Genomic DNA, 115,343 nt, shown 5'->3' on the forward strand with positions numbered 1-115,343 from the left:
TGGGCCATTAAAAAACTATCGTCAAATCGCCCGACTTGATGAAATTAAGTTATTAACAAAGTTATTTTATCATCAATTGTCTGGAAAAGCGGTTAATTGGGCGATGTTTATTGGTAAAGGTCCAGGGTTAACACCGAGTTCAGATGATATGCTGGTGGGAATGTTATTTGCGCATTATTTAGCACAGCCAGAAAAATCGATTGAACATTTTTTTAATGAAACACCACCATTATCGTCATTAACTACGATAGTGAGTCAACATTATTTGGAATACGCCACACGGGGAATATTTTCTACCTATCTTATTCAACTAAGTAAAAAAATAAAAAATAAAGAGATTATTTTTAAAGATATGTTGGAAATACTCTCTATCGGTCATCATTCCGGTGCAGATACTTTACTGGGATTATGGATTGGTTATCAAATTAAACAACAACAGCGTATAGATTAATCTTTTTTATTAAAAAGAAATTATAAACGTTCGGAAACGGATAATTATGAAAACAATTGTTATTGCTTTAGGCGGAAATGCATTATTACAGCGTGGCGAAGTTTTATCTGCTGAAAATCAATATAAAAATATTGAATTAATGTCAGAGACAATTAATAAATTAGCGCAAGAGTACCGTGTTGTTTTAGTACATGGTAATGGGCCTCAGGTTGGGTTGTTAGCATTACAAAATCTTGCTTATCAAGCGGTTCCAGCCTATCCGTTGGATATCTTGGTCGCGGAAAGCCAGGGGATGATTGGTTATATGATGATGCAGAAAATCAATCAAAATAATCCTACGCAAGCAATTACTACAGTAATGACTCGTGTTTCTGTTGATATTAATGATGAGGCTTTTAGAGAGCCGAGTAAATTTATTGGTCCTATTTATGAGGAAGCAGAAAAAGAAGAATTAATAAATAAATATCAATGGACATTTAAAAAAGATGGGCAATATTATCGCCGTGTCGTACCTTCACCAGCACCTCAAAAAATAATTGATATAGAGGCAGTAAAGCTTTTATTAGATAAAGGTCATATTGTTATTTGTGGCGGTGGAGGAGGTATTCCCGTTAATAATATAAATAATGAATTTATTGGTAGTGAAGCCGTTATAGATAAAGATTTAACTGCAGCTTTAATTTCTCGTGAGTTAAATGCAGAGCACTTTGTTATTTTAACAGAGGCTGATGCCATTTATAAAAATTGGGGAACACCAGAACAAGCTGCTATTCGTGAAGCAACACCAGAAGAACTTGCACCAATGGCAGTCGCTGATGGCGCAATGGGACCAAAAATCATGGCTGTCAGTGATTTTGTAAATGCCACAGGACAACAAGCTCATATTGGCGCATTACAAAACATTCAACAGGTTATTGAAGGTCAGTCTGGCACTTTAATTTATAAGTCTTAATAACATTCTGTCAGGAGCGTCATTATGAACGATGCACAAGTGAATGAGAGTAAAGGCAAAGTCCCTTATTGGGTCAAGCTGACGATTATTTTCTTTTTTGGTTGGATTGCACTGTATGGTAGCCGTGCCATTGTCGGTCCTTTAATGGTGAATATTGGTGCTGAGTTTGATCTTACCAAAGCGCAACTTGGCTCAATTATGAGTATTTTCTTTATTGGTTATACAGCACTGAACATTCCATCAGGCATAATTGGTGACTATTTAGGTAAGAAAAAAGTCTTAGTCACGGGTGTTGTGCTCTTTGGTGGATTTACCATTATCGCAGGGATGATGCCAACTTATGTCACCTTTATGTTTGCATGGGTGATGGTCGGGGTATTCCAAGGATTCTATTATGGTCCACAATATGGTTTATCTTCAGAAGCTATTCCAAAACATCGTATTACGCTAGGTAGTGCCATTATCAATAGTGGTATGGCGTTTGGTTTATCCATCGGTTACTACATCTCTAGTATTTCTGTCGGTGAGATGGGGATGAGCTGGCGTGCACCATTCTATATTATTGGGGTACCTATTATTATCATTGGTTTGATGATGTTATGGATAATAAAAGATAAACCTAAAACGAAAGCTACGGATACGGCTCCTAATGCACCAAAACAGAAAACAAAACTGACGTTTAAAGATTTATTTGGTAACCGTAATATTAACCTTGCTTATATTACTATCTTCTGTTCAATCTATGGGTTCTTTGTTTTAGTCACTTGGTTACCCTATTATCTTGAAACCGAGCGTGGTATTACAGGAACACAGATCTCTACCATTGCATCACTCATGCCTTGGTTTGCTATTCCTGGCTCACTCTTATTTAGCTGGTTCTCTGATAAATTAGGCCGTCGTAAGCCTGTGCTATTAATTATGTTACCGTTGTCTTTGGTGGCTATTCTTGCTGTACCTATGTCAGATTCTATGCCGGTACTGATTGGTGCACTGATCTTATACGGGATCGTAGGGAAAATTAGTACTAATCCAGTATTAGTGGCGGTAGTGGCAGATAATTCACCACGCCATGCATTAGGGACATCTTTTGGTGTGTATAACTGTATTGGTATGCTAGGTTCAGTATTTGCCCCTACATTAACGGGTTTTTTATCAGATAAAACAGGAAGTATGGATTCCGGCTTCTATTTTGCTGCTATCCTGATTTGCATAGGTATTGTGGCAAGCTTATTTATTAAAGAAAATCCTGACGCCACAGCGACCAACTAACGCATTAAGTTTAATGTTATCAACAAGGGCAAACTTCGGTTTGCCTTTTTTAGTTAAGGGGATCGTAAAAAGATTGCACACTGGGATGCCCTTGTCGGAACAAATCAACCAGATAGCTGACAACGGCACCTTTTTTATCTTCGCACCAAGCTAGTGATAGGGGAGAATTATGGCGACGATTTTTCACTTCCTTTGCAATAAGTTGTCCACTATCAATCAGTGGCTTACATAGACTTAATGGTAAAAAACCGATCCCGACACCTTTTAAATGACATGCTAGTTTAGTATGTAAATCAGGCACCTTAATTTCATGTTGTCCAGATAGACGCCAAGCGGTGCGTTTGGAAAGATGGCGTGAAGTATCTTCAACATTGACGGCAGAGTATATCCGCATTTGATCATCACTTAATACCCCACTAACATTGGCTAATGGATGATTTGGTGCCACGACAAATTGCCATTGAATTTCCCCCATAGCACAAATATTAATATTATTTTTCAGTGATTCATTACCTGTGACACCAATGGCAAAATGGTAATCTTCATTAATTAACGCGTCCCATACTCCCATATAAACTTGTCGAGTAATATGAAATTGGGTAGAAGGAAAACGCTGGTGCAGGCAGGCTAACATACTGGCCACGGCGGTACGATCATAGAGTAAGTTATTAATAACAATATTAACTTGGTGCTCAACTCCCGCATTCATCTGCTGTAGCTCGATAGGCATTGATTCAAGCCAAACAATCCACTGGCGACATTTCTCTAATAAATATTCTCCTGCCGGCGTTAATGTGACGGTTCTTGTCGTACGATTAAACAACTGTGTACCAATATTCTCTTCTAGGGTTTTGATCCGATAGCTGATGGCCGCAGATGTTTTGTGTAACATCTCCGCCGCTTTAGTAAAGCTTTGGCAATCTGCTACTTGAATAAAAGTACGGATCATCTCTTGATCTAACATATTCTTTTTCCTGATGGTGAAAGAGGTAAAAGTCACATAATGTGTATGGTAAAAATAATCTATTTTTGTGTGATGGATACCTATCACAATGCAATAGTGGGTATTTTTTATGCTGTCAATCGCTGTTATTTTGGCTTATTTGTTATTATATGTTGTATAAAATTTTTGTTATTTATAGATAAGCGATAAAGGGCATACTAACAAAAAATTTCAGCTAATGATGGGAAAATTAAGATGATCGATAAGTTAATAGTGTGACTGCTTTCACGTTTCACCCATCCTCTTTACTCGTATTAGTATTAAACGAGTAAAGAGACGGAAAGACTAAAACTTAAAATACAGCAGAATAATATAGCACTTACGCGATTTTAAAAGGGTAAGTGAAAAAGAGCAGGTGAGTGAGATTCAGTGCAAAATGAAAGAGTGTAGCAACCCAAAGCCTACCGCTCCACATCCACGCTAAGCCATAAATAATACCTGCCAATGAGGCGAAGATAATGAGTAATATTCCTCCGGCAAAATGGACTAACCCAAATAAAATAGCGGTAATAAATAGCGCAAGATAGGGAGATAAATAGCGAGATAGACTTTGCTGTATGGCTCCTCTAAATAGTGCTTCTTCAGCAAGAGAGACAAAGAAAATATTTGCTAACATAAAGGCGGGTAGCCATTGTGGCAAATGTAATTCAATAGTGAGTCCACCCAATGCCATTGCGAATAATAACAGTGCGGGGATCGCCATAGCCAGTAAAACCCATTGATATTTATTGGCTTTTTTTACTGGTTCCGTTTTAAATAATGTAGGAATAAAAATCATTAAAATAAAAGGGATTAATGCTTTATCGGCATTGAAATAAAAAGAGAAAGGGGGGCTATATTGCCCTAATGGAACATGTTTAATGTAGCGTAAGTTATTAAAACCAGGAATAAAATGAAAAGTTAACCCAACAATAATGGCGATAAATGCAAGAATAACAATAGTGGCAATAAGACGATTGGTTTTGTAATGGCGATATGCATAAGAGAGTAAAATTAAGCTCAATATAACCGGAAGTACATACCAAGTGATAACACCTGTTATAAATGCGCTAATGGTGGTTATAGCTAAAGTAGTAAGTGCAAGTTTGCGATGGAACCCTAATAACAATAAAGATAAAGCAAGAAGTAACCAAGTGATCATAATTATCTACAAAAAAATAAAAAGGAAACGCTAGATTAAAAGATAGTAATAATGTGATCTATGACAATAAGTTAAAAAAAGAAGTGGTCGGATTTCGAGTATGGGATTATTCTTATTTAATATGTTGATTTATAAAAATAAAGCTTAAATATAGGTATTTTTAATTGAGTTAAAACAAGCGATTAATTACATTGACGATAATAACTCGATGATTTATTTATAGAAATGCTGGTAATAATTTTGCAGATTACCAGCATTTATTCAAAAGGGAATTACACGTAGAAATAGCGAATAACGTGGAAGAAAATAGGGGCGGCAAAGCACAGGGAATCCATTCTATCCATCATACCGCCGTGGCCTTCAATCATAGTACCGAAATCTTTTACGCCACTGTCTCTTTTTATGGCTGACATACATAAACCGCCAGCAAAGCCTGCGAGTGTGATGACTAAAGAGAGTAAAAAAGCAGCCCACCATGTGAAAGGTGTTGCCCACCATAACATCATCCCTATAAGGCTTGCTGAAATAATGCCGCCAAAGAAACCTTCGATGGTTTTATTAGGACTTAATTTCGGTACGATAGGATGTTTGCCAAATAGTTTACCAAACACATATTGTAAAACATCAGAAGTCTGTACCACGATCATCAAAAACAGTAATAAGTTAATATTACGTCCTTCAAAGCCTTCTATCGGTAACATTAATAATGCTGGAGCGTAGCTAAGGCAATAGATAGCTATCATGACACTCCATTGCACTTTTGCCATGCGCTCGAGAAAGTGATGAGTATCTCCGGAAAGCGCCATACGTGTTGGAATTAATAAGAAGGCATAAACCGGAATAAAGATGGCTAGCAAATTATACCATTGCACACCGACGAGAATATATTGGATAGGCAGCACGACAAAGAAACACCAAAAAAGTGCTTCGTGATCACCTCGATGAGTCGGGGTTAATGTAACCAATTCACGTAATGCAAGCCATGAAATTAAGGCGAAGAGGATAACTGAGCCTATTGTTCCAATACTAATAGCGACGGCAGAAATGATACACATGATCCACCAAGCTTTAATTCGAGAATTAAGATTGGTAATGGTTGAGGTAGGACCTTTGAGTGCCGCAAGGATCGCACCAATAATACTGGCAATAATTAAAAAGGAGAATAGCCCGATAAAGATCCAGAGAATTTCATTGTTGATACTATCCATGATGTAACTCCTCTAACGCACTTTTGGCTCTTAATAGAAATTCAGTCTTATCTTCATTTTCATGTGTCGGTTCAATAGGCGGGCCAAATGTGGCACTACAAATGATAGGAACAACAAGCCGAGAGCCTTTAGGAAGTACGCGGTTTAAGTTTTCAAGATAGATAGGGACTAATTGAGCCTGTGGATTGTTACGGGACAAATGCCAAAGACCGGCTTTAAAATCCTGAATAGACTCACCGTTACCTCTAGTCCCTTCAGGAAAAATAATTAGCGATTCACCTTTATCTAAAACAGCCTGCATCAGTGTAAGAGCATTTACTTTCTGAGGTGCAGTTGTTGTTTCACCATTTCCTTCACTAACATTTGTTTTATTCGCGTGGCGTGGGATCAAAACTGCACGAAAGATACGACGAGAAAGATAACGACGTAAACGGTTTTTATTCCAATAATCTTCTGCAGCAACAGGGTGCACAAATGGGCGAATATGGGGGGGCAAGTGAAGACCAAATAACTAAACCATCTAGATGACTTGAGTGATTTGCATAATAAATACAAGGTTTATCTTTCTCAATCGGAGATATTTGTTTGGCTCTGATCCCGGTTAAAAAACGGCAGATAGAGACTAAGACTGATGATATGATTTTTGCATCGAAAGAGAGTTTGCCATTTTTCATTCATCAACTCCTTGTGTTAAATCGCGTAAAATTTGGCGAGTTCTCAAAATGGTAGTAAGTACAGAGCCGAAGATAATGATCCACAGGGAGACTAAACAGAGCCATGCTCCCCATTCAGCGGGAATAAATGCAGAGATAATGGCAATACCGGTTAATAATGCCATTCTATGTTGCTTGGCCATTGGCCCCGTAAAACGCTGCTCTAACCCACAACTACCACCTAATACACGGATATAAGCTGTCATTACCGCAAAGAAAGCAGCTACCCAGCCTAAGGTAATAGCGATAGGAAAAGTGATGGATAAACCATAACCTACACCAATAATAATCAATGTATCAGCTATTCGGTCTGGTAGTTCGTTATAAACGGCACCAGCAGGACTTTTTAATCCGCCTTCAACTGCGACCATACCATCGAGTAGGTTACAGATAAGTCTACCCTGGATAGCTAATGCACCTAAAATAAGAAGGATTGATTGAAGTAGGCCTTGGGAGTGAGCGAGAGCAAAGTAGAGAAACAAACCGGAGATAGCAGCGAATAGGATACTAAATAAAGAGATCCCATTGGGGGTAGCGCCTTTGCTTTGCAGCCAGCGACTACAGCGAGTTGCCCAGTTGGTTTGTCTTGCTTTTATAGGACGACGATTTTTTTCTTCATTATTCATTTTTTTTACAAAAAAATATTAGTGAGTACACAAGGTATTAGCATAATACGTTTAAGTAAAAAGAAAATGAAGATCAAATTATAAGATTATCTAATAAATTTTATAAGTGAATAAAAAAGTAGGCTCATTGATTAAGCTAGGATAAATATTCAATCGACAAAAAATATTTATTCTTTAGGTGTTAATACTTATTTTTGTTTAGTTGTTTTTACGTAATCATTTTTCCTAAAATGATATTCTTATTATGATGTGGGTGAGTAGAAAAAATTTGTTATATATTAAAATAGCTCAACAATAAAGAGAATTAATTTCTAAATAATAGACTAAAAAGAACCAGAGTTATGACATCCATCAGCTATTTTATGAGGTTGTTTATGATTTTTTTTGTTATTTTAATTATTTTTTCTATAAGGTAAATATAGATTAATTTAAAGTCACTAGACAATTACTGTACTTTATCTAGACATAAAAAAGAGACAGCGATTCCTTTTTTGTTCTTTTTTAATCAGCAATATTTTTAGTTAAAAAATAAGACAGTAAATCAGAAATTGATTGTCAATAGTAGTTATGTCTGTAAGAGGTGAAAAATGATTTATGTCAAATTAAATAGTATTTATTTTATCGTTTCGCCATTATTAATAATGAATAGGGAGGGCGTTATTAATAATAGCGATTATAAAAATAAAATATACTAATTGTTCAGGTTAAGGGTTGAAGTATTTGTATGACTTATGAAAGGGAGGCGTCAAAATAGGATAGCCTTCCCTTCTGTTGCAGAATGGAGCTTAGTATATTTATTATTTCCATATTCAATACTTATTCATCAAAAATAGAATATTTTTACAATACAGTTTACTCTCATTAATAAATAATAATGAAACGAAAGTCGATTAAGCTGTTATACAAGCGCTGGATATCATCTAATGATAAAGAAGATATACGGGCTAAATTTAATTGGCTCTTAAGTCATATTTTTTAAAGAAATCATATTCTTGTACTAGTTGTGGTAGTGATCTTATTTTTAGTTTTGTATACATATTCGAACGATGAACTTCCACTGTTCTTGGTGATAAAGAGAGCTTTTCGGCTGCTTCTTTACTGGTGTTACCGTCAAGGATCATCTCCATTACCTCTTTTTCTCTATTTGATAGTTTACTAAACTTATCTTTTAAAGAAATATAGGTTCTGAATTGCTCAACCTCACTTTCATAGTGTAAAAAAGATTCTGACACAATATTAAGAAGCTCATTGACGTTTAAAGGGCGAGTTAAATATTCGAAAGCCCCCGCTTTAAATGCGTTACGGCAACTTTCTATCGATGCATCTCCCGAAATAATTATAACAGGAATGATATTCTTTAATTTGTTTAACTCTTTTACCAACGCAATTGATGGCGATGCACTACTTTTAGTGTTAATTATGATGCACTCTTTATGAGCCCCTTTAGTTGATGAAAAATAGTACTTTAAAAATGCCTGTTCATTTGAATAGGTTTTCACATTTGCCGCTAAAGAAGAAAGCACTGCTTTAAGTTGAACTTTTGTGCTGTCATCTTCGAAAGTGATCAGATGGATTATCGATTCCATATGTTGCTCCCAATTTTATTCCTCTCTTAATCAAGAGTAAATGAGTAACGAAATTTGACTAATTTATAAATTTTCTATGTAGAGTAGTATTCACGTAACGGAGCCATAATAAGGATATATTAAATAAAAAAGTATTAATACTTTTTCATTATATTATAGATAAAATATCAGAACTTTGTTTTGTTTCAATATTTCTATTTTATCGTTAAAGATATTTTTCTTCTATAAACGAAGTTCATATAACTGTTATTAATTGTAACTAAGTTTTTTATCGTAAGTGTTTTTAACTATATTAAACATCTAGTGTGAGTATAATTAATATTGATAATTGTTTTTTGATTAGTTTATTAACTAAAATAATTTGTCATACTTATATTTGTATGGTCTTGAGAATGTGGATTTCTCTCTTTACTTATTGTAAAATAGAGCATTATTTATAATTACCTTACTTAACAACCCAATCGAGCCAATATTATGGCGTCACTGAAAGATGTTGCTCGACTTGCATCTGTTTCTTTGATGACAGTCTCAAGAGCGATTAATAACCCTGAGTTATTAAAACCAGATACGTTGAAACAAGTCCAACGTGCAATCGAAGAACTGAATTATGTGCCCGATTTTTCAGCGCGAAAAATTCGAGGTCAAGGGACTAAGGTCTCATCGATCGGTGTGCTTGGTATTGATACCGCAACGACCCCTTTTTCCGTGGAAATGATTTTATCCATCGAGCGTACCGCTCGTCAGTTTGGCTGGAGTTCATTTGTTGTAAACCTCACTGAACAAGAGGGGTATGATCAAGCCATTTGGCAACTGTTAGCTCAACGTCCAGATGGTATCATCTATACCACAATGGGATTGCGAGAAATCACGGTACATGAAAAGCTACGTGATAAAAATGTGGTACTTGCCAACTGCCTAGCTAAAGATCAAACTTTTCCAACCTATATTCCTGATGATTATCACGGACAATATTTTGCGATAAAACACGTGATTGAAAAAGGTTATCGGCATCCGTTATGTTTTTATCTACCCGAAGATACCGTTGCAGGCCCTATTCGCCGTAAAGCGGTCGAAGATGCTTGGCAAGATGCCGGCTTACCTTTGTCATCATTGCGTCAATACACAATGTTATTTGGCGATGAACATTACCGTGATGTGATTGGATTGTTACAACAACACTGTCGTCAGCAAAAAGCAGATTTTGATATTTTAATCTGTGGTAATGATCGTATCGCATTTTTGGCTTATCAAGTTTTACTGTCGATGGGATTACGTATTCCTGAGCAAGTGGCTGTATTAGGCTATGACAATATGATAGGAACGGGGGAGTTATTCTATCCGCCACTCACCACAGTACAGTTGCCACATTATGACTTAGGCAAAGAAGCAACATTACATATTATTCAAGAGCGTAATCATAATAAAACAGTACAAGTCCCCTGTCAGTTAATTGAACGAGAGTCTCTGTAACGAGACTCTCTTTTCCGTTAGAGAGTATAGAAACATCACAACGCTTAACTTATCGTTGATAGTGTCCAATATTCGCCAGCGATTAATGTGGCACTGCCATCTGTGGCAAATAGCGATAAATCGCGATCATTTTCATCTGCATAATAACGGCTACTAAAGGTCAGCTCTCCGTGATTGATAAAAACCTCTATTGATGAGCGATCAATAAATATACGTAAGTTAATTTCGCTTCCTACTGGCAACGGTGTGCTACGTGATCCACTGATATTATATTGTGGATAATGGCGACGGATCACAAAGCGATTTGATTGATTATCGACAAATACCTCTAAACCTTTTCCTAGCCATAATCCAAATTTTTCCGCTTGGCTATCTAATGACCAGGTTAAATTTAACTCAATAGCTGGTGTCTTATCGAGTAATTTAAGCGCTTGGTTATTGAGTGTGGTCATCTCTATCGTATTTCTTGTTTGTCTGAGACTTTCAACTTCTTTTATCGGGGTCATACGTAAACGGTTTGCCCTTTTATCAAAGTTAATTTCACGAGGAAGCGTGAAACAACCAGCCCAAAACTCCTGTTGCGAAGGCATAGGGGAGTTCCACATATCCATCCATCCCATAGAAACACGGCGACCATCAGCAGTAACAAAAGATTGTGGAGCATAATAGTCATGACCATTATCAAGCTCAGTAAAATGACCATGTATGATAAAAGGTTGTTTTGGTGACCACTGACCGATCAGTGCACCGGTTTGAAACAGATTACGGTATTGATAACCTTCAGCGCGTTTTCCTTGTGGTGAAAAAACAAGAGCAAATTCGTTATCATCACTGATAGGAAAAAAGTCAGGGCATTCCCACATGTAGACGTTTTTATCATCGGTTTTGCCTAATACCTTGTACTCCGAACGCCATTGTTTCCCTTCTTCAAATAGGGTGTCATTGGAGAAAAGTAGCACTTGGCCTTGGTCTTTTTCATCGCGGGCACCGACTACCATCCACCATTTCCCTTCTTGAAACCAAACCTTTGGATCACGAAAGTGCATATATCCTTGTGGTGGTGGTAAAATAATGCCTTTCTTTTCAAAATGGATCCCATCTTCACTGACTGCCACACATTGTGCTTGGTAAATTTGGCTGTCATCGCCTTCTTCTGCTAACCAGTTATGGCCGGTATAAAAGAGGTATAATTTACCTTCATGACTTACCGCTGATCCGGAAAAGCAACCACTTTTATCATACTCATTGCCCGGAGCAAGGGCGATTGGCTGATGTTGCCAGTGGATCATATCTTTGCTGGTAGCATGTCCCCAATGCATCGGCCCCCAAAGTTCAGAAAAAGGATGATGTTGATAAAATGCATGATATAAGCCGTTATGATAAACAAGGCCATTAGGATCATTAAGCCATCCCGCAGGAGCGGCTAAATGGAATTGAGGATAAAATTGCTCTCCACGTTTTTTTTGTAAGGCATTTAGGGCAGTTGTCGATTGTTCTAAACGTTGCTTCATCTCATTATCCTGATTTTATCAGTTATTCTGTAAGCTATATGTCACCCTTATTAGCGATAACATTTAGGGTTAAAAAGCGTGTTGTTTGAATTTATCTTTATTATTGTACACCATTATGTTAACGTTATCAGGATGTTTTTTCGAGCAATATCTTTATTTTTTTAGTTATTAATACTGATAAAAATACAATATAGTGAATAAAAATAGTGGCTTATCTTCAGGAGAGATTATGAAAGTCTGGTCTTTAGGTGATGCGGTTGTTGACCTAATTCCACTGCAAAATATGCAATATGAAGCATGTGCTGGTGGAGCACCAGTGAATGTCGCTGCAGGTGTTGCAAAATTAGGACAGCAAAGTGGCTTTATTGGTCGGGTCGGTGAAGATGCATTTGGTCACTTTATGCAAAAAACGTTATTTGATCTCGGTGTAGACACCAGCACAATGGAATTTGATGAGTTACATCGTACCAGTACAGTCTTAGTTTCGTTGCAAGAAAATGGCGAACGAGATTTTACTTTTTTAGTTGCGGACTCTGCTGATCAATTTCTTACCAATAAATCACTGCCTGTATTTGAAAAAGACATTTTACATTTTTGTTCACTTGCTTTAGTTAACCCAATTTGTCGCTCGACGCTAGATAGTGCTATTAGTAAAGTAAAAAATAGCGACTCTTTACTGAGTTTCGATATTAATTTACGTCCCCAAATGTGGCGTGATCATGAAGAAATGCGTGCGATCATCGATGAATATGCTCATAAAGCAGATATTTTGAAATTATCTGAAGATGAGCTGACTTGGATGACTCAGGAAATTACGTTAGAAAATGCATTAAAAAAATTAGCTGATTATCCTGCTCGTTTAAAAGTGATCACCCAAGGCTCTAAAGGATGTTTAGTGTTGACGCCTACAACACAAGTTGCCTTGAGTGCCTTTACCGTCAATTGTGTTGATACCACAGGGGCAGGTGATGCCTTTATGTCAGGATTATTAGCCGCAGTTGCAGAATATGGTTTTGCTGATGATGAACAATATTTATTAAAAATTATTACGCAAGCCGCGGCCTGTGGCGCATTAGCAACCACTAAAAAGGGCGCTATTGCTGCAGCACCGAGCCGAAAAGTATTGCGTGAATTTGTCAGTAAACAACCGCCGTTACATGTACGAGATATTTTTTAATGGATTATTTGTTTATTTGCTTGTAAGTCCTATTTTCCCCTTTGCTCTGGTCTTTTTGTGATCTCTATAAATAAGGTTTATACAACTTTATTTATAGAGATTTTTTTTATGTTTTACTCAGTGGTTTATTTTGATAATCGCTTACTTTGACGCTGATAAGTAGCGGATATGATCATATTGTTTGATTCGTTTTCGGCGTATGATAGTAAGGTCTCTTTAACGCTATTGGTGGAAAGTCATATGTGGGCTCAGTCAGGTGTGTTATTAGCCATTTGCTCCTATATTTTATGGGGAATAACCCCTCTTTTTTATCGGCTATTACCCGGTGCTCAACCATTAGAGTTACTTGCACAACGTCTTATTTGGTCTATTCCCCTGTTATTACTGGTTCGATTATTTATTAAAAATAGAACTCGCTGGCGTGCTGTTCTCCAAGATAGACGCTCTATTTTTATGTGTTTATTTAGTTCATTAGCAATGGCAGTCTCTTGGTGCACCTTTACTTATGCACTTACGCATCAACAAGTCTTAGCCGCCAGTCTGGGGTATTTTATTAACCCACTTTTTTCTATTGTATTGGGCGTTATCTTTCTTAAAGAGAAATTAAATCCTGCTGAAAAATGGGCGGTAATATTAATTTGTGCAGGAGTGGGATATCAATTATGGATGTATGGTCAATTACCCATACTGGCACTCGTGATGGGTGGAGCATTTGCGATTTATGGACTCATTCGTAAATTTATTCGTTTTGATGTCATAACTTCATTATTTATTGAAACTCTGTGGCTAATTCCGGTCGCTATAGGGGCGATGATTTGGCTGATTATGCGAGATGAAAGTGCGTTTTCTTCTGCAGACAATTTAACTCGTTTCTATTATATTTTAACCGCCCCAGTGACTATTCTCCCTTTACTGTTTTTTACCGCAGCAATCAAAAGAACCACCTTAACCGTTATTGGTTTAGCACAGTATATTGAACCGACAATGCAGTTTTTACTGGCCGTATTCCTATTCCATGAAGCATTTGATGCTGTGAAAGGAGTAAGTTTTTCATTGATTTGGTTAGGGCTATTGTGTTGTATTTTTGCGCTGATTAGAAAGCGCCTTAATGCCTTAAAAATTCATAAAGGTCAGCATAGCCAAAAAATATAAAGTATTTAAATTTTACTATGGCTATTTTTCTCTTTGTTAAATTCCGTTATGCTACCACTAAATGCAAACGTTTGCGTAATGCGTATTATCTGACTGAGATAAGGATCGAAAATGACCATTTTGGGAACGGCTCTGACCACTAATGCCACAAAAGTGATGTTATTAGGTGCAGGCGAATTAGGTAAAGAGGTGATCATTGAATGCCAACGTCTTGGCATTGAGACTATTGCGGTTGATCGCTATGCCAATGCGCCGGCAATGCATGTTGCTCATCGCCATTATGTCGTCAATATGCTTGATAGCGAGGCATTAAAACAGATTATAACTCAAGAAAAACCCGATTTTTTGGTGCCTGAAATTGAAGCTATTGCTACTTCATTATTAGTCGAATTAGAAAATAATGGTCAAAAAGTTGTACCTTGTGCCCGTGCAGTAAAACTCACTATGGATAGGGAAGGAATACGCCGTCTCGCTGCAGAAACATTACACTTACTGACTTCTCCTTATCAATTTGTTGATGATGAAGCGGCTTTTAGAAAAGCGGCGGTTGAGATTGGTTTTCCTTGTATTGTAAAACCGGTGATGAGCTCATCTGGAAAAGGACAAAGTGTTATTCGTTCAGAGCAAGATCTCACTAGTGCATGGACTTATTCTCAAGAAGGGGGAAGAGCAGGGCAAGGGCGCGTGATTGTTGAAAAGATGATCCCGTTTGATTTTGAGATAACATTACTCACGATTCGTGCTATTGATGGTATTCATTTTTGCGAGCCTATTGGTCATCGGCAAGAAAAAGGCGATTATCGTGCGTCATGGCAACCACAAAAAATGAGTGATATTGCCCTTGCCAAAGCACAACATATCGCTAGTAAAGTAGTGGAGAATTTGGGCGGTTATGGGTTATTTGGTGTGGAACTATTTATCCAAGGTGATGAGGTGTTTTTTAATGAAGTATCACCGCGTCCTCATGATACAGGGCTTGTTACCTTAATTTCACAAGATTTATCAGAATTTGCGCTCCATGTGCGTGCTTTTTTAGGCTATCCCATCGGTGGTATTCGCCAATTAGGTGCTTGTGCTTCCGCGGTGATTTTACCTGAGTTGTCTAGTACTAATATTGTCTATACGGGGTTAGAAAAAGCGCTTAAGGCAAATCGACAAATTCGTTTATTTGCTAAACCTGAAATCGCAGGACATCGTCGTTTAGGCGTGGTGCTTGCTCATGCCGATTCCATAAAACATGCTATTGAAGAGGCGAATTTAGGTGCACAAGCGATTTTAGCCCATGATGGTGATAACCATTTATCGCGGTGATCTACATACCGCCAATGGCTTTATATCATGCTTGCCTTGGCGGTTATTCCTAGCTGTTATGTAATTGATTTTTCCTCTTTATATGGCATTTCAGTATTTTTATTAATGTTATTAAGCTCTGCTCCCTTGAAACTTGCTTAACTATCCCCACCTTTTAAGTCATATCGATTTTTTTCGCCAAATTAGGATAAATTGAGGTAAAAATGAGTATGAAAGATCAGGAAACGAGAGGATTTCAGTCTGAAGTTAAGCAACTTCTACAATTAATGATCCATTCTCTTTACTCTAATAAAGAAATTTTCCTTCGCGAATTGATTTCTAATGCATCGGATGCGGCGGATAAGTTACGTTTTCGTGCATTATCCGATGCAGCTCTTTATGAAAATGAGGGTGAACTTCATGTCCGCATTGCCACTGATAAAGAAAAAAGAACACTGACTATCAGTGATAACGGCATAGGTATGACCCGCGATGAAGTGATTGATAATTTAGGGACTATTGCGAAATCAGGGACTAAAGCATTTTTAGAGTCTATTGGACAAGACCAAGCGAAAGATAGCCAATTAATTGGTCAGTTTGGTGTCGGTTTTTATTCCGCATTTATTGTGGCAGACAAAGTGACGGTACGTACCCGTGCCGCGGGGCAACCTGCTGATAAAGGTGTTTTCTGGGAGTCACAAGGTGAAGGTGATTATACGGTTGCTGATATTGAAAAAGCGGATCGTGGTACCGAAATTACCCTGCATCTACGTGAAGGTGAAGACGAATATTTAGATGATTGGCGTCTGCGTAGTATTATCAGCAAATACTCTGATCATATTTCCCTACCTGTCGAAATAGAAACTAAAAATGAAGAAGACGGCACCGTTACATGGGAAAAAATAAATAAAGCTCAAGCGTTATGGACGCGTAATAAGTCAGAAATCAGTGATGATGAATATAAAGAATTTTATAAGCATCTTTCTCATGATTTTGCTGATCCGCTGTGCTGGGCACATAACCGGGTTGAAGGTAAACAAGAGTACACCAGCCTGCTGTATGTTCCTTCTAAAGCACCTTGGGATTTATGGAACCGTGAACATCAACATGGTTTAAAACTGTATGTACAGCGCGTCTTTATTATGGACGAAGCTGAACAGTTTATGCCTAACTATTTGCGTTTTATCCGCGGATTAGTCGATTCTAACGATTTACCATTGAACGTTTCTCGTGAGATCTTACAAGATAGCTCTGTGACACGTAATTTACGTAGCGCATTAACTAAACGTGCATTACAAATGTTACAGAAACTGGCTGACAATAATCCTGAAGAGTATCAAACTTTCTGGAAAGAGTTCGGTTTAGTGTTAAAAGAAGGTCCTGCAGAAGATCACGCTAATATTGAAGCCATTGCTAAATTACTGCGCTTTGCTTCTACTCATAATGACAGCGATGCACAAACTGTTTCATTGGCAGATTACGTGAGTCGTATGGTTGAAGGTCAGGATAAAATCTATTACATCACTGCAGATAGCTATGCTGCGGCCAAAAATAGCCCTCATCTAGAATTATTCCGTAAAAAAGGTATTGAAGTTCTACTGCTATCCGATCGCATTGATGAGTGGATGATGAACTATCTCACTGAATTCGATGGTAAATCATTCCAATCTGTGAGCAAAGCAGATGAATCTTTAGATAAACTGGCTGATGAAGAGAAACAAGCGCAGCAGGAGGAGACAGATAAACAACTGGCACCTTTTGTTGAGCGTGTAAAAACCTTACTAGGTGATAAAGTTAAAGAGGTGAAATTAACTCATCGTTTAACGGATACGCCTGCTATTGTTACTACTGGCGCGGATGAAATGAGTACGCAAATGGCGAAACTTTTTGCGGCTGCAGGTCAACAAGTCCCCGAAGTTAAATACAACTTTGAGTTAAACCCTAACCATCCATTAGTCAAACAAACGGCTGAGTTGACCGATGAAACACAGTTCGCGGACTGGATCAATTTATTACTTGATCAAGCGTTATTTGCTGAAAGAGGAACTTTAGAAGATCCAAACCAGTTTATTCGTTTAGTGAATCAACTATTGGCTAAAAACGCGTAACCATATTCGTTTTCAATCATTTAAACCACGTTCTTTGCGCAAGAGAGCGTGGTTTTTTTCTTTTGCGATAAAAATAAAGTGCAATCGATAACGTGATTTCTTGAGCGATGACCTCACAAAATGGTATGGTAATGCGTTTTCGAGTTTAACTATAAAAAATTAAATGCAAGGGGATTTACGCGATGCGTATCATTCTACTAGGCGCTCCAGGCGCTGGTAAAGGCACTCAGGCTCAATTCATTAAAGAAAACTATGGTATCCCACAGATTTCAACCGGTGATATGTTACGTGCTGCGGTTAGCGCAGGCACGGAATTAGGACTGAAAGCAAAAGCATTGATGGATAACGGTCAATTAGTGACTGATGAATTAGTAATAGCATTAGTGAAAGAGCGTATCAAACAAGACGATTGCCGTAATGGTTTCTTGTTGGATGGGTTCCCAAGAACAATTCCACAAGCTGATGCAATGAAAGAAGCGGGTATCAATGTTGATTTCGTACTGGAATTTGCTGTACCTGATGAAATTATTGTTGAACGTATTGTTGGCCGTCGAGTGCACGCGCCATCAGGTCGTGTTTATCACATTAAATTTAATCCACCTAAAGTTGAAAACCGTGACGATGTGACAGGTGAAGAGTTAACAACTCGTAAAGATGACCAAGAAGAAACAGTGCGTAAACGTTTAGTCGAATATCATTCTCAAACAGCGCCTTTAGTTTCTTATTACCAAAATGAAGCTAAAGCGGGTAACGCGCAGTACCACAAAATAGATGGTACACAGAAAGTAAGCGAAATTAATGCTGAACTGAAAAACATCCTCGGTTAATCTATAGCACCGAAAAGCAATCCCGGTTAGACCGGGATTTTTTTTACAAAATATTTATAAAAAGAATACAATCCGATTAATTGACAAACAGAGTTCACTATTTTCCTTTACTCTTTTACTTTTGGTTATGTTAATAAAACAGCTCTAAGGAGTCTTGGTATGAATGATGCTAAATACGGCGTTCTTTTGGTCAATCTTGGCACCCCTGATGCACCTCAACCAGATGCAGTGAAGCGCTATTTAGCTCAGTTTCTTAGCGATCCTCGCGTTGTTGATGTTTCCCCGTGGATTTGGAAACCCATTCTTCATGGGGTTATTTTGCCATTTCGCTCACCTAAAGTGGCCAAATTATACCAACAAATTTGGTTGCCAGACGGCTCTCCTCTTTTAGTCTATAGCCGTGCACAGCAAAAAGCGTTAGCACAACGTTTTGCGCATATACCTGTTGAACTAGGTATGTGTTACGGTAATCCTTCCCTCAACGAAGGACTGACGCGATTATTGGTACAGGGCGTTGAAAAGCTAATTGTATTACCTCTCTATCCTCAATACTCTTGTTCGACATCGGGGGCGGTATTTGATGGTATTAGCCAACTGTTTAAAACGATGCGAACTATTCCTTCACTGCATTTTGTTCGTAGTTATGCTCAACATCCACTTTATATTAAAGCGCTGGCAAATAGCATTGACGAGAGTTTCAAGCAACATGGTAAGCCGGATCGTTTAGTACTTTCATTTCATGGCATTCCTGAACGATTTATTAAAACTGGGGATATCTATTTTGATGAATGTTGCCTTACAGTAGAAAAATTAAAACAGCAACTTGATTATCCAGCAGAAAAAGTGATGATGACTTTCCAGTCACGTTTTGGCCGTGAGCCTTGGTTATCACCTTATACTGATAAAACGATGGAAAAACTGGGTAGTGAAGGGGTTGAACATGTACAGGTTATTTGTCCCGGATTTTCATCAGACTGTTTAGAAACATTAGAAGAAATTAATGAACAGAACCGTGAGTTCTTTATACATGGTGGTGGAAAACAGTATGAATACATTCCTGCTTTGAATGATAAAGTTGAGCATATTGACTTACTTGAAGCTATAATCCGCGACATATGTGAAAAATAATAGATAAGCTCACTAAATACGATTATCGGATTAGGTGATATATTCATTTGATCATATTTCAGTTATATATAAACTTATCTTTTCTCATTTTTTAACCATTTTAGTCTTGTGCACTAAAATGGCTGATAAACGGACGCTGCATTACACAAATTTAGGCAGGAAAATGAATAGTAAGCTTTCAAAACCACAATCTTCAGAAGTTGATAAAGGGCATTTCGACGATTTTTATCTAAAACAGAACGATGAAATCGATCTGTTTGAGTTATTTTCTGTTCTTTATAAATCAAAATTTGTCATTATTGGGATCACACTTTTATTTGCTATCGTAGGTTTTACTGTTGCGAGCTTTCTGCCCCAGAAATGGACAAGCCAAGCTGCTATTACAAAACCAATGTTAGATGAGATGAAGCAGTTAAGAGCAACCTTAAATGATTTAAGCTTGGTTGATGTTGATACTGGCGTAAATGCTTCTTCTGTTTACCAAAAATTTATCAATAACTACAATTCCCGTGTATTACGTGAAGAATATTTAGTCAATACGGATTACTATAAAAACTTATTGGCTAAGATGGACGATCCTACGCCATTGGATAAACGTAAATTAATCGAAACTATTGTTACTAAAGATATTAATTTAAAAGCATCAGACAGTAAAAATAGTGATGAAGAATTTAGTGGCGAAATTAACTTAAGCTTTACAGCGCCAACTTCTGAAGAAGCTTACGATTTGCTGTCAGGTTATATTCGCTTTATTTCTACTAAAGTACGGGTAGAAGTGAAAGACGAAATTGATGATCAAATTGAGCGTAAATTAAACCATGCGCAAAAAGCGTATCAAATGGATTTAGAACGTATTGCTAATGCGCGTAATGTTAATGTTCAGCGCTTAAAATATGCACTAGAAATTGCCAATGCTGCGGGAGTTAAAAAGCCTATTTCTAGTGAAGGCGCACAAATTAAAGATGATCCTGATTACTCCATTGCCATGGGGGCTGATGCACTTAGTAGCAAATTAGCGATAACAGAAGCGATTACTGATCCTACAACGGTCAGTTCTGAATTAAAAAACCGCTTATATAATATCCAGCAGTTAGAACAAATAAAATTGGGTGATCTGCAATTTGTTCCTTTCAAATATATGCTAAAACCTTATGAACCAACTAAGAAAGATGCGCCTAAACGTGCATTAATCTTAGTCGGTGCCGCATTTGTTGGTTTTATCCTTTCTGTAATGGGTGTTTTACTGGGCTATATGGCAAGAAATCGCCGTAAAACAGCGTAAATATCCACAAATAAAAGTAGGTGTACAGACGTACACCTACTGTCTCTCCACTAATATTGTGTTAACATTGCGCATCTTTTTTAGCTTGTAGCATCGTTCACAATGAAATTCCCTGGCAAAAGAAAATCCAAACACTATTTTCCCGTTAGTTTACGAGATCCATTATTAAAACCTATCATCAATATGACTGAGAGCGAATCTTCTCGGGCTTATATTGTTGGCATCGACCAAACATTAGTTGATATTGAAGCTAAGGTAGATGAAGCGTTTATCAATCGCTATAACTTGAGTCAGGGACACTCTCTGGTTATTGAAGATGATGTAGCGGAAGCCCTTTATCGCGAATTAACAGTTAATAATCTTATTACCCATGAATTTGCGGGTGGCACTATTGGTAACACACTACATAACTACTCCGTATTAGCGGATGATCGTTCTGTTTTATTGGGGACTATGTGCAACAATATTCAGATTGGTAGTTATGCTTATCGCTACTTATGTAATACCTCAAGCCGTACTGATTTAAACTATTTACAAGGTGTTGATGGTGCAATAGGGCGTTGCTTTACCCTCATTACTGAAAATGGTGAACGTACTTTTGCTATCAGTCCTGGCCAAATGAATCAACTTCAGCCCGAAAGTATTCCTGAGGATGTGATTGCAGATGCATCGGCATTAGTTTTAACTGCTTATCTCGTCCGTTGCAAACCGGGAGAGCCAATGCCGTTGGCAACTATGAAAGCGATAGAATATGCCAAAAAGCATGATGTACCGGTTGTCTTAACGTTGGGGACTAAATACGTGATTGCCGACGATCCTCAGTGGTGGAGAGATTTCTTAAAAGAGCATGTCTCTGTAGTGGCAATGAATGAAGATGAAGCCTTAGAGCTTACAGGTCATGCTGATCCATTGTTAGCATCAGATGCGGCTTTAGAGTGGGTTGATTTAGTCTTATGTACCGCAGGCCCTGCAGGGTTGTATATGGCAGGTTTTACAGAGAGTGATTTTAAACGCCAAACCACTCATCCGTTACTTCCAGGTGCAATTGCTGAATTTAATCGTTACGAGTTTAGTCGTGCTATGCGTTTTAAAGATTGCCAAACGCCGGAAAAAGTCTATTCGCATATAGAGCCTTATATGGGAGGGCCGGAAAAAATCATGAATACCAATGGTGCTGGCGATGCGGCATTATCTGCACTATTACATGATATTACGGCAAATAGTTATCATCGCATTAATGTACCTAATTCGAGTAAACACCCACGTAGTTATTTGACTTACTCTTCATTGGCGCAAGTGTGTAAATATGCTAACCGTGTAAGCTATCAAGTATTAAGCCAACACTCACCACGTTTGACTCGCGGTTTGCCTGAGAAAGAAGATAGCTTAGAAGAAGCTTACTGGGAACGTTAAGTTAAGTCGTCGCGCTCTTTTTTTGTGAAAGAGAGAAAATAAAAAGCAACACGCGATAAAGGTGTTGCTTTTTTAGTTTGTTAATCCTTTATTTTAAAAATAAATCTCTATTATTGCGCTGCATTGGGCGCAATAATTTGTTGACCCTCTTCAGGTGTGTCATCAATGGCGCAACCGAACTCGACTTCTTTTATTAGCATCTCAGCCATTGCTGAAGCGGTCTGATCTTCATCGATTATCACATGATTTGCCCCTTTCTCAAGAATAAAGGAAGCTTCTTCATCATAGTTAGCACGAACAATAATATCGTCAAAATGGGCACGAACGATAATATTAAGATCAGGGTTCATTTTTCTTGCCGTTTCTGCGATATCTGCTGCTTCATAACCGTTAGGAATGGTTAGTAGTAGCGATTTAGCACAATCAACACGCGCTAATGCCAGCGATTCTTTGGTCATAGCATTACCGAGTACGGCGTTTAAGCCTTTTTCTTTTAACTCAGCAAATTTATTACGGCTATTTTCAATAATGACCAATGGGATAGCTTGTGGTTGTAGCTTTTCAGCTAGCATACTACCTGCACGACCATAACCGACGATAATCGCATGCCCACAAATATCGACAGGCACAGGCATCTCTTCTTCCATCTCTTCTTGTTGAAGTTGCTCTTGCTCTTCTTTGGTTTCTGTTTTTGCTAGATAACGGTCTAACAAAGAGAAGAGAACAGGATTAAGCATAATAGAGACTAAGGCGCCCGCAAGAACCAAGTTACGTGCATCTGGCTCTAAAACATTTAGTGCAACCCCCATTCCAGCTAAAATAAAGGCAAATTCACCAATTTGCGCAAGACTGGCTGAAATGGTTAATGCGGTTCTGCGTGAATGCCCAAACATACGAACGAGCACTAGGGCTGCTAAGGATTTACCTATAATAATGATCGCAAGTGTGGCTAAAATGCCTAGAGGATGCTCAATTAATACCATAGGATCAAATAGCATGCCGACAGAGACAAAGAACAGAACGGCGAAGGCATCACGTAGAGGTAAAGTATCTTGTGCTGCTCGGTGGCTGAGGTCAGACTCATTAAGTACCATTCCGGCAAAGAAAGCGCCTAATGCGAAAGAAGCATCAAATAGCGTCACTGCTGCGTAAGCGATACCTAAAGCTAGTGCTAACACACATAGGGTAAAAAGCTCACGAGAGCCAGTGGCAGCCGTTTTAGCTAAGATCCACGGAATAAGCTTACGACCGACAATCATCATAATTAAAATAAAGGCAACTACTTTACCAATAGTGATACCTAAGTTAATTAATAGCTCTGAAATACTTGTTTGGTCACTACTTTCAAGCATATTGGCAATAGCTGGTAGTAATACTAAGGCTAATACCATAGCGAGATCTTCGACAATTAACCAACCAATAGCGATTTGACCGCGCTGGCTATCAATTAAACCTCTTTCTTCGAGTGCGCGTAGCAATACCACAGTACTTGCCGTTGAAAGGCATAATCCAAAGACAATGCCACTAAATAGACCCCAGCCAAAGAAAGTGGATAACCCTAACCCTAATAAGGTGGCAACGGTAATTTGTGCTATGGCACCGGGGATCGCGATAGCTTTTACAGCCATTAGATCTTTTAAAGAAAAATGTAAACCTACGCCAAACATCAGTAAGATAACACCGATTTCAGCAAGCTCAGGCGCCAAAGAGGTATCAGCAACGAAGCCCGGGGTAAATGGGCCAGCGAGCACACCCGCAGCAAGATATCCTACTAAAGGTGAGATTTTTAGCCGTTGAGCAATCATGCCTAAGATGTAAGCAAGTGCTAATCCACCAACAATGGTGGTAATGAGGGGGGTTGAATGCGGCATCAATTCTCCTTCTTGTTATTAAACTACATGTATCGGGGGGCGAGTGGTACAGCAGGGTATTAGTTTAACGTATCTAAGCGCTAAATTCGCTAAAATTTATTGAATTTTTATAAAAATAGCAATTTGATTTAGTTTTATAATGTAACTGAGTGTTTCTGTGTTGTTTTTGGTAGTTATTCTTTGTATAAGCTTGATATAGAGTATTTAGATTGATTGTGAGTTGTAAAAATAAATACAACTTATTTAGCTTTATTGGTCATAATCTGGTGAAGAAAAAGCATGGAAATAATCAATAAAGATAGATAAGTGTCATTAGGCTCAACATGTTCAATGTTTTTTAAATTAGAGAGCAATCGCTAAGACGAGTATCCCTCATATTGACCCATGTAAAACTCAGATAAAATAAAAAATGTTAACTATGGTTATTTCAGTAGTGAATAACTATTGAGCACTATGCTACACAGTAGAAAATGCTGTGATTAACATAATATCAATAAGCAGACTTTGTTTTTGCGATAGGGGAACGGGCAACATTGTCCCCGAGATGTTCATAACTGAAATTTATTTTTTAAGTTAAATTATAGTCGCTCTTACCTATAATGGAGTAAAAATAGCCAAAAATTTGTTATCACAACTTAATGGATGCTTTTTTGTTAATAAGTTATTGCTATTGTTATTAGTGTCGTCCATATCTATTTTACGTCAACTCCATTTATAGCAAATAGAGTTTGACTGATGTCTCAAAAAAACTATTGGAACAATGAAATAATAATAAAAATATATAACCTACGTCATAAAACACAGTAAAACTATTTACTTCTTTCTGCTTTTTCTACTGTGAATACAGGGCAGAGCCTTCTCAATAAATAATATACATGGGGATAGACCATGAGCTTATCGTTTAAATTATCTGCATGCGCACTGACAGTGACTTTAGCAATGGCGCCTGTGATGTCTCAGGCATGGGAAAAAGATAAAACTTACCAAATTACCATCCTACATACTAATGATCACCACGGTCACTTTTGGCACAATGATCATGGCGAGTACGGTTTAGCTGCTCAAAAAACCGTCGTTGACAATATTCGCGATGAAGTCGCTAAAAATGGCGGTAGCGTATTGCTTCTGTCTGGTGGTGATATTAATACGGGGGTTCCTGAATCTGATTTACAAGATGCAGAGCCTGATTTTAAAGGGATGAATCTTGTCGGTTATGACGCTATGGCGCTGGGTAACCATGAGTTTGATAATCCACTGGAAGTGCTACGCCAACAAGAAAAATGGGCTACTTTCCCCTTCCTCTCTGCGAATATTTATCAAAAAAGTACCGGTGAACGTTTATTTAAACCTTATACTATTTTTGATAAGCAAGGAGTGAAAATCGCGGTATTAGGTTTAACTACCGATGATACGGTGCGTATTGGTAATCCTGCTAACTTCCCTGATACTGAGTTCCGTAAACCAGCAGATGAAGCGAAAAAAGTCGTTGAAGAATTACGTACCACAGAAAAACCCGATATTATTATCGCTGCTACCCATATGGGGCATTATGACGATGGTAATCATGGCTCTAATGCACCGGGTGATGTTGAAATGGCGCGTGCTTTACCGAAAGGCTATTTAGATATGATTGTCGGTGGACACTCACAAGATCCGGTTTGTATGTCTCAAGAGAATAAAAATTACAAACAAGCAGATTATGTTCCCGGCACGCCTTGCGCCCCAGATAATCAAAATGGCACATGGATTGTTCAAGCCCATGAATGGGGTAAATATGTAGGTCGCGCTGATTTTGAGTTCCGTAATGGCGAGTTCACATTAAAACACTATCAGTTAATTCCAATTAACTTAAATAAGAAAGTGAAAAAAGAAGACGGAACCACTGAGCGAGTTTACTACACAGAGGAGATCCCTCATAACCCTGAAATGATGAAATTACTGACCCCTTATCAAGAGAAAGGTGGTGAGCAATTGAATGTGAAAGTCGGGGAAGTGGTTGGTAAATTAGAAGGCGATCGTAGCAAAGTTCGTTTTGAACAAACGAATATGGCGCGTTTACTGTTATCTGCTCAGGCGGAGCGTGCGAATGCTGATTTTGCCATTATGAGTGGTGGTGGTGTACGTGATTCGATTGAATCTGGCGATATTACTTATAAAGATGTATTAAAAGTACAACCCTTTGCTAACGAACTCGTCTATGTTGATTTCAAAGGTGAAGAAGTTGAACCTTACCTATCCGCAGTTGCTTGTATGAAAGTAGACTCAGGCGCTTATGCACAATTTTACAATGTAAGTTTAACCGTAGATGCAGATTGTAAAGTGAGTGATGTAAAAATTGCGGGCAAACCATTAGATAAAACTAAAAATTATCGTATGGCGACATTAAACTTTAACGGTATTGGTGGTGATGGTTATCCTAAGATTGATTCACACCAAGGATATGTAAATACCGGCTTTGTTGATGCAGAAGTGTTAAAAGGTTATATCGAAAAACACTCACCACTAAAAGCGGCTGATTTTGAACCGCAAGGCGAGATTGTGTATAAAAAATAGTATTTATTGAAAATATACAATCGATAATTCCCAAAAGGCGGCAGAGGATGTCGCCTTTTGTTATTTTATTTCTTATTGGCAGCTTGGTTGATATAAAAGCCTAAAATAAGCAATCAGTTACTCTTAATCCTCTTTACGGATCAGGGCAAATTGTGCACCTAATACTGAACATAAGTCTTCAGCCGCTAGTTCAATATCCAGCCCTCGCTTACCTCCTGAGACATAGATAGTGTCAAACTTAAGTGCTTGATCATCAATCACCGTGGGAAGGCGCTTTTTTTGTCCTAATGGGCTTATACCGCCGACTAAATAACCTGTTACTTTTTGTGCTATTTGTGGATCGGCCATTTCTGCTTTTTTAGCTTTAAGGCATTTGGCGACTCGTTTTAAGTCAAGTTGACTTGATACTGGGGTGACCGCAACGGCTAGGTTTTTAGCATCACCATTTAACGCAACAAGAAGCGTTTTAAACACTTGACGGTTATCTAGTCCTAACTTTTCAACGGCTTCATCACCAAAGTTATGTACATTCGCATCATGTTCATAAGGGTGAAGAGTAAATTTAATTTTTTGTTTTTCCAGTAAATTCACTGCGGGAGTCATAATTATTCCTACTCAATAAGGTGAGAGCAATGGTGAACGTGATCTTGTTATGCTTGATAAGTTAATCGATCAACTAAATTATCTTCACCAAATAAGTGAAGAGCACCGACGGTGACAACATAGTGGCCTGCTGGAAGATTAGAAAGCGTTGTTGCCCAGACTTGATTGCGCTTTTCCATTAAAATATCAAATACCGCTTTGCTAAAAGTATTTGGCAAAGGAGAAGGGTGCTTTTCACTGGTATAATTTAACCACCAATTGATCATAATTTGCAATGCCCGGGCGTTTTCATGCCAATTTTTTAGCGTATCTTCGAGTAATTGTGCGCCGTCTTGTGGAAAATCTAATAATAATGCGACCTGACGCTCAATACCTTCTAGCTCTATAATCGCTTTTCGTTGTTTATTGGCTTGTTGGATAACTTGATAATCAATGCCGTGCTGTGGTTGTAATCCAAGTTGCATCGCTTGGGTTGATTGTAATATCAGCGCGATTTGCCACAGTGGTTTATCATCAATTTGGTAATGTGGAATAGAAAGAAGATCACAATGGCTGATAATAGTGGCAAGTTGTGTTTCATTTACTCGCTTTTCTAATGGCTCTCGCAATAACGATAGCTGATCAAAGGGCTGAGTTTCGGTTGAAATATCCGCTTCGACAATAACCGCATCCGCTGTTGCTATTTTATTAATCAGCACATTGGATAATGGTGACATCGTTGGCACGCCCATATGGATACTACCAACAAGATGTAAAGAGACATGATTAGGGAGTGAAATATCAATAGCAGGATAGGGGTAATAAGATGTTTTCTGTATACCGATCCATTTCTTGATTTTCTGTATTATATCCTTCATTTGATACGCTCCTCATGGGATAAACCACAAGGTTGTAGCATAACGGATTTTGTATTGAATAAAACAAGGAAAACTGAGTTTTACTTAGCTTTCCTTATCTTTACCGCTATATTTATAAATTTATATTACCAACTAATACCGATCCCCCCCGCAGAGACCCAATTGTTAGCGTCATTCCAAGCGGTTGAGGCTTTAACTTTAACATTTTCGTTGATACGGTATTGCATTCCCCATGCAAATGCTGTGGCATTACGATAATTACCGATACCCATTGCGGTGCTAAAGGTTGCTGCATCATTAAAGGGTAAATTACTCATCGCTGCAACAGAGGCAATTCCTTGATTAGCGCGCTTTTCAACTTTATAGAAACGATTATTGGTTTCATTTTTAAAATGGCTAAGATCATTTCTAATGGCATTAATATTATCTGTGTTTAACTTATTTCCTGCATATAAAGAGCCAAGATGACCTACTAAACTTTTAGATTGTTCATTAACATCGAAATCATTAGCTAGGTATTTATCTACGTATATTTTGTTTTTGCCAGCAGTTTCTTTAACTTTATTAATATCTTCTCTATTTGTTTGTATATCTTCTTTATTTTTTTCTACAATACTTTCTACTTTAGTAATACCTTCTCTATTAACAGCTATATTACCTTCATTTTTTTTCACATCACTTTCTACTTTAGTAATTTTATTATCCTGTAAAGTTAACGTTTCAGTAGTTCTTTGTTGTTGATTCGCTATAGCTCCAACTTCATTATCTATTTTTCCTGATAATAAAACATATGCATTAGCAATATCAACTCGTGTTACTGGTTGCGATAATCGCTTAGTAATCATTTGGATTTCAGTTAATGGTTCTGCTGTTTCTAGATCTTGATTTGCAACAATAGTAAAAGAGGTACCTTTTTCTATACTTTCGTCAACAATATTTTTAAAATCTTGTATCTGATGTAATAATGCCATCTGTGTTAGTCTTATCTCACTAGTATTTTCATCCTCACTAGTATTTTCATCGTTCATTGTTTCTAAAAAGTCTGCTTCTAGATTTTCTAAATAAGAAGACATAGTACGAGCGATATCCTTTTTACTTTTATCCACTAACATACTTCCATCTTCATCAGAATCAACATCTATTGCTTTAGACATACGATCAAAAAAAGGTTTAGAAAGGCTGACTACAGTATTTTCAGATGATGTAGATGTAGAAGGTCTAGAAATAGAAATAAAGGCTGAAATGTATCCACCTATCAAATTATTATGATCATCGGTTGCATGATCAGTCATGTCAAGGTATGTTTTAATTGCTTTAATTGTTTTAATTGGATTAGCATCTGTATTTGGAAATTGTGTCCTATATCCTGATGTATTACCTATTGTTGGTGCGCCATAACCCATTAATGGTGGTTGTGGTAGATGAGTTGTTGATGTTGGGGGAATACCTACACTTGATTCTACCATAGAACCATTTCCTAATTGTGAAGGGTTACCTGTTGGTAATGGGCTTGGGCTAATTACTGGTGGGCTAAAAGTCATAGATGGAGATAGATTATCCATTGGTGATAGGCTATCCGTATTAGAAAAAACATTTGCAGAATAAATTAAAGATAAAGAAATAAGAAATAATTTATTATAATTCATTAAAAAGTCCTTATAAAAATATAAAGTATAAAAATAAGTGGCTTATTTTATAAAATGATTTTTTAATCACTATAAATAAAACGCCTTTTAATTTTTATTAATGAATATATTTATAAATAATAAAATATAATGAAATATTGATAATAAATTGCTATTCTACCGTTAAGAGGGCGGAGTGATGACTCTCTTGTATAATGAAAAATTCCTCTTTGACTGGCCGATAGCAATATCGGCTTTTTTTTAACTTATTGAAATGATGATAATTCTCTCTGGATAATAAAAAAGCCTCTTGTATCTAAAGATAGAAGAGGCTGTATTTAACTGATTAATTGTGACTATTTTTTCGGTTTAAAACGTAATAATCGGTTGGCATTACTGACGACAGTGATTGATGATAAGGCCATCGCGGCACCAGCAACCACAGGGTTTAATAATGTACCGGTAAAAGGATATAAGATACCGGCAGCAATAGGAATGCCTAAACTGTTATATATAAATGCACCAAACAAGTTTTGTTTCATATTGCGCAGTGTGCCTTTTGAGATCTCAACCGCATCAGCAACACCATGTAAGCTATGGCGCATTAAGGTAATGGCCGCGGTTTCAATGGCGATATCACTGCCACCGCCCATCGCAATACCAACGTCTGCTTTAGCCAGTGCTGGGGCATCGTTAATACCATCCCCAATCATTGCTACGCGACGACCTTCTGCCTGTAGTTGACTAATCGCTTGCGCTTTACCTTCTGGCATAACGCCTGCAATCACTTGATCAATACCCGCTTCTTTAGCTATCGCATTGGCTGTAATAGGGTTATCTCCAGTTAACATGACCAAACGATAACCTTGATGATGTAGACGCTGTAATGCACTAACGGTATCTTCTCGTAGTGGATCACGAATAGAAAGTAGGGCCGCTATTTTCCCATTTTGTGCCAATAAGACGGGGGTTACCCCTTTCGCTGATTGGTTTTCTATTAAGGCGTTTATCTCACTTATATCAATGCCAGATTCTTTCATTAGTTTAGGATTACCTAACAGCACAATATTGCCGTCAATTTCACCACTTAACCCCATACCTGCAAGAGTTCTAAATTGGCTTATTTGCGGTAATTTAATACCTTCAGCTTTGGTTAAAATCGCTTTTGCTAATGGATGATTAGAGCCACTTTCTAGTGCGCCTGCTAATGCTAGCGCTTGAGTTTCACTTATCTGATTGAATGTGTGGATCTCAGTTACTTGTGGCATGCCTTCAGTTAAGGTACCTGTTTTATCAAAAACTAAGGTATCTAATTGGCTTGCTTGTTGTAATGCATCCGCATCACGCACTAATACGCCATATTCTGCGGCACGTCCCACACCTGAAATGATCGACATGGGGGTCGCTAATCCTAGAGCACAAGGACAAGCGATAATTAATACCGTTGTGATAATGACGAGTGCATAAGTAATCTGTGGTGAAGGACCAAAAAAGTACCAAATAGCCCCTGCAATTAACGCAATAACGACGACGATAGGAACAAATACACTGGAAATTTTATCTGCTAATTGACCTATTTCGGGTTTACTGCTTTGTGCTTGACGTACCAGTTTGATAATTCGAGCAAGGGTAGTTTGACTGCCTACCGCTGCAGCTTTAAACAGCACTGAGCCATCTTGCACGGTAGTACCTGCATGAATAGTATCACCAAGGCTTTTTTGTTGTGGAATTGGCTCACCAGTTAACATTGCCTCATCCATCCACACTTCACCTTGGGTGATTTCACCATCAACGGGAACTTTATCACCGGTTGCTAAACGCAAGATCATACCTTGTTTCACATCCGCTAATGGCATTTCAACTTCGCCATTATCTGTTACTACTCTTGCTGTTGGTGGTGTTAAGTCTAATAGACGCTCTAATGCTTTAGAAGAGCGCTGACGGGCTCTTTGTTCAAGCATATGACCAAGGTTTATCAAACCAATGATCATCGCACTGGCTTCGTAATAGAGATGTCTTGCTTGGGCAGGAAACACCTCAGGCCATAAGTTAACACTTATTGAATAGAGCCAAGCCGCCCCTGTACCTAACGCAACGAGCGTGTCCATGGTGGCACTGCCGTTTTTTAGGCTTTGCCACGCATTACGATAAAAGTGCCCACCTGCAGCTATCATCACAATAAGCGTAATAATACCGATAGTTAACCAGATATTATGATTAGCTTCCGTTAACATCATATTATCGCCGATCATTCCCCATACCATTACAGGAATACCAACGACTAAGGCTAAGGCTGCTTGCCAGCGAAAACGCTTCATATTAGCGACAGCGACTTCTTGTTGACGCTCTCTGCGTTTTACATCATCTTGAATAATTTCTGCCCCATAGCCTGCTTTTTCGACCGCATTAATCAGGTCATCATGATTAACATGACCCGTTACAAGTGCGCTACGTTCAGCCAAATTAACACGTGCATTTTCAACACCGGAAACACTTTGTAAGGCTTTTTGTACTTTGCTAACACAGCTTGCACAAGTCATACCGTCGATTAATAGCTGAGTGCTATCATCATCGATACTGATATCAGCATTATTATTATCAAGGATGGCTTCTTCTACTGGAATATCACAAATCGCCGCTGACGATGCTTCCAGTGGTGCATCCGTTTGCGTCAGCGGCTCAGTTTTTGGGTGGTTGGCTCCTGCTAATTTTGCATCATAACCAGCATCTTGAATGGCTGTGATCACACTCTCTGTGTTTGCCGTACCTGTTACTGTGGCATGAGTTAATTCCACTTGTGCACTTTCTACCCCATCAGTCCCTTCAAGAGCTTTCTTCACTGAATTAATACAATGACCACAATTTAAGCCTGATAAAGTCAGTTCAATAGTTTTTGGTTTATTTTCTTCTTCGTTTGCTAATGAGGCTTCAAAACCTTCAGCAACAACGGCGGCAATTAAATCTTTTGCGTTTGCTGTACCAAAAATTTCAGCTGATGTTTTGTCTACATTGACCGCAACAACACCGTCAACGGCTAATAACGCATTTTCTGTTTTACCAACGCATTTCATACAGTTAAGTCCACTCAAATTTAGTTTTACATCAGCTTGAGTGGCTAGATGAGCTTCATATCCGGCTTCTTCAATGGTTTTGATTAAGCTTTCAACAGTTGCGTCGCTGTCAATTTTAGCGTATTGAATAGTCACCGTGGACTGTTCTATATCATTGCGGGCATCAAGTGATTTTTTTACACTGTTAACACAGTGGGAGCATGAAAGCCCTTGTAGTGCGAGTAGCGTAGTTTTTGCCATGGTCAATATCTCCAAATAAAAAGCGATTACCTCTATTATGGCGTAATATGGGATAACTTGCTTTCTTGAAAAGGTTTTTTCTTATCTGAGATAAAGGCTAAACCTTTCCGCAAGGGGAAGGTCAAGGGGGAATTTTGAATATTAGTGAAATCGCAACCAAAACCGGTTTGACGACAAAAGCAATCCGTTTTTATGAGGAAAAAGATCTGATAACCCCACCTCATCGGGGTGAAAATGGCTATCGATACTATTTACCACAACATATCGAAGAATTAACACTGTTAAAGCAAGCTCGTGAAGTCGGGTTTAGTTTAGAAGAGTGTCGTTCATTGCTGATGTTATTACGTAATCCCTCACGTCACAGTGCTGATGTGAAAGAGGCAACCTTAAAGAAAGTGGCTGAGATAGAGAAAACCATTAACGAATTAAATGCCATTCGTCAACGGCTTCTCTTATTAGCAAATGAATGCCCTGGCGATGATGGGGCGGAATGCCCAATCATCAATCATCTTTCTGGTTGTTGTCATCATCAATAACAGCAGCATGCTGTGTTGATGATGCCGAGCGAGTGGTGGGAGAAAATGAGGTGACGTGCAAGGTGATACCATCAATAGCAATCACTTTGACTGTATCACCTGCTTTTAATGGCGTGTCAGAATAGACTCGCCAACTCCCATCAGCAAGCTTTATGCGACTAAAACCATTTTCAGTATCCGATAACAAAACTGCTTTTATACCAATAAGTTGGTGGCTTTTTTGGTTTAGGTTTTCTGCTTCTTTGGATAACTTTTTGCGTTTAAGCCAGATACGCCAAAGGATTGCACTAATAACGGTGAGTAATGCAAATAGAATACCTTGAATGGGCCAACCAATAGGTAAGATCCATGCGATTAATGCAACACATAATGCGGCCATACCAGACCATAGTAAGTAGCCTGCAGTGCCCAGCATTTCGGCGATTAATAGTAAGACACCAAGACAAAGCCAGAAAAGTGCTGGCTGAGCACTAATCCATTCAATCATAATTAATTGCTCTTGTTACCTGAGTCACTTTTTTTGGTATTTAATAATTCTGAAATACCACCAATTGCACCCATTAAGTTACTGGCTTCTAATGGCATCATTACAACTTTGCTGTTATCGGCAGAACCAATTTGTGACAGGGCATCGGTATACTTTTGTGCAATAAAGTAGTTAATGGCTTGCATATCCCCTTTAGCGATAGCTTCTGATACCATTTGCGTCGCTTTTGCTTCCGCTTCTGCTGCACGCTCACGGGCTTCGGCTTGTAAGAAAGCAGACTGACGTTCACCTTCTGCTTTTAAGATTTGCCCTTGTTTTTCACCTTCCGCTTTTAAGATTGCCGCTTGACGGATACCTTCTGCTTCTAGAATATCAGCACGCTTAGTACGCTCAGCTTTCATCTGCGCATTCATGGCTGAAATTAGCTCTTGTGGTGGGCGCACATCACGAATTTCAATACGGGTAATTTTAATACCCCATGGGTTAGTTGCATCATCAACAATCAGTAATAAACGGCTATTGATCTGATCACGTTGTGAAAGAATTTCATCCAGTTCCATAGAGCCTAACACAGTACGGATATTGGTTAGCGTTAGATTGATGATTGCAAGCTCTAGGTTATTCACCTCATAAGCAGCTTTTACTGGATCGATAACTTGAATAAAGCAGACCGCATCAATACTGACATTGGCGTTATCACGAGAAATCACTTCCTGAGAAGGGATATCTAATACTTGTTCCATCATATTAATACGACGACCAATACGGTCAATAAATGGAATAAGGAGTTGAAGGCCTGGAGCAAGGGTACGTGTATAACGTCCAAAACGCTCGACAGTCCACTGATAACCTTGTGGAACGGTTTTTACACCACTTAAAACTAAAATAATGGCGAATAAGATAATAATACCAATAACTATTTCCATGTATCTGTCCTTAGCCTGCTTTAATAAATAAAATGAATATTAATAAAGTAAAGAATACACCATTCGGCGATATTTAGATGCTAGATTATCATTAGTCCCTAAAGCAGATAAAATATCCATCAGGGTTTTCTTAACTTGTCCTTCACCGGCATTAAGATCTTTTTTCAGAAAATTAAATAGCAATTCAAGGGCTTCATCATTGCGCGACACTTCATGCAGTTTTAACGCCAGTTGAATAGCGAGTTCAGTATTGTCAGGTTGCTGATTAAAATTATCTTGTAATTGCTGAATTTCAGGTGTGTCGGCAGCTTGTTTTTGCAGTTCAATTTGAGCTAATAAACTGTGATAGTAGCTATCTTGATCTTGCAATGGAATTGCGGCTAATAATTCTTCTGCTTCATTATGTTTATTTAATGAAATTAAAGCACCTGCGAGGGCTAAGGTAATTTCACTGTTTTTGGGATCAATTTGGTGTGCTTCTTTTAACAGTGGTAATGCCTCGTCTGCTTTACCTTCTGCTAATAGTGCTGAAGCTTGCGCTGCTTTTAATTCTTCTGGTTTAGGTAAGATATTGGCAAGGATTTGGCGAATAGCTTCTTCAGGTTGTGGGCCTTGGAACCCATCGACAGGACGACCTTCTTGCAATATATAAACAGTTGGGATCGCTCTTAGACCAAATTGCGAGGCAATCATCTGTTCAACATCACAATCTAATTTAGCTAATACAAACTGATCAGCAAATTCAGCCGCTAGTTTATCCAACGTTGCCCCAAGCTCTGCACAATGAGGACTACGCTCTGAATAGAAGTACATCATGACCGGTTTTGTCATCGATTGTTCTATAACTTGCTGAATATTCGATTCATTTACATCAACAATATGTGCAGTTGCTAACATTAACTTATCCCTTTTTGAGAGTTTTAAATATAAATGCTGTTTATTACGCTATTTCATTAATAAATAAGGATGAATTTTGCAAAAATCAAGCCTTGTTACTTTGGCCGTTTAAGATCCTATCCATAAGTCTATCAGGGAGGAGTCGTTTTAACACTTTGACGGCATAAGTGAGTAAGGTCACAGGATAACGTAACTTAGGTCTTGGACTTTCTAAAGCATGGATTAGTTTTTTCACTACATCATCAGGTGTTAATGTGAAACGACTCGCAATCCCCGGATTTTTTACCGGTTTATCTTGTTGGGCTTGATTAACATTTTCAGTAAAGCGTGTTTTTATTGGACCCGGCTCAATTAAACTGACTTTTATCCCCGTAGAGGCAAGTTCCATTCTTAATGCATCAGACCAAGCTTCAACGGCATATTTACTCGCCGCATAAGCGCCTCGGCCGGGAGTAGAAATTAATCCCATTACCGAACTCGTCTGAATAATACGTCCTTCGCCATGAGGTAACATCGCCGGCAGTAACCCCATAGTAAGCTGATGTAAGCCAAAGAAATTAGTGGAAAATTGTTTTTCCATTTGCTGGCGACTAATCGCATTTAATGGACCATAAACCCCAAAACCACCATTATTAAATAATCCATATAAACGCCCATTAGTAAGGCGAATTACTTCTAATATGGCTTTTTCGATACTTTCTGCATCATCGAGATCAAGAAAAATAGGCTCAAACCCCAATGTTTCCATATGGTTAAGATCATCTTCTTTGCGACAAGCAGCCAGTACTCGATATCCTTTTTGCTTGAGTGTTTTTGCCGCACACAGTCCAATCCCACTAGAACTTCCTGTAATCAATACCGTTTTTTGCATAATTTTACAATTAATCTCATTTAATCTAGGTTAACTACTGTCACAATAGTTTAACGTGTTAGGTAAGGGGATAGGGTTTTATCCATCCATTGAGCAATAAAAGGCTGAGCCGCTTCATTTGGGTGAATGCTGTCGTTTTGCATCCACTCAGGTTTATCTGCTATTTGCTCCATATAAAATGGGATAAGCTCAAGAGCATTGTCTTTCGCCAATTGTGGGTAAATCGCAGAAAAAGATTGCGTATAGCGTTTACCATAATTAGGCGAAATCATAATTTGCATAAAGAGTGGCGTTGCTCCCGCTTCTTTTACTTGGGTAATGATGTTTTGCAACGCTTCTTTCGTTTGGGCTATAGGGTAGCCTTGTAAGCCATCATTTGCACCCAGTTCAATCAAAACCCAACGAGGTTGGTGCTGTTTTAATAAATCAGGGAGCCTATTTTGACCTTGAAATGCGGTTTCGCCACTGATGCTTGCATTCACGACATTTATTTCAGGATAAGTTAATTTCCACTTATCCGCGAGGCGTTGCGCCCATGCGCTTTCAATAGGAAGGCGATATCCGGCACTTAGGCTGTCACCAAAGATCAAAAAGGTATCAGCAGCGATAGACTTAAAGCTAAACATCATCATGACGATAAGGAAACAAGTATGTCGACGGAAAAGGTTCTTGAAGTTCATCAGTTAACCAAACAAGTAGGAGAAGGTGATAGTCAGATCTCTATATTGCAGGGTGTTGAGTTAGTTGTCGAGTCTGCACAGACAATTGCTTTAATTGGTGAGTCAGGATCGGGCAAATCTACACTTTTAGGTATTATTGCCGGATTAGATGATGGAGGCGCTGGTCGTGTGCAATTAATGGGACACGATCTGACCGAAATGAATGAAGAAGAGCGGGCAAAATTACGTGCACAACATGTCGGATTTGTTTTTCAATCTTTTATGCTAATTCCAACGTTAAATGCCTTAGAGAATGTGCAACTTCCTGCGTTATTAAAAGGTGAGTCAGAAAAACAGAGCCATACGCGAGCCGTTGATTTACTTAAACAATTGGGTTTGGGTGAGCGCTTGTATCATATGCCCGCACAACTTTCCGGTGGTGAGCAACAACGTGTTGCATTAGCAAGAGCTTTTTGTACCCAACCGGCGATCCTGTTTGCTGATGAGCCAACAGGTAATCTTGATCGAAAAACGGGAGATAAAATTGCCGATTTACTGTTTTCCCTTAATCGTGATTATGCCACAACATTAATTTTGGTCACCCACGATAATGAGCTTGCCGCTCGTTGTCAGCGAAGATTACGTCTTGTTGATGGGCAACTTAAGGAGGAGTCATGATCTGGCGTTGGTTTTGGCGTGAGTGGCGCTCGCCGGCTTTATTAATTGTTTGGCTCTCTTTAGTGCTGGCGGTGGCTTGTGTGCTGGCGTTAGGGCGTATTGGTGATCGCATTGATAAAAGTATTTATGCTCAAAGTCGTGATCTTATCGCCGGTGATTTAGTGCTACGCGCCTCGTATCCTGTTGATGAAAATTGGCTAGCTGAAGCTAAAAGAATGGGGCTAACACTTAGTCGTCAAATGCAATTTACCACCATGTCTTATGCCCCAGAAGGTGATACTCCTCAATTGGCGTTGGTAAAAGCCGCGGATAACTTATATCCACTCTATGGTGAGCTAGAAACTCAGCCCGCAGGGCTAAAAGCGGAGAAAGGCACGGCGTTAGTAGATGCAAGGTTACTGGCGCTTTTGGGTATCAAGGTTGGTGATAATATTGATGTCGGTGATGCCACTTTTACAATTAGCGGTGTATTAGTTCAAGAGCCTGACAGTGGTTTTAATCCTTTTCAAATTGCCCCGCGTATTTTAATTAATCTTGCTGATGTTGAAGCGACTGGTGCCGTTCAGCCGGGAAGCCGCTTAACTTACCGTTATATGTTTGCGGGTAATGAAGCATTAATTGATGAATACCAACAACGCTTTGATCCCTTATTAAAACCTGACCAGCGTTGGAATAGCTTAAAACAAGATAATGGTGCGCTATCTCAATCAATGGAGAGAGCAAAAAACTTTTTACTATTATCTGCATTATTAACACTATTATTGGCGATTTCTGCCGTCGCGGTTTCAATGACACATTATTGCCGTAGTCGACATACGCTAATTGCGGTATTAAAAACCTTAGGTGCCGATAATCATGCATTACGTAAATGGATTATAGGGCAGTGGGGGGTGATTATTGTTGCGGCTATCGTGGTCGGCTCACTGGTCGGTTGGGGCTTTGAATTAGTATTGTTGCAGATTTTAGCACCGGTATTACCAAAAAGTTTACCTGATGCGAGCTTTATGCCATGGCTATGGTCGGTTGGCTCTTTACTACTCATCGCGTTATTGACGGGGTTACGCCCTTATCATCAATTAATGTCAACGCAACCTTCCCGCGTGTTGAGAAGTGGTACTACGGCACCTAGTTGGCCACTACGTTATTATTTACCCATTGTTGCATTGATTGTTGTTGGCGCTTTAACTCTGTTTGCCGGAACGGGTATTTTATTGTGGTCTATTTTATTAGGTATCGTCGTCATTGCTTTCTTGCTCGGCGTGATTGGTTGGCTTGGATTATGGCTTTTAAAGCAATTTAAATTTAAGCAATTGAGTGCCCGTTTAGCGGTGACACGTTTATTACGCCAGCCTTTCCAAACCATGACGCAATTAGCCGCTTTTTCATTATCCTTTATGCTATTGACGCTATTGGTTTTGCTGCAAGGGGATTTATTGGAAAAATGGCAACAGCAGTTACCTGAAGATAGTCCTAACTATTTTTTGATTAATATGTCAAAGCCTCAGGTACAGCAGATTAATACATTATTAGCCACTTATCATGTGGCACCGACAGATGCTTATCCGGTTGTGTTAGCACGTTTAACAGCGATTAATGATCACAATGCGAAAGTGTGGGCAGATGCACGGGATGCGGGGAATAATACCGTACGAAGAGAGCTTAATTTAACGTGGCACAGTGAACTTCCTAAAGATAATGTTATTGTCGAAGGCTCATGGCCTCCCGTCGGTAATGGCGTTTCAATCGATCAGGGGGTTGCACAAAAGTTAGAAATAAAGCTGGGGGATGAGCTAACTTTTGTTGGTGATACTCGCGAGTTTAAATCTGTTGTCACCAGCATTCGCCATGTTGATTGGGAAAATATGCGACCAAATTTCTTCTTTATTTTCGCAGAAGAAGGGCTAAGCAATCAGCCTGAAAAATGGATGAGCAGTTTTTATTACAATGGTGATGGAAGTTTGATCACCGCATTAAATCGACAATTTCCTACGGTCAGTGTGCTAGATACGGGTGCATTAATTCAGCAAGTTCAGCAGATCTTACAGCAAGTCAGCCGAGCATTAGAAATTATGGTTGGATTAGTTATGCTGTGTGGGGCATTGCTATTAGTGGCACAAATTCAAGTCGGTATGACACAACGTCGTATCGAGTTGGTGGTTTATCGAACATTAGGCGCGAGTAAGTCACTATTAAGACGCACGCTTTGGGCGGAGTTTGCCTTATTAGGGTTAATGGCCGGTTTAGCTGCAGCGATAGGGGCTGAAGTTGCATTAGGGTTGTTGCAAAAATCGGTATTTAATTTCCCATGGCAACCACAATGGATGATGTGGATAGTTGTTCCCGCTCTTGCCGCCGTATTACTTTCACTTTGTGGTAGTATTTTAGGGGTTAGGCTATTACAAGATAAAGGCCAATATCGTCGTATTCAAGGGGAATAGTCGCCATTAGTTATCTAGTTATCATTAAATGAAGTAATACGTGATATTGAATTAAAAATGCTGATATTGAACGGATATCAGCATTTTTTTATCGGATGCTTATGGTGATACAGGCGATGATTTTTCAATATATACAGTTTGTGATGGGAAGGCGAAGTCAGCGCCATGTTGATGCACAATATCAATCATTTTTAAATAAACTTCTTGCTGCGCATCTAACCATTCTGCCCATACTGTGGTTTTGGTAAAACAGTACACCATAATATTTAATGATGAATCGGCGAATTGATTAAAATAGACCAATAAAGTTTGTTTGGTGTCGATTTTGTCGTTTTGTTGTAGCATTGTGCGGATATCTTCGACAATAACCCCAACTTTGTCCGAATCTTCATAGCGTAACCCTAATTCTGTTTCAATACGTCGATTGGTCATTCTGCCGGGGTTTTCAACACTAATGGAGGAAAATACTGAGTTCGGAATATATAACGGGCGATGATCAAAGGTCATTATCTTCGTGATACGCCAGCCAATCTCAACAACAGTTCCTTCGATATTGCGATCGGGTGAACGTACCCAATCACCAATGTTAAAAGGGCGATCAAAATAGAGCATAACACCTGAAAAAAGGTTACTCATAACGTCTTTACTTGCCATACCAATGGCAATACCGCCTAAGCCACCAAATGTCATTAAGCCCGATAAGCTCATGCCAAAATGCTCACCGAACAGTAAGATCATGATGACAAGAAGAGTGATTTTAAATATACGCGAAATAATACGGGCTGAGGTGGGATCACTGCCTTTTTTAATTTGTGATTTTTCTAATAAATTAATGAGTAAGAAAAATTTTCTCATTAGGATTAATGCGATAGCAAGATAGCTAAAGAAATTAATCATCTGAAAAGAGATAAAGTGTAGTTTAAAATCTACCACCGCCATTTCACAATATTGGCTTACAATAGCCACTAAACTACAAAGCAAAATAGCTTGGATGATGTGAATAATTATGTTTCTACGACGTTTTTTTTGTTTATCATGTAAAAAAGATATGGCAAGAAAGGCGATAAAACACGCCAAAGCTATGCCGATACCAATTGAGTATTTCATGATTAATTCTTCATTCATCTGCTCGATCTCTCCTCGCTAAAACCGCTTCTCTATAATATTGATTGGATTTCTAAACTAGATTTGCGGTTTTATTTTTATCTTGGCGCATTATGTTTTTCACTGGCATGTTGGAAGTTAGGATAAATTGGTGGGCGCATAAATAGTGTGATCACCAAAATAACTAAAACAGGGATAGTGAGAATTAAAAATGCAGGTGTGAAGCTGCCTGAAATATCCTTAATAGCCCCAGCAAAGAAGGGGGCTAAACAAGCCAATGTTGAGATCAGGTTCATCACCGAAAATAGTTCTAAATAAGGTGCGCGACCAAAATAGTTAGCCAGTAATACACTTGAGGCTAAGAAGGTCATACCATAACCGATCCCCACACAAAGGGTAAATAGCATTAGGTAGATCCAACTATTAGCCATACTCAGTGCTAATAGACCGATAATAATAATCGTTAAGCTGGCAATCAGTAATTTTTTGGGCTCTAACCATTCACCAATCGCCCCACCGGCTAATCGTGAGAATGCATTGATAAAAGCCATGGTGCTCAGTAGCGTTGCAGCAATAGTTTCACTAAAACCATTTTCAATAATATGTGCAACTGCAAAACTATTTACTGTGATCCCGCACCATAGAAAAGCGGTGTAAGTAGCAGCAATGACATAAAATTGCCATGTTCGTAAAGCATGACGTGCGGTCCATATCGCTTTGGTTTGATAAATACGTTTACTACTTTGTAATTGACTGATTTTTTTCGCATGCGCTTTTTCTGCTGAGCCTTCTCGTAATACTAAAATAGTCAGCAGGGTAATAATTGATAGAATAATAGCTGAAATAAGCCAATGCATACGCCATGTGTGCCAAAGATGTGTGGCTAAAAAATAGATCCAAGGGCCAGCAACCCCTCCCAATCCACCAATAGTAAAATAGACACCAAAAGCAAAAGACTGTTTTTCAAATAGACGCGATAGCACGTAAGTGCCCGGTACGGTTGCTAATAGTGTAAAACCTACCCCAAGTAAGGCGGTACCAAGAAAGTAGCGTGTGATGGTATTGGTTTCATATAGAAAATAGAATCCACTGACAAAAATAATCAGTCCAATGAGGAGTGTGAAGCGGACGTTTAATTTACGGATAAGTAAAGTGGGTAAAAAGCTCGCAAGTCCACAGGTTAAGCCCAATAAAGTAAAACCAAGGCCAGCTTGTGTCCAGTTCCACTCTAGTTCAGCTATCATACTAGGTAGAACCACACCTAAAGAGGTAAATGTTGTTGCGGTAGCGAGAAAGTACACTAAACCTAGCAGTATCAGTATGCTCCACTGATAGATAGGACCAAAATTTTGTTGCGTGACTGGCATCCTGACTCCATAGAACGGGTGCAGTATCCTGAATGTTCAGGAAAAAATAGCGAATAACTGGCCTTGTATTCACAGGCCAGTACATTTAAAGGCTATTATTCTCTAACTTTCTGAGTCGGACTGCTAGCTTAATTTTTCTAGCGCCCATTTAATCGGATATTGGTAGGCTTCATCGAGCAGGGGACTTAATGCACTTAAGGTCTTTTGCAGAGCTTGATGGTTATTATGTACTAAGTTGAGATGCCCTACTTTGCGGGCTGGACGCACTTCTTTTTCATACCAATGTAGATGAACTAAAGGTAATGATAGCCATTTGGTGTCGATCTCCGTTCCAATAAGATTAACCATTACCGCCGATTGGCAAACATTAGGTTTGGGCATCGGTAAATCAAGAATAGCACGTAAGTGAAGTTCAAACTGGCTAATAGAAGCACCATTTTGTGTCCAGTGACCACTGTTGTGGACGCGAGGTGCGAGTTCATTAATCAGTAATTTATCACCGACAATAAAGCATTCCATGGCCATTACACCGATATAATTTAGTTTATTGAGGATCTTGCTAAGCATATCCTCTGCTAATTGTTGTAATGCCTCGGGAGGATTTGGTAGCGCAACACTCATGCGTAAAATGCCATCTTGATGAAGATTGTGAGTGAGTGGATAAAAAACACAATCCCCCTGACGATTTCTTGCACCAACTAAAGAGACTTCTCCAGAGAAAGGAATACCTTGTTCGACAATACATTCACCATATATTTCGGCTGGTAATTGTTGTTCGTCACCTGGGTGTATCCGCCATTGACCTCGTCCGTCGTAACCACCAACACGGCGTTTAACGATAATAAACTCCCCTAGCTGATTGAATAGCTCAGGCCATTGCTCAGCCGAAGTTAATGGTTGCCAAGGTGCCGTCGCTAAATGAAGCTCATCAAGGAGTTGTTTTTGTGGTAAGCGATCTGCGAGTAATGGAAAAATATCTCGGTTAATAAAGTTAGCATGGTGCTCTAACTCATTGGTTAATGCGGTTTCCGGCCAACGTTCAATTTCTGCGGTAATAATACTCTTTTGATAAGGTACCGCTTCGGGTTCAGCATCAAGCCCCACGGGATATACCGCAATACCTAATGGCTCACCCGCTTGACGTAACATTCGACCTAACTGTCCATTACCAAGAACACAAACCGGCTTCATAGCGCCTCCCTTGGATCAGGGTGATTAAGGACTTCTTGTGTCTGTGTTGCTCGCCATTGTGTTAATGCATTAAAAATATCAGCAGAGTGTAATGCTAAAATTTGTGCGGCGAGTAGCGCGGCATTAGCAGCCCCCGCTTTACCAATAGCCAGTGTGCCAACGGGAATACCTTTCGGCATTTGTACAATAGAATAAAGGCTATCAACACCACTTAATGCAGCACTTTGTACAGGAACCCCTAATACAGGAACTAAGGTTTTGGCTGCCAACATCCCCGGTAAATGTGCAGCACCGCCAGCACCCGCAATAATCACGTCAAAACCATTCTCTTTGGCCTGTTCTGCGAAACGAAATAATTTATCCGGTGTTCGGTGTGCGGAAACAATTTCAACATGGTAAGGAAGTTGTAACGTGTCTAGGACTTCTGCGGCATGACACATTGTCGCCCAGTCACTTTTCGAACCCATCACAATGGCGATACGAGGGGATGAGGTATTGAGACCAACTTGAGAAGACATTACTTAACTGCTCCTGTAAGCATAAACGGATATAGCCAGAGAAACTGAGCATGATAGTATCACGCTAATACGTCAAGGAAAACGTTTGCGTAAAGAAAAATATGCTACAATAGCCGAAAAAGTATCATCTATTTAAAATGGAAATTGGATCAGTTCGATTTTATCTGAGGTGACTTTAAACATTGAGCCTTCCGTATGCCAAGCTCCTAATACACCTCGATAATGTGGTTTCCCATCAATGTCGACGGTGTGGATCGCGGGTCGATGAGTATGACCGTGGATCATCCATTGGGTATTAAATTGTTTAAAGGTATTGATAACGGCTTGAGCATTAACGTCCATTATCGCTTCAGATTTGTATTGGTTGCTACTTTGACTACGAGAGCGCATTTTTTTAGCAATACGTAATCGAATGGTCAGAGGAAGGAGTAGGAATAAGCGTTGAATAAACTTATTGTGGACTTTTTTACGATAGCGTTGATAGGCTTCATCATCGGTGCAAAGCGTATCACCATGTAAGATTAAAATGCGATGTTGCTCTATCTCAAGCACTTTTTCTTGTGGTAGCAGTGTCATTCCGCTCTCTTTTGCAAAGCGAGAGCCGATTAAGAAATCGCGGTTACCATGAATAAAATAGCAGGGCACTCCCGCATTTTTTAATGCCATTAATGCTTGGGCTATGCGCTGATGTAGTGGATTAGGATCATCATCACCAATCCAAAAATCAAAGAAATCGCCCAAAATATAAAGTGCATTTGCGTGGATCGCTTGCTCTTGTAAAAAGCGAAGAAAACCGGCAGTAATTGCCGGTTCGTGCTCACTTAAATGCAGATCTGCAATAAACAGGGTGCACATAAAAAGCGCTACTTATTCGCTAACAGTAACACTGTTAATGATAATATCTTCACGAGGAACATCTTGGTGGAAACCACTGCGACCAGTAGAAACGGCTTTGATTTTGTCTACAACATCCATCCCTTCAACAACTTCAGCAAATACACAATATCCCCAACCATTGGCATTTTCTGCACGGAAGTTTAAGAAGTCGTTATCTGCTACGTTGATAAAGAATTGTGCTGTTGCAGAATGTGGATCGTTGGTACGAGCCATCGCTAATGTACCACGATTATTGGCAAGACCGTTGTTTGCTTCGTTTCTTACCGGGGCTTTAGTTTCTTTTTGCTTCATACCAGGTTCAAAACCACCACCTTGGATCATAAAACCATTAATAACACGGTGGAAGATAGTGTTATCGTAGAACCCTTCTTTACAGTAATCTAAAAAATTTTCTACGGTTGCAGGTGCTTTATCTGCAAATGTTTTAATCACGATATCGCCGTAATTGGTATGAAAAGTAACCATATTCAGATCCTAGTATAATTTTAGTTTTACCCAGATGTGGGCTGAAACAATAGACCGTTTTTTTATACCACAGTTACCTTATTTAGTCAGTATTCATCTTTTGTTCATGGCGACTTTCAGGCTAAAAAGCGCGAAAATAGTAATAGAAAACATTTTTCGCCAATTATTTCACCAATAAACTCAATTTGGCGCCTTACTGTTAACGATTGAACAGTGAAAATAAACGCAGAGCAGAGTAATATAAGAGACTATTAATTGGATTACCTTTGAGTTTAGGCATTAAAACCCTTATAAAGGTAATGTTATGTGGTTATTTTTATCGCTGTAGTCGTTATTTTATATACATAAATACGTAATCAACACGTACAGTTAAAAATGGGAACGTCCTCTGATGCTAAAGATTTTTAATACTCTTACTCGACAAAAAGAAGAATTTAAACCTATCCATAAAGGAAAAATAGGTATGTACGTGTGTGGCATCACTATTTATGATTTATGTCATATTGGTCATGGACGTACATTTGTGGCATTTGATGCCATAACCCGCTATTTACGTTATTTAGGGTATGATGTGAATTATGTGCGCAATGTCACCGATGTGGATGATAAAATCATCAAGCGTGCGATTGAAAATAATGAAACTTGCGAACAATTAACGACACGTATGTTAGCGGAAATGCATAAAGATTTTGATGCATTGAATATCTTACGCCCTGATTCAGAGCCACGAGCCACACATCATATTGCAGAAATTATTGCTCTTACCGAGACATTAATTAAACGTGGTCATGCTTATGTAGCAGAAAATGGTGATGTGATGTTTGCCATTGATACCGATCCGGATTATGGCTTGCTTTCTCGTCAAGATTTAGAGCAACTACAAGCAGGGGCTCGGGTTGAAGTCGCTAACGTAAAACGCAATCCTATGGATTTCGTGCTTTGGAAAATGTCAAAACCCGGTGAACCAAGTTGGACATCACCATGGGGAGAAGGGCGACCAGGCTGGCATATTGAATGTTCAGCCATGAATGGTAAAGAATTAGGTCATCATTTTGATATTCATGGCGGTGGTTCAGATTTAATGTTCCCGCATCATGAAAATGAAATTGCACAATCAACCTGCGCTCATGATGGTCCTTATGTTAATTATTGGATGCATTCCGGTATGGTGATGGTAGACAAAGAAAAAATGTCTAAATCACTGAATAACTTTTTTACTATTCGTGATGTTCTTGCCTATTACGATGCTGAAACGGTACGTTATTTCTTATTATCAGGACACTATCGTAGCCAACTAAATTATACCGAAGAGAACTTAAAACAGGCGCGTACCGCATTAGAGCGTTTATATACTTCTTTACGTGGCACTGATGCAAATGCTCAACCTGCTGGTGGTGAAGCGTTCGAAGCGCAGTTTATTGAAGCAATGAACGATGATTTCAATACACCAGAAGCCTATTCTGTGTTATTTGATTTAGCCCGCGAAGTGAATCGCTTAAAAACCGTCAATATGGAGGCGGCTAATGGTTTAGCAGCGGTGTTGCGTAAATTGGCCAAAGTATTAGGCCTATTAGAGCAACAACCAGAACACTTCTTACAAAGTGGTGCGCAAGCAGACGATGCTGATGAAGTAGAAAAAATTGAAGCGTTAATTCAACAACGTAATGATGCTCGTAAGAATAAAGATTGGGCAGCTGCGGATGCCGCTCGTGATGCTTTAACAGCAATGGGGATTGTATTAGAAGATGGCCCACAAGGTACAACATGGCGTCGTAATAGCTAATATTGCTACCTATTGATAAAGCAATAAAGTCAAAAATATCGGGTAATTATTATCCGATATTTTTTTTAGATTTTTAGTGGCGTTAATTCAACTTCGGTCATCATTCTTGCCAATTGTTCTCGATCAGTTATTCCAACATTAGTTTGACTGACGGCAAGAGCTGAAATTGCTGTAGCAAGACGTAAGGTATGTTCACTGGTTTGCCTCATCATCAAACCATAAATCAACCCACCTACCATAGAGTCACCGGCACCTACCGTGCTGACCACATCACATTTAGGCGGTTTTGCCATCCACGCACCAGAGGCGTTAACCCACATAGCGCCTTGTTCACCTAACGAGATAACAACATGAGCAATACCTTGCTGGCGTAATTCATGGGCAGCTTGTACTACGTCAGAGAGTTCAGGTAAGGGTCTACCTGCCCAAATTTCTAGTTCATGATGATTGGGTTTTACTAACCAAGGTAACGCTTTTAACCCCGCGACAAATGCTTCTCTGCTACTATCAAAAATAAGGCACATACATTCGCTACGTAGTCGCTTCATCCAAGCAGTAAAATCATTTAAATCAATACTTGGTGGTACACTTCCACTGACACAAATCATATCAAATTGACCCGCCCAGCTGAGTGTGTCATTTACAAAACGAGTCCAATCTTGTTTAGTGATTTCAAACCCTGAAAAGTTAAAATCAGTTACTTTACCGCTGGGTTCAGTGAGTTTGACATTGATACGTGTGCGACCTTCAACCATTTGGAAGCGATTAGCAATCCCGGCTTCACTAAACTCTTTTTGAAAGCCATCTTGATTCTCTTTACCTAAAAAACCGCCAACAGTGACATCAATACCAAGGCTTTTTAATACTTTGGCTACATTGATACCTTTACCGGCAGCATGAAATCCCGCCGTTGTTACTCGGTTAACTTCACCCAATTCAATAGGGGTACTTAATCCTACAAGATCATAAGCAGGATTTAATGTAATGGTAGCGACTCGACGTCTCATGCTTGTACCTTACCTGTAGTAAAATCATAGGTATCACTTTTCTGTTGCAAGAAAAGCAGAGAGACACCTTGGATTGGTAGGTTAAACATAAGAACTCCTATTAGATTAAGGATCAAATACAACATAAAAATTAAAAATAACGCTTCATACTTTATTATCAGGCTGAATCGTTTCAAACTATAATGTCTAATTTAGTATAAACAATGTTCTTTTGCCTAATAAAACAAAGGAAAAGTTAGATCTAAATCACGTTTTAGCATATTAAAGCGATTATTAATACGTAAAAATCATCCAACGGAATAAGGTTGCTGAAATTCTTACTACTAGCAGACTAAGTATTATTTATATAAAAAATAATAGGTTATGTAATCAATATTTAACTTATTCTTTATCAAAGCGTTAATGTGCTGAAGCGAGATAAAGTATTATCACTGATATGAATAGCAAAAATAATAACCTACTATTATTATCTTAAATTGATGCAATTAAATCAATTTAAAATCAATGGATTAGTCCACTAATTTTACAGGCTCAAATAAAAGCTCGAAAAATAGCGTGTTTAGTAAAAAAAGGGTAGAAAGATAAAAAAAGCGTTACTAAAGAGTAACGCTTGAGTAACGAGTATGATTAGCTGAACTAGTTGCTGACAGTGACAGCAAACTCACCGAGTGTGACGACTTTACCGGCAGTAATTTTACAGCGTTTACGTGTTTCTACTTCACCATCAACGCAAACGAGGCCTTCAGCAATAATATTTTTTGCAGCGGCTCCGCTTTCTGTCCAACCTTGGAGTTTTAATAGATCACACAGTTCTACATAGGGGTGACCATCTAATTGAAATGTTTCCATTGATTAATTATTTCCTATATCAGGATCGTGATATTCTTCGCAGGCTTGCAACGTATTTTGAATCAAAGTCGCTACAGTCATTGGACCTACACCACCCGGAACAGGAGAGATCCACCCCGCGCGTTGAGAGGCTTGTGCGAAATCAACATCACCAACCACTTTACCGTTTTCAAGGCGATTAATACCGACATCAATGACAATAGCGCCAGGTTTTATCCATTCACCAGGAATAAAGTTAGGTTTACCAACTGCCACAACCACCAAATCAGCATGTTCAACATGAAAACGTAAGTCTTTAGTAAAACGATGAGTGACAGTCGTTGTACAGCCTGCAAGCAGTAGCTCTAAACTCATTGGGCGACCAACAATATTTGAAGCACCAATAATTACCGCATTTAAGCCATTCATTGGAATATTGCAACGCTCTAAGAGTGTGACAATACCACGAGGGGTGCAAGGACGTAGCTTAGGTGCACGTTGGCACAACCGACCAATATTGTAAGGATGGAAGCCATCAACATCTTTATCAGGATGAATACGTTCTAATACTTTGACGTTATCAATTCCCGCAGGTAAAGGGAGCTGCACTAAAATACCATCAATAGTATTATCTTCATTTAGAGTATCAATGAGATTGAGTAAATCTGCTTCACTTGTAGTATCCGGTAGATCGTAAGAGCGAGAGATAAATCCTACCTCATCACAAGCTTTACGTTTACTAGCAACATAGATTTGCGATGCAGGGTTATCACCGACTAAAATAACCGCTAAACCCGGTGCACGTTTTCCTATCTTAATACGTTGTTTTACTTTTTCTGCCACTTCACTTCTGATGGTCTGCGCAATCGTTTTCCCATCTATAATTCTTGCTGACATCTATACATCCAAATTATTCAATTATGGTATTGCTCTATTTTGTCAGATCATAAGCAATCTGTCAGTTGATTACTTACCATATTTTAACCATCTAGTTTGATTTTGTGGAAAAATCGTTGACTCTCAGAATGTTGAAAGTATAATTCACACCCGTTATCAGCATAAATGCTAACGTCTATTTCCCCTCTAGGCGCCCTTAGCTCAGTTGGATAGAGCAACGGCCTTCTAAGCCGTAGGTCACAGGTTCGAATCCTGTAGGGCGTACCATTTAAAATCAACACCTTATGCGATTTTTAAAAAATCTGCGAGATATGCGGGTCAAGTAACAGGTCAAGTTAGCATTACCATTTTTCGCTTCTAACCCACTCTTCATAGACATGTTCAGGCCAACCTAAAAATGTACCGCCTTTCGTTTTTTGTGGTCTTGGAAACTCCTTTCTCTTTGCATACATTCTCCATAACGTAGTTTTACTTTTCTCTGTCAATTAAATTGGGCTGTGTTGATAACAGTATTGAAACGCCACTTGACGTTAATAAACAGTCACTTATTTGGAACGACTCTGCAGTTATAGAGGACGGTTCTATTCTCGTGAAAATGCGTGAGATAGAAGAAGCACAGAAAGCGGAAAAAATGCAGTCAGAAAGAAGAGGAAGAAAGCTAAGATAGCATAAATAACATTCATTCATATTAATATAAAAAGATAATCACAATATAATAAATCTTTATATTGTGATTATCAATTATTCTAAAAATTAGACACCAAAGTTAAAAGTGAGAACAGCCTCCCCGATAAAATCTAAACCATTAGATAAATCTATTCCTTTTTAGAGGATAAATAACAAAGCAATATTATATAATACACCTTCTGTTTATTTATTTAATGTTAAAAGAATATGTATTTTTAATATGTCTAATTAAGACTTTCTTAAAGTGAGTTTATTTTACTATCCGATATTCTTTAAAAGAAAGAATTAAAAATAGAGTGTTAACTTAGATGTGGTAAGTGTGGGTTTTATATTGATTAAATAAGACGTGTAATTAGATACTCTTATTTTGATGGTTTTATATTGCCATATAAATATAATTAAATTAACAAAATTTAGAACACTTATCTTTAATAAAATCCTCTTCTTTATTTTTTGCTTGCTATAAGCCCTTGTGATGGTTAAATAGAATTGTAAATTTTTGTTTAATTATCATAAGGGCTTTTTGATGAAAAAAATATTTATGGTTGCCGTTATATCTTCCTTATTAGTTGGCTGTAAGGTTGATTTAGAAACGAAAATAAATACAGATAACTTATTGTCTAGTGAGCAAAATATTGTTAAAGGAGATATTAATTTCGAAGTCTCTTCATGTAATGATTTTGAAGACTCAAGGAAAGAGTCTAAATCATTGATAGAATTAAAAAATAAAGTTCCTGAGATTTTCAGAGATGCGGAATATGTTGAATGTTATAAGCAAAAACTTAATTCATTCGCCCATTTCTCAATACCTGTTGGTGTTGGCAAGGTTGAAGACGGCCAAAACACTGTTGATACGGATCTAATGGTCTTCTCTTACAAAGAGATATTGGCGGGGGTTTATGCTTCAGAAGGGGTAATTAAAAGGATCAAGCAAGCAGAAAAAAATTCACATCAAAAGATGGATTTTAGTATCAGCATTATTCTTATGCCCGGTAACGTGAAAATGGATAAGGTAGTTGCGTTAGGCGTGACATTTACAGGAGATACATCTAAAAATGATCCAGTATTAATAAGCAGAATTAAATTTGGCAATAAACCACTGACTTTTAAATTATCAGATGTGTCAGTAAACCAATTAATGCAATACGGTATGGTTCCATTCTTAGTAACTCCTGAATATTTCACACTATATAAGTAACAGATATATCATCATATTAAAGCCCTTTAACGGTGAGTTGGGGCTTAATTATGATGAGTAAATAGTTAGTCATTGACAAGTTGGCATTGGAATTAAAATAGTTTTTGGACACCTTAGAAAACCCATAAAGACGGTCTAAAAAATTGATATACAGAACATCAATAACGCACTGTGCACTGATAACGGGTTATTAGTCGCCAATCAATGAGGTAAAAATCTTCTGATAAATTGTACGTACAAGGCTCTGTTTTTTCAGGTTATAATCTTGAGTCGTCTTTACATTATGCTTAGCAAGCTGTTTAATCGCCGCATAATTGGCTAAATCATCAGGATGTGTAGTTAACCATTGCTTGAATAATAGGTGGCGCCAATGTTCGGGACAATTTTTTCCAAATACATGTAAGTTAACCATCGGATTACTCAGTTTAAGCATACGGTGCTGATACCATGAAGGCTCACGAATAATGAGTTCATAGCCCAATGCTTCTAATTGAGGAATATAAGATGATTCATCTTTAGGATTTTCTATAATTAAATCGATATCGATTATTGGCTTAGCAGCCAATCCTGCAACCGCAGTAGATCCTATGTGCTCAATTGATAATGCTATATCTGACAATGCATTCTGAATTAACGATTTTTGTTCATTAAATTGTATAAGCCAATTAGGATTATGGGGGACAATTTCAATGTGTATTTGGGCCGGTTTCCCTTTAACCCAAGGGTTTTCCGTCGGATCACCTTCTTCAAAAGTGCAAATATCCATTTTTTGTTGTGGTGTAAATTGATCTTTAAACATGACAATATCTAATCCCATAAAATATCAAAATTAACATGTTAGGTAATGATGTTACTATTATCACTTTTACCTAAGAGCTGTAAATCGATAGTTTATTAATATTGACATAAAAAGATAATCACAATACAAAAATTAATTTCATTATATTGTGATTATCAATTATTTTTTAGGTTTAGACACCAAAGTTAAAAGTGAGAACAGCCTCGCCGATAAAATCTAATCCGTTAGAAATATCTATGCCTTTTTTATTTAATGAATCTTTAGATAAAATAAATGCAGAAGATGCTTTCCCTGCTGAAATGCTGGTAGAAAAAATCTGACCTGGCATTAAATCTAAACTATTTTTATCTACATTTTCTTGTTGTTTTGTCGTCCAACCATTAGTGACTTCTTTAACTATAACAGTTTTATTATCTGAAAAACCTACCGTTGCATCATTTGCCCGGCTAATAAATGCGGGTTTTCCGTCTACAGTCACATTGTACCAAACGAATAGTATTCCCCCCACGGAAGTGTCTACCTGGTCTTTATTAACCAGGTGAAATATCCCACTAGCTTTAGTTTTACTGGTTTGATCAAGATCAAGCTGACTGTTTACATAAGTATCAGTGGCTTTAAATGTAAGATAAGTGTTTGCATCGCATTCAATAGTGACGTTAGTCGAGGTTGTATTATGAGGATATATATAATTTGATGATTTAGGGATCAACGATGGACTAATTTTACCTAAATCAAAAATAACATCACTTTGTGTTGCGCCATTAATAGTACAAGTTGGTGGTTTGATATCACCATTGATTTTCAAATTAGCGATAGGCGTTTTAGCCAATACTGGCGTTGATATTACAGTCAGCATAACAAGACTGAGTAATGTTTTTTTCATATAATTATTCCTTTTTATAAAGTAGACAACAAACTAATATACATATGATACACCTTTTATTTATTTAATTAATAATGAGTAAGTATATATTTCTAATTTCTCTAATTAAGACTTTCTTAATTTGATGTTATTTTAATAGTAGATTTCATTTAAATAATTTAAGTTGGGCTTTTTATTTTTAATAGGTTGGATGTGGCAGTGAAATTATGATAAATAACGTATCTTATTTTGATTTTCTTATTTGAACTCTATGATCTTCCTGTCAACATTTAATTAAATTAATAATTCATTTAAATAGAACTCAATAATAAGTATTTATTATAGGCATAATAGATAGCGACATTATGCCACAATAATGTATAACTCATATATGATTTGACGTATGTGTTTTGTGGGGGTATTTTTAAGCTAAAGATCGTAAAGGGGGATACATGAAACCATTACAACTGTTTAAAATTTTAGGTGATCAAACCAGACTAGATATCGTATTGCTTTTAAAAGCATCTGGTGAGCTATGTGTTTGTGATATCTATACTGCCTTAAATTTATCGCAACCCAAGACATCTCGACACTTAGCTATGCTGAGAGAGTCGGGTCTTTTGCTCGATTCGAAGCAAGGCAAATGGGTTCATTATCGATTATCTCCTGCATTATTGCCGTGGGTGAAAAGTATCATTGATATAACTTACACCACAGAGAAAAATAGAGTTGCAGATTTACTCAAGATCTTAGAGAAAAAAGAGTCTGGTCATCGTTGTTCTGTGTAAAAAATTTAACTAAATATATTCGAAAAAACATATATGATTGGGTGTGTGTGAATGCACCTTTTAAACGAGGTTGTTATGTTTGTTGCTGCATTAATTTTTGTTTTAACGATCACCTTGGTTATCTGGCAGCCGAAAGGGTTGGGTATTGGTTGGAGTGCAACGGCCGGCGCTATATTGGCACTCCTTTTTGGTGTGATCAGTTTTCAAGATATTCCGACTGTTTGGAACATTGTGTGGAATGCCACAGCGACATTTGTTGCAGTAATTATTATTAGCCTACTTTTAGATGAAAGTGGCTTTTTTGAATGGGCGGCATTACATGTTGCCAAGTGGGGGGGTGGGAAAGGAAGATTACTATTCAGTTATATCGTGCTACTTGGTGCAATGGTTGCTGCTTTATTTGCTAATGATGGTGCAGCATTGATACTAACGCCTATTGTGATTGCGATGTTACTTGCACTTGGTTTCAACAAAGGTACGACATTAGCCTTTGTTATGGCTGCCGGGTTTATCGCAGACACAGCGAGCTTGCCGCTGATTGTTTCGAACCTCGTGAATATCGTTTCTGCGGACTTCTTTAATATTGGATTTACTGAATATGCATCAATTATGGTGCCAGTCGATATTGCGGGAATTGTTGCAACGCTTGTGATGCTACATTGGTTTTTCCGTAAAGATATTCCTAACCAATATGATGTTAAAAAACTGAGTGAGCCAGCTTTAGCCATTAAGGATATGACTACGTTTAAAGCAGGTTGGCTTGTATTGTTGTTATTGCTCATTGGTTTTTTTATTTTAGAGCCATTAGGCATTCCTGTTAGTGCAATAGCGGCAATTGGCGCTTTAATTCTTTGGGTAATTGCAGCCAAAGGCCGTACGATTAATACTAAAAAAGTGTTGCGTGGCGCACCGTGGCAAATCGTCATTTTCTCTTTAGGTATGTACTTGGTTGTTTATGGTTTAAGAAATGCAGGATTAACTGATTATCTTTCTGAAATACTTAATTACCTTGCTGATAAAGGGTTATGGATAGCAACAATTGGTACGGGATTTATTACCGCCTTTTTATCATCAATAATGAATAATATGCCAACGGTATTAATTGGTGCTCTATCCATTGAAGGAAGTGACGCGACAGGGGTAATTCAACAAGCGATGATTTATGCCAATGTGATTGGTGCTGATTTGGGGCCAAAAATTACACCAATAGGTAGCTTGGCAACATTATTGTGGCTACATGTTTTATCACAAAAAAATATGACGATCACATGGGGATATTATTTCAAAACAGGGATCATCATGACTATCCCTGTGCTCATTGTCACACTCGTTGCTTTAGTGCTTCGGCTTTCACTGTTTAATTAAGAGCAACACAGTGACTATCACCTGTTAAATTGTGACGTTTTGCTCTATCAACTTGTTTTGATTCGTAATAGTGGCGTTGCCAAATGATAAATAATCATCGGTTCAACGCCACTTATTAAATATAGTATTTTTAGATCTCAATTATTTTTGTACCAATCAATGTCGCTTTTCCACCAACTTGAACGCGAGTGACGTTTTTTGCTGTCGAATCAATAAATACGTCAATTAAAGAAGAGCATTGCATTGCTCTACCTTGTTCGAACAAAAATTGCCTTTTGTTTGGCAAAAGGTGATGAACAAGATAACACCCTAAAGCACCGCTCGAGCTACCTGTGGCTGATTCTTCGTTAATGCCATAGCGTGGTGCAAAGTTTCGGCAGTGGGCAGTAATATTTTGATCATGACTAAGTTCAAAGATATGAAAGCCGATAGTATCAAATTTATGGCTTAAAGCAGCGATAGCTTGATAGTCAGGCTGTAAGGCATCTAAATAGCCAAATTGTACGGGAACAAAAATATCGTTTAATCCTGTTGAGACAATCTCTATTGGTAAATCTGTCTTTTCTATCACTTCAGGTAGAATGCCCAGCGCCTTTGCGACATCGTTAACACAAGGCCCCTTACGGGTAATAGGAAGCGTTTGTTCCATCACAATATTATCGTGATTAATGGTAACGGTTAAAATTCCTGCCTTGGTTTTTTGGCTATAATCGCCAGGTTTGAGTAACTTAAGCGATGACAGAGTGAAAAAAACCGCTAATGTTGCATGCCCACAAAAATCAACTTCTCCTTCAGCAGTAAAAAAATCTACTTTAAAATCAGTGTCATCACCCGAATAGACAAATGCCGTTTCAGAAAATCCAACTTGTTGAGCAATGGCGATTTTTTGTTCTGTCGTTAGCTTGGGAGGATTGAGGACGACTCCGGCAGGGTTGCCACCGCAATGATCACGAGTAAATGAGTTTACCAAGTATACCTTGATACTGTTTTTCATTGATTGTGCGACTTGATTTTGCATTTACTCACCGTGTTTGAGGCTAACCGATTGATTTATAGTTGTTAAATAATGGGATAGCAGTACTTAATAGATAATTAATTTTGATGATGGGTAGGGCGTTATTTCTTAAGCAATTTGAATTATATAAATATCTAGTCTGAAAGAACAACACACTATTGAAATAAGCATCAATACGCATCTCTAAAATAGAGGAAAAGATTAACATTATTCCAACGTTATTTAGTTGCCCGAATATTCTTTGATCAAAAAGTGCGTTAATAGATGAAATTATATTAACACCGCTATGATAAAAATCGTCATGATAATAGCTTTTTTAGTGAAAAATTTTGTATCAATGGTTATTTTTCTATCAGTTATTATGAACTTGATTTATATAAACCTAATGAAAATATTAACTTTTTTATTAAAAAAAATATTTCAATCCAATAATGCTTTAAATATTAGTATCTTAAATCAATTGATTACATTTTGAATATATTAGCTCATCTATATACTATTCACCAAAAAAATAATCACAACTAGTTTACTATTGCGTTACAAATAGAATAAAATGCCGTGATTATATAATGATAATTATTCACTGCATGAAAGGAATTGTTTCGAAATGGCAATAAGTAGAAGAAAATTTATTCTTGGTGGCACAGTGGTTGCTGTTGCTGCAGGCGCTGGGATTTTAACACCTATGTTAACGCGAGAAGGGCGTTTTGTTCCTGGTACGCCGAGACATGGTTTTGTTGAGGGAACTGGCGGTCCATTACCGAAACAAGATGATGTTGTTGTAATTGGTGCGGGTATTTTAGGTATCATGACCGCGATTAACCTGGCTGAGCGTGGTTTATCTGTCACTATCGTTGAAAAAGGAAATATTGCCGGCGAACAATCATCGCGATTCTATGGTCAAGCTATTAGCTATAAAATGCCAGATGAAACCTTCTTATTACATCACCTCGGGAAGCACCGCTGGCGTGAAATGAACGCTAAAGTTGGTATTGATACCACTTATCGTACACAAGGTCGTGTAGAAGTTCCTTTAGATGAAGAAGATTTAGAAAACGTAAGAAAATGGATTGATGCTAAAAGCAAAGATGTTGGCTCAGACATTCCATTTAGAACAAAAATGATTGAAGGCGCTGAGTTAAAACAACGTTTACGTGGCGCTACCACTGATTGGAAAATTGCTGGTTTCGAAGAAGACTCAGGAAGCTTTGATCCTGAAGTTGCGACTTTTGTGATGGCAGAATATGCCAAAAAAATGGGTATCAAAATTTTCACCAACTGTGCAGCCCGTGGTTTAGAAACGCAAGCTGGTGTTATTTCTGATGTTGTAACAGAAAAAGGACCAATTAAAACCTCTCGTGTTGTTGTCGCCGGTGGTGTTTGGTCACGTTTATTTATGCAGAACCTAAATGTTGATGTACCAACATTACCTGCTTATCAATCACAGCAATTAATTAGCGCAGCACCAAATGCGCCAGGTGGAAACGTTGCTTTACCCGGCGGAATTTTCTTCCGTGAACAAGCGGATGGAACGTATGCAACTTCTCCTCGTGTCATTGTTGCTCCGGTAGTAAAAGAATCATTTACTTACGGCTATAAATATTTACCTCTGCTGGCTTTACCTGATTTCCCAGTACATATTTCGTTAAATGAGCAGTTGATTAATTCCTTTATGCAATCAACACATTGGGATCTTAATGAAGAGTCGCCATTTGAAAAATATCGTGATATGACCGCTCTGCCTGATCTGCCAGAATTAAATGCCTCACTGGAAAAACTGAAAAAAGAGTTCCCAGCATTTAAAGAATCAACGTTAATTGATCAGTGGAGTGGTGCGATGGCGATTGCACCAGATGAAAACCCAATTATCTCTGATGTTAAAGAGTATCCAGGCCTAGTTATTAATACTGCAACAGGTTGGGGAATGACCGAAAGCCCTGTATCAGCAGAAATTACAGCAGATTTATTATTAGGCAAAAAACCTGTATTAGATGCCAAACCATTTAGTCTGTATCGTTTCTAACTCTTTTTTTTGATAAGAAATGAAAGCCCTCTAATAAACCGCTCTGTTATTAACGGCGGTTTAAAAAGAGGGCTTAGTTATTTAATATTTAGTCAAGGTAAGACAACGGCCAATGTTTAAAGTAAATGTGATTAGCTTGCCAATCTACTTTTTCTACATTGTCACTGAGCAAATATTTAGCTACCGTAAAAGCAAATTCAAAGCTAACACCTAATCCTTTGGCACTGATAAATTTCCCATCAACAACAACATCTTGGTCAAGATAATGACCATCATCATATTTATCAGCAAGTTTATCACCAGTGCTGTAATAACGACCTTCAAGAAGATGATGTGCTGCTAATACTTTTGCACCGGAAGAGCATAGAGCACAAATGTATTTGTCTTGTGCAATATGGCGTTTAATAAAATCAATCACGAGTGAATTTGCACATAGACGATCTGTACCTTTAGGGCCACCCGGCATCATTACTGCGTCATAACTGTGTGTGAATTTTTCGGTTAATAGGTAATCAGCACTGATCTTAGTGTTAAAATAGGTGTTTAATACCAGTGTATCCATGCAAGAAAGTACATCTACATGAATATCAAGGCGACGCATGATATCAATAAAAACAACCGCTTCACCTTCTTCAAAACCATCAGCCAATAAAACGGCAACCTGTTTCATTTTGTTTATCCTTTATTCTTAAGTAATGAATGGATATTTTGAATATTGCGAGCAATAGTCTGTTTGTCTTGATTATCAATTGCCTCAGTAGTAGCAATCCAACTGCCACCACATGCGATAACTTGCCCGATAGCGAGGTAATCACTAACATTGTTTAGACTAATTCCTCCAGTAGGCATAAATTGAACTTGAGAGTAAGGTGCCGCCATTGCTTTTAGCATTTTTACTCCACCAGAAGCTTCTGCTGGGAAAAATTTTAGCAAGGTTAAACCCCGCTCAAGAGCAACTTCAATTTGGCTTGGGTTATTTATTCCAGGCACAATATCAATGCCATTATGAAGGCAATAATCGACGGTTTTTGGATTATAACCGGGAGAAATAACAAAGCTTGCACCCGCTTCTTTTGCTATATCAGCTTGTTGCGCTGTTAATACGGTACCCGCACAAAGAATAAGCTCAGGAAAGTGTTCTCTCATCAGCTTTATTGCTTTGGCGGCTGCTGGAGTACGAAAGGTAATTTCAGCAATAGGTAATTGATTTTGGGTTAGTATTTCACCCAGCCAAATTGCATCTTCGGCGCGATTAATTTGGATCACGGGGATCACTTTCAGTACTGAAAGTGTATCAACAATTGACTGTCTCATGGTTATCCTTGATGAGTGAATAGAATGAATCAGTGATGTTATGGGGAATAATGGCGCCATGATGTTGGATAACTAATCCTGCTAATGTATTTCCCCATAAACAACATGTAGGCAAAGGGTAGTTTTGTAGCCATGCAGCAATAAAACCAGCATTAAAAGAATCCCCGGCTGCTGTAGTGTCTATGACATGCTGTATCGGTTTGGGGCAGATATAACCGGTATTTTCACCATCAGACCAGAAAGCCCCTTTTGCTCCTAGTTTAACAATGACGTTTTTATTGCCCCATTGATGAAGGCGTTCGACAATTTTTTGCTCAGTAAGGCTGGGTTGTTGCCAGAGAGCTTGTTCATCATCTCCGGTGACTAAAGCGATATCACTGAGTCGATATAGTTTTTCGAACCACTCTTGCGCATGAGGTATTAGATCCCATAAACGAGGCCGAAAGTTTGAATCGACAATTAAGGTGAGCCCTCGCTGTTTAAGGCGGATTAATTGCGTGATTAACGCTTCTTTTCCTTTCGGCGTTAAAATGGCCAGTGAAATACCACTAAGATAGATAACACTATCGTCGGGCAAGGTATCTAGATGTGTTGCAAAACGGTTGTCCGTTGCAATATAACGTGCAGCGGCATCACTACGCCAATAATGGAAGCTACGCTCACCACAAGTATCAATTTCAATGGCATATAAACCGGGAAGTTTTTCGGGAATGGTGATCACTGACTGGCAGTTGATCCCCTCTTTTTCCCATGCTTTTTGCATTAAGGCACTGTAATTATCAGTGCCTAAACCTGTTATATATTGCGGATGTAATGTAGGAATGAGGCGCGCTAAATACAGTGCTGTATTTAATGTATCGCCCCCAAAACGCTGTTGTTGTGGCAAAAAAGGTTGGCCACTTAGCTCTATCATACATTCGCCAATAATGGCGACAGTTCTATTTATTTTCACAGTTTCCCATCACTTTTACAGACGCGAATTTTATCTGCAACCACCGCTTTCATCGCCGCTTTACCTGGCACTAGATAATGGCGAGGATCACTGGCATCAGGATTATCTAAAAAGTACTGCTTAATTGCGTTAGAGAAAGCAATTTTAAGTTCGGTTGCTACGTTAACTTTGCAAATACCTAAGTCGATACAATGACGTACATCAGTATCAGGAATACCTGACGCGCCATGTAGTACTAAAGGGATCTCTGTTTTTTGGCGGATGGCATGTAGACGATCAAAATCAAGATGTGGTTCATGTTTATACATACCATGTGCTGTACCAATCGCCACCGCTAATGAGTCAATTCCTGTGGCTTTGATAAATTGTACTGCTGAATCAGGATCGGTAAATAGCGCATCTTTCGCATCAACGATTAAATCATCTTCTTGCCCACCAAGACGACCTAATTCAGCTTCTACGGTGCAATCCCAATAATGGCAGAAATTGACGACCTCTTTAACCAGGCGAATGTTTTCTTCAAAAGGAAAATGAGAAGCATCGATCATGGCTGATCGCACCCCCGAAATCACCTTATTGCAAATATCAGGAATATTTTCATGATGATCTAAATGTAGTGCTACTGGGATGCGATATTGCTCAGCCGCTTGCTGGCAAATCGAAATTAAATAATCACTACCAGCATAAGCAAACGTGCTAGGTGTGCCTGCTAAGATCACAGGTGATGCCATTTCAGCCGCAGTTTCCATTACCACTTGGATAGTTTCCAAGTTATGAATGTTAAAAGCGGGCACAGCATAGTTTTCATGCTGTGCTTTATTGAGCATATTACGAGTAGAAACCAGATACATGTTTGCCTCTCATCTTTCGTTTAATTACGATTAATAATAAACGAAAGAAATAGAAAGGTAAAAGATCTAAATCACATTTTTATTCCCTTCGCACCGAAAGCAAATGAAAGTAAGTCAGAAGAAATGTGTCATTTTAGAACTGTAACTGGTGACTCCTTTGCGTAATAGGTTGTTTTTAGGGCGTCTTGATTGTCCAATTACAGTTTCTGTGATTTTTTGTACTCGCGTTTGTTTTTCTAAACGGCGAGTTAAAGGTGATTGTTGTTGTGTATAATCCTCTCGAAAAATAACACTGACTTCTTGTGTTGCTTTCACCCCGATAATTGATGCTTGGATAGCGGGTATTTCGAAACGAAAGTCATTTTTTTCGATAGGTAAAGGAAGTGATGGTGCTTGCCATAAATTAATACGATCAGCACAATAAAGAGCGATAATGACAGCCCGTAATGACCAAAAAGAGCTTGCTGGACCACTGTAATTATCAACTAAACGAGCATCATGATTAAATAGCCCTTGAGTGGGAGCGCCATTTTTGAGTGCACCTTGAGAAATAAAATAACGTAAGCTGCTTTCAAAAGCCCGTTTAGCCTCTCCAACTTTGACAAAAGGGCATTGTAAATCAACGCCTGCGAGTAATGGCGCAGAAACAGCAAGACGATAACAAGCACTACGACCAAAAAAAGGAATACCTTTTGGGGTGATAAAATAAAGGTAGTGTTGATTAAAATTATTCAGGGATTGAGTAATAAAATCATGATCAAATTGTGGATCAATTTGCGCTAGCCAATAAAGAGAATAATAAAACCCCCACGCATTGTAGTAATCATAATTACCTTTTGCCCCATCACGAAACCATCCATCACCGACATAAAATTCTTTTAATCTTTCATAACGCCAATGGGCAATGGTATCTTTACCTGTCAGTGCTTTAATAACAAATTGGACGGTTAGTGGAAAAAAATGCCAGTTATTATCAACAATTTCGCAGTGATTAACTTGTTCAAACCAGTTAATTATTTGCTGTTTGATCTCCGAAGATAACGTATCCCAAACCCATTCACGGCTGATCCAAAGAGTAAGAGCGAGATCAGATGCCTCACAAATTCGTTGATCGTAATTTTCAAGTTTTCCCCAATAGCCTTTATGAAGAGGATCTGTTCCATGAATAAAGCTTTGTTTTATCATTGAAGGTAAATGGTAAATTTGCTGGTTTAAACCTAGTAATGTGCTTTTTTTGCTATTTACTGTCCATGCGGCAAGTAAAGGAAGTACTCGACTGACCCCTTCTAGCGCATCGGTTCTGACGGTTTGTTGACCAGGACTACCGGGGTAATAGGCATGGGAATAACCCCAAACCTGATAGTGATGAAAAGCTTCTGTAATATACTGAGTAAGTCTTTCACAGAGCGAAAAAAGAGAGTGTGTCTCATCCTTAAAAAAATCAGCAATAGCATTATCATGACGGTGATAAGCCGATTTTCTGACTAATCGCCGGATTATGTTTTCTTTAAATAAGCGTTGATAAATTTTTACATCAGGGTGCTCATAAGGCAGTTTAGGCCGTGGTTTAGATGCAATTTCAATAACCATTTTCGTATCTCAGAAAAAAGACGCATCCTTGCGAAACAAAACGGAAGTTGAGTTTAAGGTTTGGCTGAATCTACTAGTATTTGATAGTGATCTTGCCCCCAAATAACAGGTTTAGGTTTATCTTTGATCCACTGGTAATACGCATTTTTTAGTTCAGCCACTTTTTGTGGATTTTGTTTTGCCAAATCGATTGATTCGCTAGGATCGGTGTTATCGTTAAAAAGCTGTGGTTGATTTTTACCATCATCATAAAAATAGAGCGCCCATTCACCATCACGCACTGCCCAAGCACCTTTAGACAGTTTCTCTAAGTTAGGGTTTACTGGAGGCGTTTGACGTTGATAGGTGATCCATTGGTGATAACCATGCCAAAACTCTTGGTTTTCTTCACTATAATGCTTAGTGCCGGGGCCAGCCCAATACAGATAAGCATGAGGCGAACGCGTTGTTTCACCTTTAAGCAATGGCATAATGTTTTTACCTTCTACTTGCAGGCTATCAGGAATTTGAATATCAGCGACTTGTAACGCGGTTGGCAAAATATCAAGTGCGGAGATCATCGCATCGCTTTTTGTTCCCGCGGGAATAGTTCCGGGTTGATAAGCAATAAAAGGTACTCTAACTCCACCATTAAACATCTGACCCTTAAAGCCTCTATCCATGGCATTCATGGGCATGGGGGATTCATTAACTGCACCATTATCAGATAAGAAAAAAATTAATGTATTTTCTAGCTCACCATTTTCTTTTAATTTCGCAATGATTTGTCCAATACCTTCATCTGCTGCATTTAAGGCGGCAAAATATTTATCTGCCTCCACATTCCCTGTATCAAATTTATCCATATACTTAGCAGGAGATGCTTGCTCTAACGGTATGTGTGGAACACTATAAGAAAGATTGATAAAAAAAGGTTTATCTTTATGTTCATCAATAAATTTTAGTGTTTCATCCGTTAATAGATGGGTGGTGTAACCCGGAGCAGGAACATTGACACCATTACGCCAAAATGCAGGCGAATTCCATAAGGCAACACCTGATGCATAATAACTAAAGGCGTAATCAAAGCCCCGCTCATGAGGAGCATAACCCGCTTCAGGGGTTGAGATCATATTGTCGTGATAATCACGGGTTTGTTTATTTTCATTTATTTTCGGTTTACGGATAACTTTTGCATTATGCCATTTACCAATGCTGGCAGTGGCATAGCCATTTTCTTGGAAAAGTGAAGGTAACAATTTGATATCTTGGGGTATACCTAAAATGGCATCATCATTGCTGTAAGTACCAAAACTGGCGGGCGAGCGTCCTGTAAAGATACCTGCACGAGAAGGGCCACAAACGGGATGAGCTACAAATGCATTAGTCATTTTTGCACCGTTTTCTGCCATATCACTGACATTAGGCATCGCAATACGTGCGGCTTCTATCATTTTATTGATATCACCTTTATAACGAGGAGGTGTTGGTCGCTGAGCTAACGCATCTACATCTAAGGTATCCAGTACAAAATCAAGTTGTCCTGTGCCTAAATCATCCATTACGATTAACAGTACATTCGGTTTTTCAGGTGTGCCACCAGCATGGGCTGATATTGGAAGGCTTAAACATGACGTGGCAATGATCCCCGCGAGTATGCTTTTTTTAACAAAAGGTAAGGTCACAGATTGTCTCCAAAATAAATAAAATGAAATAAAATAAGAGTCACTTGAGATAGTTTTTTTGCATCGCCCCAAGTGCATCACTGGCAAGGCCTCCACGAGCTATCGCTTGACGCATTAATTGCATGCCGATTGCCGTGTGATGAAATATTTTTTTATAAGAGTGACATAGATAATTGTGGCGATATTTTTCGCCTTCTATCGCAATAATGCGATGTTTAGGACAACCGCCATAACATAAGCTTTGCACTTCACACTGTTTGCAAAGGTTGGTTTGTTTATCGTATTTATTTTGACCAAAGCGTTGCTGTGTTTTTGATGTTGCAAGCTGTGCAAGACTTGTTAGTTGTATGTTGCCTAAATTATTAGCGGGATAAACATAGTGATCACAAGAATAAACATCACCATTGGCTTCAATAATTAATGCTTGACCACAAGTTTTAGATTGAATACATGTTGATGCAGGATATCCCATCCATGTCCCTAATAAGCTATCAAATAAGCGAATGTATATTTTTCCTACATCACCCTGGCGTATCCATTCATTGAATATATCGGTCATAAATTTTCCGTAACCTTCAGCGGGAACAGAGAAAGCCGCTAATTGTGCGTTAGGACCGGGAGCATAATGTCCGCCATGAGTGTGTGGGAAACGTCTATCCACTTCGACTATGGGAATAAATTGAAAAAAAGTTGAACCTAAATTTTTTAAAGCTTGATAAGTCTCTTTTCCTTTATTCCAGTTTTGATCATTTACAACGGTTAATGTATTAAATTCAACACCATACTCATTTAGTAAATTGATGGCGCGTTTTACGCGTTCAAATGTTGGGCTACCATTGACTGAAATACGATATTTATCGTGAACGGCTTCAATGCCATCAATTGAAACGCCTAATAGAAAGTGGTTATCAGCAAAGAATTGTGCCCATTGGCGATTAATGGCAATCGCATTGGTTTGTACACTATTGGTAATTGTCTTGCCGTTAGCAAATTGCTTTTGGTATTTGACCACTTTTTCAAAGAAGGCTAATCCTGCCAGCGTTGGTTCACCACCTTGCCAAGCAAAATCAACCTGATCGCCACTGTGTGACTGAATATAGTCTTTAATATAACGACGAAGTACACCATCAGGCATCACTGTATGGCCTGTTTCTTTTGTCTCATCTTGAAAAATATTTTCTTTTTCCAGATAAAAGCAATATTCACATTTAATATTACAGTGGTAGCTTGTCGGCTTTGCCATCATATGAAATAAAGCAGGTTGATTTGATGCCATTATTTATTTCCTGAGTTTATTTTTTATCCTGTTACATTACGTAAATTTTTACAAAACAAAAGAGATTAAAATCACAAATATAGAATATCGAAAGTAAATGAAAGTTTATTAATAAGTATATAACACAATAATTTTCAATTTAACGATGTTCTCATGGCGATAATTTCGTGTTCTTTTGATTATTTGAGCGATATGACTCTTTTATTTTTCGAAAATAAATAATCATTTTGAATTTTTAATCTGATTTTTGTGAAATATTTCGCTATTAACTCTATTTCATGGCATTTTATATAGCTATATATGGTGTAATCATAAGAGTGACATTACCTTATATCATTTTATTTATTGGAAACTGATGCCCTCAAGGCTATCATTGACATGACACGAAAATAATCGTAAGCAATCGACAGTGAAATCGAAACTTTGTGAAAGAGATCAAAAGTTTTGTTTTTTTGCGTTGTCGGTTAAATTTGGCGTAGTAAACTACATTCGAAATCAATCGAAAGTAAATCTTTTGGTTTCGTAAGGAGACGAAAGTGAAAGCGGCAGTTGAGAGGCGTATGGAAATCCTCGATATGGTTAACCAACAGGGCAAAACCAGAGTCGAAGATCTCGCTGAATTATTTAAAGTCTCAAGTGTCACTATCCGCAGCGATCTAAGTTTTCTTGAGAAAAATGGCTATATCGTTCGCTCTCATGGCGCAGCAATTCCTAATACAGGCTTTATTGCTGAACTGAGTATCCATGAAAAACGTGGACAAAATGCGGGCATTAAAACATTAATCGGGAAAGCTGCCGCAACGCTGATAAAGGATGGAGACACCGTCATTCTTGACTCGGGGACAACTACACGCGAAATCGCGACACATTTAAAGTCGCGCGAAAATGTAGTCGTCATGACTAACGGTCTGGATGTCGCAATGGAGTTAGCAAATACCACAGGTGTTGAAGTTTTAATGACAGGTGGTGTATTGCGAAAAAGTGCATTGTCTTTTTCTGGCTCACAAGCTGAAAATAGTCTAAGAAATTACCGTTTCGATAAGGTTTTTCTTGGTGTTGACGGATTTGATTTACGTGTTGGTATCACTACTCACAATGAACAGGAAGCCAGTCTTAACCGTTTAATGTGTGATATCTCAGAAACGATTATTGCGGTTGCAGATTCTACGAAATTCGGTAAACGCAGCTGTCATATGATCAGAGAGTTTGGTGATATTGATGTGTTAGTGACGGATTCAGGTATTCCTGATGAGTATGTTCAGGAACTGAAAGATCATAAAATCGACGTTATCATCGTGGACGATAAGACAGCGTAATTTGCTAACTCCATTAGCAACACCGCCGGTGTTGATTATGGAGTTAGTATTTACATGCATCCTTTAGAAAAGATTGTTCAGCAACATAAATCAGGCAAACAGAATGGTATTTATTCTGTTTGTTCTGCCCACCCTTTAGTAATAGAAGCTGCTTTATTACAAGCGCTGGACGATGATTCCTTTCTGCTGATTGAAGCCACCTCTAATCAGGTTGATCAGTTTGGTGGTTATACAGGTATGACTCCCGCTGATTTTTACCAATATGTTATTGAGAAAGCGGAAAATGTCGGTTTTCCTGTCGAAAAGCTTATCCTTGGTGGTGACCATTTAGGGCCTAATCGCTGGCAGCATCTTAATGCTGAAGAAGCGATGGCAAATGCGGATGTACTTATTGCACATTATGTTGCCGCGGGATTTAAAAAAATCCATCTTGATTGCAGTATGTCTTGTGCAGATGATCCTATTCCTTTAACAGATGAAATCGTGGCATCGCGTGCAGCTCGTCTTGCTGTTATTGCAGAAAATACCGCCAAAAAGACATTTGGTTTTAGTGATATTGTTTATGTTGTTGGCACAGAAGTCCCCGTTCCTGGAGGTGCTGCTGAAGAGCTTGATACTGTTGAGGTGACTTCACCTGATGCTGCCCGTAAAACATTAGCGTGCCATCGCCAAGCATTTTATGACGCTGGTGTGGGAGAGTGTTGGACTCGTGTTATAGGTTTAGTTGTACAGCCTGGGGTTGAATTTGATCATACCGGTATTATTGATTATCAATCTGAAAAAGCACAAGCGTTAAGCCAAGTAGTAAATGACTATTCTCATCTGGTTTTTGAAGCTCACTCTACAGATTATCAAACCAATCAAGCTTATCAGCAACTCGTCCATGATCACTTTGCTATTTTAAAAGTTGGGCCGGCGCTAACATTTGCTATGCGTGAAGGTTTATATGCACTTTGCGCCATTGAAGAAACATTATTTCCTCTTGAGAAGTGCTCTCGATTACGTGAAAAAATGGAACAATTGATGTGCCGTGAGCCTAATTTTTGGCAAAAATATTATCACGGTGATGAACGTCAACTCGCCTTTGCTCGTGTTTATAGTTTTAGTGATCGTATTCGTTATTATTGGCCTGATGCCGAGATTAATACTGCTATTGACACATTAATGGATAATTTATCTGTTAAGCCTATTCCACTTCCCTTACTTAGCCAATATTTGCCTTATCAATTTACCCAGTTTAGAGAGGGGAAAATTGCGGGTACGCCTGAGTCATTTGTTATTGCGAAAATTCGTGATGTGTTGTCGGTTTATGCCGATGCGTGCAATGTCCATTAATTGAGGGAAACCATGGAATATTTAAGCTATCAAACCGCTGAACTTGAGCAGTTAAACGCATTTTGGACAGCGAAAGAAATTGACCAGCAACCAGAGTGCTGGAAAAAAACATGGCTATCAATTCGAGAAAAACGTGCTGATATTGAGTCTTTTTTAGAAAAAGCATTGGAGGCATCAAATAGCAGAATAATTCTTACGGGAGCTGGAACATCCGCGTTTGCCGGTAGAGCGTTAGCACCTATTTTGACGGGAGCTATAAAACGTCGTGTTGATGCTATTGCCACAACGGATTTAGTCGCTGATCCTCAAGAATATTTAGCCGAAGATATCCCTACATTACTGATTTCTTTTGCTCGTTCAGGGAATAGCCCCGAAAGTGTGGCTGCGTTAGATATTGCAAAGAAGTGCTTATCGCAATGTTACCACTTAGTTTTAACCTGTAACCCTCAGGGCCAGCTTTATCAATATTGCCAAAATAGTCATAAGGCATTGGCGTTATTAATGCCGGAAGAGTCAAACGATCGCTCATTAGCAATGACATCAAGTTTTTCTTCAATGATGATGGCGGCGGTCACTATCTTTTTAGGCGATAGTGTATTTACTGATGCTATTGCGCCGTTTTTTAGTGATTACAAAGCGCAATTTGACAAAGCAAATAAAATTATCCGCCATCAATACGCAGGAAAATTCAAACGCGTTATTTATCTTGGTAGCGGAGGATTACAAGGGCTAGCACAAGAAGCCGCATTAAAAATGTTAGAGCTGACGGCGGGTAAAGTCGTAGCCAATTTTGATACCCCATTAGGCTTTCGACACGGGCCTAAATCCATCGTAAATAAAGAAACCCTTGTGGTGATGTTTTTCTCTAATGATCCTTATACACGTCAATACGAGACAGATTTATTACGAGAGGTTATTCACGATAATGCATCAGGCAAGGTGATCGCGATCACCGCACGAAATGATAAAACTTTTTCACCAGAGAGTTTTGTTTATATTCCAGCGTTAGAGAACTGTTCAGATGTGGCGCTATTGTTCCCTTATTTGATGTTGGCGCAATCATTTGCATTTCACAGTTCTATTGCACTAGGGAATACGCCTGATAATCCATCTCCAACCGGAGAAATCAATCGAGTTGTACAAGGCGTCACAATTTATCCGTTCTCACTTAAAACAGAAGACACACAGTCTGCTTTAAATTAATAAAATATAATAAGAGAGCTAGTTATGAACACACCTAATATTGTCTGGACCCGCATTGATGAACGTTTACTTCATGGACAAATCCGCATTACATGGGGTAAACATACGGAAGCAAACCTAATTTTAGTCGCTAATGATGATGCTGCTGAAGGTCCCAATGCTGCATTTATGCAGGCGGGAATGAAAGCATCTGCTGGCGGCGAATATGCGGTTCGCTTTTTCTCTATTCAAAAAACTATTGATGTTATTAGCAAAGCATCTCCTCGTCAGAAAATTTTTGTTCTGTGTAATAACCCAACTGATGTAGCCCGTTTAGTTGAAGGTGGCGTGCCTATTACTCATTGTAATGTTGGCAATATGCATTTTCATGAAGGTAAACGTCAAATTGCGAAAACAGTCTCTATCGATGAAAAAGATCTTAGTGCTTTTAAGCGTCTTATCGAAAAAGGGGTTACTTGCACAGTCCAAAACACACCAGATCAAACTCCTGTTGATGTACTAACACTCGCATCAGCCTGATTATTTCCTGATCAAGAAAACCTGCTATAGGCAGGTTTGAGGATAATTTATGATTTTTGAAGCTTCTTTAGTGGCTTTATGGGCCTTCTTTTGCGGTATCGATAAGTACGACGTGGCATTAAATATCCATCGACCATTAATTACAGGGCCCGTTGTCGGCCTGATTATGGGAGATATGCAAGTAGGATTAATTGCAGGTGCTACCTTAGAACTTGCATGGTTAGGGCTTGTACCTAATGCCGGAGCTCAGCCACCAGATGTGACTTTAGGCACCATTGCAGCAGTTGCTTTTGCGGTAATGACAAAACAATCACCGGAAGTTGCAATGGGAATAGGTATGCCTATTGCTGTTTTAATGCAGATGTTGGTGATTGGTTTCTTTGCTATGACTGCATTTACCATGGGTAAAGCGGATCGATATGCAGAAAAGGCTGACGGGGCGGGGATCTCTCGCTTGCTGATTATTACACTTATTGTCCGTTCACTCCTTTATGCTTTAGTCGCTTTTGTTACTGTTTATTTTGGTGAACATGCTGCTCAATGGATTGATGAGAACACGCCAAAAGTCTTATTAGAAGGATTAGGTATTGGGGCGAAAATGGTACCCGCAATTGGTTTTGCAATGCTTCTAAAAATTATGTGGTCAAAAGAAGTGGCCGGTGTGTTCTTTATTGGTTTCGTGATGACAACCTATCTCAAACTCCCAATTATGGCCGTCGCTATTTTAGGCGCATCAGCCGCCGCACTCTACTTCTTCTTTAGTGGTAACAATAAAAATTCAAGTCAGCAGAATGAGGATTTCGAAGATGGTATCTGATAACAGCACCGCATTGAAAACGCAGGATAAACCAGAAACAGGTTCTTTGATTGATGGCATTGATGAGTATCAAGATACTGCTGTCAGAAAAGTTATTACTAAAGGCATACTTTGGAAGTGTGCATTCCGTGGCTTATTTATGGAAGGTAACTTCAACTTTGAACGTATGCAAGGTGGTGGATTTGCTTTCTCAATTATTCCAGCATTGAAGAAAATTCACGGCAATAATAAACGCGATTATGCAACATCGTTGAAAAACCATCTGCAATTTTTTAATGCCAGTCCAAAGCTGTTTACCTTTTTATTAGGAACGGCGGTGGCAATGGAAGAGAACAAAGAAAAGCCATCGACTGTTAATGTGATGAAAGTGGCAGGAATGGGGCCGACTGGGGGTATTGGCGATGCTATCGACCATATGACCTTAATGCCTTTGACCTTAGCATTAGGTGCTTCTATTGCAATGGAAGGCTCGATTGCAGGACCTTTCGTTTTCTTCTTCTTGTATCAAATTGTGCATTTTTTAGTGTATTTCGGACTGATGTTTATGGGCTATCGCGCAGGTACTGCGGCAATGGTCAATATGAGCGATGCCACTGAAAAATTAGCGAAAGCGGCAAATATTATGGGGATCTTTGTGATTGGTGCGCTCTCGGCGACCTTTATCAAAGTGCAAACCACCGCCTCGCTGGAACTTGGCGGAAAAGTCGTTGAATTACAAACAGCCCTCTTCGACAAAATTATGCCGAATTTACTGCCACTGTGCTTAGTTTTCTTAATGTACAAAATGGTGAAAAGTACCGGTTTTTGGGGTAAGCCACCGGTATTGATTTTTTCAACCCTAGCATTTGGCGTTATTGGGCATGTATTAGGATTCTTATAAAAAAGAGATGCCCTAATTGTCGACACTGTTAATCGAAATACATTATTAACTTGCTACAAACGGGTAGTAGAGCTATCTGCTACTCGCAAGGAGTTACTCATGATAGGTCTTATTGTCTCAGGACATCTTAATTTTGCTACAGGTATGGCATCCGCTGTAAAGGCGATTGCTGGTGAGCAAGAAAATATCGCGTTTATTGATTTTATTGAGTCAATTTCTCCGGATGAGCTTGAACAAAAAATGCGTGAAGCGATTAACGCTATGTCATGCCAGCAATATCTCTTCTTAACAGATTTACCTGGCGGTACCCCCTGTAATCGCGCAATGGCAATCATGATGCAAAATCCCTCTGTTGAGGTGTTAGCTGGGGTTAATTTACCCATGATTGTAAATGCGGCATTTGAACGGGAAGGGTGTTCAACGACGGAATTGGTGCAAACGCTACGCGAAATTGGTCAAGACAGCATTCAAGATATTCGAGAGCAATTGGCACAAATAGATAGTCATGATGTTGAAGAAGAAGACGGCTTATGAATCAGCGATATGCCATTTTAGCAGATAGAACCTTTACACCTGAAGGTATCCGTTATCTCTGCTATGTCCATGTTAATGGTGAAAATATTGAATCAATCACCACACAAGCACCAACAGATTGCCCAGTTATTCGCTTAAAAGGAAAATCATTATTACCCGGTTTTGTGGATATCCATATTCATGGTCGTGAAGGGGCTGATGTGATGGATGCAACGCAACAAGGGCTACAAACTATAGCCGATGCGCTGGTTAAAACAGGGGTTGTGGCTTGGGTTGCAACGACTGTCACAGCACCGATGGAGGATATCCGTCATGCGCTATTACAAGTCCGTGAGTTTGTATCAAAACCTCAAGCAACAGGTGCGTTGTTACTCGGTAGCTTTTTAGAAGGCCCTTATTTTACAGAACGCCATCGTGGTTCACATCCTGTGAAATATCTCAAAGCGCCGACCATCTGTGAATTAGAAACATTACTCGACAGTGCTGGGGGATCGCTATTGCGTGTTGCTGTTGCACCTGAAGCTGAAGGTGCGATGAATGCGATTGATTGGTTGGTCAGCCGAGGAATTAAACCAAGTGTGGCACATACAGCAGCAACTTATGAACAAGCTTCACGAGCTTTTTCACACGGTGCTGATTGTGGTGTGCATCTGTATAACGGCATGACCGGGCTTCATCACCGTGAGCCGGGATGTTGTGGTGCAGTGTTATATCACAGCGTATTAGCTGAACTTATTGCTGATGGTATCCATGTTCACCCTGTAATGATGCAACTGGCATATCGCATGAAAGGGTATCAACAGATTGCCCTAATTACAGATTGTATGCGGGCGGGAGGTTTAGCTGATGGTGATTACACATTAGGTGCTCAAACGGTCACCGTCACCAATGGACAGGCAAAAACTGCCGATGGGTCGCTAGCTGGCAGCACTTGCAGTCTTGATAGTGCGTTAAGAAACATGGTGCAACTTGCACATATTCCTGAGTGGGAAGCGGTTCAAATGGCATCGGCGATCCCCGCTGAGTATCTCGGCATAGGGGATAAATTGGGTTATATCAAAGCAGGTCAACAAGCCAGCTTTGCCGTGGTGGATGAGTGTTTTCATCTTACCGATACATTCATCAGAGGAAATCATATTTACTCTGTATCCGGGGATAATGCATAACCTTTTCGTTATGCTCCCATCAGTAAAAATGAGGTATTTATAATGGAAATTCGTCAGCCAATTCATAGTGAACATGCTAAAAGGCTTGATACAGAAGGACTTCGTAAAGAGTTCCTGATTGAGAACCTATTCTGTGAAGGGGAAATGAATCTCACTTATAGCCATATAGATCGGATTATTGTTGGGGGAGTTGTCCCAACAACTCAACCTTTAGCATTAATGGCGGGTAAAGCACTTGGTGTTGATTTCTTCTTAGAAAGACGTGAATTAGGTGCTATTAATATTGGTGGTGCGGGTAAAGTTATTATAGACGGTGAGGTATTTGAAATTGGCCCTCGTGAAGCCATTTATATTGGTATGGGAGCCAAATCTGTTGAATTCACCAGTGATTCTGTAGAGACACCGGCGCGTTTTTATATTAACTGTGCACCAGCACATCACACTTATCCTACTCGCAAAATTACTCAACAGCAGGCCTCACCTGAAAAGTTAGGTAATGCAGAAAATTGTAACGTTCGTACGATTTATAAGTTTTTACATCCTTCAGTGTTACCAACATGTCAATTATCCATGGGGATGACAGTGCTTGAGCCGGGTAGCTTGTGGAACACAATGCCATGTCATACTCATGAACGTCGTATGGAAGTATATCTTTATTTCGATATGAAAGATGACAATATGGTTTTCCATTATATGGGAGAGCCAACTGAAACTCGTCATTTAGTGGTACGCAACGAACAAGCTGTCATTAGTCCTAGTTGGTCAATTCATTCTGGCGTAGGAAGCGCATCTTATACCTTTATTTGGGGAATGGTGGGTGAAAACCAGGTATTCCACGATATGGATCATGTTGCTATGAAAGATCTGAAATAACAGATAATTAATTACATTTTATTCTTTATTCCTACAAAAAAAGTGTGGCAATTATTGCCACACTTCTAGAGGTTTTAATCATGAATTTATTTGATTTAACAGGCAAAGTTGCCATTGTTACTGGGTGTAATACAGGCTTAGGGCAAGGAATGGCAATAGGTTTAGCACAAGCCGGTGCGGATATTGTTGGCGTGGGTATTCAAGATGCTCCTGAAACGCGTCAAAAAGTCGAAGCGTTAGGCCGTCGTTTTCATTACATCACGCAAAATTTAATCCAACAAGATGGATTAGATGCTTTAGTGGATGAGGCTGTTAAGGTGATGGGACGTATTGATATTTTAGTGAATAATGCCGGTATTATTCGCCGTGAAGATCTTTTGCAATTTAGTGAAAAAGATTGGGATGATGTGATTAATATTAACCAAAAGACACTGTTTTTCTTATCGCAAAAAGTGGCTCGCCAGTTTGTCAAACAAGGCGAAGGTGGCAAGATAATCAACATCGCGTCAATGCTTTCTTATCAAGGAGGTATCCGAGTTCCTTCTTATACGGCAAGTAAATCCGCGGTAATGGGATTAACACGGGCATTAGCGACGGAATTATCACAATATAATATTAATGTAAATGCAATTGCTCCAGGCTATATGGCAACCGATAACACCGCTGCACTTCGTGCTGATGAAGCGCGTAATGCTGCTATTTTAGAGCGCATTCCGGCGGGGCGTTGGGGAACACCTGAAGATGTCGCAGGTCCTGCCATATTTTTAGCCTCTAAAGCTAGTGATTATATCAATGGATATACCATTGCGGTTGATGGTGGTTGGTTAGCTCGATAATCTTATGGAGAACTAGGATGGAACACGCTAATACAGAGGCTTTACAAAGAGATCTCGTGTTACAAAATATGAAACGGGTTTATCGTTATCAATCGGCTCATCAAGTTCGTAGTGTTCGTCGCCGTAGTGGTAAAACTCGTTTTATTAAAGATACAGATTGGGAACGCGGTGTTTTATGGACCTGTGTAAGTGCGGCATGGCAAGCGACACAAGATAAAGAGTACCTTAATGGTGTGTTAAATTACACCTTACATACTGGATTTAGAACAGGTCCTAATGCACGTTTTGCGGATGATCATGTTTGCGCTCAAGCTTATTTGGCGATAAGTCCTTTGTTTGAACAATCTGAAATTCTTGAACCGACGATTAAAGCGTTTGATATCATGCTAAATGATCCAAAACCAGGGCGTGAAGACTGGTGGTGGTGCGATGCTCTTTTTATGGCACCTCCTGGTTTTGCTGCTTTGGCTGAAATTATTAGCGAACGACGTTATTTGGATTATATGCATACCGCTTATTGGGATGCTATTGAACATTTACGTGATGCTGAAACTGGACTTATTTTCCGCGATCACCGCTATATTCCTGATGGTCAGGGAAATGAAATGCGTGAAGCTAATGGTGAAAAAGTATTTTGGAGTCGCGGTATTGGTTGGGTTTTGGCTTCTATTCCTCGCATTCTTCAATATATGCCTGATGATTATCATGAGCGCGATCGTTATATAACACTGTTTAAACAATTAGCGCGTTCTATCCTAGATTACCAACATGAAGATGGTTTTTGGCGCACCAGTTTATTAGATCCTGATAATTTCCCTGCACCTGAAAGTTCAGCTACGGCGCTTTTTTGTTATGGACTTGCATGGGGAATAAATCAGGGTGAATTAAATAAAGAAGAATATTTTCCCGCATTACATAGAGCGTGGTCAGCATTACAATCCTGTATTCATGATAATGGCATGATTGGTTGGGTACAACTTCCGGCATTTAATCCGCGAGAGGTAAAATTTGAGCATAATATGGATTATGGCGCTGGAGCATACTTATTAGCGGGTAGTGAAGTATTAAAAATGACGTTAAATAATTAGCTCTTTATATTAATAATTGGTAATTTAATACCTATTCCTTTTAATTTTTTTCTAACTAATATATTGGCTAAAATAAAAGTCAACTTTTTCATTTCCTCTTGCGTTCCGATAAAAATGGAGGCAGAATCAAACTGTGTGTTTTTGAGTCTGCCTCGGTTAATATACAGTATATTTTCCGGGGCTTTTCTCTTTCTGGTATTGGCACAATGCTTGAACCAGATTGATCCAAGCACCCGGCGCAGAGCATAACAAATTATTAAAATGAGACAACAGATTTATTATCAATAATAAATGAAGATATGATTATTTATTATTTAAATAAAGTAATTGATTCGTTAAGTTGAGTTATAAATAAAAGAAGAGGTAACATAAAATTGTTACCTCTTCTTATAAATTAGGGTGCTTAGATTAAAACAAAACAATCGAATTAGGAAATTGTGGGGGATAACTCCCCCACAAGATTAATACTCAATTAGTGAAGTATTAACCTGAACCATTAAATACTCCTTATTAGCGGGGAATAAACAACAGGCTTCTGCTCTAATAATAGATTGCTCGGTGTTATCATGGCGACCATTATTAGCCCGATTAAAGAATATTTTTTCATTTCCTCTTGCGCTCCGATAAGAATGGAGGCAGAATCAAATTGTCTATGTTTGAGTCCGCCTCGGTTAATATACTGTATATTTTCCGGGGCTTTTCTCTTTCTGGTATTGGCATAATGCTTGAACCAGATTGATCCAAGCACCCGGCGCAGAGCATAACAAATTATTAAAATGAGACAACAGATTTATTATCAATAATAAATGAAGATATGATTTATTATTATTTAAATAAAATAATTGATTCGCTAAATTGATTTATAAATAAAAAGAGTCTCGATGTTTTATATCGAGACTCTTTAATTTAAAAGTTACGACTTTTACTTAATTAAATAAACTGTTATTGGTATTGCTTGTATAGTCGTTGTTGTAATTAGCGTATTACTATTTTGATATCTAATATTAACACCTAATTGTGGTGTGGCTAATTTCCAAATCCCTTTTACAGTAACTGTACTACTTATTGGTTGAGGATCGGCTGTAAGCCATTGGCGAGAATAAACACTCACTTCAACCTGGTTACCCTTATTATCAATTTGGTCAGCTTCAATACCCTGATATAAATTTAAATCAGGATTAACAATACTTAGCGTTAATTGTTGTTTTTGTTTTTTTACCATTACCATAGTGGGGGAATCACTTGATAATAATAAAGCTTGAGATGAATTGACTTCGGTGGCATTAAAAAAAGCATATCCCTCTTCTTGCGTGATTTTATCTTTTACTGCATGAAGTTGATTATTATGCTGCAATACGGTGTATTCAGGCGCTTTATTATCTTGTGCTTCTATGGCTATTGCATATTCATAATTTGCATTTTTAGGGGCTTTACCGTGAGAGATAACGGCTGTTGCAAACAATTGTTCTGTTTGCTGTGAATTTCTGTCATCAACAGAGTATTGTTTTTGATAACTAAATTCTACCGTTTGCCCTTTAGCTAATTTATACAAGTTACCCGCCGGATCAATTAATGTATCGGCATTATTTAAGGTTAATTGAGTACCGAGTTGGTTTACTTTTTTACCATTAATTATAATTGATTGTAACTTAGGAACAGCAAACTGGAACAGTGTCGTTTCTGTTGTATGTTGTTTATCGTTATTTTCAATACCAGAGCCTAATGCGATCACTCTATTATCAAATAAGAAATAGGATTTATTCGCTCTTAGACTTTGTTGTTGATATTTACTGTGACCATGTAATTTCATGGCAAACATACTGTTATTATTTAGTGTATTGGCACCAGAATAACGTTGTGTTGAAAGCAACATTTCTTCTATGCCTGCACTTGGCAATTGGCTTAGTTTTGCTTCTAGTTCATCATAAGGAAGGTGGATCGTAGTCGTTCCTGGATATCGATTCCAATCCCAACCTGCATGACTAAAACCAGATTTAGTTAAATCCGCAGGAATAATTTCAAGTTGCCCATATTGCAAGTAACGACCATAACGGTTGTTATTCTCATAACTTTCATTACCCACTAAATAACGACTAAAACCACGAGCGATAGCAAGCCAGCTTTGCTGTGGCGCTGTTATTGATGCTCTACGCTGGATTGCCATTGAAGCATAATTCATTGCCCATGCACCTACCGGTTCATTTTCTGCTTTAATACCTTCAAAGCTATCTTTGTTTGCTAATTTTGCATAAGCGGCTGCTAATGTAGTATCTAGCTCTTGTTTACCATCGGGCGTACCTGCAAGAGCCATCCATTTGAAGGGATCAATACTTATTTTATGTAACCCCGTAGGATGTCTGCCACTTAATACCAGAGGAATTTGTGTTTCTTTGGTATAGATACGCATTTTTAATAATACATCTTTTAAGCGTGCATGTGCTGGTGATGAAAGACGAAAAGGGGAATGACTTAAGGCATAAACACTAGGCGCTAAGCCACCAAATGCATCTTTGGCATAAGCTGGATAATGTTGTGAATGGTGAAAAATAGAGCCATCAGATTTAAAGCCACCAGCGACACCTTTAGAACTAAGAATGGTTTTGTTTAGCCAACTTTGCAATTGTGCTAAGGCTTGTTGGCGCTGTTGATAATCTGGCAACATCAATAAACTTTTTATCATCCACTGTAATTGGGTATTGAGAATATCGACATTTGCATCAACGATTTCATTATCTTTTTCAAATATGCGCCCTGTTGCGTTATACCACATCATGGCTTGTTGTGTCGGTGCTAACAGATTATGTTTTGCTAGAATATGGCGACCAATAAACCATGCATCAAAAAGCTCTCTTGTTTGATAACCTACGTGAGTAATAATTTGGTAACCACTCCCCCGTGTGAAACCTTGTTCAAGAACGTAACGAGTGCCTAATAAATAGAGCGTTTCTAATTTTTTTCTATCGATTGCTGATAAGGAGTGACTACGCAAGTAAATCGCTGTTTGAAGAAGCGTTTTGCCTACATCTCTTAGCATGTTGGCATCAAGTAATGCTTTTTGGGTTTCTTCACTAAAGACCCCCTCGACTTTGATAAAATTCTGGCGATTAGGATGATCAAGGGCTTTTGCGGTTATTGAGCCATCAGCATGTTGTTCTAAGGCTAATTTTTTCCATAATGCTAAATTTTTGTCGATCATTTCAGCGGTGATTTTTTTATCACGACTGACACCTTGATAGTATTCAAAACGTTGATAAATAGATGCCACTTCAGGCTGATCATCGCGAAACTCAGTCGCAAAATTTAATGTAGGATAATGCGCTGTGAACATTTGATCGTACATCAATAATGCACTCCAATTTTTACTCACCATTGTATTTACTGCATTATTAACATATGGAATTTGATAGTCAGGAATAGGCCAACGATTATCTAAAGGTACGCTCATAATTATTTGATCAAAAAAAAGCGTACCTGCTTGATCTGGTGCAGTAATGACTAATTTATCTAATTTGCCTGTTGCTGAGCCTTTCATATCACGAAAAGGAACTGCAATACCTCGCCAACCCGTGAAATTCAGTTCCGTGTTAAAACTTAATGCTACTTGATTATTTTGTTTAAATTGTAATGTAAGGGGCGTTGACTGTGGTTTTTCATTGTAAATCCACATCATAAAAGTGAGTGGTGTTGCTGTATTTTTATCATCTTGATAATTAACTTCATTATTAAGTGTTAATGTTGATTGGGGTTGATACTGCCATTTGAGTGACTGTACGCCATCTTTAGCATGCTCTTTACTTAGTGATAGCTGATGGTCATTTGAGGTGCTCAAGGTATTTGGCATTTCATCTTCAAAAAGATAAAGATCGCCAAAAGGTTCATGAGAAAGAGAAGGTAATGCTTGTGCGGGTAAGGATAAGCAGAAACTTAGTGTAATCGCATAAGCTAAAGAATTTTTTATTAGCATAATCAGATTTCCTGCAAAATAAAAAAGGAACGCGAATGCGCTCCTTTAAAGGTTTAATCAAGAGAGAGGAGAGAGTTTAATTTCTTGTGGAATGCCAAAGTAACTGGTGAAAATAAGTTCGGTATTATCCCCAGAAACGTTATATTTTACCTCACTGTCTTGAGCTGTGGGTTGCCATTTCCCTTTCACTGTCACATTAATGGTGACGGGGGTTGCCGCTTTTTGGCGAGTCATATTTAAATCAGGTGTTACAGCACTCACCGTCAGTATATTTCCTTCCTGATGTGTCATAACGATGGACGGCTTATCGACTTTTTTGATCCATTTATCGTCAATGACTGCTGGTTGATAAAATGCATAACCTGTTATTTGACTGAGTTTATCGTAAATAATATGTACATCTTTATCTTTACGAATAACTTGGTATAACCCATTGTTAGCACGGAATTTCTCGGCTAATTGCGCCATTTTTTCCGGTGTTGCATCTAAGAAAACCATGTACTCATAACTATGATCTTTGGGTTGAATACCGTGGTCGATCCATGCGGAGCTAAAATTTCCTTGCGTGGGTTGACGATTTTTATTTTCAGCCGAAGTCTGGTGTTGGCGGCTGACATTCACTTTTTCTGCTTGAGTAATTAAATAACCGTTACCATTACTATCAATTATCCAATCTCCTTGTTTTAGCGTAGTTTGATAAGGAAAACCTTCTATTTTTTGGCCATTAATCCAAATAGTGTTTAACTCAGGCGTAATAGCATGTTGGAATAACGTTGTTTCCACAGGGTGATCTTTATCGCTGCTATTAATATTGCTACCGACAAAAATTAAATGGTTATCCGCCGCTAAGACGGTTTTTTTAGCGGTAAAGTTAGCATCAAAACGCGCAAGATTAGCGGGATAAAGAAGATCAAACGCCATCATGCCATATTTTCCTTCAAGGGCTGATGTGCCGCTAAATCCTCGCTCACCTCGTTGCATTAAGGTGTGTGGGTTAGGGCTATCAAGTTCTTTAAGCGGAAGATGAATGGTTGTGGCGCCAGGCATTCTATTCCAATCCCAGCCTTCTTGCTGATAGCCTTGTGAAAGTTGAGAGCCATTGCGAACGATTTGAGCAACACCATGACTTTGATAACGGCCATAACGGTTATCTTTATTGTAAATTTCAGATGACCATACATTGGTATTATAGGCTTTTAATGTCACCATTTTGTCTTGCCAACGGTGAATACCAAAGGCACCACCGTTAAAGGCATAGAACCCTTGAGGAAGGGACGCTGGCGTTATCTCTTCACCAAAAATAGTGGGTGATTCATTTCGCGATTTACCACTAATTGCTAAATAAATAGATGCTAACTGTTTATCTGGCGCTGGTTGGGCAGACATCGCGAGCCAATAGTAACCTTGTGCTATAGATTGTAGGGAAGGTGAGTTAAAGGGGTGTCTTCCCGCTAAAGGTAAGCCAACTTCAGGATTACTATAGATCCATGCTGAAATCATTGCCTTTTTTAGGTTATTCCAGCCACTTTCACCTACAGCAAAAGGTGTTTCTCGTAATAAATAAATCAGCTGTGAGGCATTTTTAAATGCTGGGAAAGAGTAGCCGGGATAATTACCTTCATGTCGCCATGCCGTACCATCAGGACGCAAACCGTCTTTACTCCCCGGTGGTACTTGAGTTAAGGCACCAGTGATATAATGACTAAAAGAATTGACTAAGTTAATACGTTTTTGATCATCGGGTTCAAGTAATAATAGCGCTAAATGTTGACGAGATAAGGTATTAAAATAGTCTAAATCAGAGCTATTTGCGCCAACTTTCATATCAAAACTACTTTTAAATTCTCGTGAATACCAAAGTAGAGAATCATAGACATCTGTCTGTAGATTAGCTTCTTTTAGTGCATCAGCCATTAATAATGTAGAGATATACCACCAACGTGAACTATATCCCCAGTGGTGAGTGGTTACTAGGGCACTACCTTTGACAAATCCTTGATCTAATAGATGCTTGGTCATCAAGAGGTACATCTGTTTTAGCTGTTCTTTTTGTGTTGGATCTTTTTCGAGCACATAAGCACGGCTAATATTAAACATTAATGTGGTGTAGTTACCAAGAATGACGTAATTATCAAAAAGTTGCTTGTCTTGAGAATTAAGCTGTTCTGGCTGATAGATGATAGTTTGTTTATCGGTGATAAGATGTCGACCTTGCATTCCTCCATCCGAAAGAGGGCGAATATTCAGTGCTTCAAAATCCGTTTTTAGCTTGCTGATATTCTCTTCTAAAGCAAGATTCGTCTCTTTTTCACCACCAACAAATTCATTGATAAGACGTTGGCGAATAAGATCTATCGCAGCTAAATTTTCTGGTGTTACAGGTAATTGAGGTTGTACGGTGTGAAATTCAATTTCCGGCTCTGATAATCGTGTTTTTATTTGATAATCAGACCATTGGTAACGGGCGTCATCAATAGAAAACATAATACGGTCGATATAGATTTCACCCTGACTGATATTAGAAGGGGCTTTAAAACGAATGCTGTCAACATTCGCACCTAAAGAGCGACCAATACTATCTTGAGTACCATCGGATGATGTATTTGTTGCATTTAAAGTCATCTCACGATTTTCAAGATCGTTATTTAAAGAGATACCAATAGCACGCCAGCCAGTGAAATTTAGTTTTACTTTAAAGCCAGCTTGGGCTTCGCTGGTGGCATTGAGCTTTTCCCCTAAATCAACAGTGAGATAACCATCAATAGGTTTTTCGTTGTAAAGCCAAAATGATAAAACAGGTGTAGAAGCGCGTCCCCATGCTTTAGAGGCTTCTTTATCTGTGGGAACTATAAGCTTTTTATGTAAAGTAAAACTACTGCCACCTTTCCATTGCCATAAAAGGGATTGGTTTCCCATAATGCTACGTTTATCAGATAAAGTTAGTGTTGAATTTTTATCTGATGAAAAATCAGCTAATGGATCACTTTGTGCAAAATGATAGATTTCTGATTGCATAAGATGATTGGGATCAAATGCAGGATTGCTGGTGGCAGCAATAACATGATAGGGGGTTGATAATAACCCCAATGTCATTGCAAGCGCAGTAAAACGAAATATCGGCATTATATTTTCTCCTTAGAAACGCTGACTAACAGTAAAGCCGATACGCCCTTCATTGAATTTGTCATAACGCTGATATCCCATTGTTGTACCTAAATTTAACGATTGGGTAATATCAAGGTTTGCACCTAATTCAGCACTAATGATGTCACCACCAACGGTATTTCCTTTAATATCGAAGGTGCTTCCTCCAGTATTAAAATAGGTAAGGCTGTGGCGTTGATTAATATCGTTATTACCTGCAATATCTTTGATATAACGAAGGTTAAGAGAAGGGGTTAATTTGCCATAAGAGGTTTGGTAGTCATTCCATAAAGCAACAGAGCCACCTAATTGATTAACTGCGTAGCGTTGGCCATAAGTACGCATAGATAATGTAGAGCCTGTTTCTTCCCAAGAATCAATATTGAGCCATTGATATTGGTAAGTTAGCATCGGTTTAATATGGATAAAATCAAAATCCAAATAGGTGCCAGCGTTAATCTGATAGCCTAATTGCACACCAGAGTAGTCACCTTTTGCTTTGGTATTTCCTTGCCATCCCGTATTACCACCGATATCCCTCTCACTATCGACAGTGTAATAACCAATATTTAAATTACCGTTTAAGAATAATGTATCACTATACCAACCGGCATAAGGCATAAATTCAAAATGGCTAATTTCTTTGCTTGCATTACGTTGTTTAGCATCGGCTTTAGCGTAGTTATATGCTAAAGAAACGCCAATTAGCGCATCTTGATTTATTTCATAATCAGTACCGATTTGAATACCAGTGCGATAAGTATTGTAGCCGTTAATTCCACCTTGTTGACTTTGCGTACCATAACCGTACAGAATATTTGCCCAGCTATTCCAACCTATTTCTCTTTCTTCAATGGGGAGCTGATTATCATAGCGTAAGTAGCGATGAGCAATATTGTTGCGCATATCTTCAACCATGATTAATCCTGCTTGAATATCACTACCGTCAGCAATGGGCGCCAGATCATTTGATAGTGCAGCAATATTATTATCATTATTACCAGCGGCGACTAATAAACTTAATGCTTCATCTGAAATCTGGCTACGTGTATTATTAAATTCATTTAATACTGTTGGAATAATAAATTTAGCTGCTGCTAATCCATTCTCTGTGACATTGCCACGTTCAGCAGCGCTAATAAAATTATCCCCCCCTTCGTAGCTAATACCATAACGCGCAATTAATTGATTACCACTGACACCACCGCTAATATTTGGTGGTGTCGTTTCTAACCATGAATCGGTTTTTTCTAATAAAGGTGAAATATCTGGCGCTATGGCATTTGCATCAGTCACTGTAATGCTCGCTTCATCTTTAATTGCCGAGTCTGAAGCAATTAATACAATATCTTTATTAATGATGTTATCAACACTGGTGCCTTTAAAATCAAGTTTTGCTTGGCTACCTTTTTTAAAGGTGACATCGCCGGTAACATGTAAGATAGTTTCATCAGTATTGGTATTATCATCAAGGCGGAAAATAAGCTGGCTATTTTCCTTATTCATGAAGTTACCTTCCCATTGAATGGTTTTATCTTTACCTTGGATAGTTAAATTGCCATGGTTTTCAATTAAAGGAACACCGGTAATTTTATAGCCGTCAAATAATGCATTTTGTGCTCCTCCCTGATAAGCAAAATTGATTTTGGTATCCACATGATTATTCCCTAAAATATCACCGTGGATCTCGCCATTAACATCACTTCTAAAGCCTGTTTTTAAAGTGCTAAAATCAATCGCTGCGGTTTTTCCTCTGATAATAGCGCCATCTCGGATATAAACACCTGTTCCTCGTTTAGGAAAGTTACCTTCAACTAATATTGCTGTACCATTTTCACTAGTAACGTTAGCGCCATTTAAATTAATATTACTACTAAAAGTAGCGCCCTGATTTATTTTAATTGCATTTGCTCCATTACCAGTAACAGTAATATTTTTTGTAATTGCTTGAGCTTTATATTCTGTTGATGAGCCATTAAATACTACACCGTCACCTTGTGATACATTAACATCTTTATTTATTTGCGCTGTATCGCCATTATTAATGTTTACGGTTTCACAAATGTTTAAAGTACTATCGCAATCAGCCGCTACGGCTGAGCCATATATAGCTGAAAGGACAGCAGCACTTAAAAATAACAAATTTTTATTTTTCATGAGATATAACCTTATGACTATTATATGGTTTTAATTATTAGAAAGTTGCTCTTACTGATACTTTAAAATAATCTTGAGTTGACTTGCTGCCGTTATTTTTATTCTCAACACGCTCATTATAATATTCTGTCATAACACGCCATTGAGGAGATATTTGGTAAGCCATTTGTAAGGTATAACGAGTCATATCTTTATCGATATATTCACCTTTATTTGTTCTGTCTTCTATTTTTCCAAAAATAGACTTACGCATTGAGGGAGAAATAATAACACCGATAGGTGTCGTCCAGTTTACATACATACGTAATTGCTGGTTGTGATTTGTTTCTTTTGTATCATACTCTTCATGTCTTATTGCTTGTTTTCCACCATCAAAATAAGCCACTGTTGTATTGAGATTCGGGGTGATAAAGTAGCGAATACCGGGTTCAATTTCCCAACCTAAATAATCCGTATTAGTGACGCCATTACTTCGTTTGTCCTCTTTTTTTTGTAATCCAAACAAAACACTACCGGTTAAAACCCAGTCTTTATTAATAGGAAATTGATAATTTGTTTTTGATTCATAAAAGTCGATAGTTAAACGGCTACCATTATCATAGTTAGTTAAATCTTGACGTATTTTTAATCCTGGTTGTATCCAACCATTATTTAATTTAAAACGATAACTACCTTGTAAATCATAACGCTGATAACGATTTTTATTGTCATGTTCACGCTGACGAAAACCGACGTCAAAATACCAGTTCGATTTGTCTGGATTAATGTTAAAATCAACACGATAACCAGAATAGTTATTCGATGTATCATAATCAGCAGATTCCCACGAGAACATCGCATTAACTGTTGCTGCGTGAGAATGAAAAGAAGTTAAAGCTAAGCCAAAAAGAGGTAAGAAAAGCACAATACGAAGTTTGTTCATGGTCTATATCCAATTCTTTATTCGCTTTTATTTATATCTATTTTTAGATGTAGGACGTCTTCCTTTTATTTTATTAAAAGGATTTTTATATTAGCGAATTAGGTTTATATATAGCGCCATAAGGTTATGGCGCAGATGTTTTTATTATTTTTCTTCACATATTGATATTTTTTTATTTAATTTATTCGTTGTCGCTGTAATAAACTCAGTCGCTCTCCAAGAATCTCCTGTTTTTTCTAACCAAGGGGTTAATTCTTCTTTAATTAATTTATCAATTAAAGGCATATTATCTTTGGCAATATTTTTCATTTGATATGGATCGTTCACATTGTCATATAAAGTATATTTTAATGGTTGTCCATCTTGCCTATCTATCACTAAAGTATGAGTTTTGGTTCTTACACCTCGTTTACCGAATGAAGGTTCACCATAAGGAATAAAAAGATAAAGCTGAGAGTTTGCTGTGTCGCCTTTGCCTGTGATGACTCTATCTGCAAGATCTGTGCCTTCTACTGAATCAGGGATCCATTCTGATAAACCAAGTAACCCTAAAATAGTTGGGTAAATATCAGGTGCTGACATTAATGCATCATCAAAACCTGGTTTGATTTTACCCGGTAAGCGAAACATCATAGGGACACGCATCGATTCTTCATACGGATTATTTTTTGTTGCTTGTCCATTTGATCCTAAGCAACTGCCATGATCAGAGAAGAAAACGACGAGAGTATTATCTGCAAGGCCCTGTTTTTCTAATTCATCGACAATGCGACCAAATTGCTCATCAACACCGTTGACCATTGCCATATATTCTTTGAAATATTGAGGCCCATAACCTTCTTGATATTCACTGTCCCACTGTACATTAGGGCGTGTATTTAACTCTTTTGATGTCTTACCTTGATAAGCATCGAGGTATTTTTTCGGTACTTGATCATAAGGAGAGTGAGGTGGGTTCATTGAAACCACTAATGCAAATGGTTTTGAATTATCTCTAAATTGATTATTTTCATTTTTGAGGAACTTGATTGCCATATCGGCTTCATGTTCAGGCCCCCATTGATCGATATAAATCGGTTTATCACGAGGTGTATCGTTTGCCCAATACATCGGTTTCAAGTGTAAGTCATAAGTACCATAAGAATACCAAAAATCAAAACCATGACGCCTATCTGGAGCAGCCCATTCATTCCAATAACGACCTTCCATTGGATTATTGTAACTTTCAATAAAAGGCTCATAGGGAGCATCAAGGTGCCATTTGCCAATATACCCAGTGCTATAATCTAAGGATTTAAGTACGTCAGACCAGCATTTTGCGTAAGGAGACAAGTCAATACCTACTTTTCCACCGTAATCATGGGCATTACCTGTGATACCATTACGCACAGGGTACTGACCTGTCATAAACATGCCTCGAAAAGGGGAGCATAGAGGGTAATTTGATGCCATTTGTGTCATTACTTTGGCTTGTTTGGCAAATTTATTAAGATTTGGTGTAATCGATGGATCTTCCCCCATAAACTGTAGAGCATGGGCTCGCATTTCATCAGGAAAAACAATTAATAAGTTAGGTGCATTTTCTGGTCGAGTGCGTTTGCTTGCTGTAAAGTCACCTGAAGTAGCAAGAGCAGGTGTAGAAACAGAGATTGCTGCCCCACTGGCGGCAAGACCTTTGATAAAAGTTCTACGGGAAACAGTCATTGCTTCCTCCTATTTTACGTTTGCTTTCGAATTGGTGGTATTTATCTTATTTATACTTTTGTGTAAGATCAAAAAGTAAGTTAACGAAAGATCTAGAATTGAAGGAGAGATCACAGAATGGTGTCAAATTGTAAGCAATTTGATAGAGAAAAGTCGGGTTCAAATATTGTTAATAATTATGAGTTAATTTATAAAATATTAGTAACCGATTGATTTTTAATTAGTTTTATATATAAATTGATTTTTGTTATAAATAATACTCATTATCACTGTTCGATATCGTAACTCATTGAAGAATACATATGCGTACTTTTTCTTTCATTTGTTTTCATTATCCACTAATTACCCACCATGCTTTTCCTTGAAATTGAAAATTTTCAACAATATTCATACCCAATTTTTGATGTGCTTTTAGCGAGCGGATGTTTTCACTATTAATAAATGCAATCGGGCGACCACCTTGTAACGCACAAATATATTGGTAAAGATCGGTTAATAGCGATTTTCCGCGGTATGATTTATCAATACATACAGGACCGTAAAACCAATTATGGTATGTAAGGCTAGGAAAACGTCGGTTAATTTCTTGAGCAATAGGTGGAAGAGAAAAAGAACTGACCGGAAAGCTGAAAACAACCGCTATAATCTGTTCTTGGTCAGTTGCGACTATGGCATTGGTACTACTTTGGTACATAGCTTCAACTTTATCGTGTGGATAATCACCATATAATCCACCTTGCTGTGACTGTGAGTTTTCTTGTAGTAATGAAGTCACTGCTTTGATATCAGCGAGGGTCATTTTTCGTAATGGATAACTCATGTTGTGTCTCTTTCAGTTATGGAGAATTATGTCATTATAGGAAAAATGTCACTATCACAAAAGGGAATAAAAACAGAAGATAAGCTTATCTTTTTAATAAGTGTTATGCATTTATTTTATTTAGAAAAATATTGTTAAGCAGCAATAAGGATACTACTGCTTAAATAATAAAAAACTTTCTTATTAAGAGGTGAGGTTAATTAATAAGATCACCAGCCATAAGCTAATCCGCCACCAAAAATAAGCTCTTGTTCACTATTAATTGATGAGTTAAATCGAAATGCTATATCGTTATTTGGCTGATATTGGACACCTCCAGCAAGTGCTATGCCAGTACGATAATTACTAATACCGAGGCCACCACTAAAGGTATGATGAGTAAGATAAGGAATATTGGTCATGGCAATTGAGGAAGCAATACCTGCATAGACTTTTTTTTCTAATGAAATAACTTTTTTATCCAGTGCTTCAATTGCATCGGTAATTGATGCTTGGCGTCTTCGATAATAATCATCAAATTCATGGATGGTTTTTTTGATGGTGTTTAAGTTATTATTAGTTTGATTTCTAAAAACATTTATTTGGCTATCAGTTAACCTTTTATTTTTACTAAGTAGTGCTTTTGTTTGTGCCAGATTGACTGCATCAGTATTATTTTTACCTTCACTGACATTGGTGAGTCGTGCTGTTTGTTTCTCTTCACTATTACCAAATGAAACCGTATTTTCCTCATTGGCTAATGCAGCATAACCAATAGCAACCGCACGAGTATTGGTGGCTTGGCTATTGATACCTATAGCTGTGGCACCGCTACCGGATGCTTGACTATTGTCACCGAGTGAAAAACGGGCAAGATTATCATGGTTGGGAGTTAGTGAATTATCTATATTTGATGTTGGTAAGGTATTAGCGTAAGAGAGAGTAGGGAATAAAAAAGACACTAAAAATATTTTTTTTAATAGCATGTTATTCGTCCTGTAATGGATAACAGAGTTGCCAATAAATGCTAAATGATTCTTTTTCTCATCACAATCTAGAATAAATGAAATCACTCTTAAAATTAATTTTGTTTAATATAGCATGCTATTTAATTTATTTTTATTAATTATTATTTATTCTATTTTTAATAAAACCGCACCTTATATAAGATGCAGTTTTAAATAATATGTTAATGGCTCTTTTTTCTAAAAGCGAATGCAACTGAAAGTGCTTGTAGTAAACATAATGTTGAGGTTTGAGAACGAAACATTTTTATTTGTGCTTCTTTTACAGTTAAACAAACATCACTTAGACTTGCTAATGGGCTTATGGGGCTATCTGTTACAATAATTTGTTTAGCCTCTTTATAAGCAGCAATCTCACACATTTTTTGCATTTCTTCTGAATAAGGGTGGAAATGGATGCCAAACAGCACATCTCTATGTGTAATATTCCTAAGTTGTTCTTTATACATTCCCCCTAGGCAATTAACAAAGACGGTTTCACAAGGGATATGAGAAAGCGCGTGAAAAAAATAGCTCGCAGCACTAAAAGAATGGTGAAAACCACCTATATAGATAGTTTCTGCATACTCAAGTAGTTGTATAGTTTTATTTAACATATCCTTATGGGTTTGATGAGCTAACTGTTGCAAAGCGTGGCTATTGGCTTGTGCAAACTCTTGCAGAATATAATCTGGCTCATTTAAGTTTGGTGGTTCCTTTTTGTATTGCTGCTTATAGGTTAATTTTTCATTATCCATTTCACCCATTAAATGACGTTGAAATAAAAGTTTCATTTCATTAAATCCTTTGAAATGAAATGCATTGGCAAAACGGATTAATGTTGATGGAGGAACATTTGCTTTATCTGCAAGGATCGCGATTGTATCAAATGCTACACTGTTTTTATTATCCAAAAGATAATGTGCAACCTGCTGTAGCCTTTTACTTAATCCATTATAGCGGGAGCGAACTTGTTCCTGTAGTTCATTCAGATTTGTTGCAGTAGACATAGTGCCCTCAATAAAAATACGGCTACAATTGTAGTGTTTTTTCAAGTCAAATTGAATGTTTTTAGTTAATAACTATTAAAATGAAATCATGAGTTAATTTTAATTAAATAAATAACCTAAAGGTAATTATTCAATGTTAAAATCTCTATTCGTGTTAAAAGTAAGATGGTTTATTATCATAATGTGAAACTATTTTTTTGAGTTTAACTTTGGGTGAAATAATTATTTCAAGTCTAAAGTAAAACCCATTATATTATTTTAAGTCTTATGGTGGGCTATTTTTTATTTGTGATTGTGTTTTTTAATTCATTTTAAATTTAATTTATTGCCATATTTTAAGTTGTTTTGTTGGTGTTTATTACTAATTTAAAATAGATTAGTGTTTTTGTGCGCAATGGCTAATATTTATAATAGGTTACTTGCCTTATTAGATAATAATAGTAATTTATTGCTATCTTTATTTTAAATTATTTTGAAGGCTTAGATTGTTGTATGGATAGTGAGGATGTTTGGTTTTATTTCTTAATGTGTTATTTTCATGAACACTATTCTGAACTTATTTCAGTTATTTTTATTATTAGCTTTATTGGAATTATTTGGGGTATTATTCATGAAATGCGCTGGCTATCTGTTTTTTTTACACTACCGCTGTTAATTTTTGTGGTTGGACTCATTTTTTCTAATTCTTGAGTTTAGGCGATGTTAAGTAAATCATATATAGCTTTGTAAATTTTTTCGATATTAAAATTAACTGACTCGCCTATTTATTCTCATTTCATTTCGCTACTTTTCTTTTATCGTAACAATATTAATACAGTAATAATATTAAGTTAATTTTTTGTTACACCTTCGACTTTACTGTTACATAAATCGCCTATATACTGTTTTTTGTATATATTATAATCAATAATTATATTGATAAATTAATCAATAAGGCAACTAATAAGCGATAATGACTCATTGATTATTATTGAAAAAGATAAACAAATAATTTGTTGAATTTTAGACTAACATTTTATATTTAATCTACTAATATAGTTAACGGCTTGTTAATAAAATATCGATTGAGGATCATTATGCAGTGGCGGAATACATCTACTCGCTATGGGCACTTGTCGCTTCTTTTACATTGGGGGACAGCATTAACCGTCTATGGCATGTTTGCCCTAGGATTGTGGATGGTAAATTTAGGCTATTACGATAGCTGGTATCATTCAGCCCCTGAAATACATAAAAGTATAGGGATAATTCTATTTATTGTTCTTCTTTTCCGAGCAATTTGGCGTTGGATTTCTCCTCCACCAACAGCATTATCCAGCTATAGCCGACTTACTCGCATTAGTGCCCATGTGGCTCATATGCTGTTATATCTAATTTTATTTGCCATCATTATAAGTGGCTATTTAATTTCTACTGCTGATGGTCAGCCAATATCTGTATTCGATTGGTTCTCAGTACCTGCTGTTTTCACAGGGGAAGGGGAACAAGCTGATTTAGCCGGTGATGTACATCTTTATTTAGCCTGGGCGGTTGTTGTGTTATCGCTATTACATGCCGCGGGTGCATTAAAACATCACTTTATAGATAAAGATATTACATTGAAACGTATGCTTGGCATAAAAACACAATAATTAAATTTATATTACCCTGTTAATAACAATATTATGGAGAGAACAATGTTTAAGAAGGCGTTATTGAGTTTAACTGCAGGTGCATTATTATTTAATGCTAGTTCAGCATTAGCGGCTGATTATCAAATTGATAAACAAGGGCAACATGCTTTTGTGCAATTTCGTATCCAACACTTAGGTTATAGCTGGTTATACGGCACATTTAAAGATTTTGATGGAAGCTTCACTTACGATAAAGAAGATCCTTCAAAAGATAAAGTCGATGTTGTGATTAAAACGGGTAGTTTAGATACTAATCACGCTGAACGTGACAAACACTTACGTAGTGCTGATTTCTTTAACGTCAGTAAATATCCTGAAGCTAAGTTTGTCTCAACCAAAGTGACTCGTGATGGTGAAAATTATACGGTGACGGGTGATTTAACACTTAATGGCGTTACAAAACCAATTTCACTAAATGCAAAATTAATTGGTGAAGGTACTGATCCGTGGAAAGGGTATCGTGCTGGTTTTGAAGCAACAGGTAAAGTTAATCTGAAAGAGTTTAACTTTAAATCAGATTTAGGACCAAAATCGCAAGAAGCAGAATTAATCATCTCTGTTGAAGGTGTGAAAAAAAATTAAACGTAGCGAATATTGGTAAGCAATAATTTGCGATATCACCTAATAGATTAAAAACTGATGCTTTTAGCATCAGTTTTTTTTTACTTAAGATACGTAACTTGTCTTATACTTACTTAAGAAAATTTCTGTAAGATAGATAAATCGTTATTAATTATTAGAGAGTTTATTTTTTATAAGTGATAAGAAAGTGGTCAAAATGAGGAAAATAAGATTAAGCTTATCTAATAATTTAAAGGTGAAAAATTATGCTAAAAAAATTACGACATACTTTATTAAGTACATTAATTATTTCAGGTACCTTTTTAAGTAGTATAACTACGGCGCAAGCTTGTACCCGAGTTGTTTATTTAGGTGAAAATAACCAAATAATTACCGCTCGTTCTATGGACTGGAAATACGAAATTGGTACTAATTTATGGATATTCCCTCAAGGAATGCAACGTTCTGGTGAGGCTGGTGATAATTCAGTTCAATGGCAATCAAAATATGGTAGTGTGATTGCATCAGGTTATGATATTTCTACTACTGATGGTATTAATGAAAAAGGATTAGTGGCTAATTTATTATGGCTTGCTGAATCAGATTACCCAAGTTATTCCAAAGATAAGCCTGCAATGGCTATTTCTGCATGGGCACAATATGTATTAGATAATTTTGCTACTGTTGAAGAGGCGGTAACTGCTTTAAAAGATGAGCCTTTTATTGTCTTAACAGACAAAGTACCCGGACAGGATAGAGTCGCAACGTTACATTTATCATTGTCTGACAGTTCTGGTGATAGCGCAATTATTGAATATATTGATGGTAAACAGGTGATCCACCATAGCCGAAAATATCAAGTGATGACTAACTCCCCTATATTTTCTGAACAGTTAGCATTAAATAGCTATTGGCAGCAGATTGGTGGTACGGTAATGTTACCGGGTACTAATAGAGCATCGGATCGTTTTGCAAGAGCCTCTTTTTATATTAATGCTATTCCTAAATCGCAATCGAGCAAAAAATCACTTGCCAGTGTATTTGGGGTGATCCGCAATGTTTCGGTGCCTTATGGATTAAGTACCGTAGAATCTCCAGAAATATCATCGACTCGTTGGAGAACTGTCGCTGATCATAAAAATCAGCTCTACTTTTTTGAATCTGCATTATCACCAAATACTTTTTGGGTTGATTTGAAACAAATTGATTTTTCAAAAGAAACAGGAAAAGTGATGATGTTAGCGTTAGGCCAAGAGCAGTCAACGATTTATTCAGGAGATGCAAGCTCTCAGTTTAAGCCAGCGAAACCTTTTAAATTTAAAGGGTTAGAAAATATACCAATACAAAATTAATAGAAATTAGATAAAAATGAAGTTATCGGCAGTCGTTAATTTTATGGAGACATCGTCTTTTAGCAGAAAGATGATGTCTTTCTTATTGATCTTGAATAGTCTTTTTATTATTTACTCGATATTACTTTCTCGTGGTGTTTATCTTGATTGGGAAATACACGGTTTTGCTGACTGGCTAAAATCGTTAGGTATATTGAAATTACTTGATATTCCTAAAGTGATGTTAGCGAGTGCACTTATTTTGCTCTCTTTCTTTATGTATATGGGGGCGCGGATTGCGTGGTGCGTTTCATTAATATTATTAGTGACGATCGTTTTTTTAGATGTCGCGGTTTATCACCAAGCTGGTACTCAAGCCTATACTTCATTAGCATTAGCCATTGTATTGGTTATCAGCCGGCGTGCTTTTCCTCATCATAGCTTAACCAGTGCCGGTTTTGTTGCTTTTATCTGTACGATTTCGCTACTGTGTTTCTCTATGTTAGGCAGCCTCTATATTGGTGATGAATTTAAACCACATATCACAACGTTAATGGATGCTTTCTACTTTTCCATTGTCTGTATGACAACACTTGGTTTTGGCGATATCGTTCCTATCTCAAGTAATGCGAGAATGTTTACCCTAACAGTGGTTATTTTGGGGATCACTGTTTTTACGACTTCTATTGTTTATGTGATGGGATTTTTGGCTCGTGGTACTCGCGATATTGTGAAGAAAAGGATCGCTAAAATGCATGATCATTTTATTATTATTGGCTCTTCAATGTTGGCAGCACAATTAGAGAAAGGGCTTAGAGAGCAAGGTAAACCGGTTATTGCGATTTGTTCGGATAAAAAGCAAGCCATGTATGATAAAGAAGCCAATATTATTGAAGGTGATCCAACCAATGTAAAAACATTACAAACGGCAAATATTCGCCAAGCGAGTTGGGTGGCGACGTTATCTGAAAGTGATGCGGAAAATACCTTTATTTTATTAACTATTCAAGAGTGTCCAGACCTTCAAGCGAAATTAATCACTATCATTAATAAAGATGAGAATAGAGAAAAAATAAGTCGATTACGTCCAGATATGCTGTTGTCTTTAGCTTCGTTAGGCAAAGAAATTATGATGAAAGTCCTTTGTGGTGAATCTATTAATTCGTCTGATGTTACTGATTTATTAATCAATAAATATTTAAAATAATGTATGTCAAAAATCACCCTTTACCTAAGAGAGTGATTGCAATAAGATGTATTTAAAATGCATCTTAAGAGAGGTTGAATTATGGAACTTGTTACGTATAAAACGCTACCTGAATGGCACTTAACAGCGATCCCTTTAGCATTATTAGAGCGTCATAACACAAAAGAAGGCACTTATGCGCAAATGCGGATATTACAAGGGAGTATGACATTTGTGCTATTTAAGGATGATGGAGAACAAGTGTTCTTAGAGTGTGATAGCGAAAATCAGCCTCCGCTTATTCAACCTCAGCAATGGCATAAAATCGATAAAGCGAGTGATGATGTGCTTTGCCAGCTCTCTTTTTTATGCACTCCCGAAGATAAATTTTTTAAAGAAAATGATTTGTCATTACCTCATTCAGAAGTGCGTTATATGGCAACATTGACTACCCCATGTAAAGTGCTTGATTTAGGCGCAGGGCGTGGTCGTAATAGCTTCTATTTAGCATTACAAGGTTATGATGTGACCGCATTAGATATTAATGCCGCTCATATTGATGCGATTGAAGCCGTCAAAGCTAAAACCGGTTTAGCGATCAAAAGCGGCTTATATGATATTAATGAAGCAGCATTAAATGAGAAATACGATATTATTATTTCTACTGTGGTTTTGATGTTTTGCCAGCGTCAACGTATCGCAGATATTATTAAAAATATGCAGGAGTGTACAAATCCTGAGGGGATTAATGTCATTGTTTGCCCTGTTGAAACAGCAAATAGTGGATCTGCTGAAGTTCCTTTCAAAACCTTCTTGCGCCAAGGTGAATTAGCGGATTATTACCAAGACTGGGATATTATTAAATATAATGAAAACCCAGGGCATCTACATAAAACTGATGCTAATGGTAATCGTATTCAACTTAATTTTGCGACATTAATTGCGCGTAAAAAATAATAAATAGATGGTGAGAAAAAATACCCTCGTTAGATCACCGCGAGGGTATTTTAGTATTTGAAAACTATAGGGGCTCTTTGGGAGCCTCTGTTTTTTCTTTGGCTTCTGAGCGTTGTAGTATTCTTTCGAGTAGAACCGTATAAATAGGTCGCCCGCCTAATAATTGCGCCAGCATGGTTGCGCCAAGACAGGTAATTATCATCGGCAAAATAAGTTGATAGTTATCGGTCATTTCTAAAACGAGTACAATCCCAGTTAGTGGTGCTCTCACCGTTGCGGCAAATAAAGCACCCATTCCAGCAATAGCAAAAGTGCCAATTTGAATTTGATAATCAGGGAAAAGATAGGTTGCCATTAATCCAAAAGCGCTACCAAAGAGTGTGCCTAAGGCTAATGTGGGGGCAAAAATTCCTCCTGGTGCACCGGAGGAGAAGCTGATAATGGTGGTGATGGTGCGTAACACAAAAAATAGTAGCAGTGCAGTTAACGAATATCCTCCGGCACTTAATGCAGGAATAATACTAAAACCGCCTCCGGTTATTTCAGGAATAATCAACGCAAGTAAACCACATGCACCACCAATCACGCCACCGGCTAAAACAAAACGTGAGGTTTTATCTTGATAAAAATGTTGGAATTGTGTTTGAACATAAAACAGTAATTTACTAAAAATAACCCCAACAACACCAAATAACATTCCTAACACTAAATAGAGCCACAGTGTATTCATCGGCGCTGAAGAAAATTTACCTATCTGTATGACGCCTCCTTCACCATTAATTAGGCGAAATACAATACAAGACATGATCACGCCAATGAAGACGGATTTAATAGAGATAAGATTATATTTAAATTGTGGTCTCATCTCTTCAATAATAAATAGAATGCCTGCCAAGGGAGCATTAAAGGCAGCCGTTAAACCGGCAGCAGCACCTGTGGCTAATAGTGTTTGGCGTGTTCCTTTATCTTTAACGCGAGAGACATCATTAACGAGTTGACCAATATTAGCCCCTAGTTGCACGGTGGGGCCTTCACGACCAAGTACCATACCTGAGCCTAAAGTACCTATACTGGCTATAAATTTTACTGGCAATACCCGCCACCAACGAACTGGCCGAATATCTATCATTGCCCCTTCAATTTCCGGTATACCTGAACCACCAGATTCTGGTGAAAACTTCTTCACTAAGTAGTAGCCACTCATGGCTAAAAGAGAGGAAACAAGTAACGTGCCAATAGCCAAAAGATAAGGGTTGGTTAATACCTCGGCTAATTTATCTTGTCTTAAATGAATGACCCAGCCAACGGCTTTTTCAAATAGTACCCCAATTAATCCGGCTAACGTACCGATAATGGCGGAAAGAATAAGCGTTTTCACCGGGGCAAGGTTAGTTTCTTTCGCTTTTCTAAACCAATTAAAGCGTTGTTGATTTTGCGATTTTTTGATCGTGTTTCGCTGATACATAATTTATGTTTTATATATAAATAACAATGTATCTAATAATAGCGTAATTTAATCATCAAGTGATATTTCTCACATAATGTAATCAATTTCATAATTAGTCGGTTTTTTTTCTAGCATATTTCCTTTTTTTCATCTTTAGTGTATCTGATAACAAAAAATATATATTTACATAACATTTGGATAAAAAGGGTAACGTATGGATTTCATCACAAATATATTAAGCGCTATTAATGGCGTGGTGTGGGGAGTACCGATGTTAGTCGGCATTCTAGGCATCGGTCTATTTATGCAGTTTAGACTCTCTTTTCTGCCAATTAGAAAATTAGGTACAGGATTTAAACTCTTATTTGAGAAAAATGATAAAAGAGGTGAGGGGCAAATCTCACCTTTTAATGCATTAATGACGGCGCTTTCTGCCACTATCGGTACGGGCAATATTGCTGGAGTTGCTACAGCGGTTGTATTAGGTGGACCGGGAGCGCTATTTTGGATGTGGATGACTGCTTTAGTCGGTATGGCGACTAAATATTCAGAAGCTGTGTTAGCGGTACGTTTTCGTGAGGTTGATAAATACGGCAACTACGTAGGCGGACCGATGTATTATATTAAAAACGGTTTAGGTAAAAAATGGCTTTGGTTAGGAACGCTATTTGCTATTTTTGGTAGTTTTGCCGGCTTCGGTATAGGTAATACGGTACAGGCAAACTCAGTGGCGGATGTTTTGCAAAGTAATTTTGGTATTTCTACCACAGTGACAGCAATTGCATTAGTTATTTTAGTCGGTGCTGTATTAATTGGTGGAATTAAGCGTATTGCTGATGTTGCCGGTAAATTAGTGCCCATTATGACAGTAGGGTATTTTGGGGCAGGGATTGTCGTACTTGCACTGAATATTACTGCTATTCCTGATGCATTTATGTTGATTGTAAAATCTGCTTTCACACCGGTTGCTGCGCAAGGTGGGTTTGCTGGTGCGGCTGTTTGGGCGGCAATACGTTTTGGTGTTGCACGAGGTGTATTCTCCAATGAAGCAGGATTAGGTAGTGCACCCATTGCTCATGCGACAGCCAAAACACAAAACCCGATCCGTCAAGGCTTAATTGCCATGTTGGGGACTTTCATTGATACCATTATTGTCTGTTCTGTCACCGGATTAACGATTGTGATCACCGGACAGTGGCTGACAGGGCAAAGTGGGGCAACACTTACTGCAAGTTCGTTCTCTATGGCTATCCCTGGAGGTAACTATATTGTTGCGATCGCATTGGCTGTTTTTGCTTTTACCACTATTTTAGGTTGGAGCTATTACGGTGAGAAATGTGTGCAATATCTATTTGGACCGAAAGCCATTATGCCTTTTCGTATTGCATGGTTAATTGCCTTGCCAATTGGCGCGACTCAATCCTTAGAATTTGTTTGGTTACTTGCTGATACATTAAATGCGATGATGGCTATTCCTAACTTAATTGCATTAGCACTGCTTAGCCCCATCGTTTATCGTCTAACAAAAGACTATATAAAAGATGTTAATGCGGTTGATATTGATCTAAATGAACAAGTGAATTCTGTAAGCAAAAAAGAAGCAGAAGCGGAATAAACGCGTTTGTTTATCTAAGGCTAAATGACCATCTAAACGAATAACCGTATGTGAGCAGTTAATATTAGATATTAGGAAAAGCGCATACGGTTTTTTGTTGCTTACAGCAAATAAAAAGCCTTCTGGGGAGAAGGCTAAGAGATGAGTATAGATAATTATATTTATAAGAATATGCTTAACTAGAGGTTAATTATTCTTTGGTACTAATGAAGATGTTTTTCACTTGGCTGTAGGCATCTAACATCATTTTATGCGTTTCACGACCTAAGCCTGATTTTTTATAACCGCCAAATGGTGCATGAGCAGGAAGTTCATGATAAGTATTTACCCACATACGGCCAGTTCTAACGGCTTTTGCAACTCGTAGTGCGCGGTTAATATCTTGAGTCCAGACACCACCACCAAGGCCATATTCAGAGTCATTAGCCATTTCAATAACATCTTCTTCATTATCAAATGGGATCACACATAATACAGGGCCAAAAATTTCTTCACGTGCGACACGCATTTGGTTTGTGGCATTGATAATAATGGTTGGGCGAACAAAAAAGCCATCATCAAACCCTTCACCCGTAATACGCTCACCTCCTGTGAGTATGGTTGCACCTTCTTTTTTGGCCAGCTCAACATAACCTAAAATGGTATCCATTTGCGCTTGGCTGACTTGGGTACCCATTTGTGTATTAGGATCAAGTGGATCACCAACACGGATACGCTCAAATTCTGCTTTTAACTCTTTTAAGAATGCGTCATGAATATCTCTATGTAAGAATAAACGGGAGCCAGATTCACAGGCCTGTCCTTGGTTCATTAATATCGCTAATGCGGAATATTTAACGGCTTTTTTCATATTCGCATCAGGGAAGACGATATTGGCTGACTTACCCCCCAATTCTAAAGTGGCTGGTACCATTTTTTTCGCCGCCGCAGCTGCAACGGTATAACCTACATTGGTTGAACCGGTAAATGCTAGTTTATCAATGTCTTGGTGTTCTAGAATAGCTTGTCCAGCAACAGATCCACGACCAGTAACAATATTTATAACACCGGCTGGTAATATTTCATTTAAAATACGACCTAGCTCTAATAATGAAAGTGAGGTGAGTGTGGCTGGATTAATAACAACGGTATCTCCAGCGGCGATGGCAGGGGCTAATTTCCAAGCAGCCATTAATAATGGAAAATTCCATGGAATAATTTGTCCAACGACACCAATGGGCTCACGAATAACAAGACTCAGGGTATTTTCGTCTAAGACAGCACTTTCATCGGTATGAGAGCGTATCACGCCTGCAAAATATCGAAAATGGTCAATAGAGGCGGGTAAATCGATGTTTTTCGATTCATTGAGTGGTTTACCGTTATCAAGAGACTCAATCCAAGCAAAACGTTCTTGCTCTTGTTCTAAACGGTCAGCAATTTTTAATAATAGCGCTTGGCGTTGAGCAGGAGAGGTTTTACGCCAATGATCAAAAGCTTTACGAGCCGCTTTTACAGCAAGATCAACGTCTTCAGCTGTACCTGATGGATATTCACTTAATAACTCACCGGTTGCGGGACTATAGGTTTTGGTCGTTTGTTGCGATGTACTGGATACCCATTCGCCGCCGATTAACATTTTGTAGCTTTCTAAGGGACGAAATTCGGATGGAACATTATTTAATTTAATCATTTTTAATCTCCAGTGTAGGGGGAGTATCGTCAAATTCTATAGTTTCATTTCGTAATACTCGTACTATTAAAATATATCAATTGTAGTAATTTTATTAGCTATTGATGCAATAGGTAATATTAACTATCAAAAATAATAAATAGATATTATATATACAATGAGAACTAATTAATTTAATCGATTCATCTCACTCTTTTTTAGCTGAGATGTAACAAAATCATCCCGTGCGACACTGCAACATTTCTTCTCAATTTCCCTTATAAGAAAAGCCCTTTACTTTGTTTACTCACCCTCTTACGAGGTGTGAAGCCAAATCAACAGAAAAAAAAGCAAGCTCTTAAGCACAGCAATAAATTGCGTTAGATCAAACATGGCGCAGATTATTTCATCTGACACTTTTCCTACTATAAAAATGGCGTATTCTTATGTTGCATATTTAATGCAACTTATAAAAATAAAGCGTCATCTTATAGAAGGAATTCGATATGTATTGTGTGCAATGTGAACAAACAATGAGAACACCTGTTGGTAATGGTTGTGCCTATGCACAAGGTATGTGCGGTAAAACAGCAGAAACCTCTGATCTACAAGACTTATTGGTGGCAGTATTAGAAGGGCTGTCAGCATGGGCATTAGCTGCGCGTAGTGTTGATATTATTGATCACGATATAGACAGCTTTGCGCCACGGGCTTTCTTCTCGACGTTAACCAATGTTAATTTTGATTCTGAACGTATTGTTGGATATGCCAAAGAGGCTATTTATTTACGTGAAAGCTTAAAATCACGTACGTTAGCCAAAAATGCAGCCATCCAAGTCGCTCATCCTAAAGCCGAAATTCAATTAGAAGGCAACGACTTAGCCAGTCTACAGAAACAAGCCCAACGCTTTGCATTAAATAATGATAAAGCGCAAGTGGGGGATGATTTACATGGTTTACGTATGCTTTGCTTGTATGGCTTAAAAGGTGCTGCTGCTTATATGGAGCATGCTCATGTTTTAGGCCAGTACGATGATGAAATTTATGCTGAATATCATCGTTACATGGCATGGTTAGGTACCGATCCTGCGGATATGAATGAGTTGCTAGACAATGCAATGGGCATTGGTCAAATGAACTTTCGTATTATGGCGTTATTGGATAAAGGTGAAACTCAAGCTTATGGTGATCCAACCCCTGTTTCCGTTAATGTACGCCCAGTAGCAGGTAAAGCTATTTTAATTTCAGGCCATGATCTGAAAGATTTACAGATGCTACTTGAACAGACCGAAGGTAAAGGCATTAATGTTTATACGCACGGTGAAATGTTACCCGCCCATGGTTATCCAGAGCTGAAAAAATATAAACACTTAGTCGGTAACTACGGAAGTGGTTGGCAGAATCAACAAAGTGAATTTGCCAAATTTCCTGGCCCTGTGTTAATGACATCTAACTGTATTATTGATCCTAATGTGGGGAACTATGGCGATCGTATTTGGACGCGTAGTATTGTTGGTTGGCCGGGTGTGAAACACATTAAAGGTGATGATTTCTCTGAAATGATTGAGCAAGCGCTCTCTTTAGAGGGATTTCCGTACAGTGAAATTGAACACTTAATTACTGTTGGATTTGGTCGTCAAACACTCTTAAATGCGGCTGATACAGTGATTGATTTAGTTTCACAGAAAAAACTTCGTCATGTCTTCTTAGTTGGGGGATGTGATGGTAGTCGTGGTGAACGTAGCTACTATACCGATCTTGCTCGTGCCATTCCCCAAGATTGCTTAATTATGACATTAGCTTGTGGTAAATATCGCTTTAATAAACTTGATTTTGGCACATTAGAGGGCTTACCGCGCTTACTTGATGTGGGTCAGTGTAACGATGCCTACTCTGCGATTATGCTAGCGGTTAATCTTGCAGAAAAATTAGGTTGTGGTGTAAATGATTTACCCCTGTCCTTGATTTTGTCGTGGTTTGAACAAAAAGCGATTGTTATTTTATTAACCCTACTCTCATTAGGGGTAAAAAATATTTATACTGGGCCGACAGCGCCTGCATTTTTAACCGATAATTTGCTCGCAATACTTAATGAAAAATTTGGTATGCGTGCGATCACCACGCCAGAACAAGATCTTCAAGAAATTCTTTCTGCTTAATTTATTTATTCATCATCATTGCCGAAGCCTAAAGGCTTCGGTAAGGAAGCAATATCCATGACGATGCCAACAGCTCTTTGTCCTAATCGTATGCAAGTTCACTCTATCCATCAGGAAACCCCGGAAGTGTGGACACTGAATTTAATTAACCATGATTTTTATCGCTATAAACCTGGCCAATTTGCACTAGTCAGTATTAATAATAGCGATGAAATAATGCGAGCTTATACGCTCTCATCTTCTCCGGGATTAAGTCCTTTTGTCTCTTTAACGGTTCGTCGTATCGACAATGGGGTGGGGTCAACGTGGTTAACATCCCAAGTTAAACCGGGTGATTATCTCTGGCTATCAGATGCACAAGGGGAGTTCACCTGTGCAGATAGAGAAGGAACGCGTTATTTAATGCTCGCTGCGGGGTGCGGTGTGACCCCTATTATGTCGATGACGCGTTGGTTGTTAAATAATCAACCTAAAGCGGATATCACGGTCATTTTTAATATTCGCGAACAGAGCCAATTTATTTTTGAAAAAGAGTGGTTAGAGTTAGCTAATGCTTATCCCTATAATCTCAATTTTATTATGATGCCTAAGTTGCCGGATGATAAGGGAATTTTTAGTGGACGTATTTCTCAAGAAAAACTAGCCGCTTTAGTGCCGGATATTGCCAGTCGTACTGTTATGTGTTGTGGGCCTAATAGTTATATGGAAGATACTGCGCGTTTTGCCAAAAATCTTGGTGTTTGTGCAGAGAATATTTTTATGGAACGTTTTGGTGATGAGCCAATGTGTGTTGATGAAGCACAACAACTTACTATGACTATTCGTCATCCGTTAAAGCAAATTAACGTACCGGTGGGGATGACATTATTAACAGCGATGGAAGAAAACAGTGTTCCTGTTTTGGCTGCTTGTCGTGCTGGAGTGTGTGGTAGCTGTAAAACACGCATTGTGAAAGGTGATTATGAGGTCACCAGCACCAGTACTTTAACTGCTGATGAGATAGCACAAGGTTATGTTTTAGCCTGTAGTTGTCGATTAACAGGTGATGTTGAACTAGCCTAATCATTCATTTTATTATCTATTCTTTATCTATCCTTCTATTTTACCCCGCTAATTTATTAGCGGGGTTTTTTGTTATTATTTTTAAAAAGAGAGTTTATTTATTCAATATAATATATAACACGTAAAGCTATAATGAATTAAATATTTATTTTACTTAATTAGCAGTTTACTGATACACATTCTGCTATTATTTAATTTATGATAGGGGAAGGGGGGATATATGAGAAAATTGTTATTTATTTGTTTATTTACTGTCATACTTTCTGGTTGCGAAAAAAATCAAACCCTAGATGGCTCTAATGTTGAGTCATTACGAATATCGATTGTAGAAATGCGCAATTCATTACCGCTTGAAGAGCAGCAACGCTTTGATGAAGCAATAGAATTAGCCATGCTAAATGATATTAATTTTAATGATTTAGTCATTGCTGGGCGCAATAAAAATGCTGATATGATCACGCGAAAAATGTGTCAATCGTTAGATGGTAAAACAGTCAATGAGATCTTCTCACAAGCTGAAGAAATAAAAGTACAAAAATTAGCATTAAAATAATCAATTAATAACCAATTTATTTAAAACTATTTTATTCATCTCTATTTGAGGTGAGTATTTAATTAATGATGTAAAAAATAAGCGATTTAAGATTTATCAATAGAACTTAAACAAAACTACGATGAGACTTTTCATTATAATGTGAGTGGTTATAATGCGCGCCGCATTCGCAAGAAAAGTGCAGTATCTCGTTAGGCGAGGCTCCTATACAAACACAGGTTACTGATCTGACGACGTCGAGAGACGCCCAAGATTAGGACAAGATATATCGACCGAAGGTATATCTCCATGTAACTTCCAGTATTCATCGGATACGTTGTATAGTGCTAAAACCGAGACGTGTAGATAGCTTTTGCATTCTCGCATCTGGTTTCGCCCCTATTGAGAACTGATTTGCTAAACACAAACAGTCATAGGGAACCAAAAAAATGAAATTTACTCCTCAACATAAAATGGATGCTGCATTAATGGCAGGCGCATCCTTAAACACACCCAATAATCATTCAATACAAGAGCAACATCATCGTTTAAAAGATGATGCTACCGTTAGTGCTTATATGAGCCAGAATTATATTTCTGTTTCTGTCGCAGATTCGGTTGAACATGTAAAAGCACAGCTGGTTAATGATTTAAAAGATGAATTAATTCCAACTTATCTGTATGTCGTAGATAAAGATAATTATCTTAACGGTATTTTGCCGGTTAAATCATTACTACTTGCTGATAATGAGCTTTTTGTTTCGGATATTATGCGCCAAACATTTTTCTCAGTTTCACCGGAGCAAAGCCGACATGATGTTTATCAGTTAATTAGCCAAAGTGGTTTAGACAGTGTACCTGTGATGCATTTTGGTAAGTTAGTTGGTGTATTACGACCTCAAGATATTGCTGATTTAATTGAAGATGAAAATACGCTAGATGCACAAATGCAGGGGGCAACGTCGCCATTAGAACAACCTTATTTAGAGACAAGTCCGGTCACTTTGTGGCGTAAACGTGTTGTCTGGCTATTAATGCTGTTTATTGCTGAAGCTTATACCAGTACGGTGTTACATGCTTTTGAAGACAGACTTGAAGCTGCTATCTCTTTAGCTTTCTTTATTCCATTATTAATTGGTACTGGTGGCAATAGCGGTACACAAATTACCTCAACATTAGTACGTGCCATGGCATTAGGTGAGGTGAGCTTGCGTAATGTATGGTCAGTATTAAGAAAAGAGATCACGACCTCGATAATGGTGGCTTTAACCATGGGAATAGCAGGATTTATTCGTGCTTGGACCTTAGGGGTTGGCATGGAAGTGATGATAGTGGTGGGATTAACGCTAATTTCAATTACGGTTTGGAGTGCTATTGTCTCTTCTATTATTCCAATGGTATTAAAGCGTATTGGTGTTGATCCTGCGGTGGTGTCTGCACCTTTTATTGCAACATTTATTGATGGTACTGGGCTTATTATCTACTTTGAAATAGCATCTCATACCATGAGTGTGTTTGCTTAATATATCAATCCTCTCTTATTTATACCGAATAAAGCCGATAAACTAACCAGTTATCGGCTTTATTTTTTGTTTGCTAGCTTACTTTTTTTTACTCTTTAATTAATTGTAAAATCGCCTGACAATGACGACAACGATACTGGGTTTCTCCTCGTTGTACTTTATTGTGTCGGCGAAGAGTTAACTGGTGTATTTCTTGGCAGCGACAAGCATAGCTAAACGTTTTTGCTGTTACATTGCTGATATCAAAATGATGGGTCCGTTTCGCACTCACCTGTAACACAGTTTCCATCATCCATTTCCACTCCTTGCCATGAGGTGCCACACGACCAAAATGGCGACTAACTAGCAGATGTGCTAATTCATGAGGAATAACTTCTTCAATAAAATTCTGTTTATTTTCAATCAATAATGTAGGATTAAGACGGATCTCCCAATTTGCATAATAGGCACTGCCTGCAATAGTTCCTCTCTGGTTATATTGTAGAGTGGGTTCTGGGTAATCTGTATTAAGATATTTATTGGCCTGTTGCAGTTTTTCACGCAGTGTACGCATAACACTTTGCACTAAGGCGATAGGGACTCTTACTGTTTTCATATTAGAGAGCATATAGCGCCTTATTAAAACACGCAATAAAAGAAAACTTGCACAATATATAAATTAACATATTATTAAAAAGTATATTGATTATGGAGTTTACCATGACACAACGAGTTCAACCTGATTTATTGGAAGCCATGAAATTAGCGGCTAATGAAGCCTCTAGTATGCTGAAAACGCTAGGCAATGGTGATCGACTACTCTTATTGTGCCAATTAAGTCAGGGCGAAAAAAGTGTCAGTGAATTGGAAGAAAGTTTAGGGATCCGCCAGCCTACGCTTTCTCAACAACTTACTGTGTTAAGAAATGAAGGGCTTGTGAATACTCGTCGTGATGGAAAACGTATTTTTTATTCTATTGCTGATGAAAAAGTATTGGTGCTATTAAATACACTTTATCAGCTATATTGTCCTATAGCAGGTTAACTTATGAATATAGATTGGGTTCACTTTACGCCTTGGAGCTCGGCATTGGGTGGGCTATTAATAGGTTTAGCAGCGGCTATTTTATTACTGTTTAATGGTCGTATTGCAGGTATTAGTGGGATTTTAGGAGGAGTATTAACCACTAACCAACAAGGTAATGGGTGGCGATGGGCATTTTTACTCGGTATGTTGATTACACCGACACTATTTTATCTATTTGATAAACCGTTAACACCTATTATCGACGTTTCACCTTGGCAGTTGATCATTGCCGGTGTACTGGTGGGAGCAGGTACACGTCTGGGGAATGGCTGTACCAGTGGGCATGGAATTTGCGGATTAGCACGATTATCGCGTCGTTCTATTGTTGCAGTTCTTGTCTTTATGGTGACGGCATTTGTGACTGTGTATATTCAACGCCATGTCATCGGAGGCTAAGATAATGACCAAATTTATAGCTTTTGTTAGTGGCCTATTATTTAGTGCTGGATTGATCATCGGTGGTATGAGCAACCCACAAAAGATCTTGGCATTTTTAGATATTCGTGGAGATTGGGATCCGTCATTGTTATTTATTATGGGGGCGGGTCTTATCGTCAGTGCTATTAGTTACCAAATTGCACGTCATCGTCAACAAAGTTTATTAGCCTGTCCTCTGGCCATTCCAACTAAAACAGTGATTGATAAACCTCTCGTCTTCGGCAGTATCTTATTTGGTTTAGGATGGGGGCTTGCGGGTATTTGCCCTGGACCCGGTTTGGTATTAGCGGGGGGTGGTTTTACCCAAGGTGTATTATTTGTGTCAGCTATGATTGTTGGGTGGCTATTTATTGGGTTAATTCGCAAACCACAATAATCATCACTATTTTAATCACACGCGATAAAAAACAACAAACGGACCGCATTAGCTGTCTGTTTGTTGTTTAATCTTGTTACGGGATTATTTAAAATCTGCGTAAGGAATAAGCGGGTTAGGCGGAAGATCTAAATCACCATTCCATCCATCAAATGAATAGCGTAAATACATTAGTGCATGGCTTGGCGTATAGTTTTTCGCTTGCTGAATATCGATAGCGGCACCTATAAACCAATGTGGTGTTATTCGATGTTCAATTAATGCTCTTGCTGTATAACCAAAACCATGACCCGAATCCCCCTTATCAATGATATTTCTCTCATGCTTAAATATTTCTTTTATGGGATCAGAATTAAATTTATCGCTTGAAACGAGATTTTGTAATGGATAACGTCTGCTATCATCGGTTTTTGAATAAGACCAAGAGAGAGAGCCAGATACTTCCCATGACCAATTTTCAGTACGTTGACGGTAATTAACGGGCAGTGAGAATGAGAGATATTGTTGTGGGCTATAATAACCCCCTTGCCCCAAGGTGTAGCCACTAAGATCTTTATTGTAATGCCAAAGCATGCTATTTAAGCCAACAGAAATGCGACGATCATTTTCATTGATTAACTTATAGTAATAACCGCCCATGGCTTTCACACTGCTGTTATTTTTAACATTTTTTCCTGTTAATCTATCAAGCGATATTTCTCCCCAATACCCATCCTTGCCTCCCAGATCATAACTGCCACTTAAACGAAGCCCCGTTTTTCTAACGCCCCCCCAAACTTGATTGGTCCAACTATCACGTTGGCCTGCAAAGGCAAGTAGTGAGCTATTTACCGGGCGACGGTGAAGATCTACACTCCAACCGAGATGATAAAAACTATCGTTATAAGCAATTTTACCTACCCAATCAGTCACATTAAAACCGAGTGGCGTGGTACCTAAATCCCATTGCCATTGCTCATTTTCCCAACCGATAGCAGGACTAACACCAAAGGCTTTTTGCTTTAGAGGGAAACAACCTGTGCGATAACAACTACCAAATTTAGCATCGTATGGCGCTGTACCTAATGTGCCACTATTTAAGTGCACAAAATCAGTACGCCAAAAGAAACGGCCATGATAAATAGGATGATCCAGTTGTAACATGGTGGTATGAGCGCGTAATTTAGAGTATCCCTCACTGCCATTTGCTCCCCAATAATCATGCTCTAGGGTAAAACGCCACTCTTGTTGACGATAAAGGGTACTCGCATCATCACGTACACTACGTGATAGCCAATTATCATTTGGGTTGTTGCGCATAAGTGTGGTGTATTCAATATTGTTTTTTGGCAGTGTATGCGTGATACCCTCTTTTAGCATCGCTTGTTGATAATAGTGATGAGCGGATTGAACTTGTTGGCTATCACGATAAAAACGACCAATATCACGTAAAATTAATCCATCAGCACTATCTGGCTCCTTGTCAACTTGGCGAGCTAAATAGATAAAATAGTGTTTGGCTTTATCAATATTTCCTGCCGTTTTTTCAGCGTTTGCTAAACGTCTTAGTGAATAGTGGTTAAATTTTTCAGGAGATAATTGTTCTATCTGAGCTAAGTAATAACGAGCTTGATCTATTTGATGTTGCGCTAAAGATATCTCTGTTGCACCTAATAGTGCTGTTTCATTATTAGGCGCTAAATTTAATACTGTATGATAATAATTTAATGCTTGATTGAGTTGGTCATCTTCTTCGGCCCATTGCGCTAACAACAGATAGCTTTCTATTTTTTGCTCAGGAGGAATATGGGTGAAAAGATATTCGACAGCTTGCTGTTGTTGGTTATGTTCTCTTAGTGATTGTGCATGCGCCATAATTTGACCAAAACGTAATTGGCTATCTAAGGCGTTCATACTTTCACTGCGCTGCGATAAAGGGATCGTCTTTAAGGTGTTAAGTGCTTGTTGTTCTCGCCCTGTTTTATTGAGATATAACGCATAGGCATATCGTCGAGAGGGATCATTAGGTCGTCGTTGATTAAGTTGATTAAAGTAATCCTCAGCAAGTTGGGGTTGTTGAGTGATAAGTAAATCATCCGCCAGACGATAAATATTCCAGACTTCATCGGGATACGTTTTAGCGATAGCCTTACGTTTCTCAATCGCACTGAGATAGTGTTGTTGCTGTTCATCATCAGCAGCTAAGTCTTGTTGTATACCTGAAATGATATACCCATAGTCTTGGGCTAAATTTTTGTATTGCTGTGATGTCAAGTTAGCCATAAATTGGGCGGCTTTTTGATGAGATTGTTGACGATAGAGCTTGGTCAGACTATGCAAAGTCGCCGCATCATTAGGCTGATATTGTAGCGCTTGTTGATAATAACGTTCAGCTTGTTCTAATTGATGTTGCGCCAACTCGATATCCCCTAAACCAATATAAGCTTCACTTTTATAGGGGCTGAGTTGACGTACTTGGGTAAAATAGTGCTTAGCGGCAGAGTACTCTTGATTTAATAACGCTTCATCAGCCTTGGCAAGTAAATGCCAATATTGATTTGATTGCAACAGCGTACGCCACAAATCACTATCATCGTGTTTGGGGGACAATGTGAGTGCTTGAGAAAGATAATAAATCGCGGGTGCCCGTTGATTTGCGCGCGAATAGCGCACGCCTAATGTTCCTATTATATCTGCATTATCAGGCTGCTGGCGTAATTGCTGTTTTAATGCGCGAATAGATAGTGTGTTATAGGAGACAGAGCCCGCCGATGCGGTAGATAATGCTGGGGTAAGATGATATTGCTGATAGATATTAGCTATCTGTTGGTTATTGGGATAAGTGTGATAAATCTGCTTAATACGTGCCATTTTGTTGGCATGGCTTGAAGCAATTAATACATTGAGATACTCAAGGGCTAACCCTTCATCGGGGGGCGTGCCTTGGTAAATATCATCATATAATTGCAAGGCTTCATCATAACGCCCCGCAGTCTGATAAAGGTAGGCTTTTTGTAGGATTTGGCGGTTATCTTCATGGGTTAATGATAGTAGCTTAATCGCACGTTGATATTGTTCAGTATTTTCGCCATGCATACGTAATTGCTCAACCAGTTGTTGTGCTTTTGCTGTTTCTTTTTGTTTTACAGCAAATTGGATACGCATTAACAACACACTAGGATCGTTCGGTTTTATAAGTGATAAACGATACAGTGATTGAGAAACTAAAACATCGTTACTTTTCGAGTTGCCTAGTCTAACTTGCTCATATAAAAAAGTTTCAGTCGGATCATCTGCGGCTTGCGTGACAGGCAATATGCCTGCCAGCAAACTAAGAGCAAGAAGATATTGGCGATATTGATAACAAATGCGCCACATCATAACTTACTCCTTATCCGCAAGACGACGTTGGCTTCTTATTTTCATTGCTCGCCAAATAAGAAGAGAAATAAGCACAATACCGACAATGGCAGCTAACCCCAGCCAAATAGGGTGTGAAGCAAAAACATACCAAACCTCTTCCCACCAAGGTAAATAGCCGACGAAATAGGTATCACCAACACGTAAACTATGGACACCAGACTCTCTGACTAATACTACAGAGCCATGCATTGCATCACGTTTACCACTATCACTTATCGCTTCATTTAATAATCGATAACCTTGGGGACTATCGGCTAATAGCGCCACTACACTACGCTGTGAAAAGAACGGAGATTGAAAACCAATAATAGTGCCTAGTGATCCGGTTGATGTTAAAGATGTTCTGCTATCTGGACGCTTATCTAGATCTTGATAATTGGTATGACTAAAAATGGTGATTTCACGTGATGGCAGTGTAATTTCGCTACGTGCTTTATCAATCAAGACATTCATCTGTTTATCATTATTGAGTGCTGGAGGAATTGTCCCGATTAATAATAAATCAGCTTCTTGTTTTGATAATTCCTCTAATGATGCAGTTAAAGAGACATTTAACGCGGGATAGCCAGTTTGTGCACCAATATTACCTAATGATATCAATAACGTTGTTAATTGCTCAGGTGAAGGGGATTGGTTGACATAAATAAGAGTTTCTGACAAATCGGCATAACGGCTAAATGGGAACCCAGCATGACTATAAACACGCAAATCAGGTAGAGCAATATAGTGGCGATAGTTACCAGTAAAATTAAAGCTTGATAATTCATCTAATGCTACCGTGTTAGGGACTGGGTGATAAGTAATACATTGATCAACGGAGCCTCCGGGGATCGGATTTGTATAGTCAAAAGAGAAACGGATCTGATTACGTTCACCTAATTTTACCGCGGGGATATTGAGAAGATTTTTGTTTTCGATCCAACCTTGAATTAACGGTAGATAAGCCACAATAAAGTTCTCTTTTTTATCTCTCTCTAAAGGGTAGGCTTTGATAAAGTGATCGTTGACTGAAATCGACATACGAGAATCATCTTGAAATGCCGGAGCGGTATAACGATAACGCAATTGCATCTGTAGTCCTGTATTATTAAACATAAATAAATCAGGAGGTAAGGTCATATTGAGTGTGATGGGAGCAGGCTCTAGTCCACGAGATTGCAACTGACCTTGATAATCTTGCAAGGTATTAAAGTAGATTGGTTTATTTAATTGTACCCACTTAGGTGCATCATAAGGCTCACGTGGTGCCAATAGATTGACATCATTAATGGTGACGGTATCCCCTCTAAAAATAACTTGTCCCCGGGCAATACCATTGACGGCGGTAATTAAGTCATTGTCATCGCGACCCATTACTAACAGCAGTTTTACATAAGGATCCGTTGGGTGTGAGACTAATTCAATGGTGGGAGCATTGACATTGGCATGTGTATTAAGAAAGTCGGGGCGCTGTTTATTAGTGGCAAATACAATGCTGTGTTGATTGGGCAACTGATTGTAATACACAGGGTAGTGTTGCTGGCGCCAATCGACTTGTGTACCAAACCAAGAAGCGAGTATTCCCGCCGCTTTTTGTTGGGTAAGAGTAGGGGATTGGCTAAACACCATAGGTAAGGTAAAAGTACCAAAATCGCGACTATCAAAGAAAGGCTCGGGGAAATTGGCTAATTCGTTACTCAATTTCAATGATTGATAGGTGAGATGCAGTTGGCTATTTTTGCTGATATCAAGCCATAAGGTGGTATTGGCTTGGTTTTCACAAATTTCTCGGTAATGGCCGATAAAAGTAAATTTTAAATGATTAAAATCTTGAATAAACCGTGGATCGAGCGGTAATGTAATGTGGTTTTTATGGCCGAGATCTTCTTTTTTCAGGGGGATCACGCCCATGATTTCATCATTTAAATAGATATTAAGATGTGATTCTATAGGCAGTAATGAAGGCGAGGGGGTAAACTCTAGATCTAATATTGCCTGTGAAACATATTCATCACTACGAACACCAAATTCTAGATAACCATCAGGGCTAGCGCC

95 protein-coding genes, 1 tRNA gene, 2 pseudogenes and 1 riboswitch (2 of these 99 cut by a window edge) are annotated in these 115,343 nt (G+C 38.2%); of the genes and pseudogenes, 47 read left to right on the forward strand and 51 right to left on the reverse strand.

Going from position 1 to position 115,343, the window contains the following annotated elements:
- The 3 genes in view from AACV00_RS13470 to AACV00_RS13480 are tightly spaced (at most 46 nt apart) and all read left to right on the forward strand, a layout consistent with a single transcriptional unit that may run on beyond the window.
- A protein-coding gene (locus AACV00_RS13470) for a DUF2877 domain-containing protein (RefSeq protein WP_161680373.1) crosses the window boundary here: on the forward strand, positions 1–451 show its 3' portion. The gene continues 374 nt to the left of window position 1, outside the view; the window shows 451 of its 825 coding nt (coding positions 375–825); the start codon falls outside the window, past its left edge; the stop codon is at positions 449–451.
- Positions 452–497: 46 nt separating this feature from the next.
- Positions 498–1,403: a carbamate kinase gene (locus AACV00_RS13475; protein WP_004244298.1), complete on the forward strand. Its 906-nt coding sequence runs from the start codon at positions 498–500 to the stop codon at positions 1,401–1,403.
- A gap of 24 nt (positions 1,404–1,427) precedes the next feature.
- The gene (locus tag AACV00_RS13480; RefSeq protein WP_004244297.1) at positions 1,428–2,672 is read left to right on the forward strand and encodes an MFS transporter; all 1,245 of its coding nucleotides are present in this window, start codon (positions 1,428–1,430) and stop codon (positions 2,670–2,672) included.
- A 49-nt stretch (positions 2,673–2,721) separates the two neighbouring features.
- On the opposite strand, the gene allS is transcribed toward AACV00_RS13480, so the two are convergent.
- The 6 genes and pseudogenes from allS to AACV00_RS13510 all read right to left on the reverse strand — a co-directional run bounded on the left by allS (position 2,722) and on the right by AACV00_RS13510 (position 8,949).
- Positions 2,722–3,636, reverse strand: a complete 915-nt coding sequence (gene allS / locus AACV00_RS13485) for an HTH-type transcriptional activator AllS (protein ID WP_004244295.1) — start codon at positions 3,634–3,636, stop codon at positions 2,722–2,724.
- Between the two features lie 358 nt (positions 3,637–3,994).
- A complete protein-coding gene (locus AACV00_RS13490) occupies positions 3,995–4,816 on the reverse strand; it encodes a CPBP family intramembrane glutamic endopeptidase (RefSeq protein ID WP_049198921.1) in 822 nt (273 codons plus the stop codon).
- Between the two features lie 272 nt (positions 4,817–5,088).
- Entirely contained in the window at positions 5,089–6,024 is a 936-nt protein-coding gene (locus AACV00_RS13495; protein ID WP_004244293.1) for a phosphatidate cytidylyltransferase, read from the reverse strand.
- Positions 6,017–6,698, reverse strand: a pseudogene (locus AACV00_RS13500) (lysophospholipid acyltransferase family protein). Before AACV00_RS13500 ends, AACV00_RS13495 begins: the two are co-directional and overlap by 8 nt.
- Positions 6,695–7,363 (reverse strand): CDP-alcohol phosphatidyltransferase family protein, encoded by a 669-nt coding sequence (locus AACV00_RS13505; RefSeq protein WP_004244291.1) that lies wholly within the window; start codon positions 7,361–7,363, stop codon positions 6,695–6,697. Before AACV00_RS13505 ends, AACV00_RS13500 begins: the two are co-directional and overlap by 4 nt.
- Before the next feature lie 950 nt (positions 7,364–8,313).
- Positions 8,314–8,949, reverse strand: coding sequence for a response regulator transcription factor (locus tag AACV00_RS13510; protein ID WP_004244289.1), 636 nt, complete (start codon positions 8,947–8,949; stop codon positions 8,314–8,316).
- A 474-nt stretch (positions 8,950–9,423) separates the two neighbouring features.
- Here AACV00_RS13510 and AACV00_RS13515 point away from each other — a divergent pair, with 474 nt between their 5' ends.
- Positions 9,424–10,419, forward strand: a complete 996-nt coding sequence (locus AACV00_RS13515) for a LacI family DNA-binding transcriptional regulator (RefSeq protein WP_004244288.1) — start codon at positions 9,424–9,426, stop codon at positions 10,417–10,419.
- Between the two features lie 44 nt (positions 10,420–10,463).
- Here AACV00_RS13515 and AACV00_RS13520 read toward each other — a convergent pair whose 3' ends face one another.
- A complete protein-coding gene (locus AACV00_RS13520; protein ID WP_004248659.1) occupies positions 10,464–11,930 on the reverse strand; it encodes a glycoside hydrolase family 32 protein in 1,467 nt (488 codons plus the stop codon).
- Between the two features lie 229 nt (positions 11,931–12,159).
- Between AACV00_RS13520 and AACV00_RS13525 the strand changes: the two genes are divergently transcribed.
- The 8 genes from AACV00_RS13525 to AACV00_RS13560 all read left to right on the forward strand — a co-directional run bounded on the left by AACV00_RS13525 (position 12,160) and on the right by AACV00_RS13560 (position 22,307).
- The gene (locus AACV00_RS13525) at positions 12,160–13,107 is read left to right on the forward strand and encodes an aminoimidazole riboside kinase (protein ID WP_004244286.1); all 948 of its coding nucleotides are present in this window, start codon (positions 12,160–12,162) and stop codon (positions 13,105–13,107) included.
- A 240-nt stretch (positions 13,108–13,347) separates the two neighbouring features.
- A complete protein-coding gene (gene rarD / locus AACV00_RS13530; protein ID WP_004248658.1) occupies positions 13,348–14,259 on the forward strand; it encodes an EamA family transporter RarD in 912 nt (303 codons plus the stop codon).
- Between the two features lie 111 nt (positions 14,260–14,370).
- Positions 14,371–15,570 (forward strand): formate-dependent phosphoribosylglycinamide formyltransferase, encoded by a 1,200-nt coding sequence (purT, locus tag AACV00_RS13535; protein ID WP_012368277.1) that lies wholly within the window; start codon positions 14,371–14,373, stop codon positions 15,568–15,570.
- Positions 15,571–15,773: 203 nt separating this feature from the next.
- Entirely contained in the window at positions 15,774–17,657 is a 1,884-nt protein-coding gene (gene htpG, locus AACV00_RS13540) for a molecular chaperone HtpG (RefSeq protein ID WP_004244279.1), read from the forward strand.
- A 182-nt stretch (positions 17,658–17,839) separates the two neighbouring features.
- A complete protein-coding gene (gene adk, locus AACV00_RS13545) occupies positions 17,840–18,484 on the forward strand; it encodes an adenylate kinase (protein WP_036895518.1) in 645 nt (214 codons plus the stop codon).
- Positions 18,485–18,643: 159 nt separating this feature from the next.
- A complete protein-coding gene (gene hemH, locus AACV00_RS13550; protein WP_004248653.1) occupies positions 18,644–19,612 on the forward strand; it encodes a ferrochelatase in 969 nt (322 codons plus the stop codon).
- 163 nt (positions 19,613–19,775) lie between these two features.
- Entirely contained in the window at positions 19,776–20,894 is a 1,119-nt protein-coding gene (gene wzz(fepE), locus AACV00_RS13555; protein ID WP_004248652.1) for an LPS O-antigen length regulator Wzz(fepE), read from the forward strand.
- 102 nt (positions 20,895–20,996) lie between these two features.
- On the forward strand, positions 20,997–22,307 hold the full coding sequence (locus AACV00_RS13560; RefSeq protein ID WP_004244274.1) for an inosine/guanosine kinase: 1,311 nt from the start codon (positions 20,997–20,999) through the stop codon (positions 22,305–22,307).
- Positions 22,308–22,417: 110 nt separating this feature from the next.
- Here AACV00_RS13560 and ybaL read toward each other — a convergent pair whose 3' ends face one another.
- Entirely contained in the window at positions 22,418–24,178 is a 1,761-nt protein-coding gene (gene ybaL / locus AACV00_RS13565) for a YbaL family putative K(+) efflux transporter (protein WP_020946127.1), read from the reverse strand.
- Between the two features lie 888 nt (positions 24,179–25,066).
- On the opposite strand from ybaL, the gene ushA reads away from it, so the two are divergent.
- Entirely contained in the window at positions 25,067–26,731 is a 1,665-nt protein-coding gene (gene ushA / locus AACV00_RS13570) for a bifunctional UDP-sugar hydrolase/5'-nucleotidase UshA (RefSeq protein WP_113977011.1), read from the forward strand.
- Positions 26,732–26,854: 123 nt separating this feature from the next.
- On the opposite strand, the gene ybaK is transcribed toward ushA, so the two are convergent.
- The 4 genes from ybaK to copA form a co-directional block, all read right to left on the reverse strand.
- Positions 26,855–27,334 (reverse strand): Cys-tRNA(Pro)/Cys-tRNA(Cys) deacylase YbaK, encoded by a 480-nt coding sequence (ybaK, locus tag AACV00_RS13575; protein ID WP_004244271.1) that lies wholly within the window; start codon positions 27,332–27,334, stop codon positions 26,855–26,857.
- Between the two features lie 47 nt (positions 27,335–27,381).
- Complete coding sequence (locus AACV00_RS13580) at positions 27,382–28,191, reverse strand: TraB/GumN family protein (RefSeq protein WP_049198940.1); 810 nt, start codon at positions 28,189–28,191, stop codon at positions 27,382–27,384.
- A 125-nt stretch (positions 28,192–28,316) separates the two neighbouring features.
- The gene (locus AACV00_RS13585) at positions 28,317–29,837 is read right to left on the reverse strand and encodes a YadA-like family protein (protein WP_161680375.1); all 1,521 of its coding nucleotides are present in this window, start codon (positions 29,835–29,837) and stop codon (positions 28,317–28,319) included.
- A 335-nt stretch (positions 29,838–30,172) separates the two neighbouring features.
- Positions 30,173–33,127, reverse strand: coding sequence for a copper-exporting P-type ATPase CopA (gene copA / locus AACV00_RS13590; protein ID WP_161680377.1), 2,955 nt, complete (start codon positions 33,125–33,127; stop codon positions 30,173–30,175).
- 134 nt (positions 33,128–33,261) lie between these two features.
- Here copA and cueR point away from each other — a divergent pair, with 134 nt between their 5' ends.
- Complete coding sequence (cueR, locus tag AACV00_RS13595; protein WP_004244266.1) at positions 33,262–33,663, forward strand: Cu(I)-responsive transcriptional regulator; 402 nt, start codon at positions 33,262–33,264, stop codon at positions 33,661–33,663.
- Here the strand turns inward: cueR and AACV00_RS13600 are convergent.
- From AACV00_RS13600 to tesA, 5 genes are all read right to left on the reverse strand, one after another.
- Positions 33,629–34,150: an NfeD family protein gene (locus AACV00_RS13600; RefSeq protein ID WP_004250295.1), complete on the reverse strand. Its 522-nt coding sequence runs from the start codon at positions 34,148–34,150 to the stop codon at positions 33,629–33,631. The two genes, cueR and AACV00_RS13600, sit on opposite strands and share 35 nt — an antisense overlap.
- A 2-nt stretch (positions 34,151–34,152) precedes the next feature.
- Positions 34,153–35,076 (reverse strand): SPFH domain-containing protein, encoded by a 924-nt coding sequence (locus AACV00_RS13605; RefSeq protein ID WP_004244263.1) that lies wholly within the window; start codon positions 35,074–35,076, stop codon positions 34,153–34,155.
- A 39-nt stretch (positions 35,077–35,115) separates the two neighbouring features.
- Entirely contained in the window at positions 35,116–35,973 is an 858-nt protein-coding gene (locus AACV00_RS13610) for a co-chaperone YbbN (RefSeq protein ID WP_017627896.1), read from the reverse strand.
- Positions 35,974–36,058: 85 nt separating this feature from the next.
- Positions 36,059–36,844 (reverse strand): SDR family oxidoreductase, encoded by a 786-nt coding sequence (locus tag AACV00_RS13615; protein ID WP_004244260.1) that lies wholly within the window; start codon positions 36,842–36,844, stop codon positions 36,059–36,061.
- 50 nt (positions 36,845–36,894) lie between these two features.
- The gene (gene tesA / locus AACV00_RS13620) at positions 36,895–37,524 is read right to left on the reverse strand and encodes a multifunctional acyl-CoA thioesterase I/protease I/lysophospholipase L1 (protein WP_036907491.1); all 630 of its coding nucleotides are present in this window, start codon (positions 37,522–37,524) and stop codon (positions 36,895–36,897) included.
- On the opposite strand from tesA, the gene ybbA reads away from it, so the two are divergent.
- Positions 37,495–38,181 (forward strand): putative ABC transporter ATP-binding protein YbbA, encoded by a 687-nt coding sequence (ybbA, locus tag AACV00_RS13625; RefSeq protein WP_004244258.1) that lies wholly within the window; start codon positions 37,495–37,497, stop codon positions 38,179–38,181. The two genes, tesA and ybbA, sit on opposite strands and share 30 nt — an antisense overlap.
- Complete coding sequence (ybbP, locus tag AACV00_RS13630; RefSeq protein WP_113977015.1) at positions 38,178–40,619, forward strand: putative ABC transporter permease subunit YbbP; 2,442 nt, start codon at positions 38,178–38,180, stop codon at positions 40,617–40,619. The genes ybbA and ybbP overlap by 4 nt, the downstream gene beginning before the upstream one ends.
- Before the next feature lie 99 nt (positions 40,620–40,718).
- Here ybbP and AACV00_RS13635 read toward each other — a convergent pair whose 3' ends face one another.
- The 6 genes from AACV00_RS13635 to ppiB all read right to left on the reverse strand — a co-directional run bounded on the left by AACV00_RS13635 (position 40,719) and on the right by ppiB (position 46,161).
- Entirely contained in the window at positions 40,719–41,744 is a 1,026-nt protein-coding gene (locus AACV00_RS13635) for a mechanosensitive ion channel family protein (protein ID WP_004244256.1), read from the reverse strand.
- Positions 41,745–41,821: 77 nt separating this feature from the next.
- Positions 41,822–43,090 (reverse strand): MFS transporter, encoded by a 1,269-nt coding sequence (locus AACV00_RS13640; protein ID WP_004244255.1) that lies wholly within the window; start codon positions 43,088–43,090, stop codon positions 41,822–41,824.
- 123 nt (positions 43,091–43,213) lie between these two features.
- Positions 43,214–44,281, reverse strand: coding sequence for a 5-(carboxyamino)imidazole ribonucleotide synthase (purK, locus tag AACV00_RS13645; protein WP_004244253.1), 1,068 nt, complete (start codon positions 44,279–44,281; stop codon positions 43,214–43,216).
- Positions 44,278–44,799: a 5-(carboxyamino)imidazole ribonucleotide mutase gene (gene purE / locus AACV00_RS13650; protein WP_012368268.1), complete on the reverse strand. Its 522-nt coding sequence runs from the start codon at positions 44,797–44,799 to the stop codon at positions 44,278–44,280. The genes purK and purE overlap by 4 nt, the downstream gene beginning before the upstream one ends.
- A 132-nt stretch (positions 44,800–44,931) precedes the next feature.
- Positions 44,932–45,654 (reverse strand): UDP-2,3-diacylglucosamine diphosphatase, encoded by a 723-nt coding sequence (locus AACV00_RS13655; RefSeq protein WP_049210156.1) that lies wholly within the window; start codon positions 45,652–45,654, stop codon positions 44,932–44,934.
- A 12-nt stretch (positions 45,655–45,666) separates the two neighbouring features.
- The gene (ppiB, locus tag AACV00_RS13660; protein ID WP_004244249.1) at positions 45,667–46,161 is read right to left on the reverse strand and encodes a peptidylprolyl isomerase B; all 495 of its coding nucleotides are present in this window, start codon (positions 46,159–46,161) and stop codon (positions 45,667–45,669) included.
- Between the two features lie 391 nt (positions 46,162–46,552).
- On the opposite strand from ppiB, the gene cysS reads away from it, so the two are divergent.
- Positions 46,553–47,944 carry a cysteine--tRNA ligase gene (gene cysS / locus AACV00_RS13665; RefSeq protein WP_004244247.1) on the forward strand — a complete coding sequence of 464 codons (1,392 nt, stop codon included), beginning with the start codon at positions 46,553–46,555 and terminating at the stop codon, positions 47,942–47,944.
- Positions 47,945–48,009: 65 nt separating this feature from the next.
- On the opposite strand, the gene fruK is transcribed toward cysS, so the two are convergent.
- The 3 genes from fruK to folD all read right to left on the reverse strand — a co-directional run bounded on the left by fruK (position 48,010) and on the right by folD (position 50,676).
- Positions 48,010–48,951 carry a 1-phosphofructokinase gene (fruK, locus tag AACV00_RS13670; RefSeq protein ID WP_004244246.1) on the reverse strand — a complete coding sequence of 314 codons (942 nt, stop codon included), beginning with the start codon at positions 48,949–48,951 and terminating at the stop codon, positions 48,010–48,012.
- Positions 48,952–49,587: 636 nt separating this feature from the next.
- The gene (ybcJ, locus tag AACV00_RS13675; RefSeq protein WP_004244244.1) at positions 49,588–49,800 is read right to left on the reverse strand and encodes a ribosome-associated protein YbcJ; all 213 of its coding nucleotides are present in this window, start codon (positions 49,798–49,800) and stop codon (positions 49,588–49,590) included.
- 3 nt (positions 49,801–49,803) lie between these two features.
- Positions 49,804–50,676 (reverse strand): bifunctional methylenetetrahydrofolate dehydrogenase/methenyltetrahydrofolate cyclohydrolase FolD, encoded by an 873-nt coding sequence (gene folD, locus AACV00_RS13680; protein WP_004244243.1) that lies wholly within the window; start codon positions 50,674–50,676, stop codon positions 49,804–49,806.
- Positions 50,677–50,866: 190 nt separating this feature from the next.
- On the opposite strand from folD, the gene AACV00_RS13685 reads away from it, so the two are divergent.
- Positions 50,867–50,943: transfer RNA gene (locus AACV00_RS13685), tRNA-Arg, on the forward strand.
- A gap of 74 nt (positions 50,944–51,017) precedes the next feature.
- Here AACV00_RS13685 and AACV00_RS13690 read toward each other — a convergent pair.
- Complete coding sequence (locus AACV00_RS13690) at positions 51,018–51,161, reverse strand: AlpA family phage regulatory protein (RefSeq protein ID WP_065429004.1); 144 nt, start codon at positions 51,159–51,161, stop codon at positions 51,018–51,020.
- A 5-nt stretch (positions 51,162–51,166) separates the two neighbouring features.
- On the opposite strand from AACV00_RS13690, the gene AACV00_RS17650 reads away from it, so the two are divergent.
- Positions 51,167–51,343: a phage tail fiber protein gene (locus AACV00_RS17650; RefSeq protein ID WP_442956595.1), complete on the forward strand. Its 177-nt coding sequence runs from the start codon at positions 51,167–51,169 to the stop codon at positions 51,341–51,343.
- 86 nt (positions 51,344–51,429) lie between these two features.
- Here the strand turns inward: AACV00_RS17650 and AACV00_RS17655 are convergent.
- Positions 51,430–51,501, reverse strand: a pseudogene (locus AACV00_RS17655) (fimbrial protein); the annotation flags it as partial.
- 388 nt (positions 51,502–51,889) lie between these two features.
- Between AACV00_RS17655 and AACV00_RS13695 the strand changes: the two are divergent.
- Complete coding sequence (locus tag AACV00_RS13695; RefSeq protein ID WP_004244239.1) at positions 51,890–52,561, forward strand: DUF7424 family protein; 672 nt, start codon at positions 51,890–51,892, stop codon at positions 52,559–52,561.
- 190 nt (positions 52,562–52,751) lie between these two features.
- On the opposite strand, the gene AACV00_RS13700 is transcribed toward AACV00_RS13695, so the two are convergent.
- Both AACV00_RS13700 and AACV00_RS13705 read right to left on the reverse strand, forming a co-directional pair.
- Entirely contained in the window at positions 52,752–53,378 is a 627-nt protein-coding gene (locus tag AACV00_RS13700) for a GrpB family protein (RefSeq protein WP_049199628.1), read from the reverse strand.
- A 154-nt stretch (positions 53,379–53,532) separates the two neighbouring features.
- On the reverse strand, positions 53,533–54,243 hold the full coding sequence (locus AACV00_RS13705; RefSeq protein ID WP_004244233.1) for a fimbrial protein: 711 nt from the start codon (positions 54,241–54,243) through the stop codon (positions 53,533–53,535).
- Positions 54,244–54,674: 431 nt separating this feature from the next.
- Between AACV00_RS13705 and AACV00_RS13710 the strand changes: the two genes are divergently transcribed.
- Positions 54,675–55,010, forward strand: a complete 336-nt coding sequence (locus AACV00_RS13710; RefSeq protein ID WP_113977017.1) for a metalloregulator ArsR/SmtB family transcription factor — start codon at positions 54,675–54,677, stop codon at positions 55,008–55,010.
- A 75-nt stretch (positions 55,011–55,085) separates the two neighbouring features.
- Positions 55,086–56,375 carry an arsenic transporter gene (locus AACV00_RS13715; protein ID WP_049213200.1) on the forward strand — a complete coding sequence of 430 codons (1,290 nt, stop codon included), beginning with the start codon at positions 55,086–55,088 and terminating at the stop codon, positions 56,373–56,375.
- Between the two features lie 130 nt (positions 56,376–56,505).
- On the opposite strand, the gene AACV00_RS13720 is transcribed toward AACV00_RS13715, so the two are convergent.
- The gene (locus tag AACV00_RS13720) at positions 56,506–57,393 is read right to left on the reverse strand and encodes a PhzF family phenazine biosynthesis protein (protein WP_110706545.1); all 888 of its coding nucleotides are present in this window, start codon (positions 57,391–57,393) and stop codon (positions 56,506–56,508) included.
- Positions 57,394–57,997: 604 nt separating this feature from the next.
- Between AACV00_RS13720 and AACV00_RS13725 the strand changes: the two genes are divergently transcribed.
- Positions 57,998–59,413 (forward strand): NAD(P)/FAD-dependent oxidoreductase, encoded by a 1,416-nt coding sequence (locus tag AACV00_RS13725; protein ID WP_004248621.1) that lies wholly within the window; start codon positions 57,998–58,000, stop codon positions 59,411–59,413.
- 88 nt (positions 59,414–59,501) lie between these two features.
- On the opposite strand, the gene AACV00_RS13730 is transcribed toward AACV00_RS13725, so the two are convergent.
- The 7 genes from AACV00_RS13730 to AACV00_RS13760 all read right to left on the reverse strand — a co-directional run bounded on the left by AACV00_RS13730 (position 59,502) and on the right by AACV00_RS13760 (position 67,060).
- Positions 59,502–60,083 (reverse strand): DJ-1/PfpI family protein, encoded by a 582-nt coding sequence (locus tag AACV00_RS13730; RefSeq protein ID WP_004244223.1) that lies wholly within the window; start codon positions 60,081–60,083, stop codon positions 59,502–59,504.
- A gap of 5 nt (positions 60,084–60,088) precedes the next feature.
- On the reverse strand, positions 60,089–60,727 hold the full coding sequence (locus tag AACV00_RS13735; RefSeq protein ID WP_004244222.1) for a bifunctional 4-hydroxy-2-oxoglutarate aldolase/2-dehydro-3-deoxy-phosphogluconate aldolase: 639 nt from the start codon (positions 60,725–60,727) through the stop codon (positions 60,089–60,091).
- A complete protein-coding gene (locus AACV00_RS13740; RefSeq protein ID WP_004248619.1) occupies positions 60,708–61,679 on the reverse strand; it encodes a sugar kinase in 972 nt (323 codons plus the stop codon). Before AACV00_RS13740 ends, AACV00_RS13735 begins: the two co-directional genes overlap by 20 nt.
- Positions 61,676–62,530: a tagatose bisphosphate family class II aldolase gene (locus AACV00_RS13745; RefSeq protein WP_004248618.1), complete on the reverse strand. Its 855-nt coding sequence runs from the start codon at positions 62,528–62,530 to the stop codon at positions 61,676–61,678. The genes AACV00_RS13740 and AACV00_RS13745 overlap by 4 nt, the downstream gene beginning before the upstream one ends.
- Positions 62,531–62,644: 114 nt before the next feature.
- The gene (locus AACV00_RS13750; protein ID WP_004244217.1) at positions 62,645–64,120 is read right to left on the reverse strand and encodes a DUF2264 domain-containing protein; all 1,476 of its coding nucleotides are present in this window, start codon (positions 64,118–64,120) and stop codon (positions 62,645–62,647) included.
- Positions 64,121–64,173: 53 nt separating this feature from the next.
- Positions 64,174–65,784: a sulfatase family protein gene (locus tag AACV00_RS13755; RefSeq protein WP_036895490.1), complete on the reverse strand. Its 1,611-nt coding sequence runs from the start codon at positions 65,782–65,784 to the stop codon at positions 64,174–64,176.
- Positions 65,785–65,824: 40 nt separating this feature from the next.
- A complete protein-coding gene (locus tag AACV00_RS13760; RefSeq protein WP_004248616.1) occupies positions 65,825–67,060 on the reverse strand; it encodes an anaerobic sulfatase maturase in 1,236 nt (411 codons plus the stop codon).
- A 536-nt stretch (positions 67,061–67,596) separates the two neighbouring features.
- Between AACV00_RS13760 and agaR the strand changes: the two genes are divergently transcribed.
- From agaR to AACV00_RS13815, 11 genes are all read left to right on the forward strand, one after another.
- Complete coding sequence (gene agaR, locus AACV00_RS13765) at positions 67,597–68,376, forward strand: transcriptional repressor AgaR (protein WP_004244214.1); 780 nt, start codon at positions 67,597–67,599, stop codon at positions 68,374–68,376.
- Positions 68,377–68,430: 54 nt separating this feature from the next.
- Positions 68,431–69,711 carry a tagatose-bisphosphate aldolase subunit KbaZ gene (kbaZ, locus tag AACV00_RS13770; protein WP_004248615.1) on the forward strand — a complete coding sequence of 427 codons (1,281 nt, stop codon included), beginning with the start codon at positions 68,431–68,433 and terminating at the stop codon, positions 69,709–69,711.
- Between the two features lie 12 nt (positions 69,712–69,723).
- Positions 69,724–70,914 carry an SIS domain-containing protein gene (locus tag AACV00_RS13775; RefSeq protein WP_004244212.1) on the forward strand — a complete coding sequence of 397 codons (1,191 nt, stop codon included), beginning with the start codon at positions 69,724–69,726 and terminating at the stop codon, positions 70,912–70,914.
- A 24-nt stretch (positions 70,915–70,938) separates the two neighbouring features.
- A complete protein-coding gene (gene agaV, locus AACV00_RS13780; protein ID WP_004244211.1) occupies positions 70,939–71,433 on the forward strand; it encodes a PTS N-acetylgalactosamine transporter subunit IIB in 495 nt (164 codons plus the stop codon).
- A 49-nt stretch (positions 71,434–71,482) separates the two neighbouring features.
- A complete protein-coding gene (agaW, locus tag AACV00_RS13785) occupies positions 71,483–72,250 on the forward strand; it encodes a PTS N-acetylgalactosamine transporter subunit IIC (protein ID WP_004244210.1) in 768 nt (255 codons plus the stop codon).
- The gene (locus AACV00_RS13790) at positions 72,240–73,130 is read left to right on the forward strand and encodes a PTS system mannose/fructose/sorbose family transporter subunit IID (RefSeq protein ID WP_004244207.1); all 891 of its coding nucleotides are present in this window, start codon (positions 72,240–72,242) and stop codon (positions 73,128–73,130) included. The genes agaW and AACV00_RS13790 overlap by 11 nt, the downstream gene beginning before the upstream one ends.
- A 99-nt stretch (positions 73,131–73,229) precedes the next feature.
- Positions 73,230–73,664, forward strand: coding sequence for a PTS galactosamine/N-acetylgalactosamine transporter subunit IIA (gene agaF / locus AACV00_RS13795; RefSeq protein WP_004244205.1), 435 nt, complete (start codon positions 73,230–73,232; stop codon positions 73,662–73,664).
- Positions 73,661–74,830: an N-acetylglucosamine-6-phosphate deacetylase gene (nagA, locus tag AACV00_RS13800; RefSeq protein ID WP_004248614.1), complete on the forward strand. Its 1,170-nt coding sequence runs from the start codon at positions 73,661–73,663 to the stop codon at positions 74,828–74,830. Before agaF ends, nagA begins: the two co-directional genes overlap by 4 nt.
- A 42-nt stretch (positions 74,831–74,872) precedes the next feature.
- A complete protein-coding gene (gene kduI / locus AACV00_RS13805; protein ID WP_110706547.1) occupies positions 74,873–75,703 on the forward strand; it encodes a 5-dehydro-4-deoxy-D-glucuronate isomerase in 831 nt (276 codons plus the stop codon).
- Between the two features lie 80 nt (positions 75,704–75,783).
- Positions 75,784–76,539 (forward strand): 2-dehydro-3-deoxy-D-gluconate 5-dehydrogenase KduD, encoded by a 756-nt coding sequence (gene kduD / locus AACV00_RS13810; RefSeq protein WP_004248613.1) that lies wholly within the window; start codon positions 75,784–75,786, stop codon positions 76,537–76,539.
- Between the two features lie 17 nt (positions 76,540–76,556).
- Entirely contained in the window at positions 76,557–77,627 is a 1,071-nt protein-coding gene (locus AACV00_RS13815; RefSeq protein WP_004244200.1) for a glycoside hydrolase family 88/105 protein, read from the forward strand.
- 922 nt (positions 77,628–78,549) lie between these two features.
- Here the strand turns inward: AACV00_RS13815 and AACV00_RS13820 are convergent.
- The 8 genes from AACV00_RS13820 to AACV00_RS13855 form a co-directional block, all read right to left on the reverse strand.
- A complete protein-coding gene (locus AACV00_RS13820; protein WP_036918856.1) occupies positions 78,550–81,591 on the reverse strand; it encodes a chondroitinase family polysaccharide lyase in 3,042 nt (1,013 codons plus the stop codon).
- 57 nt (positions 81,592–81,648) lie between these two features.
- Complete coding sequence (locus AACV00_RS13825) at positions 81,649–84,714, reverse strand: chondroitinase family polysaccharide lyase (protein ID WP_036895486.1); 3,066 nt, start codon at positions 84,712–84,714, stop codon at positions 81,649–81,651.
- A gap of 12 nt (positions 84,715–84,726) precedes the next feature.
- On the reverse strand, positions 84,727–86,892 hold the full coding sequence (locus AACV00_RS13830) for an autotransporter family protein (RefSeq protein WP_110706549.1): 2,166 nt from the start codon (positions 86,890–86,892) through the stop codon (positions 84,727–84,729).
- A 37-nt stretch (positions 86,893–86,929) separates the two neighbouring features.
- Positions 86,930–87,814, reverse strand: a complete 885-nt coding sequence (locus tag AACV00_RS13835; RefSeq protein WP_004244192.1) for an OmpG porin family protein — start codon at positions 87,812–87,814, stop codon at positions 86,930–86,932.
- Between the two features lie 144 nt (positions 87,815–87,958).
- A complete protein-coding gene (locus AACV00_RS13840; protein ID WP_004244191.1) occupies positions 87,959–89,518 on the reverse strand; it encodes a sulfatase-like hydrolase/transferase in 1,560 nt (519 codons plus the stop codon).
- Positions 89,519–89,849: 331 nt separating this feature from the next.
- A complete protein-coding gene (locus tag AACV00_RS13845) occupies positions 89,850–90,338 on the reverse strand; it encodes a GNAT family N-acetyltransferase (RefSeq protein WP_004248608.1) in 489 nt (162 codons plus the stop codon).
- 209 nt (positions 90,339–90,547) lie between these two features.
- Positions 90,548–91,303, reverse strand: coding sequence for a trimeric autotransporter adhesin AipA (aipA, locus tag AACV00_RS13850; protein ID WP_110706550.1), 756 nt, complete (start codon positions 91,301–91,303; stop codon positions 90,548–90,550).
- A 203-nt stretch (positions 91,304–91,506) separates the two neighbouring features.
- Complete coding sequence (locus AACV00_RS13855; protein WP_004244186.1) at positions 91,507–92,331, reverse strand: MurR/RpiR family transcriptional regulator; 825 nt, start codon at positions 92,329–92,331, stop codon at positions 91,507–91,509.
- Between the two features lie 1,076 nt (positions 92,332–93,407).
- Between AACV00_RS13855 and AACV00_RS13860 the strand changes: the two genes are divergently transcribed.
- The 5 genes from AACV00_RS13860 to tehB all read left to right on the forward strand — a co-directional run bounded on the left by AACV00_RS13860 (position 93,408) and on the right by tehB (position 98,039).
- On the forward strand, positions 93,408–93,962 hold the full coding sequence (locus tag AACV00_RS13860) for a cytochrome b (protein ID WP_004244184.1): 555 nt from the start codon (positions 93,408–93,410) through the stop codon (positions 93,960–93,962).
- Between the two features lie 45 nt (positions 93,963–94,007).
- Positions 94,008–94,586, forward strand: a complete 579-nt coding sequence (locus AACV00_RS13865; RefSeq protein ID WP_004248606.1) for a YceI family protein — start codon at positions 94,008–94,010, stop codon at positions 94,584–94,586.
- A 245-nt stretch (positions 94,587–94,831) separates the two neighbouring features.
- Complete coding sequence (locus AACV00_RS13870) at positions 94,832–95,917, forward strand: linear amide C-N hydrolase (protein WP_004244182.1); 1,086 nt, start codon at positions 94,832–94,834, stop codon at positions 95,915–95,917.
- Between the two features lie 16 nt (positions 95,918–95,933).
- On the forward strand, positions 95,934–97,103 hold the full coding sequence (locus tag AACV00_RS13875) for an NAD-binding protein (protein ID WP_017627913.1): 1,170 nt from the start codon (positions 95,934–95,936) through the stop codon (positions 97,101–97,103).
- A gap of 81 nt (positions 97,104–97,184) precedes the next feature.
- Positions 97,185–98,039, forward strand: a complete 855-nt coding sequence (tehB, locus tag AACV00_RS13880; RefSeq protein ID WP_004248603.1) for an SAM-dependent methyltransferase TehB — start codon at positions 97,185–97,187, stop codon at positions 98,037–98,039.
- Between the two features lie 64 nt (positions 98,040–98,103).
- Here the strand turns inward: tehB and clcA are convergent, their stop codons facing one another.
- Complete coding sequence (gene clcA, locus AACV00_RS13885; protein WP_004248602.1) at positions 98,104–99,504, reverse strand: H(+)/Cl(-) exchange transporter ClcA; 1,401 nt, start codon at positions 99,502–99,504, stop codon at positions 98,104–98,106.
- Positions 99,505–99,700: 196 nt separating this feature from the next.
- Between clcA and AACV00_RS13890 the strand changes: the two genes are divergently transcribed.
- A complete protein-coding gene (locus AACV00_RS13890) occupies positions 99,701–101,101 on the forward strand; it encodes an alanine/glycine:cation symporter family protein (RefSeq protein WP_004244176.1) in 1,401 nt (466 codons plus the stop codon).
- Between the two features lie 190 nt (positions 101,102–101,291).
- On the opposite strand, the gene AACV00_RS13895 is transcribed toward AACV00_RS13890, so the two are convergent.
- Positions 101,292–102,773, reverse strand: coding sequence for an aldehyde dehydrogenase family protein (locus AACV00_RS13895; RefSeq protein WP_004244174.1), 1,482 nt, complete (start codon positions 102,771–102,773; stop codon positions 101,292–101,294).
- 485 nt (positions 102,774–103,258) lie between these two features.
- On the opposite strand from AACV00_RS13895, the gene hcp reads away from it, so the two are divergent.
- The 4 genes from hcp to mgtE all read left to right on the forward strand — a co-directional run bounded on the left by hcp (position 103,259) and on the right by mgtE (position 108,028).
- On the forward strand, positions 103,259–104,911 hold the full coding sequence (gene hcp / locus AACV00_RS13900; protein WP_004244173.1) for a hydroxylamine reductase: 1,653 nt from the start codon (positions 103,259–103,261) through the stop codon (positions 104,909–104,911).
- Between the two features lie 57 nt (positions 104,912–104,968).
- On the forward strand, positions 104,969–105,973 hold the full coding sequence (hcr, locus tag AACV00_RS13905; RefSeq protein ID WP_004250327.1) for an NADH oxidoreductase: 1,005 nt from the start codon (positions 104,969–104,971) through the stop codon (positions 105,971–105,973).
- A gap of 220 nt (positions 105,974–106,193) precedes the next feature.
- Complete coding sequence (locus AACV00_RS13910) at positions 106,194–106,526, forward strand: DUF6694 family lipoprotein (RefSeq protein ID WP_004244170.1); 333 nt, start codon at positions 106,194–106,196, stop codon at positions 106,524–106,526.
- 180 nt (positions 106,527–106,706) lie between these two features.
- Positions 106,707–106,878: riboswitch (M-box (ykoK) riboswitch) on the forward strand.
- 76 nt (positions 106,879–106,954) lie between these two features.
- Positions 106,955–108,028, forward strand: a complete 1,074-nt coding sequence (mgtE, locus tag AACV00_RS13915; protein ID WP_012368250.1) for a magnesium transporter — start codon at positions 106,955–106,957, stop codon at positions 108,026–108,028.
- Positions 108,029–108,116: 88 nt separating this feature from the next.
- On the opposite strand, the gene AACV00_RS13920 is transcribed toward mgtE, so the two are convergent.
- Positions 108,117–108,623 carry a SprT family zinc-dependent metalloprotease gene (locus AACV00_RS13920; protein WP_012368246.1) on the reverse strand — a complete coding sequence of 169 codons (507 nt, stop codon included), beginning with the start codon at positions 108,621–108,623 and terminating at the stop codon, positions 108,117–108,119.
- A gap of 104 nt (positions 108,624–108,727) precedes the next feature.
- On the opposite strand from AACV00_RS13920, the gene AACV00_RS13925 reads away from it, so the two are divergent.
- From AACV00_RS13925 to AACV00_RS13935, 3 genes are read left to right on the forward strand one after another with little or no spacing between them, the layout of a single operon-like run.
- Complete coding sequence (locus AACV00_RS13925) at positions 108,728–109,051, forward strand: ArsR/SmtB family transcription factor (protein ID WP_004248583.1); 324 nt, start codon at positions 108,728–108,730, stop codon at positions 109,049–109,051.
- Between the two features lie 3 nt (positions 109,052–109,054).
- Positions 109,055–109,489: a YeeE/YedE family protein gene (locus AACV00_RS13930; RefSeq protein ID WP_004244158.1), complete on the forward strand. Its 435-nt coding sequence runs from the start codon at positions 109,055–109,057 to the stop codon at positions 109,487–109,489.
- A 4-nt stretch (positions 109,490–109,493) separates the two neighbouring features.
- Positions 109,494–109,907 carry a DUF6691 family protein gene (locus AACV00_RS13935; RefSeq protein WP_049210282.1) on the forward strand — a complete coding sequence of 138 codons (414 nt, stop codon included), beginning with the start codon at positions 109,494–109,496 and terminating at the stop codon, positions 109,905–109,907.
- Positions 109,908–109,991: 84 nt separating this feature from the next.
- Here AACV00_RS13935 and bcsC read toward each other — a convergent pair whose 3' ends face one another.
- Together bcsC and bcsB are read right to left on the reverse strand one after the other, a co-directional pair.
- Complete coding sequence (gene bcsC / locus AACV00_RS13940; RefSeq protein WP_161680379.1) at positions 109,992–113,267, reverse strand: cellulose synthase complex outer membrane protein BcsC; 3,276 nt, start codon at positions 113,265–113,267, stop codon at positions 109,992–109,994.
- 3 nt (positions 113,268–113,270) lie between these two features.
- Positions 113,271–115,343, reverse strand: the 3' portion of a protein-coding gene (gene bcsB / locus AACV00_RS13945) for a cellulose biosynthesis cyclic di-GMP-binding regulatory protein BcsB (protein WP_161680381.1). The gene runs 219 nt beyond the window's last position; the window shows 2,073 of its 2,292 coding nt (coding positions 220–2,292); its start codon lies beyond the right edge, outside the window; the stop codon is at positions 113,271–113,273.

It is taken from the genome of Proteus sp. G3927 (assembly GCF_963894685.1).
GTDB classification, from domain to species: Bacteria; Pseudomonadota; Gammaproteobacteria; order Enterobacterales; family Enterobacteriaceae; genus Proteus; species Proteus mirabilis.

Excerpts from the sequence above, each read along its gene's own strand:
- AACV00_RS13610 (WP_017627896.1), bottom strand. The coding sequence starts at position 35,973 with ATGTTAGCAACTGCACATATTGTTGATGTAAATGAATCGAATATTCAG.
- AACV00_RS13760 (WP_004248616.1), bottom strand. The coding sequence starts at position 67,060 with ATGGCATCAAATCAACCTGCTTTATTTCATATGATGGCAAAGCCGACA.
- tesA (WP_036907491.1), bottom strand. The coding sequence starts at position 37,524 with ATGAACTTCAAGAACCTTTTCCGTCGACATACTTGTTTCCTTATCGTC.
- purK (WP_004244253.1), bottom strand. The coding sequence starts at position 44,281 with ATGAAGCCGGTTTGTGTTCTTGGTAATGGACAGTTAGGTCGAATGTTA.
- htpG (WP_004244279.1), top strand. The coding sequence starts at position 15,774 with ATGAGTATGAAAGATCAGGAAACGAGAGGATTTCAGTCTGAAGTTAAG.
- AACV00_RS13695 (WP_004244239.1), top strand. The coding sequence starts at position 51,890 with ATGAAAAAAATATTTATGGTTGCCGTTATATCTTCCTTATTAGTTGGC.
- AACV00_RS13510 (WP_004244289.1), bottom strand. The coding sequence starts at position 8,949 with ATGGAATCGATAATCCATCTGATCACTTTCGAAGATGACAGCACAAAA.
- AACV00_RS13815 (WP_004244200.1), top strand. The coding sequence starts at position 76,557 with ATGGAACACGCTAATACAGAGGCTTTACAAAGAGATCTCGTGTTACAA.
- AACV00_RS13930 (WP_004244158.1), top strand. The coding sequence starts at position 109,055 with ATGAATATAGATTGGGTTCACTTTACGCCTTGGAGCTCGGCATTGGGT.
- ybaL (WP_020946127.1), bottom strand. The coding sequence starts at position 24,178 with ATGCCGCATTCAACCCCCCTCATTACCACCATTGTTGGTGGATTAGCA.
- agaV (WP_004244211.1), top strand. The coding sequence starts at position 70,939 with ATGAACACACCTAATATTGTCTGGACCCGCATTGATGAACGTTTACTT.
- AACV00_RS13865 (WP_004248606.1), top strand. The coding sequence starts at position 94,008 with ATGTTTAAGAAGGCGTTATTGAGTTTAACTGCAGGTGCATTATTATTT.
- AACV00_RS13925 (WP_004248583.1), top strand. The coding sequence starts at position 108,728 with ATGACACAACGAGTTCAACCTGATTTATTGGAAGCCATGAAATTAGCG.
- AACV00_RS13495 (WP_004244293.1), bottom strand. The coding sequence starts at position 6,024 with ATGGATAGTATCAACAATGAAATTCTCTGGATCTTTATCGGGCTATTC.
- AACV00_RS13825 (WP_036895486.1), bottom strand. The coding sequence starts at position 84,714 with ATGCCGATATTTCGTTTTACTGCGCTTGCAATGACATTGGGGTTATTA.
- AACV00_RS13525 (WP_004244286.1), top strand. The coding sequence starts at position 12,160 with ATGAAAGTCTGGTCTTTAGGTGATGCGGTTGTTGACCTAATTCCACTG.
- AACV00_RS13735 (WP_004244222.1), bottom strand. The coding sequence starts at position 60,727 with ATGAGACAGTCAATTGTTGATACACTTTCAGTACTGAAAGTGATCCCC.
- AACV00_RS13790 (WP_004244207.1), top strand. The coding sequence starts at position 72,240 with ATGGTATCTGATAACAGCACCGCATTGAAAACGCAGGATAAACCAGAA.
- AACV00_RS13860 (WP_004244184.1), top strand. The coding sequence starts at position 93,408 with ATGCAGTGGCGGAATACATCTACTCGCTATGGGCACTTGTCGCTTCTT.
- AACV00_RS13895 (WP_004244174.1), bottom strand. The coding sequence starts at position 102,773 with ATGATTAAATTAAATAATGTTCCATCCGAATTTCGTCCCTTAGAAAGC.
- AACV00_RS13830 (WP_110706549.1), bottom strand. The coding sequence starts at position 86,892 with ATGAAAAATAAAAATTTGTTATTTTTAAGTGCTGCTGTCCTTTCAGCT.
- cysS (WP_004244247.1), top strand. The coding sequence starts at position 46,553 with ATGCTAAAGATTTTTAATACTCTTACTCGACAAAAAGAAGAATTTAAA.
- AACV00_RS13600 (WP_004250295.1), bottom strand. The coding sequence starts at position 34,150 with ATGATTGAATGGATTAGTGCTCAGCCAGCACTTTTCTGGCTTTGTCTT.
- kduD (WP_004248613.1), top strand. The coding sequence starts at position 75,784 with ATGAATTTATTTGATTTAACAGGCAAAGTTGCCATTGTTACTGGGTGT.
- fruK (WP_004244246.1), bottom strand. The coding sequence starts at position 48,951 with ATGAGACGTCGAGTCGCTACCATTACATTAAATCCTGCTTATGATCTT.
- ybcJ (WP_004244244.1), bottom strand. The coding sequence starts at position 49,800 with ATGGAAACATTTCAATTAGATGGTCACCCCTATGTAGAACTGTGTGAT.
- AACV00_RS13585 (WP_161680375.1), bottom strand. The coding sequence starts at position 29,837 with ATGAATTATAATAAATTATTTCTTATTTCTTTATCTTTAATTTATTCT.
- AACV00_RS13475 (WP_004244298.1), top strand. The coding sequence starts at position 498 with ATGAAAACAATTGTTATTGCTTTAGGCGGAAATGCATTATTACAGCGT.
- agaF (WP_004244205.1), top strand. The coding sequence starts at position 73,230 with ATGATAGGTCTTATTGTCTCAGGACATCTTAATTTTGCTACAGGTATG.
- AACV00_RS13855 (WP_004244186.1), bottom strand. The coding sequence starts at position 92,331 with ATGTCTACTGCAACAAATCTGAATGAACTACAGGAACAAGTTCGCTCC.
- AACV00_RS13840 (WP_004244191.1), bottom strand. The coding sequence starts at position 89,518 with ATGACTGTTTCCCGTAGAACTTTTATCAAAGGTCTTGCCGCCAGTGGG.
- ppiB (WP_004244249.1), bottom strand. The coding sequence starts at position 46,161 with ATGGTTACTTTTCATACCAATTACGGCGATATCGTGATTAAAACATTT.
- AACV00_RS13605 (WP_004244263.1), bottom strand. The coding sequence starts at position 35,076 with ATGGAAATAGTTATTGGTATTATTATCTTATTCGCCATTATTTTAGTT.
- purE (WP_012368268.1), bottom strand. The coding sequence starts at position 44,799 with ATGTCTTCTCAAGTTGGTCTCAATACCTCATCCCCTCGTATCGCCATT.
- tehB (WP_004248603.1), top strand. The coding sequence starts at position 97,185 with ATGGAACTTGTTACGTATAAAACGCTACCTGAATGGCACTTAACAGCG.
- rarD (WP_004248658.1), top strand. The coding sequence starts at position 13,348 with ATGTGGGCTCAGTCAGGTGTGTTATTAGCCATTTGCTCCTATATTTTA.
- AACV00_RS13745 (WP_004248618.1), bottom strand. The coding sequence starts at position 62,530 with ATGTATCTGGTTTCTACTCGTAATATGCTCAATAAAGCACAGCATGAA.
- nagA (WP_004248614.1), top strand. The coding sequence starts at position 73,661 with ATGAATCAGCGATATGCCATTTTAGCAGATAGAACCTTTACACCTGAA.
- AACV00_RS13870 (WP_004244182.1), top strand. The coding sequence starts at position 94,832 with ATGCTAAAAAAATTACGACATACTTTATTAAGTACATTAATTATTTCA.
- ybbP (WP_113977015.1), top strand. The coding sequence starts at position 38,178 with ATGATCTGGCGTTGGTTTTGGCGTGAGTGGCGCTCGCCGGCTTTATTA.
- AACV00_RS13910 (WP_004244170.1), top strand. The coding sequence starts at position 106,194 with ATGAGAAAATTGTTATTTATTTGTTTATTTACTGTCATACTTTCTGGT.
- AACV00_RS13560 (WP_004244274.1), top strand. The coding sequence starts at position 20,997 with ATGAAATTCCCTGGCAAAAGAAAATCCAAACACTATTTTCCCGTTAGT.
- AACV00_RS13750 (WP_004244217.1), bottom strand. The coding sequence starts at position 64,120 with ATGGTTATTGAAATTGCATCTAAACCACGGCCTAAACTGCCTTATGAG.
- AACV00_RS13920 (WP_012368246.1), bottom strand. The coding sequence starts at position 108,623 with ATGAAAACAGTAAGAGTCCCTATCGCCTTAGTGCAAAGTGTTATGCGT.
- adk (WP_036895518.1), top strand. The coding sequence starts at position 17,840 with ATGCGTATCATTCTACTAGGCGCTCCAGGCGCTGGTAAAGGCACTCAG.
- AACV00_RS13640 (WP_004244255.1), bottom strand. The coding sequence starts at position 43,090 with ATGCCAGTCACGCAACAAAATTTTGGTCCTATCTATCAGTGGAGCATA.
- purT (WP_012368277.1), top strand. The coding sequence starts at position 14,371 with ATGACCATTTTGGGAACGGCTCTGACCACTAATGCCACAAAAGTGATG.
- ybbA (WP_004244258.1), top strand. The coding sequence starts at position 37,495 with ATGTCGACGGAAAAGGTTCTTGAAGTTCATCAGTTAACCAAACAAGTA.
- AACV00_RS13890 (WP_004244176.1), top strand. The coding sequence starts at position 99,701 with ATGGATTTCATCACAAATATATTAAGCGCTATTAATGGCGTGGTGTGG.
- AACV00_RS13935 (WP_049210282.1), top strand. The coding sequence starts at position 109,494 with ATGACCAAATTTATAGCTTTTGTTAGTGGCCTATTATTTAGTGCTGGA.
- folD (WP_004244243.1), bottom strand. The coding sequence starts at position 50,676 with ATGTCAGCAAGAATTATAGATGGGAAAACGATTGCGCAGACCATCAGA.
- AACV00_RS13490 (WP_049198921.1), bottom strand. The coding sequence starts at position 4,816 with ATGATCACTTGGTTACTTCTTGCTTTATCTTTATTGTTATTAGGGTTC.
- hcr (WP_004250327.1), top strand. The coding sequence starts at position 104,969 with ATGACGATGCCAACAGCTCTTTGTCCTAATCGTATGCAAGTTCACTCT.
- copA (WP_161680377.1), bottom strand. The coding sequence starts at position 33,127 with ATGGCAAAAACTACGCTACTCGCACTACAAGGGCTTTCATGCTCCCAC.
- AACV00_RS13515 (WP_004244288.1), top strand. The coding sequence starts at position 9,424 with ATGGCGTCACTGAAAGATGTTGCTCGACTTGCATCTGTTTCTTTGATG.
- AACV00_RS13820 (WP_036918856.1), bottom strand. The coding sequence starts at position 81,591 with ATGCTAATAAAAAATTCTTTAGCTTATGCGATTACACTAAGTTTCTGC.
- ushA (WP_113977011.1), top strand. The coding sequence starts at position 25,067 with ATGAGCTTATCGTTTAAATTATCTGCATGCGCACTGACAGTGACTTTA.
- aipA (WP_110706550.1), bottom strand. The coding sequence starts at position 91,303 with ATGCTATTAAAAAAAATATTTTTAGTGTCTTTTTTATTCCCTACTCTC.
- AACV00_RS13580 (WP_049198940.1), bottom strand. The coding sequence starts at position 28,191 with ATGAAGGATATAATACAGAAAATCAAGAAATGGATCGGTATACAGAAA.
- AACV00_RS13875 (WP_017627913.1), top strand. The coding sequence starts at position 95,934 with ATGAAGTTATCGGCAGTCGTTAATTTTATGGAGACATCGTCTTTTAGC.
- AACV00_RS13845 (WP_004248608.1), bottom strand. The coding sequence starts at position 90,338 with ATGAGTTATCCATTACGAAAAATGACCCTCGCTGATATCAAAGCAGTG.
- AACV00_RS13720 (WP_110706545.1), bottom strand. The coding sequence starts at position 57,393 with ATGCAAAATCAAGTCGCACAATCAATGAAAAACAGTATCAAGGTATAC.
- bcsC (WP_161680379.1), bottom strand. The coding sequence starts at position 113,267 with ATGATGTGGCGCATTTGTTATCAATATCGCCAATATCTTCTTGCTCTT.
- clcA (WP_004248602.1), bottom strand. The coding sequence starts at position 99,504 with ATGTATCAGCGAAACACGATCAAAAAATCGCAAAATCAACAACGCTTT.
- AACV00_RS13705 (WP_004244233.1), bottom strand. The coding sequence starts at position 54,243 with ATGAAAAAAACATTACTCAGTCTTGTTATGCTGACTGTAATATCAACG.
- AACV00_RS13520 (WP_004248659.1), bottom strand. The coding sequence starts at position 11,930 with ATGAAGCAACGTTTAGAACAATCGACAACTGCCCTAAATGCCTTACAA.
- AACV00_RS13835 (WP_004244192.1), bottom strand. The coding sequence starts at position 87,814 with ATGAACAAACTTCGTATTGTGCTTTTCTTACCTCTTTTTGGCTTAGCT.
- AACV00_RS13725 (WP_004248621.1), top strand. The coding sequence starts at position 57,998 with ATGGCAATAAGTAGAAGAAAATTTATTCTTGGTGGCACAGTGGTTGCT.
- ybaK (WP_004244271.1), bottom strand. The coding sequence starts at position 27,334 with ATGACTCCCGCAGTGAATTTACTGGAAAAACAAAAAATTAAATTTACT.
- allS (WP_004244295.1), bottom strand. The coding sequence starts at position 3,636 with ATGTTAGATCAAGAGATGATCCGTACTTTTATTCAAGTAGCAGATTGC.
- AACV00_RS13505 (WP_004244291.1), bottom strand. The coding sequence starts at position 7,363 with ATGAATAATGAAGAAAAAAATCGTCGTCCTATAAAAGCAAGACAAACC.
- hcp (WP_004244173.1), top strand. The coding sequence starts at position 103,259 with ATGTATTGTGTGCAATGTGAACAAACAATGAGAACACCTGTTGGTAAT.
- kduI (WP_110706547.1), top strand. The coding sequence starts at position 74,873 with ATGGAAATTCGTCAGCCAATTCATAGTGAACATGCTAAAAGGCTTGAT.
- AACV00_RS13635 (WP_004244256.1), bottom strand. The coding sequence starts at position 41,744 with ATGAATGAAGAATTAATCATGAAATACTCAATTGGTATCGGCATAGCT.
- kbaZ (WP_004248615.1), top strand. The coding sequence starts at position 68,431 with ATGCATCCTTTAGAAAAGATTGTTCAGCAACATAAATCAGGCAAACAG.
- AACV00_RS13775 (WP_004244212.1), top strand. The coding sequence starts at position 69,724 with ATGGAATATTTAAGCTATCAAACCGCTGAACTTGAGCAGTTAAACGCA.
- mgtE (WP_012368250.1), top strand. The coding sequence starts at position 106,955 with ATGAAATTTACTCCTCAACATAAAATGGATGCTGCATTAATGGCAGGC.
- AACV00_RS13710 (WP_113977017.1), top strand. The coding sequence starts at position 54,675 with ATGAAACCATTACAACTGTTTAAAATTTTAGGTGATCAAACCAGACTA.
- AACV00_RS13730 (WP_004244223.1), bottom strand. The coding sequence starts at position 60,083 with ATGAAACAGGTTGCCGTTTTATTGGCTGATGGTTTTGAAGAAGGTGAA.
- hemH (WP_004248653.1), top strand. The coding sequence starts at position 18,644 with ATGAATGATGCTAAATACGGCGTTCTTTTGGTCAATCTTGGCACCCCT.
- AACV00_RS13715 (WP_049213200.1), top strand. The coding sequence starts at position 55,086 with ATGTTTGTTGCTGCATTAATTTTTGTTTTAACGATCACCTTGGTTATC.
- AACV00_RS13480 (WP_004244297.1), top strand. The coding sequence starts at position 1,428 with ATGAACGATGCACAAGTGAATGAGAGTAAAGGCAAAGTCCCTTATTGG.
- AACV00_RS13700 (WP_049199628.1), bottom strand. The coding sequence starts at position 53,378 with ATGGGATTAGATATTGTCATGTTTAAAGATCAATTTACACCACAACAA.
- AACV00_RS13615 (WP_004244260.1), bottom strand. The coding sequence starts at position 36,844 with ATGCAAAAAACGGTATTGATTACAGGAAGTTCTAGTGGGATTGGACTG.
- AACV00_RS13655 (WP_049210156.1), bottom strand. The coding sequence starts at position 45,654 with ATGTGCACCCTGTTTATTGCAGATCTGCATTTAAGTGAGCACGAACCG.
- agaW (WP_004244210.1), top strand. The coding sequence starts at position 71,483 with ATGATTTTTGAAGCTTCTTTAGTGGCTTTATGGGCCTTCTTTTGCGGT.